This is a genomic window from Stutzerimonas sp. NM35 (genome assembly GCF_054604355.1).
The window spans coordinates 3758576-3871089 of record NZ_CM137728.1 but is presented as its reverse complement, the minus strand read 5'-3'; the positions used below and the strand labels follow the sequence as shown (position 1 = coordinate 3871089).

Here is a 112514-nt window from a genome sequence, read left to right as displayed (position 1 = left end):
GGTCTGGGCGGTGAAGTACTGGCGCGCCTCGGCGCCACCAGCGTCAACCTGCCCGGCGGTGAAGTCTTCACCGCGCTGCAGACCGGCGCCATCGACGCCACCGACTGGGTCAGCCCCTACAACGATCTGGCCTTCGGTCTGCACAAGGCTGCGCGCTATTACTACTATCCCGGCTGGCAGGAGCCTCAGGCGGTGCTGGAGCTGCTGGTCAACCAGAAGGCCTTCGACAGCCTGCCGGCGGACCTCCAGGCGATCCTCACCGAAGCGTCCCGTGCCGCCAGCCGCGACATGCACGACGACTACACCTACAACAACGCCCTGGCGCTGGATCAGCTGAAGCAGCAAGGCACCGAGCTCAAGCGCTTTCCCGACGAAGTGCTGGCCGCCATGCGTGAGCACTCCGAGCAGGTGCTGGGCCAACTGGCCGAACAAAGCGAACTGAATGGTCGTATCTGGGCCTCGATGAAAGCCTTTCAGGCCCAGGTCGAGCCAATGCACGAGATCTCCGAGAAGGAGCTGTATAACTGGCGTTGAGCGGTGCCGAGTGCAGTTCCGTCAAGCAAAAGCCTGAAACACTTACCTCTGGCGTTGTGTCGTGCCTCTGTGCAACATGACGCGCGTACCTTCACCCAACATGGGAACACTTAATGAAATCTGTGCTTAGCCTCTTCATGGCGCTGTGCCTCAGCCTGACTTTCAGCCTCGACGCCCACGCCAAGCGTTTCGGCGGCGGCAAGAGCTTCGGCTCGGCGCCCAGCCACCAGACTCGCCAGGCTCAACCACAACAGCGCACCGACAGCGCCGCCCAGGCTGGTCGCCAGCAACCCGCTGCCGCAAGCGGCGCTTCGCGCTGGCTCGGCCCGCTGGCCGGCCTGGCCGCCGGCGGTCTGCTGGCCTCGATGTTCATGGGCGATGGCTTCGAGGGCATCCAGTTCATGGATATCCTGATCTTCGGCCTGATCGCCTTCGTCATCTTCCGCCTCATCGCCGCGCGCCGACGCCAGCAGCAACCGGCCATGGCCGGGCACGGACATGCGCCGATGCAGCGCGAGATGCCGCAGCAGCCTTCGATCTTCGGTGGCAGCGCCGCGCCGGTCGCCTCGGCACCAGTGATCAACGCACCCGCCTGGTTCAACGAACAGAGCTTCGTCGGCGCGGCGCGCGAGCATTTCATGTCGCTGCAGCAGCACTGGGATGCCAACGAGATGGACAAGATCGCCGAGTTCGTCACCCCGCAGCTGCTGGAGTTCCTCAAGCGCGAGCGCGCCGAGATCGGTGATGCCTACCAGTCGACCTACATGGACGACCTGCAGATCCAGCTCGACGGCGTGGACGACAACGCCGAAAAGACCACCGCCACCCTGACCTTCGTCGGCGTATCGAAGAACTCGCGCTTCGATCAGGGCGAGCCCTTCAGCGAAAGCTGGCGCATGGAACGTGCCCAGGGCGAAAACCAGCCCTGGCTGGTAGCCGGTATCCGCCAGAACGCCTGAGTCTTTTCTGGCCCACGCAAAGCCCGGACACATGTCCGGGCTTTTTTATTGCGCTTAATAGACCCTTACGAAACCAAAGGATTAATCCTTTCAGCTAGCAGGCCGTATACAATGCCGTCCAAGCGAAGCGCCACAAGCGCTCATGGGCTGTAGGAAACCATCCAGGGCTGCACCAGAACAGCCCACCGGTTTTCAACGTCCCGCCTCGTCTTAGCCTGATAAGGAAGAAACGATGGACATGAACCGTCGCCAGTTCTTCAAGGTCTGCGGTATCGGCCTTGGAGCGACCAGCATGGCGGCCTTGGGCATGGCGCCCGAGACTGCCTTCGCCGAGTCGATACGGCATTTCAAGCTGACCAACACCAAAGAAACCCGCAACACCTGCCCTTACTGCTCGGTAGGCTGCGGACTGATCCTCTATAGCCGCGGCAGCGGCGGCAAGAATGTCGATCAGCAGATCATCCACGTAGAGGGCGACTCGGATCATCCGGTCAACCGCGGCAGCCTGTGCCCCAAGGGCGCCGGCCTGCTAGACTTCATCAAGAGCCCCAACCGCCTGCAGCACCCGATGGTGCGCAAGCCCGGCTCCAACGAGTGGACGCGCCTGTCCTGGGACGAAGCGCTCGATCGCATCGCCCGTCTGATGAAAGAGGACCGCGACGCCAACTTCGTGCAGCAGAACGCGCTGGGCCAGACGGTCAACCGCTGGACCTCGGTAGGCTTTCTCGCGGCCTCGGCGGCGTCCAACGAAACCGGCTACCTGACCCACAAGGTGGTCCGCAACCTCGGCATCGTAGGATTCGACAACCAAGCACGTGTCTGACACGGCCCGACGGTGGCAAGTCTTGCCCCGACGTACGGCCGTGGCGCCATGACCAACACCTGGACGGATATCGGCAACGCCGACCTGGTCCTGGTAATGGGTGGCAACGCTGCTGAAGCACACCCCTGCGGCTTCCGCTGGGTGACCGAAGCCAAGTCCGAGAACAAGGCCCGGCTGATCGTGGTCGATCCACGCTTCACCCGTACCGCCTCGGTGGCCGACTATTACGCGCCCATTCGTACCGGGACGGATATCGCGTTCCTGGGCGGCCTGATCAACTACCTGATCGGCAACGACAAGATTCAGCACGAATACGTGCGCAACTACACCGACGTGTCGTTCATCGTCAGCGAAGGCTTCAGCTTCGAGGATGGGCTGTTCAGCGGCTACGACGCCGAGAAACGCACCTATACCGACAAGTCCGGCTGGACCTACGAACTGGGTGAGGACGGCTACGCCAAGGTCGACCCGACGCTGCAGCACCCACGCTGCGTGTTCCAGCTGATGAAGCAGCACTACAGCCGCTACACGCCGGAACTGGCCAGCCAGATCTGCGGCACGCCGGTCGATCGCATGCTGAAGATCTGGGAAGAGATCGCCACCTGCTCGACGCCGGGCAAGACCATGACGATCCTCTACGCCCTGGGCTGGACCCAGCACTCGGTGGGCGCGCAGATCATCCGCACCGCGGCCATGGTCCAGCTGCTGCTGGGCAACGTCGGCATGCCGGGCGGCGGCGTCAACGCGCTGCGCGGGCACTCCAACATCCAGGGCCTGACCGACCTGGGCCTGCTTTCCAACCTGCTGCCGGGCTACCTGACCCTGGGGCTGGATGCCGAGCAGGATTACGCGAGCTACATTGCCAAGCGCGCGCCCAAGCCGCTGCGTCCGGGGCAGATGTCCTACTGGCAGAACTACGGCAAGTTCCACGTCAGCCTGATGAAGGCCTGGTACGGTCCCGCTGCCCAGGCGAAAAACGACTGGTGCTTCGACTACCTGCCCAAGCTGGAATACGGCGGCGCCGGCTATGACGTGCTGCGCATGTTCGACATGATGTCGCGCGACGAGGTGCACGGCTATTTCTGCCAGGGCTTCAACCCGCTGGCGGCACTGCCGGACAAGAACCGCGTGGTCAAGTCGCTGGCGCGGCTCAAGTGGCTGGTGGTGATGGACCCGCTGCAGACCGAAACCTCCGAGTTCTGGCGCAATCACGGCGAGTTCAACGACGTTGACACCGCCAGCATCCAGACCGAGGTGTTCAGCCTGCCGACTACCTGCTTCGCCGAGGAAGACGGTTCGCTGGTCAACAGCACCCGCTGGCTGCAGTGGCACTGGAAGGCGGCGGACGGTCCGGGCGAGTCGCGCCCCGACATCTGGATCATGTCCGGCCTGCACATGCGCCTGCGCGAACTGTACCGCAGCGAGGGCGGCGCCTTCCCCGAGCCGATTCTCAATCTGCACTGGCCCTACAAGGTGGCCCACGAGCCTTCTGCCGAGGAACTGGCCAGGGAGTTCAACGGCTACGCGGTCGGCGAAGTGACCGACGCCAACGGCAACCTGCTGGCCCGTCCCGGCCAGCAGCTGGGCGCCTTCAGTCAGCTCAAGGACGATGGCAGCACCGCCTCGGGCTGCTGGATCTTCTGCGGCTCCTGGACCGAGCAGGGCAACATGATGGCGCGGCGCGACAACAGCGACCCGTACCACATGAAGCAGCACCAGAACTGGGCCTTCGCCTGGCCGGCGAACCGTCGCATCCTCTACAACCGCGCCTCCGCCGACCCCCAGGGCAAGCCCTGGTCGGACCGCAAGAAGCTGGTCTGGTGGGATGCCCAGGCCAAGGGCTGGGCCGGCACCGATGTGCCGGACTACAACGCCAGCATCGACCCGGAAGCGGGGATGAATCCGTTCATCATGAACCCCGAAGGGGTGGCGCGTTTCTTCGCCGTGGACAAGATGGCCGAAGGTCCCTTCCCGGAACACTACGAGCCGTTCGAGTCGCCCATCGGCATCAACCCGCTGCACCCGAACAACCGCAAGGTGATCAGCAGCCCCGCCGCGCGCGTGTTCGATTCGGTGTGGGAATCGCTCGGCACCGCCGACGAGTTCCCCTATGCCGGCACCACCTACCGGCTGACGGAGCATTTCCACTACTGGACCAAGCACTGCAAGCTCAACGCCATCGCCCAGCCCGAGCAGTTCGTCGAGATCGGCGAGGTGCTGGCGCAGGAGAAGGGCATCGCTGCCGGCGACCGGGTGCGCGTCAGTTCCAAGCGCGGCTATCTGATCGCCGTGGCGGTGGTGACCAAGCGCATCCGTCCGCTGCAGGTCAACGGGCAGGTGGTGCACCAGGTCGGCATTCCGCTGCACTGGGGCTTCACCGGCGTGGCCAAGCCGGGGTACATCGCCAACACCATGGTGCCCTACATCGGTGACGGCAACACCCAGACGCCCGAGTCGAAGTCGTTCCTGGTCAACGTGGAGAAGGTGTAATGGCTACTCAAGACATCATTGCGCGCTCCGCGACCACCACGCTTGCCCCCTCGATCCGCCAGGTCGAGGAGGTGGCCAAGCTGATCGACGTGTCCAAATGCATCGGCTGCAAGGCCTGCCAGGTCGCCTGCTCGGAATGGAACGAGCTGCGTGACGAGGTGGGCAGCAACCACGGCACCTACGACAACCCGATCGACCTGACTGCCGAAAGCTGGACGGTGATGCGCTTCACCGAGCACGAGAAGGCCGACGGCGATCTGGAATGGCTGATCCGCAAGGACGGCTGCATGCACTGCGCCGAGCCGGGCTGCCTCAAGGCCTGCCCGAGCCCCGGCGCGATCGTGCAGTACGCCAACGGCATCGTCGACTTCAACCAGGACAAGTGCATCGGCTGCGGCTACTGCGTCACCGGCTGTCCGTTCAACGTGCCGCGCATCTCGCAGGAAGACAAGAAGGCCTACAAGTGCACCCTGTGCAGCGACCGCGTGGCGGTAGGCAAGGAGCCGGCCTGCGTGAAGACCTGCCCGACCAGCGCCATCGTGTTCGGCAGCAAGGCCGACATGCAGCGCCATGCCGAGGAGCGCATCGAGGACCTGAAGTCGCGCGGCTTCGAGCATGCCGGCCTCTACGATCCCGATGGCGTCGGCGGCACCCACGTCATGTACGTGCTGCACCATGCCGACAAGCCTTCGCTGTACGCGGGTCTGCCGGACCAGCCGATGATCAGCCCGATGGTCAGCCTGTGGAAAGGCATCACCAAGCCCCTGGCCCTGCTGGCCATGGGTGCGGCGGTACTGGGCGGCTTCTTCCACTACGTGCGGGTCGGCCCGCAGCGCGTCGAGGAAGAAGAGGACGAGCACCCGGCCGAGCCGGTGGTTCATCAACAGGATCCGGCGGTGCACACCTACGATCCCAAGCAGCCCTGAGGCATGCCGGCCCCGTTCGCGCGGGGCCGGTCGAGGACCATCGACATGAAAAAAGATGAAATCCAGCGTTACAACGCCAACGAGCGCAGCAACCACTGGGCCGTGGCGATCCTGTTCATCCTGGCGGGTCTGTCCGGCCTGGCACTGTTCCACCCGGCGCTGTTCTGGCTGAGCAACCTGTTTGGCGGCGGCCCCTGGACGCGCATCCTGCACCCCTTCCTGGGCGTGGCGATGTTCGTGCTGTTCCTGGGTCTGGTGATCCGCTTCTGGAGCGCCAACTTCTTCTCCGGCAACGATCGGCTGTGGCTGAAGAACGTCGGCAAGGTGATGCGCAACCAGGAAGACGGCGTACCGCCCATCGGCAAGTACAACCCCGGCCAGAAGCTGCTGTTCTGGGCGCTGCTGGCGAGCATGCTGGTGCTGCTGGTATCGGGCATCGTCATCTGGCGGGCGTACTTCAGCCACCTGTTCGGTATCGACGCCATCCGCCTGGCCGCGCTGGCGCACGCCTTCGCCGCCTTCGTGCTGGTGATGGCGATCATCGTCCACGTCTACGCCGCGATCTGGATCAAGGGTTCCTTTGGCGCCATGCTCTCCGGCAAGGTCAGCCACCGTTGGGCGCGCAAGCACCACGCGCTCTGGTACCGTGAGGTCACCGACCGCAAGCAGGACTGATCCGGTCCATCGCAGCCACAATTCGAGCGCGACTGAGAACGTGTTCAGGAGCTGGCTCCTGAGCAGGTTCTGGTCGCGCTCTTTGATTCAGGAGGCCACAACGATGGCTGACAGATTTATGGAGCCGGAGCAGATCAGCGCTTCGGCCAGCACCCCGCCCTACAGCGACCTGCCGCCCGCGCGCCTGTTCGCCCTGCGCGCCGAACGCCTGGAGAAATTGGCGACGAATCATCCCATGGGCGACTACCTGCGCCTGCTGGCCGGTCTTTGCCAGGCCCAGCAGCAGGTGATGGACGATCTACCCGCCTCGCTGCTGCCGACGCCAGAGCGCCTGGCCCAGGCCCGCACCCACAAGATGCCGCCGCTGGCCGTGGACAGCCTGGTGCGCGAGGATGGCTGGCAACCCTTCCTCGACGCCCTGCTGGAGCGCATCGAGGCACCGAACGACGCCGTCGCCAAGGCGCTGGACAGCCTGCGCCAGGCCGATGCCGCACAACGCCGCGCCTGGGCCGTGAGCCTGCTGGACGGCGACTACTCGGCTCTCGACGCCGCCGTTGTGCCCTTCCTCGGCGCCGCCCTGCAGGCCGCCTGGAGCCAGGCGCTGCTGACCCTGCCCGAGGGCAGCGTGACGGATATCGGCAGCGGCGCACACTGCCCCTGCTGCGGCTCGCCGGCGATGACTGGGGTGATCCGCCATCGTGGCAAGCAGCAGGGCCTGCGTTATCTGGTCTGCTCGCTGTGCGCCTGCGAATGGCACTTCGTGCGGGTCAAGTGCGTGCATTGCGATTCCAGCAAGGACCTGCATTACGCCAGCCTGGAAAGCGACCGCCACGCCCCGGACAAGGCCCCGATCCGTGCCGAGTGCTGCCCCGGCTGCCAGAGCTACTTCAAGCTGCTTTACCTGGATTCCGACCCGGACGCCGAAGGCCTCTCCGCCGACCTCGCCAGCCTGGCCCTGGACTTGCGCATGGATCTGGAAGGCTACCAGCGCCAGGCGCCCAACCTGCTGCTGGCGCCGGGCGGCTGAAGCATACGTAGGGTGGATAACGCGAAGCTTATCCACCGCTTTCTCGAAGATCAGCCACGCGTGGAAAACGCTTCGCGGTTTTCCACCCTACGACTGCACGGCCCAACCTTCCCCCTTGCGACAATCTGCTCCGCTCCGGGAAACTGCCCGGTCAGAACCTGCACCGGGAGTTCCCGCATGACCAGCCAAGCTGCCGAGTTTCGGCGCTCATCCCTCCGCCTGCCTTCCATCGACCGCCTGCTGCGCAGCCCAGCCTGCGTGCCGCTGCTGGATCGCTATGGCCGCGAGGCCCTGCTCGGAACTCTGCGTGAACTGCTCGACGAACTTCGCGAGCCGGTCCTGCTCGGCCAGCTCAGCGCGCCCGAACTGACCGAGGACGTCCTGGCCGGTCGCGCCGGCGAACGCCTGGCCAACCAGCACCGCAGCCGCGTGCGCCGCGTGTTCAACCTCACCGGCACGGTGCTGCACACCAACCTCGGTCGCGCGTTGTTGCCAGATGAAGCCATCGAGGCCATCACCCTCGCCGCGCGCTATCCGCTGAATCTGGAATTCGACCTGGCGACCGGCAAGCGCGGCGACCGCGACGACCTGATCGAAGGGCTGATCCGCGAGCTGACCGGCGCCGAGGCCGTCACCGTGGTCAACAACAACGCCGCCGCCGTGCTGCTGGCGCTCAACAGCCTGGGCGCGCGCAAGGAGGGCATCATCTCCCGTGGCGAGCTGATCGAGATCGGCGGCGCCTTCCGCATTCCCGACATCATGGCCCGCGCCGGAGTGAAGCTGCATGAAGTCGGCACCACCAACCGCACCCACGCCAAGGATTACCAGGCGGCGATCAACCCGCGCTCGGGCCTGCTGATGCGGGTGCACACCAGCAACTACAGCGTGCAGGGCTTCACCGCCAGCGTCGCTACCGCCGAGCTGGCGGCCATTGCCCATGAGCACGGCCTGCCGCTGCTGGAAGATCTCGGCAGCGGCAGCCTGGTGGACCTGTCGCGCTGGGGCCTGCCCAAGGAGCCCACCGTGCAGGAAGCGCTGCGCGATGGCGCCGATATCGTCACCTTCAGCGGCGACAAGCTGCTCGGTGGCCCGCAGTCCGGGCTGATCGTCGGCCACAAGGACCTCATCGCCAGGATCAAGAAGAACCCGCTCAAGCGTGCCCTGCGTGTGGACAAGCTGACCCTCGCGGCGCTGGAAGCGGTGCTCAACCTCTATCGCGACCCCGACCGCCTCACCGAACGCCTGACCAGCCTGCGCCTGCTCAGCCGCCCACAGCAGGACATTCGCCTGCAGGCCGAGCGCATCGCGCCGGCGCTGAGCGCTGTGTTCGACGAAACCTGGCAGGTCGGTGTCATCGACGCCTTGGGCATGATCGGCAGCGGCGCGCAGCCCGTTGCGCGCCTGCCCAGCGCCGCCCTGTGCATCCGTACGCAGCAACCCAAGCGCCTGCGGGGCCGCAGCCTGCGCCGGTTGGAAGAAGCCCTGCGTGGCCTGCCGATCCCGGTGCTCGGACGCATCGCCGAGGATGCGCTCTGGCTGGACCTGCGCCAGCTCGACGACGAAGCCGCTTTCCTCGCCCAATTGCCCCAACTGCAACGGGCTCTTCAACAGGAGCAGGTGCCATGATCGTCGGCACCGCCGGCCACATCGACCACGGCAAGACCGCACTGCTCAAGGCGCTCACAGGCCAGCAGGGCGACCGCCGCCGTGAGGAACGGGAGCGCGGCATCACCATCGACCTCGGCTACGCCTATGCCGACCTCGGCGACGGCCAGCTGACCGGCTTCATCGACGTGCCGGGCCATGAGCGCTTCGTGCACAACATGCTCGCCGGCGCCAGCGGCATCGACTGCATGCTGCTGGTGGTCGCCGCCGACGACGGCGTGATGCCGCAGACCCGCGAACACCTGGCCATCGTCGAACTGCTGGGCATTCGCCGGGCGCTGGTGGCGCTGACCAAGATCGACCGGGTCGAACCCGCGCGGGTCGAGGAAGTACGCCAGCAGATCACCGAACTGCTGCAACCCGGCCCCCTGGCGGGCTCGGCGATCTTCCCGGTCTCCTCGATCGAAGGCCGGGGCATCGACGCACTGCGCCAGGCCCTGCTCGACCAGGCGGCACGCATCGACGCACGTAGCGACAGCGGCTATTTCCGCCTGGCCATCGACCGCGCTTTCAGCGTCACCGGCGCCGGCGTAGTGGTCACCGGCACTGCCTTCGCCGGTCGCGTGCAGGTCGGCGATGAACTCATGTTGTCGCCACTCGGCCGCTGCGTGCGGGTGCGCGGCCTGCATGCGCAGAATCGCGAAGCCAACGAGGCACACGCCGGCCAGCGGGTGGCGCTGAACCTCGCCGGCGAGCGCCTGGCCGTCGAGCAGATCAGCCGCGGCGACTGGCTGCTGGCCCCAGCGCTGCAAGGCGCCACGCGCCGCATCGATATCGAATTCACCCTGCTCGCCAGCGAAGCCCGTGCGCTCAAGCACTGGACGCCGGTGCACCTGCACCTGGGCGCGCAGGACGTCACCGGGCGCATCGCCCTGCTGGAAGGCGAACTCATCGCGCCCGGTGGGCATGTGCATGCTCAGCTGCAACTCAACGCCCCGCTGCACGCCATTCATGGCGACCGCGTCGTACTGCGCGACCAGTCCGCGCAACGCACCCTCGGCGGCGGTCGCGTGCTCGATCCTTTCGCCCCGCCGCGCAATCGTCACCGCCAGGCGCGGCTGGCCCAACTGCGCGCGCTGGCGGGCGAAACGCTGGAAGAAATCCTGCCGCAACTGCTGCCCAGCGCCGTCAATGGTGTGGACCCCACGCACCTGGAACGCCAGTTCAACCGCCCCCGGCAGACTTGGCAACTGCCGGACGACGCCGTGGAAATCACCACTCGCCAGGGTGCGCGGCTGTTCGACCGCGCCTACTGGGAATACCTGGGGCAAAGCCTGATCCCCGCGCTGCAACGCTTCCACGAGAAACAGCCCGACGAGCTCGGCCCCGACCGCGACCGCCTGCGCCGCTACGCCCTGCCCCAACTGGAGCGGCCGGTCTTCATCGCCCTGCTGGAACAGGCGCTTGCCGAAGGCACCGTGCAAGCCAGCGGCCCCTGGCTGCACCTGCCCGAACACCGGGTACGCCTGAGCGACGAAGAAGAAGCCCTGAAGGCAAGGCTGTGGCCGTTGCTCGAGGCCGGCCAGTTCAATCCACCCTGGGTGCGCGACATGGCCAAGGAGCTGGGCATCGGCGAAGACCAGATACGCCACCTGCTGCGCAAACTGGCTCGCCTCGGCGCGCTGCAACAGGTGGTCAAGGACCTCTTCTATACCGAAACCGCAACGCGCCAGCTGGCCGACCTGCTGCTGGACATCGAACGCGAAGCCGGCGTGATCCGCGCCACCACCTTCCGCGACCGCATCGGCCTGGGACGCAAGCGCAGCATTCAGCTGCTGGAACACTTCGACCGCCTCGGCCTGACCCGCCGCTTCGGCAACGAACGCAAGATCCGCCCCGACAGCGCACTGGCCCTGGAGCCCACGCTCAGGTAGGCTGCCGCGTCAGCTTGACGCAGATATCCCGCCTATAAGGAAGGCAATCGCAGCCGGTGCTGCGGCCGGGCTTCAAACCCGGTTGGGGGCGGCAGCCGCTCCTGGGTGAGTTCGACTCTCACTGCCTTCCGCCAATTCCCGTTCTGAAAGCCCCGAACCACGCGGCCTTTAGCTACTCGACTGGAGCGGTGTCGAAGAAATGTCGAAAACCACAAATCGGCCCAAGGGTGAAGCCACAACTTGTCTTGTAGTAGCGCTTGTATTCCGTTTCATCCACCACGGGAATCGACCGGCACATCAACAACCCGCACGCTATCCCGAATAAGCGTCCAGATCGGCTCGAAGTAACCGGGCAGGCAAGTAATTTGAACTGGCCGAGGCCGTAGCACCAGAGACCGTTCAGATGGGCGGAAAATGCCGCATAGGAATACCAATCCAGTCAGCGAACGACTACCACGGCATCGTTGGTGGGGCACCGTGCAGCTTTTTTGAGTCAACCCCTTCTGGTGGTAGCATCCGGCTAAAGATTTACCCGCAGTACGCCCTATGGATGGCCAGCGGATAGATACTCTCCGAGGCGGACAGCCCAGCCCGGAATATGACGAAGCCATGCAAAATTGGCCGCACCCGGCGCGGGATAGCAATTACCAAAGAAGCAGCGGAGCGCCGGTTCAATCGCTCCGGTGCTCGACCTAGCCAAGACGTGTGAATCGCATAGGACCTATGCGAAAGGACAACAGCAAGGCAACGGTATGCCTTGGAGGACACAACATGATCGACCTAGGCGACCTTCGGCCTGATCAGGATGAGATACGGACCTATCACCACACCCACAACATCCGCACGTCCGGCATAAGTATCGGAACAGCCATCGTGCTGGCTGCCATCATCGGCATCGGCGGCTTCTGGGGCGGCAAGGTCGGCTATCAACTGTTCCAGGAATGGCGTGCCGAACGAGCAATGCAAGAGCTAGCCCGAGACGCCCAGCGAGCCATGGAAGAGCTGACCCAAGCAGCCCAGCGTCATGCTCAGGTTCAAGCACGACAACAGCGCCAACAGTCACAACGAGCCGCCCAGGCACGACAAGACCGGATATGGAATTCGAGAGAATGCCGCTTCTGGTGGGAGCACGCACCAAATGATCCAAAGGTGATCGCCAAGGCAAAAACAATGCAGTCATGCAGATAAGTCGTGCCAAAGACATGAAAGCAGAACAGAACGACGCTCCCCAGCACTTGCGCACCAAGAAGAAGAAAAATCCCTTGCGCTTCTTGGCGATTATCGGAATCGGCTCCACGCTTTTCTGGACGCTGACCTTGATGTTCGGCAAGCCAATCGTCATCGACCTAGATCAAATCAAACGCGGAATCAGGTTCGCCGACCAACCGGTATTCCAGCACGCCCCGCAGACCACAAATGCACAACCAGTCGCCCAGCCCCAGGCATTGCAGGAAGTCGCAAGAGAAGAGCCCCGCCAAACTCAAACCCAAACCCAAACCCAAACCCAAACCCAAACCCAAACCCAAACCCAGTCGATCCCAAGGCAAACATCATTCAACGACCAGAACTACCAGCCACGCGGAGCTGTGAACTCAATACCACCGCCACCAGCTCAACGGATCGCCTATGCACAACCGGATCGACCGGCAAACAGGCAAACGACACGCATCACCCATACCGGAACATGGACATGGGAGAGCGGACACGCAAAAAGCCGAACAGGTGGCAGGTTCCAGTGGACAGAAATAAACGGTTCCATCGACTGGAGCAGCGTATGCAGCAATTACCGCTCAGGCTCACTTGAGTACCGAGACTGCCGCAAAGGTGCAAAAGTCGCATTCAGACAAATCTGCAATCGAAACCAAGCAGCATGCGCAGCTGAAAACAACTTCATGCCCTAACGGTCATGCGTGAACACATAGCGTTTAAGGTGTGTATGAATGATGCTTTGTAGCTACAATTGTAGCTACATCACGAAGAGGTCCCCATCATGGCCACCACCGCCGACACCGTTGTCCGCGCGCGGATCGATACCGCCACCAAAGAAGCCGCAGCCCGGCGCTTGTCTGAATCCGGCCTCAGCATTTCCGAAGCCATCCGTCTGATGATGACTCAGATCGCAGCCGGTCAGGATCTACCCTACGACCTCACCCCGAACAAGGCTACCGTCAACGCCATGGCCGAACTGATGGCTGGCAAGGGCAAGAAGGTCAAATCCGTTGACGCACTGTTTGACGATCTGAGCAACTGACACTTGAGCTTGTACCGTCCAGCGCCTTCAAAAAAGACTTCAAGCGCGGCAAGAATATGGACAAGCTGAAAACGCTGCTTAATTTGCTGGTCAATCGTGAGCCATTGCCAAGCAGCTACCTGGACCATCCTCTGAAAAGCAACTGGAAAGGCTTCCGGGATGCACACATCGAACCCCACCAGCTGCTGATCTATCGGCTCGAAGGTGACGAGCTTCAGCTAGCCAGAACCGGGACGCACGCCGACATTTTCAATAAGTAGTGCCGAAAACAGAGCGGAATAAAGCCGGGTGTGCCGGCAACGAAGCAGCTAACTAGAAAGCCATCAGTGCAGCGCGCGAGCAAACTCACTCTCTCTTTTTCAATCCCCTCATCTCATTCTGTCATCAAGTCCCGCGACATCATCCCGGTCGCTATTCCCTCCCCCAATGCCCTCTATCAATCCCATAAAAGGAAAAAATCCCGCACCCAGCCTATAGTCTCTGGCTGTTGGTCTAGGATTTCTTGGAAAGCGGAATGAAGGAGATCAAGCATGTTGGCGTCCTTGTTACCTGCGTTGCGTGGATTATCACTGCCGTTGCGTCTTCAGCTCTGGGACGGCAAGTCGATCGATCTGGGGCCGTCACCCAGTGTGACGCTGGCCATCAATGATCCCGATATGGTCACCGAACTCACGCATCCCAGCCTCGACTCGCTGGGGGCTGCTTATGTCGAGGGGCGTGTGGATATAGAAGGTCCGCTCTCGGAAGTGATCCGCATCGGCGATGAGCTGAGCCGAGCGCTGGGGCGGGATATCCCTTCGGTGGCGCAACGGCAGGCTCATGATAAGCAAACCGATGCGGCGGCCATCTCCTATCATTACGACCTGTCCAACGAGTTCTATCAGCTGTGGCTGGACCGCGACATGGTCTATTCCTGCGGCTATTTCGAGACGGGCGACGAAGACCTCGACCAGGCCCAACAGGCCAAGCTGCGCCATCTGTGCCGCAAGCTGCGGCTGAAACCCGGTGATCGCCTGCTGGACGTCGGCTGCGGCTGGGGTGGGCTGGCGCGCTTTGCCGCGCGGGAGTTCGGCGCCGAGGTGTTCGGCATCACGCTCAGTCGGGAGCAGTTGAAGCTGGCTCGCAAGCGTGTGGCCGCCGAAGGCCTGGAAGGGCAGGTGCAGCTGGAGCTGATGGATTATCGCGACCTGCCCAGAGATGGCCACTTCGACAAGGTGGTCAGCGTCGGCATGTTCGAGCACGTCGGCCATGCCAACCTGCCGTTGTATTGCCAGCAACTGGCCGAAGTGGTCCGCCCCGGCGGGCTGGTGCTGAACCACGGCATCACCGCCCGGCACATCGATGGGCGGCCCGTAGGCTACGGCGCGGGGGCATTCATCGGGCGTTACGTCTTTCCCCACGGCGAGCTGCCGCATCTGGTGAAGATCGGCGCCTGCATCAGTGAATCGGGCCTGGAAATCGTCGACGTGGAGAGCCTGCGGCTGCATTATGCACGCACGCTGGATTTCTGGAGCCAGCGCCTGGAAGCGAAACTGGCCGAAGCGCAGCGGCTGGTCCCCGAGCGCGCGCTACGTATCTGGCGTGTCTACCTGGCCGGCTGCGCCTATGGCTTTCGCCGCAACTGGATCAATCTGCACCAGATTCTGGCGAGCAAACCGTTACCAGATGGCTCCCACGAGGTGCCTTGGTCGCGCGCCGACCTGTACCGATAATACCGCCCGGCCACCGCGCAAGACCGGTGGCCGTCAGGCTCAGCGCAACAGCAACAGCGGTGTGGTCGTAGAACGCAGCATGTTGGTCGTGGTGCTGCCGACGAAGAACTGGCGAATCCGCGAGTGCCCGTAGGCGCCCATTACCAGCAGTTCGATGGCGTGCTCGGCCTGATAGTCCCGCAACCTGGCCTCGACCTCGCCTTCGAGAATCGCCACATGCACTTCGAAGCCGGCGGCGGCCAGCTTGTCGCGCGCGACGTCCAGCGCTGCCCGCGCTTCATGGGTGTCGCTGCTGACCGTCACCAGATGGATCGGCATGCCCTTGAGCAGTGGGCTGGCGACCAGCATCTCGACGCCCTTGTGCGAGGTGGCGCTGGCATCGAAGGCGAGCATCGCGCTGGCCGGCGCTCTGAAATCGGCCGGCGTCACCAGGATGGGCCGATGCATGGTGCGGATCGCGCTTTCCAGCTGGCTGCCGATCAATTGCACCTCGCTGCCGCTGTCCTCGCCCTGCTTGCCGATGACCAACAGCCGGATGTCGCCCTCCAGTTCACGCAGGCTTTCCACCAGGTCGCCATGGCGATGGCGCAGTGTCGGTTCCACACCCGCCTTGACGGCGCGCTGCCTGGCTGCGTCGAGCATCATGCGTCCCTCTTCGAGGGCCAGCTTGTTGCGTTTCTCGTCCAGCGAGGCGAGTTCTTCCAGGAGGAATTCGCGGCTGCCCAGGCCGATGATGCCGCTGAAGTCGCCGGACAGCGGGTAGCGCTGCTGATCGAGCACGTGCAGCAGGCTCAGCGGCGCGCCCAGGCGCTGACTGGCCCAGACCGCGCAATCGCAGACGGCAGCCGCCTGCGTTGATCCGTCGATACATGCCATTACCTGGGTCATAGCGCTCTCCTGCTCAGTGGTTCATGAGGTTGCCGACGGGCTCCGGTTTGTCATGCACGCCGAAGCGATCGACGATGGTCGCGCTCGCTTCGTTCAGGCCCAGCACCTCGACCTCGGTGCCTTCGCGGCGGAATTTGAGCACCACCTTGTCCAGTGCCGAGACGGATGTGATGTCCCAGAAATGCGCCTGGCCGAGGTCGATGGTAACCCTGGCAACGGCTTCCTTGAAATCGAACGCGGCGGCAAACTTGTCCGAGGAGCTGAAGAACACCTGGCCGACCACCCGGTAGGTGCGGTGTTCGCCACCAGCATCCAGCTGCGAGTCGATACGCAGGTAATGCCCGACCTTGTTGGCGAAGAACAGCGCGGCCAGCAGCACGCCGGCCAGTACGCCATAGGCGAGGTTGTGGGTGAAGACCACGACCACCACGGTGACCACCATGACGATATTGGTGGAAAGCGGGTAGCGCCGCAGGTTGCGGATCGAACCCCAGCTGAAGGTGCCGATGGAAACCATGATCATCACCGCCACCAGCGCGGCCATGGGGATCTGCCCGACCCAGTCGCTGAGGAAGACCACCATCAGCAACAGCACCACGCCGGCAATCAGCGTCGACAGCCGGGTGCGACCGCCGGATTTCACGTTGATCACCGACTGGCCGATCATCGCGCAACCGGCCATGCCGCCGAACAGCCCGGAGACGATATTGGCCACGCCCTGGCCCTTGCACTCGCGGTTCTTGTCGCTGCCGGTGTCGGTCAGCTCGTCGACGATGGTCGCGGTCATCAGCGACTCCAGCAGGCCGACCACCGCCAGCGCCGCCGAATACGGGAAGATGATCGCCAGCGTCTCGAAGGTCAGCGGCACCTCGGGCCAGAGGAAGACCGGCAGCGTATCGGGCAGCTCGCCCATGTCGCCGACGGTGCGGATGTCCAGGCCGAAATAGATGGCCACGGCAGTCATCGAGAGGATGCACACCAGCGGCGAAGGGATCACCCGACCGATCTTCGGCACGTAGGGGAACAGGTAGATGATGCCCAGTCCCGCCGCCGTCATCGCGTAGACGTGCCAGGTGACGTCGGTCAGCTCCGGCAGCTGCGCCATGAAGATCAGGATCGCCAGAGCGTTGACGAAGCCGGTGACCACCGAGCGCGAGACGAAGCGCATCAGCGAGCCCAGTCGCAGGTAGCCGGCGCCGATCTGCAGCACGCCGCAGAGCAGCGTTGCCGCCAGCAGGTACTGCAGGCCGTGCTCGCGCACCAGCGTCACCATCAACAGCGCCATGGCGCCGGTCGCGGCGGAAATCATCCCCGGGCGACCGCCGGTGAAGGCGATCACCACGGCGATGCAGAAGGAGGCATAAAGACCGACCCGAGGATCGACGCCGGCGATGATAGAAAAGGCGATGGCCTCGGGAATCAGCGCCAGGGCGACGACGAGCCCGGAGAGCACGTCGCCGCGCACGTTGGCGAACCAGTTCTGTTTGATCGAATGCAGCATGGGGTATCCAGGATGAAGCGGCGACTGCAGCCAGACGCAGCGCGCCAGGGTCGCGAGGGCGCGAAGGATAGCGGAACGCGGCGGCGGGAGCGATTCCGCCTGCCATGCAGACCGGTTCGCAGCTGAAGCCACTCTCAGCTTTGGCGAAAATCAGAGGATGGCCAGGTCGTAGGGCCGAACTCGTTCGGCATTGGCGAATCCGTGGCCGGATGAATTCGGCTCTACGAGCAGGAGCAGCTTCAGGCCGAAGCATCCGTATGCCTGACGGAATGCCGTTCTGGCTTAACATAGGTTCACTCACAAGAAGAACCCTGCATGCCCGTCCTCGCCCATCGCCACCGTGTCGTTCTGATCGTGCTGCTGATTCTCGGCGGCCTGCTGCTGAGCATGTACTGGGCCGGGCGGCTGGCCGAGCAGCGCGCCTGGAGCGAGCGCAGCCAGGAAGCCGGTGGCCAACTGGAGCTTTACGCCCAGGCGATCCACACCCAGGTCGAACGCTTCCGCTCGGTGCCGGCCCTGCTGGCGCTGGACAGCGATATCCGCGCCCTGCTGGAAAATCCCGACGACCTGCGACTGCGCGACCGCCTCAATCACCGGCTGGAGCAGCAGAACCAGGCCGCCGGCTCCTCGGTGCTGTACCTCATCGACCGCCAGGGCGACACCCTGGCCGCGAGCAACTGGCGCGAATGGAGCAGCTTCGTCGGCAGCAACTACGGCTTTCGGCCCTATTTCCGCGATGCGCTGGCCCATGACACGGGCCGCTATTTCGCGGTGGGCGTGACCACCGGCATTCCCGGCTATTTCCTCTCCAGTTCGGTGAAGAATGCCGCCGGCGAAGCGCTCGGCGTGCTGGTGGTCAAGCTGGAACTCGAAGACATGCAGCGCGAATGGGCCGGCCAATCGGGCATCCTGCTGATCACCGACGCCCTGGATATCGTCATCCTCAGCAACCGACCCGCCTGGCGCTTCCGCTATCTGCAACCGCTCAGCGACGAGGTGCGCAATCGCCTGGTCGCCGTCCGCCGCTATGCCGAGCAGACCCTGCAACCACTGCACAGCAAACCTCTGCTACACATCACAGACAATAGTGAGCGCCGCCAGGTCGATGGCCCGGACGGGCGCCAGACCTACTTCTGGCAGCGCCTGCCCCTGCCTGAAGAAGACTGGACGCTGCACCTGCTGCAGGAGCCGCAACAGGTCGCCGCCAGTATCCGCAGCTATCGGCTGGCGGCAGCCGGCGTGTGGATGACCCTGGCCTTCCTGCTGCTCTACCTGGCCCAGCGGCGCAAGACGCGCCGGGTCGAGCAGCGCAGCCGCAGCGAGCTGGAACGCCTGGTGGAAGCCCGCACCCGCGAGCTGCACACCGCCCAGGATGGCCTGGTGCATGCCGCGCGCATGGCCGCTCTGGGGCAGATGTCCGCCGCGCTCGCCCACGAAATCAACCAGCCACTGACGGCCCTGCGCATGCAGCTGGCCAGCCAGCGGCTGCTGCTCGACAGTGGCCGCAGCGAGGCGGTGCGCGAAGGCCTCGGCCAGGTTGAAGGCCTGATCGAACGCATGGCAGCGCTGACCAGCCACCTGAAGACCTTCGCCCGCAAGAGTCCCGCAGGATTGCCCCAGCGCGTGCGTCTGGACGATGTGGTGGAACAGGCGCTGCAACTGCTCGGCCCGCGCATCCGTGGCGAAAACGTCGAGATCATGCGGCAGATGCCCATCGACGCCTGGGTCAGTGGCGATGCGATCCGCCTGGAACAGGTCCTGATCAACCTGCTGAACAACGCACTGGATGCCATGCAGGACAGCGCCACCCGACAGCTGCGCATCGATTGCCGCCGCGATGCCGGCGCCTGGCGGCTGAGCGTGGCCGATAGCGGGGGCGGCATTTCCGGTGAGCATCTCGATCAGGTGTTCGAACCCTTCTTCACCACCAAGCCGGTTGGCCAGGGCCTCGGGCTGGGACTGGCGGTTTCCTACGGTATCGTGCGCGATCTGGGCGGCAGCCTCGACGTGCGCAATGATGCACAAGGTGCAGTGTTCGAGATTCGCTTGCCGGCAGCCGAAAAAGCCGTCATCGATTAACAGGAGAAGCGCAACATGAGCGGCCAGGTCATCTTCATCGACGACGAAGCGGCAATCCGCAAAGCGGTGCAGCAATGGCTGGAACTGTCCGGTTTCAGCGTGCGTACCTGCGCCAGTGCACGCGAAGCGCTGGGCCTGATCGACCGGGACTTTGCCGGCGTGCTGATCAGCGACGTGCGCATGCCGGACCTGGACGGCCTCGGCCTGCTGGAACGCCTGGTCGCGCTGGACCCGGAACTGCCGGTGATCATGGTCACCGGCCATGGCGACGTGCCCATGGCGGTGCAGGCGCTGCGTCAGGGCGCCTATGATTTCATCGAGAAGCCCTTCACACCCGAACGCCTGCTCGACAGCGTGCGCCGCGCCCAGGACAAGCGCCGGCTGGTCTGCGAGAATCGCCAGCTGCGTGAACAGTTCACCCGCAAGGGCCGCATCGAATCGATGCTGCTGGGCGTTTCCCGCGCCGTGGACAACCTGCGCCGCCAGGTTCTCGAACTGGCTGGAACGGACGTCAATGTACTGATTCGCGGCGACACCGGCAGTGGCAAGGAACAGGTCGCACGCTGCCTGCATGATTTCAGCCCGCGGGCGCGCAAGCCCTTCGTGGCGCTGAACTGCGCGGCCATCCCCGAATCCATCTTCGAAAGCGAGCTGTTCGGCCATGAAAGCGGCGCTTTCACCGGCGCCCAGGGCAAGCGCATCGGGCGCATCGAACATGCCCACGGCGGCACCCTGTTCCTCGACGAGATCGAAAGCATGCCGCTGGCCCAGCAGGTCAAACTGCTGCGCGTGCTACAGGAAAAGACCCTGGAACGCCTGGGCTCCAACCGCAGCATCGAAGTCGATCTGCGGGTGATCAGCGCAGCCAAGCCGGACCTGCTCGAAGAGGTGCGCGGCGGGCGTTTCCGCGAGGATCTGCTGTACCGCCTGAATGTCGCCGAACTGCATATCCCGCCGCTGCGCGAGCGCCGCGAGGACATTCCGCTGCTGTTCGAACACTTCACCACCCAGGCCGCCCAGCGCCATGGTCGCGAAGCGCTGCCGGTCGGCCCCGGTGAACTGGCGCAGTTGCTGAGCCACGACTGGCCGGGCAACGTCCGCGAGCTGATCAATGCCGCCGAACGCCACGCGCTGGGTCTGACCCCACCACCGGCCAGCCTTCCGAGCACCGGCTCCTCGCTGGCCGAACAGATGGAAGCCTTCGAGGCACAATGCCTGCACAACGCATTACAGCACTGCAAAGGCAATATCAGTGACGTGATGAATCAGCTGCAACTACCGCGCCGCACCCTCAACGAAAAGATGCAACGCCACGGCCTGAGCCGCAGCGACTACCTGCCGGCGGGCGGGGCGAACGAGCCTCTGGAGCGCTGAATACGACTCACGCTCCGGTACAACGGGCCGAGCCGCAAGCATATGGCTGCCGAACCTGACCGATAATACTGTTGCGAATTATTAGCATTAAACTATTCTAAGCAGCTTATCCATGCTGCTCGGCGTCCTGCCGACGACATGCCTTTCGCTCAGTCAACGCCCAGTCAGGCCCACCATGCCCATCCTCCGACTTCCTCGTAGAACAGGTGCTGTCTCTTCCCTGTTGTCCATCTGCCTTGCCGCCGGTTTCGCCGGTACCCCGGCCTTGGCGCAGCACACCGAAACCATCCAGCCTGCGGGCGAGGCACCAGAAGGACAGGCCGAACAGCGCAGCGAACCGCTCGAACTGCCGACCACCGAGGTGGTCGCCAGCGCCGACGCCTCAGCCGATGGCCTGACCCAGACCTACGCCGGCGAACAGGTGGCGCGCGGCGGTCGGGTCGGCATCCTCGGCAACCAGGACTATATGGATACGCCGTTCACCTCCACGGCCTATACCTCCCAACTGATCCAGGACCAGCAGGCGCGCAGCGTGTCGGACATCGTCCAGAACGACCCCTCGGTGCGCGTGGCGCGGGGCTTCGGCAATATGCAGGAGCTGTACGTGGTGCGCGGCTTCCCGCTGTATTCCGATGACATTTCCTACAACGGCCTGTACGGTCTGCTACCGCGCCAGTACGTGGCGGCGGAATTCATCGAGCGCGCCGAGGTATTCCGTGGCGCCAGTGCTTTTCTCAATGGTGCCGCGCCGGGCGGCACCGGCATCGGCGGCGCCATCAACCTGCTGCCCAAACGCGCGCCCAACGAGCCGCTGACACGCCTGACCGTCGGCGCCAACAGCGGCGGCCAGGGCACCGTGGCAGCCGATCTGGGACGCCGCTTTGGCGAGGACAACCGTTTCGGCGTTCGCCTCAATGCCGCCAAGCGCGCCGGTGAGACCGGCATCGAGGACGAGGACCAGACCCTGGACATGTTCGCCCTGGGCCTGGACTACCAGGGCGACCGTCTGCGTCTGTCCGCTGATGTCGGTCACCAGTACCACTTTCTGGACAACCCGCGCCCGAGCGTGACGCCGAATGGCGGCATCCCCAGCGCACCGGACGCCGGCGACAATTTCGCCCAGCCCTGGACCTATTCGAAAGAGAAACAGGCCTTCGGCACTTTCCGGGCCGAGTATGATTTCGCCGACTCGATCACCGGCTGGCTGGCCGCTGGCGTGCGTGACGGGGAAGAGCAGAATCGCCTGGCCAACCCCAGAGCCACCGCGGCAGGGGTCACCTCGGCATCGCGCTTCGACAACTATCGCGAAGACCGCGTATTCACCAGCGAAATCGGTTTGCGCGCTCGTCTGCAGACCGGCACGGTGTCGCATCAGATCGTAACCTCGGCGGCGACCTACGACTCGCGGGAAAAAGGCGCCAACCAGTTCTATGCCGCCGTGGCCGGCAACCTCCACGAGCCGTTCGATGCGACCCTGCCCACAACGGTCACGTATGACGGCGGAGACCTCACAGACCCGCACGTCACCGAGCGCGTGCATACCCAGAGCCTGGCGATTGCCGACACCCTGGGCTTCTTCGAGGATCGCCTGCTGCTCACGCTGGGCGCGCGCCGGCAGGGCATCGAGACCCGCAGCTATTCCTCGCAAACGGGCGACCGCAGCGGACACTACAAAGACTACGAGACCACGCCGGTTGCGGGCGTGGTGTACAAGCTGAACGACGAACTGTCGGTCTATGCCAACTACATCGAAGGGCTGACCAAGGGCGATACCGCGGCGGCGACGGCCAATAGCCTGCCCGTGCTCAACTCCGGCACCTCGCTCGCGCCCTACGTCGCCAAGCAAACCGAAATCGGCCTCAAGTACGACGGCGGCGTCCTGGGTGGCAGCATTGCGATGTTCAGCACCGAACGGCCATTCGGCATCGTCGAGAATCAGGTTTTCCGTGAAGGCGGCAAGCAACGCAACCGCGGCATCGAGCTGTCGATGTTTGGCGAGCCCGTCTACGGCACACGACTGTTGGGCGGCCTGACGCTGCTGGATGCCGAGCAGAAGAAGACCCTCAATGGCGCCAACGACGGCAACGATGCCATCGGTGTTCCCAAAGTGCAGGCCAACCTTGGCGGCGAATGGGACGTGCCCGGTGTGCAGGGGCTGACACTGACCAGCATGGTGGTGCATACCGGCAAGCAGTACGCCAGCGCCAGCAACGACCTCAGACTGCCATCCTGGACCCGCCTGGACCTGGGTGCGCGCTACCGCATGACCATCGAGGATCGCGACGTGACCCTGCGCGCGCGCCTGGACAATGCCACCGGTCGCGATTACTGGGCCTCCGCCGGCGGCTATCCGGGCTCCAACTACCTCGTCCTCGGCGCCCCGCGCACCCTCTCGCTCAGCGCCACGGTCGATTTCTGATGCGACCAGCCGTTCTGCGTCGCTGGGGCTGGGTCCACAAGTGGTCCAGCCTCGTCTGCACCCTCTTCATCCTGCTGCTGTGCCTGACCGGGTTGCCGCTGATCTTCTCCCACGAGATCGACCACCTGACCGGCGCCGAGATCGAGGCGCCGCCGATGCCCGAAGGCACCCCACGCGCCTCGGTCGACCGGGTCGCCGCCGAGGCGGTGCGCGCCTACCCGGGGCTGGTGCCGCTGTACTTCTTCGCCGAGGAGGACGCGCCGGACCTCTGGTACGTCAAGCTCGACACCCGCGTCGATACCGATGAAAGCCAGTCGCTGCTGATCATGTCCGACGCCCGCACCGCCGAGGTGGTGGGCGCGCCGAACTTCGACGAAGGCTTTATGAGCATCATGTACCGCCTGCACGTGGACCTCTATGCGGGGCTGCCGGGCAAGCTGTTCCTCGGCGCCATGGGGTTGCTGCTGATGGTGGCGATCATCTCCGGCGTGGTGCTCTACGCGCCCTTCATGCGCAAGCTCGGCTTCGCCGAGGTACGCCGCGAGCGGGCGCCACGCACGCGCTGGCTGGACCTGCACAACCTGCTCGGCATCGTCACGCTGGTCTGGGCGCTGGCGGTGGGCTTCACCGGGGTGATCAATACCTGGGCGGACCTGATATTCAAGGGCTGGCAGGCCGATCAGGTGCGCGCCCTGCAGGCCGGCGACACGCGGGTGCTGCTCGGTGCCGATGCCGGCGAAGCACCCGCAGCAGACGGCTCGCTGCAGACTGCCGTAGAGCGCGTGCTGGTAGCCGCGCCGGGCATGGCGGTGGCGATGATCGCCTACCCCGGCACCCTGCGCGCGACGCCCGAGCACGTGGCGGTGATTCTCAGCGGCGATACGCCATTGACCTCACGGCTGACCCAGGCGCTGCTGGTGGACCCGGATTCCGGCGAAGTGCTGGAAGCCAGCGCCCGCCCTTGGTACGTCACCGCGCTGCAACTGTCCGAACCGCTGCATTTCGGCGACTACGGCGGCCTGCCGCTGAAGATGCTCTGGGCGTTGCTGGATGTGCTCACCATCGTCGTGCTGGGCAGCGGGCTGTACCTGTGGCTCAAGCGCGGCGCGACGGAGGCACGGGCATGATGCGCATCTGGCTGTGGCCTGTCGTCATCGCCCTGCTGTCGATCCTCGGTCTGATCGCCGGGCTGGTGTCCGAAGGCCTGGGCGACTGGCTGAGCTGGGCTACGCTGGCCGTGCCGGTGGTGATCGGCTGTCATGGCCTGGCACGTGGCCGGGCCGCGAAGCAGTCGCCGGACGCTGCCACAGTACGCCCGATCAATCGTGGCTGAGCTGCCGGGCACTGCCGATCCGCTGGCCTGGATCGGAGGGCGAAATACGCGGTCATAGCCTGCACAACCGACCTGGGAGACCCCGCATGCGCCCTCGCAGTCTGTTAAACCGCGTAGCCCTCGCCGCCACCCTGGCCTTCAGCATCCCGGGAGCCACATTTGCCATGCCTCAAGTTCTGATCGGCAGTTACACCCATGACAGCGACAGCCCAGGCATCCTGCGCCTGCGTTTCGACCCTGAAACCGGCCAGCTGGACCCACAGCCCCTGCAGACCATCAGCAGCCACAATCCGTCCTGGCTGGTGCTGGACGAGCCGCGCCGCCAGCTTTACGCGACCAACGAAAACGGTCCCGGGCATGCCGACCCGGTCGGGCGTATCAGCGCCTTCAGCCTCGACGGCGACGGTGCGTTGCAGCCGCTGGGCCAGGCCAGCACGCTCGGCGACGAACCTACTCACGCCAGCCTCAGCGTCGATGGCCGCTACCTGTTCGTGGCCAACTACGGCTCCCGCCCGAACCCCGGCGGCAGCCTGGCAGTGGTTCCGCTCGATGACCTGGGCCACCCGCAGCCAGTGACGCAGATCGCCGCGCACCAGCCCAGCAACGTCCGCCCCGAACGCCAAAAATCGGCGCATGTGCATTCGGCGGTGCTCTCGCCGGATGGCAGCACGCTGTTCGTCAGCGATCTGGGCGCCGACCGGATCTTCGTCTATCGATACGACGCGAGCAATCCCGAGCGCCCCCTGTCACCGGCCAAACCGGCCAGTATCGAACTCCCGCCCGGTAGCGGACCGCGGCATCTGGTATTCAGCCCCGACGGCAGCCAGGCCTACGCCACACTGGAGCTGAGCGCGCAAATCGTACGCTTCGACCATGCCGATGGCAGCCTGACCCAGCGCCAGCGGGTGAACCTGGCCGAAGGCAACTCCGCCGAAGGGCACTCGCCGGGCGCCATCCACGTTTCACCCGACGGTCGCTTTCTCTACGTCAGCGACCGCGCCGAGGCGAACCGCATCATGGTCTACGCCATCGAGGAGCACGGCAGCCTGCGCGAAATCCAGCGGCGCACCAGCGAAGGCCGCGAGCCACGCGAGTTCGCCATCGACCCAAGCGGTCGCTTCCTGCTCATCGCCAACCAATTGAGCGACACGCTGGTGCTGCTGCAACGCGACCCGGACAGCGGCCTGCTGGGCGAAACCCTGCAGACGCTGCCGGTCGGCAAGCCATCGGACGTGAAGTTCATCGAGCGCACCGACTCAGGAAGCTGACCGCCGTATCGTCTGCTACCGCTCGGGATTGTGCTTGCCGCGCTGCCGATCACGTTGCGCATCCGCTTCGCTGACTTCGTCGGCCATGCCCGGCGGCACGTTGTAGGCGCCGCCCGGCACGTCATTGCGATCGCCGCCAGCGGCTTCTCCCTGGCTGGGGCGCTGACTGGCTCGATCTTCGAGGGTTCCGGGGTTTTCTTCGCCACGTTCGGGTTGTTTCATGCGGCCTCCTCTGTTGTGCAATGGGGCGGTTGCCCTCTTCAAGCTAGGAAGACAACAGCGGCTGGAAGTTGCAGTGAAGCCAGGCCATTCGGCAGGCAGGCTGAACTTATCCGAAGGCCAGGCGGCCAAAATTGCACTGAGGCTTTCCTCTATCAGCCGTGTGATTTATGCAACTGACTCGTAGCCTGCCCGCCGACGCTCTGCCCATTTCGGCCATGACGCCGAGCAAAGACCTCTATTTCGCCCTGCTCGATGAAACAACCCACGAGAGCGCACGCCGGGATGCGGCGCAGTATCTGCGCGACCAGCTGGAAGCCGCTGCAGGCCTGCCCTGCGACCTGCCCGCCGAGCTTTCCGGGCTCGGTGATTGGCTGGCTGCACATACCGAAAAGGTCGGCCTGCAATACCAGGCGTATCTGGACAGCCGACGCGCCGGCGCGCCACGCCGCTATTTCTCCAGCAAGGCCCATGCGCTGCATTTTCTGCAAGGCGTGGCGCCGACCAAGCTGGTCGATGGCGCCTGGCTTTACGGATTGCTGCAACGCTGGGACGAGCCGCGCTTCCAAGGGCTGATCCAGACCTATCTGGAGGAGCTTGGCGAAGGCCTGCCGGAAAAGAATCATGTGGTGCTCTATCGCAAGCTGCTCGCCAGCCAAGGCTGCGATGACTGGCAGAACCTGGATGACGACAACTTCGTCCAGGGCGCGATCCAGCTGGCCCTGGCGGAAAACGCCGAGCAGTTCCTGCCGGAGGTGATCGGCTTCAACCTCGGCTACGAGCAGCTGCCGCTGCACCTGCTGATCACCGCCTACGAACTGACCGAACTGGGCATCGATCCCTATTACTTCACCCTGCATGTCACCGTCGACAATGCCGACAATGGCCACGCCCGCAAAGCCGTGCAAAGTCTGCGGGCCGCCTGGCCGCAGGTGGGCGACAGCGCCGAGTTCTATCGCCGCGTGCGCGCCGGTTACCGTCTCAATGAACTTGGCGCCAGCACCCTGTCGGTGATCGATGGCTTCGATCCAGAGCGCGAAGTGCGTCGTGTCTTCGAGAAGAAGGCCGCGGTGGGGCAGTTTCTCCACTCCGATTACTGTCGTTTCGAGGGGCACACGGTCAACCAGTGGCTGGCCGAAGATGTCGAGCGCTTTCTGGCCGTATTGCAACAGCGTGGCTGGATCACACGCAATCAGGACCCTCGCGGCAGCCGTTTCTGGCAATTGATCAGCGGCGAACAAGCGCCCATGTTCGGCGTATTCAGCGCACATGAGCAGCAGCTGATTAATGACTGGATGGCCGGCGACTGGCTGGCCGAACAGACCGCACGCGCTAAACCGAACCTGCGGCTGGCTCAGCGTCAGGAGCGACAACAGACGGCAACGCCGGCACGCTCCCAGCCGAACAACGACTTCGACCAGGAGGCGCGCCTGTTGGAACAGCAACTGGCGCAACTGCCCGGTCGCGAGGCACGCATGCGTCATCTGCTGCCGCTGTTGTCACCGACCCGCCACCACAGCAACGCCGGCCTGCATGCCACACGGCTGTTCAACGGACTGTTCAACTGAAGGCGACGTTCACCCCATGATGCCGGAAAAAACCCAGGATCAGGCGCTGCTGCACTTGGCGCAGGCGCTGCGCGAGCGCGGCTACCACTTCATCACCCCCACGCCGCTGACCCATGCACGGGTCAACCAGCGCCCGGAAAACGCGCTGGCCGAAGACCTGCACGGCGTGTTCGGCTGGAGTCGCCCGTTCCAGCGCGAATTGCTGCCGCCAGCGCTCTTCAGTCTGATGGAGCGGGCCGACGTGCTCGAACCCTGCGGTTCGCGCTGGCGTAGCCGGGTGCGGCTGTCGAGCCTCGACGGCCAACTGTTCGTGCATTCGGCCTTTCCCACCGATACGCCGGATGCGGTGTTCTTCGGCCCGGATACCTACCGCTTCGCCAGTGCCATCCAGGCGCACCTGAACCATCATCCAGGCAGCATTCGCCGCGCCGTGGACATCGGTTGCGGTTCCGGCGCCGGGGCAATACTTACGGCACTTGCAAGGCCCCAGGCCGAGGTGCTGGCGGTGGATATCAACCCCGCTGCCCTGCGCCTGACCCGCATAAACACTGCGCTGGCCGGAGCGGATAACCTGCAGGCCCGGCACAGCGACCTGCTCAAGGATGTTGACGGCGAATTCGACCTGATCCTGGCCAACCCGCCCTATCTGGTCGATCCGGGCGAGCGCGCCTATCGCCATGGCGGCGGTCCGCTGGGTGCCGGGCTGTCGCTGGCCATCCTGGAAAGTGCCATCACGCGACTGGCGCCGTGCGGCAGCCTGCTGCTGTATACCGGTGTGGCGATGGTCGACAACCAGGACCCCTTCCGCCAGGAAGTCTGCCAGCGCCTCGAAGGTCGTCCCCTTGAATGGCGCTACCGCGAGGTGGACCCGGACGTGTTCGGCGAGGAACTGCTGGGAGGCGCCTACACCCGCTGCGACCGCATCGCCGCCGTGGTGCTGGAAGTGACGCGACCTGCGATCTGACCTTGGGTTACGCGTGGATAAGCCTTCGGCGTTATCCACCCTACGTTTGACCGAGCGTAGGGTGGAAAACCGCGAAGCGTTTTCCACGCGTACCAATCCCTCAAACCGGCAGCAGGTAGAGGCAGATCGACAGGGTAACCAGCGAGCCCAACGTCGAGAGCAGCACCACCCGCGACACCCGCGAGCCTTCGCGGCCATAGAATTCAGCCAGCATGTAAGGTCCGGTTCCAGTCGGCAACGCACTGAGCAGCAGCGCCGAATAGACCCATAGCGGCTCCAGCTCGAACACCACCGCCGCGAAATACCAGGTCAGCGCCGGCTGCACGATCAGCTTGAGCAGCACCAGCGGCCAGACCCCGCGCACCGGCCCGCTGGGCTGCGGCTGGGCCAGGAACAGGCCGAGGGATACCAGGGCACAGGGCGCGGCGGCGGCACCGAGCAGATCCAGCAGCGTCTTGAGCCCACTCGGCAGCTCAAGCCCGCCAACTGCCCAGGCAGCACCGAGCAGCGGCGCCAGCACCAATGGATTCATCGACAGCGAGCGAGTCACCTTGGCCAGGGTCTTCGCTACACCCTGCCCCGCGTGCAGCCCCATCTCGACGCAGGCCAGGGCGATGGCGAACAGCACACAGACCACCACCAGCGTGGCCACCAGCGCCGGCTGCAAGGCCGCGTCACCAAGGATCAGCAGGCACAGCGGAAAGCCGATATAGCCGGTATTGGCGTAGGACGCGCCGAGGGCATCGAGGCTGGCGTCCACCAGCGGCTGCCTCTGCAATACGCGATAAAGCAGGGTGAAGGCGAAGACGCCCAGGCAGCCGATGGAGAACGCGGCGATGAAGCCCGGCTGCCACACCTCGGCCCAGGCGGAAGTCGCGGTGATCTTGAACAGCAGCGCCGGCAAACCCAACCAGACCACGAAACGATTCAGTTCGGAGGCGCCCGCCGGCCCCATGCGCCCGGTACGGCGGCACAGGTAGCCAAGAAAGATCAGTGCAAAAACAGGCAGGACGACATTGACGACCGAGGACATGGAGGCTCATCTGCAGGCTTGATCGATGGCGCACCCAGGAAGTGCGAGCGACCGAAACGGTCGCTCACCTTAGCAAATAATCCGGTGCTCAAGTCCACCGCGTTTCGCTGTCCACGCGCGCGCCCATGCCTGTGGGCCGTACTTGTTCGGCTTTGCAGAGGTGGCCGAATAAATTCGGCCCTACGCTCCTAATGCAGCTGCGGCGAATAGCCGTTGGGCTCGGCGCGCAAGGCGGCGAACTCGGCCTTGACCGAACCACGCACCTGTTCCGTCCCGGCGGGAAAGCCGCTGCGATCACTGTAGTCCCACTCGATCACCGGTACCTTTTCGGTGTCCAGCGCTCGGGCGCAGCCGAGATCCAGTGCGGTGATGCCAGCTACCGCGCCAGCTGCGATGGCGGCATTGACCGGCTCGCGGCCATGCTCGACGCTCCAGCCGAGGCAGGCCAGGTCCAGCGCATCGCCGCCAACGCGAGCATAAATCCAGGGTTTGGGATTATCGGCCATGAGAATGCCGACACCGGTGACGATCTCCCGCACCCCACAGGCGCGGATCAGGCCTTCGCTGCCGGGCATGCCGATGAACCGCGATACCTGCCGCGGCGCCAGCAATTGCACGACGCCCAGACCGATGCTGAGCCAGCCAAGGCCCCGCGCCACGGAGCGGGCCGAGTGGTTGGGACGGGTGACTTGACGTGGAATGCTCATGAAACCTCCTCGTTGCAGGCCATGTGAAAACGTACCGAGCGAAGGTCAGACAACGCAGCATGACCGAGCGCGGCAGTGTTCACTGGGCCTGTTCAGGGTTTGAGAACGACCTTGATGCAGCCGTCATGCTTGTCGCGGAAGGTCTTGTACATCTCCGGCCCCTGTTCGAGGCTGACGCTGTGGGTGATGACGAAGGTCGGGTCGATCTGTCCTTCCTGGATGCGCTTGAGCAGGTCGTCGGTCCAGCGGTTGACGTGGGTCTGGCCCATGCGGAAGGTCAGGCCCTTGTTCATCGCCGCGCCGAACGGGACCTTGTCGATCAACCCGCCGTAGACGCCGGGAATGGAGAGGATGCCTGCCGGGCGACAGACGTAGATCATCTCGCGCAACACATGGGGACGGTCCGATTCGAGCATCAGCGCCTGCTTGGCGCGGTCGTACATGGAGTCGATGGAGCGCGCCGCGTGCGCCTCCATACCTACCGAGTCGATGCACTTCTCGGGGCCTTTGCCGCGGGTCAGTTCGGCCAGGCGTTCGAGCACGCTTTCCTCGTCGAAATTGATGGTGATGGCGCCGCCGGCGCGGGCCATGGACAGCCGCTCGGGCACGTTGTCGATGCACACCACCTGCCCGGCGCCCATCATCACCGCGCTGCGGATGGCGAACTGGCCCACCGGCCCCGCACCCCAGATCGCCACCGTGTCGGTGGGCTGGATATCGCACTGCGCCGCGGCCTGCCAGCCGGTGGGGAGGATGTCGCCGAGGAACAGCACCTGCTCGTCGGTCAGCCCTTCGGGAATCACCACCGGGCCGACATCGGCATAGGGCACGCGGACGTATTCGGCCTGGCCGCCGGCGTAACCGCCAGTGAGGTGGGTGTAGCCGAAGAGGCCGGCAGTGGTATGGCCGAAGACCTTGTCGGCGATGTCCTTGTTGCGGTTGCTGCGCTCGCACACCGAGAAATTGCCGCGCCGGCACTGCTCGCATTCGCCGCAGACGATGGTGAAGGGCACCACCACGCGGTCGCCGACCTTGAGTTTCTTGTTCGCCGAGCCGACCTCCATCACTTCACCCATGAACTCGTGGCCCATGATGTCGCCGTGCTTCATGCCGGGCATGAAGCCGTCGTACAGGTGCAGATCGGAACCGCAGATCGCGCAGGAGCTGACCTTGATGATGGCGTCGCGCGGGTCTTCGATGGAGGGGTCGGGTACGTGGTTGTCGCAGCGGATGTCGTGCTTGCCGTGCCAGCGAAGCGCTCTCATGGGAAATCTCCTGGTCGGATGTCCGGAAACGCCGCCTGGTGTCTTTCCCTTTTGCCTCGCTGCTCCTCTGCCGGTCGGCGCTGTTTTTTAGTAAGCAGCGCCACGCCATAGTTGCCGATTGCCGACGGGCTGCATGCGCCTCAGCGTCGATCCTGCCCCACCGGGCCATAGCCATCGCGATAGCCGGGATACTTCGGCGCCCAGCCCAGCGCCCTGGCGCGGGCATTGCTGCAGCGCTTGCTGCCGGCGCGGCGGGTCAGCGGCTGCTCGGCCCAGTGCGTCACGCCCAGCCGCTCACGCAACCAGTCAACCACCTCGTGCAGCGGTGCCGGGTCGTCGTCCACGCCCAGATAGCAATCCTCCAGCGCGGCGCCGCGCAGGTCCGCCTGCAGCAGAAAGGCCAGCAATCCCGCGGCATCGTTGCGGTGGATGCGGTTGCTGTACTGCGGCGGCTCGCGCTCGACCCGCAGCCCGGCGCGTATCTGGTTCTGCAGCCAGGGCCGCGACGGATCGTAGAGTCCGGCCATGCGCACCAGAGTGGTCGGCAGGCCGCTGTTCAGGGCCAGCTGTTCGGCCTCCAGCATCACCTGGCCGGTGAAGCCTTTGGGTTCGGTAGGCGAGCGCTCGTCGATCCACTCACCCTGGTCCTGCCCATAGACACCCGTGCTGGAAAGGAACAACAGACGCTTCGGCTTCTGGCCACGTTGCTCCAGCCAGCCCAATACATGGCGCAGCCCCTCGACATAGGCCTGGCGATAGCCGGGTTCGTCATGCTGACTGGCGGATGCGGCATACACCAGATAGGACAACTCGCCGTTCGGCCAGCTGCGCGGGCGCTGGCTGGACAGCAAATCACCCGCCACCGGCAGAATCGGTACCGGTAATCCCGCCGCCTTACGGCGCAGGCCATAGACGGTCCAGCCGATCCGGCTCAAGAGCAGGCCAAGGCGGCTGCCCACATCGCCGCAGCCGGCGATCATTACCGAAGGACGCGTGTTCATCAGGTTGCTCCATCAACAGGGTTTTGCCTGTCGCAGTGTACGCTGCACGGGGTTATCCCGCGCAAAACAAGGTGCCGCTGCCAGTTGGTTCATCCACGAGCAAAGGCTATGCTAACCGGCACTCTGATGGATGCTCGCTATGACACTGACCGAACTGCGCTATATCGTCACGCTCGCCCAGGAACAGCATTTTGGCCGCGCCGCCGAGCGTTGCCATGTCAGCCAGCCGACATTGTCGGTGGGCGTGAAGAAGCTCGAAGACGAACTCGGCGTATTGATCTTCGAGCGCACCAAGAGCGCGGTGCGCCTGACGCCGGTGGGCGAAGGCATCGTCACCCAGGCGCAGAAGGTGCTGGAGCAGGCGCAGAGCATCCGCGAGCTGGCACAGGTCGGCAAGAACCAGCTGGCCGCGCCGCTCAAGGTCGGCGCCATCTATACCGTCGGACCCTACATGTTCCCGCACCTGATCCCGCAGCTGCATCGCGTGGCGCCGGACATGCCGCTGTACATCGAAGAGAACTTCACCCACGTGCTGCGCGACAAATTGCGCACCGGTGAGCTGGATGCGATCATCATCGCGCTGCCCTTCCAGGAAGCCGACGTATTGACCAAGCCGCTCTACGACGAACCTTTCTACGTACTGATGCCAGCCGGGCATCCCTGGACCGCGAAGGAAACCATCGACAGCGAGATGCTCAACGACAAGAGCCTGCTGCTGCTCGGTGAAGGCCACTGCTTCCGCGATCAGGTCCTGGAGGCCTGCCCGACCACACGCAAGGGCGAGGCACCGAGCCACACCACCGTCGAGTCCTCGTCACTGGAAACCATTCGCCACATGGTCGCTTCAGGGCTGGGTGTGTCGATCCTGCCGCTGTCGGCAGTGGAGAGTCACCACTATTCGCCCGGCGTGCTGGATATCCGCCCGCTGACCCCACCGGTCCCGTTCCGTACCGTGGCCATTGCCTGGCGTGCCAGCTTCCCGCGGCCCAAGGCCATCGAGATACTGGCTGACTCCATCCGCCTGTGTTCGGTAGGCAAGCCGCCAGCGGCGAAAGCCTGAAATCATGAGCGAGCTGGCGGCGGTTCCGGTAACTGCGCTCAAGGGCGTCGGCGCGGCGCTGGCCGAAAAGCTCGCCAGGGTTGGCCTGGAAACCCTGCAGGATGTGCTGTTCCACCTGCCGCTGCGCTATCAGGACCGCACCCGGGTGGTGCCCATCGGTGCGCTGCGCCCCGGCCAGGATGCGGTGATCGAAGGCGTGGTGGTAGGTGCCGACATCCTCATGGGTCGTCGCCGCAGCCTGCTGGTGCGCCTGCAGGATGGCAGCGGCACCCTCAGCCTGCGCTTTTATCACTTCAGCAACGCACAGAAGGACGCCATGAAGCGCGGCACCCAGCTGCGCTGTTACGGCGAAGCCCGCCCCGGCGCCTCGGGGCTGGAAATCTACCACCCCGAATACCGCGCCCTGACCAGCGAAGCCGCGCCGGTCGAGCAAACCCTGACGCCCATCTACCCCACCACCGAAGGCCTGACCCAGCAGCGCCTGCGCAACCTCAGCGAACAGGCCCTGGCCCGCCTCGGCCCGCACAGCCTGCCGGACTGGCTGCCGCCGGAGCTGGCCCGCGATTACCGCCTGGGCGCGCTGGACGAGGCGATCCGCTACCTGCACCGCCCGCCGCCGGACGCCGATCTGGAAGAACTCGCCGAAGGCCGTCACTGGGCGCAGCACCGCCTGGCCTTCGAGGAACTGCTGACCCATCAGCTGTCGCTGCAACGCCTGCGCGAAAGCGTGCGCGCGCAACAGGCGCCGCAGCTGCCGCTCGCCCGCACGCTGCCGCAGCGCTATCTGCTCAACCTCGGCTTCCAGCCCACCGGCGCGCAACAGCGGGTCGGCGCCGAGATCGCCTACGACCTGTCCCAGCCCGAGCCGATGCTGCGTCTGGTGCAGGGCGACGTGGGCGCCGGCAAGACGGTGGTCGCCGCGCTGGCCGCCTTGCAGGCGCTGGAAGCCGGCTACCAGGTGGCACTGATGGCGCCCACCGAGATTCTCGCCGAGCAGCACTTCATCACTTTCTGCAAATGGCTGGAACCTTTGGGCATCGAAGTCGCCTGGCTGGCCGGCAAGCTCAAGGGCAAGGCCCGCGCCGCCGCGCTGGAACGCATCGCCGGCGGCTGCCCGATGGTGGTCGGCACCCACGCGCTGTTCCAGGATGAAGTGGTGTTCAAGCGCCTGGCGCTGGTGATCATCGACGAACAGCACCGCTTCGGCGTGCAGCAGCGCCTGGCGCTGCGGCAGAAGGGCATCGACGGCCGGCTGTGCCCGCACCAGCTGATCATGACCGCCACGCCCATCCCGCGCACCCTGGCGATGAGCGCCTATGCCGACCTGGACACCTCGATCCTCGACGAACTGCCGCCGGGGCGCACGCCGGTCAACACCCTAGTGATCGCCGACAGCCGCCGCCTGGAAGTCATCGAGCGGGTGCGCGCCGCCTGCAACGAAGGGCGCCAGGCCTACTGGGTCTGCACGTTGATCGAGGAATCGGAAGAACTCACCTGCCAGGCCGCCGAAACCACTTTCGAGGACCTTTCGGCGGCGCTGGGCGGACTCAACGTCGGGTTGATCCATGGCCGAATGAAACCCGCCGAAAAGGCCGCGATAATGCTCGAATTCAAGGAAGGCCGGTTGCAACTGCTGGTCGCCACCACAGTGATCGAAGTCGGTGTGGATGTGCCCAACGCCAGCCTGATGATCATCGAAAACCCCGAGCGCCTGGGCCTGGCCCAGCTACACCAGCTGCGCGGGCGGGTCGGGCGCGGCAGCACCGCCAGCCACTGCGTGCTGCTCTACCATCCGCCGCTGTCGCAGATCGGACGCCAGCGCCTGGCGATCATGCGCGACACCAACGACGGCTTCGTCATCGCCGAAAAGGACCTGGAACTGCGCGGCCCCGGCGAAATGCTCGGCACGCGCCAGACCGGCCTGCTGCAGTTCAAGGTGGCCGACCTGATGCGCGATGCCGACCTGCTGCCGTCCGTGCGCGACGCCGCCCAGGAGCTTCTCGCCCACTGGCCGCAGCACGTCAGCCCGCTGCTGGAACGCTGGCTGCGGCATGGGCAGCAGTATGGGCAGGTGTGATCCAGGATAAATCGCAGCGCACTGGCCCGTAGCTTTTTATGCGCATATATTATGCGCATAAAGGTGCCAGAGAGAGCCCGCCATGCAACCGATCTACGATACCCAAGCTGCCAAGCGGCCCGCGAACCTGAGCGTTAACGGCGATCTGCTCAACAAGGCCAGGGAAATGAACATCAACCTCTCCGCTACTCTGGAGCAGGCCTTGGCAAGTACGCTCCGAGAAAAACAGAAAACCCAGTGGTTGGCCGACAACAAGGCCGCGATTGAGGTTTATAACGAGCATGTGGAGCAGCATGGCGTGTTCAGCGACGGGCTTCGGAGTTTCTGATGGCACAATTCTCCGTACACGGAAACACCAATCCGGATACCAAGACTGCCATACCCTATCTGCTCAACGTCCAGAGCGATCTGCTCGATGATCTGGCAACACGGATCGTAGTACCCCTGCTCCCCGCCAACGCCATGAAAGGCAAGACACTCAAGACCCTGACACCCATCTTTGAAATCGATGGCAGGCAGTACGTCATGCTGACCCCGCAACTCGCCGGGGTTCCGAATAAAATTCTCGGCGCCACTGTTGCCGACCTGACATCAAAGCGTGACGAAATCATCGCCGCTCTCGATCTGCTCATCACCGGGATTTGAGAACCAGCTAATCGTGGCCTGACCCAAATGGCACACTTACTTAAGACCTTTTGCACCTTTTCCCGCACCGTCACCTTCAGCGCAAGACGGGATCCAGGGTTCAGGTTGCACTCCGTGTCAGTGGATTCCCGGCTTGCGTCGAGAATGACGAGGGCGTGGGAAGGCGCTTATTCACTGCGCCGCAGCCAAACTCACTAAGTTCAGTGCCATTCTGGTCTGTCCCCTATTGTTTTTGAGACCTCTGAACACCAAGGTGTGTAAGCGCAACTGGCTTGGCGAGAAAATCATAGGCTGCTGACAGCGACGACAACTACGTCTTGTCAGGCTTTCCTGACCTCAATGAACCAGCGCGGCTGCATGACGTGGAAATCCTCGCGGATATTGGAAGGCAGATAGCTGGCCGAATCCAGAACGAAAGGCCGGCCATCGACACGCCTGAATACAACCCAGTGCCAGAAATCTTTACCTTCTTCCCGATGATGCTTGATGGGCAACAACGCCAATTCGGGCAACGCATCCCAGGACTCAAACGGTACTTCGTCCGGGGATGTTGCCATACCCGCGCTGGAAAGCAGGCGTCGAACATATTGGGTGTCTGACCACAAGGATTTATCGGAGGCATATATACTCATGGCATTGGCTATGGCTTTCATTTCCGCATACGGCTTGCCAAGGATATTGGCAACGGCGGCAATTCCGCATCCGCTTTCTTCTTCCTGTACTACCGACTCAAGCATCTTGCTACTCCTTGGCGTTGCCTTAGCTGCTGTTATTTCTGCACAGGACGGCAACAAACAATTAATAAAAGCAACGATCAGTTATTGATTTTACCAATGACGTCTAAAACATCACCTCCCACCTAGATGTTCTCTGAAGACTAGTGCAGATCAATACACCCAGAATGTTGCAGGGCTGTACCTTGCGCAGCAATATACGGCGAATGTAGCAAGCTAGCAGCAATCAAACATTGTGCCAAGCTCGCATTCAAACTTCCGGTTGCCGGGTCTTCATACCCTTCTCTGCCTATAAATGCGCGGACCTCGACAGTGGTTTCACTGCCAGCATGTTGGAGACCAAAGACGCCGAGGTTGAATGGTGAAAGAGCTAGCCAGTCGAGCTTGATCGAAAGCACTTTTTCAGCCGATTCAAACATTACAGCCACCATCCCGTGGCCGTTGTCGACCCATTGATGATGCAGTATTTCAGAAACCGACAAACCAAGCGCACCGGCAATCCTTTTAACGTCATCCTCGTCGATGGGACCTGAACGAATCAAGGATGAGCCGCAAATTCGAGCCGTTCCTCTTCTTTCCTGATATTTACCAGGCCTACAGCACATTGCTGCACGAAACGATCTGGATGGCCGGATGACTCGCCTGCCAAGAGCCAGGCATGACAAGAGCCCAATGTAGGTGCCCTGCGAACGGCAACTCGCCTCCAGGAATCTGCATTCCGGATGCGTCGGCTTAAGAAGGTGGTTTCCGACAGGTTGGCGCCAAGAGGATTAACGAAAAAATATTAACTTGCGAATAACGATAATTTCACATTGTTACTATGCCCTTTTAAAGTCTATCAAAGTCGACACATCCATCCCGTATCGGAAATAGAAGTTCAAGTGCTAGCAGAGATCATGGATCCTGAACACCAAGGTGTGGCAGCGTAACTGGCTTTCCGGTGCTGGCAGATTCCCCTGCTGTTCTTACGCAGATGAGTGCTCAAGAGCAAAGAATTGAAAAGCTGCTGTCTTATTCATCCGCCAGTTGCTTTTCTACCTGTAATTCGGTTTCTTTCCTGATTTGCTCGGTAATGATCTGCTCGATCTTATTGCGCTCTTCTGGAGACATGTTTTCCAGGTCCTCCTCCGTCAGATCCATGCTCTGGAGAATACGATGGCGGATTTTCTCGGCTGACGACATCTGCATATAGGCCATGAACTCTTCGACGACATTGTGCGAGGCTTTTTCTGGCTGTAGAGAATTGGCAACCTGCGTGTCCGTAACCGCTACACTTTGAGCTGGCTGCACGCTTTGTGCCTGCTGCAGGGCAGAGGCAAAACTGCCATGTGGCTCAGGGGCAGCGGTTGTATTTCGGAAAGTAATCGGTTTTTGAGTGTCTGCCAGCATAGGGCTTTCACTGGCAGGAGCATTCAAACGGGTCGGATTGTTTACCATCTGGCACCTCTAGCTGGAACAATAAATCTACCCTTCACCCCGCGCATCCCTCAACAACAACGCCTGGCTGTAATCCAGAAACTCGACCAGATGCTTCTGGATGATGGCCACCGTGATCGGCAGTTGCAGGGCCTGATAGTCATGGACGGCGATATTGCGAAAGCCGACCATGCGTTTGAGGGCGTCGGCCAGTGTGGGATCGATCCATCCTGCCTGGGCAAGCAGGGTGAAGACGTCGCGGGCGCTTTGCGGGATGCCCAGGCGTTCGCGACGGATCAGGTGCTGGCCCATGTCCAGCGCGGCTTCGCAGGCGCGCTGGATATTGAGGATGGCGGCGTCCTGACGGGTGTAGTCGCTGGCGAAGCTGTCGGGACCTCGCTGGTATTCCTCGCGGGCACGCCTGACGCAGCGTTCGATGGTCGCCGCCTTGTTGATCAGTACGTCATCGGCCATACACGCTACCCTCCCTGCCAATATCGGCCAGTAACCCGGCGCGGGCGCTGTCCAGTGCGGTTTTTTCGCTAAGCACGGCGACTTCATAGAAGGCGGCCTGGGCATCCTTGGCCCACCAGCGCTCGCCGGTGGTGATGATCTGGTACTGCATGACGGTGCTGGCGACACGCAGGTCGAGCAGATCGACCGGGCAGTCGGCAATGTCGGCCAGATCGCCAGACAGATTCCAGAGGGCCAGCGGATCGGCGTAACCGGCTACCAGCACGGCAAGGTCCAGATCACTGTCGGGGCGAGCGGTGCCCTGAATACGGCTGCCGAAGGCGTATACCGCCAGCAGGTTCGGCACCTGTTCCTGCAGGGCCTGCAAAATAGCCGCACGCTTCATGCTGCACTCTCCTTACCCTGATTTGCACCGCGACGGCTGCCACGCACTACGCCGGCCCGGCGGCTGTTGCCGGTATGAAAGCATTTTTCCGGTATGGGCAGAAGAATGTCTGTCCTGCTACCTGTCCCTGAATCCGCTGCGACAGAGCCAAGATTACGGACAAGTGCGACAACCGTCTGTCGTTGCGGCTGTCATCCGGGCCGGCTTCGCTATACTGCGGCACATACTGTTTTCGGACCTGCCCATGAACACTGCTGTCGATAACACGCCCACTCCCGTTCTGCCTCTTTTGATCGCAAAGCTGATGGACAACCTCGGCCTGGGTTACCGGACCCTGGTCGATGAGCCCGGCCTGAATCCGGCGCGGCGGGTCCAGGCGGTTCTGCTCGATGATGCCGTCGGTGCGCTGCTTGTGCTCTATCCGCGCGACCACCTGCTGGATCTGTCGCGCCTGACGGAGCTGACCGGACGGCAGCTGTCGGCGGTCAAGCCCGAGCGGCTGGAGCGCATGCTGTCGCGGCATGATCTGCAGGTGCTGCCCGGCCTGCCGCCGCTTACCAGCTCACCCTGCCTCTATCAGGAATGCCTGTTGCAGCAACCGGAACTGCTGCTCGACTGCGGCCAACCGGGATTGCTGCTGGCGATGGCCAGCAAGGACTTCAAGACCCTGCTGAGCAAAGCCAGCGCCGGGCGCTTCGCCGTCCCTCTGAGCGGCATTCGGCCCAACCTCGACCGTCCCGATGACGACCGTGCCGAAATCACCCAGGCGGTGCAGAGCTTTACCGCGCGGCGTATCCAGCAACGCCTGGAAAAAACCATCGAGATTCCGCCGCTGGCGCAGACCGCGCAGAAGATCATCAAGCTGAGGGTCAATCCGGACGCCACGGTGGACGACATCACCGGCGTGGTGGAAACCGATCCGGCGCTGGCTGCACAGGTGGTCAGCTGGGCGGCATCGCCCTATTACGCGGCCCCAGGCAAGATCCGCTCGGTGGAGGACGCCATCGTTCGCGTGCTGGGGTTCGATCTGGTGATCAATCTGGCACTGGGTCTGGCGCTGGGCAAGACGCTGAGCCTGCCCAACGACCAGCCGCAGCAGGCAACGCCGTACTGGCAGCAGGCGATCTACACCGCGGCGGTGATCGACGGCCTGAATCGCGCCATTCCCCGCACCGAACGCCCGGAAGCCGGCATCAGCTACTTGGCCGGGCTGCTGCACAACTTCGGCTATCTGGTACTGGCGCACGTCTTTCCGCCACATTTTTCGCTGATCTGCCGCCACCTTGAAGTCAACCCGCACCTGCATCACAGCCTGATCGAGCAGCACTTGCTGGGCATTACCCGCGAACAGATCGGCGCCTGGCTGATGCGTTACTGGGGCATGCCTGAGGAACTTACGACCGCGCTGCGTTTCCAGCATGACCCGGACTACCAGGGCGCTCATGCCGGTCACGCCAACCTGGTCTGTCTGGCGGTACGCCTGCTGCACAATCGCGGCATCGGCTCGGGACCCTACAGCGAAATTCCCCAGACGCTTTTCGAACGCCTCAGCCTGACTCGCGAGAAAGCCAATGAAGTGGTGAACAAGGTGCTCGATGCTGAAGCTGCCCTGCGAGCCCTGGCGCTGCAGTTCGGTCCGGCTCACTGATTGGTGCATCCGTAGGAGCGGGCCATGCCCGCGAATATTCAGCGCGCAAAGCTTCGCGGGCATGGCCCGCTCCTACAGGGGTCTACCCTTCCATCAGACATGGCTTTTTCAACCGCCTGGCTCATGGCCACCGGCGCGAAAGCTCGCACGCGCATTCACCCGCCCCTCTCCGGCCCGGCCAAGGCTGACCTCGGTCAGGCTCGCGCCGGCGGCCTGCAACTCGTCGAACCAGCGCAGCAATGCGCCATGGGCCACACCGGGCAGCGTCACCTGCAGGCTGCCGTCGCCACCGCCATCGAAGCTTTCGATAGTCAGGCCGTGCTGTTGCGCCGTTGCCGTCACCAGCCCCTGCAACTGTTCGGGCGCCAGGATGACCGGGTTGCTGCGCGACATCTGCCGGGCCAGCTCGGTGTTCTGCTCCAGATAGCCATGCAGTTCGCGCTCCTGCACGAAGTAGTCGCGTGCCTCGCGCACCCGCTGCTGCGCCGGCTGCCAGAGCAGCAGGTAGAAAAGCGTGACCACCAGAAATGCCACCAGCAGCCCCAGCGACAGCCGCTCACGCGGCTGCAAGGCCTGCCAGCGCAGCCACAGCGGAGACTGCATCAGCCCCGCGCGCATCCGGTGTCCCAACTTCATCCCTGCCCTCCTATCACGATGCGGGCGCTGACCGCTGCGCCATCGCGGCTGGCCGAACCCAGCTGAACCGGCTGTCCGCTCTGACCCAGACGCAGGCGCAACTGCTCCAGCGCCGCAAAATCACTGGCGCGGACCTGCAAGGCCAGGTCGCCCCGGGCCTGGCTGTAATCCAGCTGGTCGATGGTCACCGGCATGCCCTCGCCAATAGCCAGCGCCACTTCATCGAGCAAGCGCATGAATTCAGCGGAATGACCGGCACTCTGGCCGATATGAGCGTCGAACTGCGCGCGCAGGTTGACGATGCGCAGGTCCTCGGGGAACAGCTCGGTATAGAGCGCGCGACTGGCTTCGGCATAGTGATCGCCCTGACGTTCCAGCGACCAGGCCTGGATCAGGTTGAATGCCAGCTGCACCACCAGCACCAGGGCCAGCACCACCGCCACCGGCCTCCATCGGGCCAACCCGCCGCTGGCGTTGTGCACGGCGAACTCGCCCTGGGCCAGGTCCAGCGCGCTGGCGCGACCAGAGGCGAGAAAGCGATAGGGGTCGTCCAGCTGCCGGTAGTCATCCAGAAGCTCGGGCGAGTGCTTCAGAGTGCCGTGTCCATGCCGTGGCGCGGGACAGTGAGGCGCCAGTTCCGGCCAGCGCTCGCTGTCGAACACCAGCCGTGCCTCGGGACTGCCACCCAGCAGCGCGCGCCTGCCGATGAACAGCACCTGGCTGCCGTCGCGCGGCAGCAGATCGGCATCCACGTGAATGGCGACGATGTTCAGCCCCAGCGCCTGCAGGTCCGCCAGCCAGTCGGCCAGCAATTGGCGGCGGATGGCGATGACCCGCAAGCGACCATCTTCCAACGCATCGCCGTGGGTAAGGTGCAGCTCATCGACGTTTTCCGCCAGCAGTTCTTCCACCGCGTAGGCCAACGCCTGAGCGATCCAGCGGGCCTTGCGCGTCGGCAGGCTGACCGCAAAACAGCTGCAGCGCTCCACCGGCAGCACCAGCGTCAGCGCAGCCGGCGCCTGCCTGGCGATCTCCGCCAGCGTCATCCAGCCCGCCGCGCTTTCGCGGGGCAGCCAGTACGCCTGCGTCTCGGCATCGAGGCGGACGCCACAATCGGCGGGCAGGAACAGGCTGGCCATCGGCTATTGATCTCCTGATTGAAGAGGCAGCCTCGGCGGCTGTCCCAGATTGCGTTGCAGCACACGAACCGCGCCGTCGGCATCGCGCCGCAACAGGCTTACCAGCGCCAGACGACGGTCGCCCAGACGCACCTCGCTGGTGGCCTGGAAGTACTGGCTGGTCACCGCCACGCGGGGATTCTGCAGTTGGACAGCGGCAAACGCCGGTTGCGCCATAAAGGTCGCCACATCGCGAAAACCACCGCTGCGACGCGCCTGCACCAGGGCTTCGGCAGCCCCCGTGCCGAGGTTGTCGGCCAGGCTGGACAGCACCAGCGCACTGGCGGTGTTGACGTTCAGCGGGGTACCCGCCGGCAGTACGCTGACATGGGGCGCCAGGCGCTGGAAATCCTCGTCGCGCATGCCCAGCAGCAGACGCAGCTCGGAAAGGTCATCCAGGCGCCGGCCCGCCGTGCGATAGGGCGGGTCGAGCAGCAGGTAGGCGTTGTCCTCGGCGCCCGTTTCGCCGGTCGGCTGCTGGTCACTGTCGAGCCAATCGACCAGACGCTCGGCGTAGGGCTCGGTGATTTCCAGGCGCAGCAACAGGCGGCGGAACTGCGCCTGTGCGGCCTCGTTGGGCTGGTCGTCCTGCACCAGGCTGTTGAGGTTGAAGCGACCGCTCAAATCCTCGATGCGAACCTGCACCTGGCCCTGCCCTTCGTCCAGATCGTAGGCCGGTTGCGGCTGCGCCCAGGCTTCGAGCAGATGGTCCACCGGCGGCTGTCCGCCATTGCCCGTGGCCTGGGCATCGCGGCGCAGGACCGACTGCGCCAGCGCCTCGCCGCCCAGCGCGTAGTGCCAGGCCTGCCGCGCCTGCAGCTGGTTGCTGGTGACACGAATGGACAGCTGCTGGCGCGCAATCATGCTGGCGCAAACCACGGTGACAATGGCCACCACCAGCAACACGGTGATCAACGCGACGCCGCGCTGGGCCTTCATTGCGGCTGCTCCTGTGGCGCTGGAGGCTCGGTCTGTGAATCGTCTGGCGTGCTGAATTCCGGCAACGGCGGCGCGCTTTCAGGCAGACGCAGCAAGCGGCTGATGCTGCCGAAACGCGGGTGCTCGAACGAGACCTCGACGGCGGCGGGCAGGCGCCGCGCCTGTTGCTCCGGGTCGCTGCGACCAAACTCGAAGGGCGGCCATTCCTCGTGCCAGCCGCTTTCGCTGTCCAGATAACGCAGGCGCAACGCGGAAACCTCATCCAGCACCCGCTGCACGCGCGGCTGGCTGTCCACGTCGCGGTCGAGCACCACCCAGTAAAGACGCTCCAGACTGTCTCCCGCGAGACGCCAGCGCACCCGCTGCAAATTGGCCCGGCGCAGCCCGGTGGGGTTGCGCCAGCCGTTGCGGGTCAGCTCGAAGGCGACGCCCTCGTCAAGGCCGGCGAGCTGGCCGAGAAAGGCATTCTGCTCGTCGCCGTACCCGTCACGGATCGGGCGCGGTACAGCCTGGATCAGGTCACGCTCCAGGCTCCAGAGGGCTCGTCCGAGCTGGCGCAGCTGCGCTTCCTGAATACGCACCACCTCATCGCTGCGCAGCACCGCTTCGAGCATGCGGTAGGTGCCGAGCCCCAGCAGGGCGAACAGGGCGATGGCAATCAGCAGCTCCAGCAGGGTGAAGCCCGCCCCGGCGCGACGCATCAGAAGGTCGTCCCGATAAAGCCGCTGAGGTGGGTCACTGCGCGCTCGGCTATCGGCCCGCGGTCGCCGGATGATTCGCCAGCCGCAACCCAGACGGTGACCCGCAGCAACCCCGGCGTGCCGCTGGCTTCCACTGTGCTGAGCGTCTGCCATTGACGACCGCCGAACGCCAGCGCCCGCTCCTCGCGCCCGATGCCGGGCGGCGGACGCTGCAACTGCAACTCGGTCAGACGGTTGTCGGCGATCCAGCCAGCCAGAGTCAGGGTTTCCAGCCGGCCCGCGTTGGCCACACTGCGGCCCGCGGCGGTCAGCACCACGGCGGCGACCAGGGCGAAAATCGCCAGCGCCACCAGCACTTCGAGCAGGGTGAAGCCGCGCGTCTGCTTCATCGGGAGGTTTCCAGCGGTTCGGCACGGGGCATGCGCAAACCGTCACTGGAGACCTGCCAGCCACCGCCCACCGCTCGCGAATCGACGAAACGCAGGGTAAAAGGCGACAGCTCGCCGCTGGAAAGCAGCAGCACCTGCGGCTCCAGGCGGGGCGTGCTGCGCCGCTCGCGGTCGCCCTCACGGGACAGGCCGGCGCGGTCGTCCGCACGTCTGACCGGAGCCGTCAGCCGCAGCGGTGTGCCATCGAGTTCCAGTTCCAGGCGCATCCATTCCGGCACTCTGTGCGCCTGGCGTCTGTCAGCCTCAAGCCAGCGGCTACCGGCTTCGTCGTAGTACAGGACGCGATAGCCGCGCTCCTCGAACAACAGCCCATATTCACGGCTGTCGAGCACCGCTTCATCGACCATCAGGCCGAGCAGGTTCGCCAGCTGCTGCGCTTCATCGCGGACTTCACGGGACGAACTGGAGCTGCCCGTGGTCAGCATCGCCAGGCCCACCAGTCCGCCGAGGATGACGATCACCACCAGCAGTTCGACCAGGGTGAAGCCGGCGCATCGCGTCCGCGTCATGGATCAAAGATCCCAGTTGCCGATATCCGCGTTCAGGTCGCTTCCGCCCTGCTTGCCATCGGCGCCCAGCGAGTAGAGATCGAACTGGCCCTGGGTGCCCGGCGACAGGTACTGGTAGTCGTTGCCCCAGGGGTCCTTGGGCACGCGCTTGAGGTAGCCGTCGCGGTTCCAGTTCCTCGGTTGCGGGCTGCCGCCAGGCTTTTCCACCAACGCATTGAGGCCCTGCTGGGTGCTGGGGTAGGCGAAATTGTCCAGCTTGTACATGTCCAGCGCGGCGGCGATGGCTTTGATATCGCCCTTGGCCACGGTGACCTTGGCCTGATCCGGGCGGTTCATCACCTGCGGCACCACCAGCGCGGCGAGAATGCCAAGGATGACCACCACCACCATGATTTCGATAAGGGTGAAGCCCCTCTGTTTGCGTTCGTTCGACTTCATAAGCATTACCCCACCAGTTGGTTGAGAGAAAGAATCGGCAGCAGGATGGCCAGTACGATGACCAGCACCACGGCTCCCATGAACACCAGCATGAACGGCTCGAACAGCCCGACCAGCAGCGAAATCTGCGCGGCCAGGTCGTTCTCCTGGTTGCGTGCGGTACGCGCCAGCATCTGGTCGAGCTCGCCGGATTTCTCGCCGCTGGCGATCATGTGCAGCATCATCGGCGGAAACTCGCCGGTGGCTTCCAGCGCACGGGTCAGGCTGCCGCCCTCGCGCACGCGCTGCGCCGCTTCGACCACACGCTCGCGGATGCGCAGATTGCCGATCACCGCGGCGGCGATGCCCAGCGCATCCACCAGCGGCACACCGCTACGGGTGAGAATCGCCAAGGTCGAGGCAAAGCGCGCGGTGTTGGTCGCCCGCGCCAGCCGTCCGACCAGTGGAATGCGCAGGATGAAGGCGTGCCAGCGACGTTTGATGTTCGGGTCGCGCAGGGCCAGACGCATGGCGATGCCCGCGCCGACGATGCCCAGCAGCATCAGCCAGCCCCAGCGCTGCACCGCCTCGCTGGTGGCGATCAGGCCGGTGGTCAGCGCTGGCAGTTCCTGGCCGGTATTGACGAACACCTTGACCACGTCCGGTACCACGTAACCGAGCAACAGCACCACGATGGCCAGCGAAGCCACCAGCAGGATCACCGGGTAGAGCAACGCCAGCTGGATCTTCTGTCGCGACTGCTGGCGCTGGTCGGTGTAGTCGGCCAGTTGGTCGAGCACCAGGCCGAGGTGCCCGGCGTGCTCGCCAGCGGCCACGGTGGCGCGATACAGCTCGGGAAAGGCCGAGGGGTATTCACGCAGGGCGGCGGCCAGGCTGTGGCCTTCCATCACCCGTGCGCGCACCGCCAGCAGCATCGACTTGATCCGCTGCGAGCTGGCCTGCGCCGCCGCGGCACGCAAGGCTTCCTCGATGGGCAGCGCGGCCTGCACCAGGGTCGCCAGCTGGCGGGTGACCAGCGCCAGGTCGCGCGCCGACAAGCCTCGCCCGAAGCTGAAGCCGCCCGTACCGCTGTCCTCTCTGGAGCGCGCCTGCTTGACCTCCAGCGGCGACCATTGCTTGTCGCGCAGCAGCTGGCGGGCCTGGCGCGGGCTGTCCGCCTCGATCAGACCCCTGTGCTGGCGACCACGCGCATCCAGCGCGACGTATTCAAAGGCGGCCATCATTCAGGTTCCCGTCAGGCATGGACGTGTTGTGGCCCGACCATGGCGCACGCTCATCGGTCCGTGGCCCTGCGGTCATGGAACTGGCCACGGCGGTCGCTGCTCTGGCGCCTATCGCCACCCTGGCGGCGATCGCCTTGTCCGGCGCGACGATCCTCGCTGGTGACGCGCAACACTTCCTCGATGGTGGTCACCCCTTCACGCACCTTGCGCAAGCCGTCGTCGCGAATGCTCGGGCCAAGCTCGCGGGCGTGGCGGACCATCTCCTGTTCGGTGGCGCGGGTGTGGATCATGCTGCGCAGGCTGTCGTCGAACAGCACCAACTCGTAAATACCGGTACGCCCGCGATAGCCCAGCTGACGGCAGACGTCGCAACCTTCGGCGTGATACAGCGTCGGCGCCTGACTGGGGTCGAGGCCGAACAGCGCGCATTCGGCTTCATCAGCGACATAGGCGCGTTTGCAGTCGTCGCAGAGCACCCGCACCAGACGCTGGGCCAGTACGCCGAGCAGCGAGGAGGAGATCAGGAACGGCTCGACACCCATGTCCACCAGCCGCGTGACCGCGCCGATGGCGCTGTTGGTGTGCAGCGTGGACAGCACCAGGTGGCCGGTCAGCGAGGCCTGCACGGCCATATCGGCGGTTTCCTGGTCGCGGATCTCGCCGACCATCACCACGTCCGGGTCCTGCCGCAGGATGGCGCGCAGGCCGCGGGCGAAGGTCATGTCGACCTTGGTGTTGACCTGGGTCTGGCCGATGCCTTCGAGGTTGTATTCGATGGGGTCCTCGACGGTGAGGATGTTGCGTGTGCGGTCGTTGAGCGTGGTCAGGCTGGCGTAGAGCGTGGTGGTCTTGCCCGAGCCGGTGGGGCCGGTGACCAGAATGATGCCGTGGGGCCTCTTTACCGCCTGCTCCATGCGCCGGCGGTCGCGCTCGCTCATGCCCAGGTGCTGCAGGGTCAGGCGCCCGGCCTGCTTGTCGAGCAGGCGCAGCACCACCCGTTCGCCGTTGGCCGACGGCAGTGTGGACACACGAATATCCACCTCGCGGCCACCAACCCGCAGGGAAATCCGGCCATCCTGGGGGATACGCTTTTCGGCGATGTCCAGCCGCGCCATGACCTTGATCCGTGACACCAGCAGCGCCGCCAGTTCGCGTTTGGGCTGCACCACCTCGCGCAGGATGCCATCGACGCGAAAGCGAATGATCAGGCGCTTCTCGAAGGTTTCGACATGGATATCCGAGGCGTTTTCCTTGATCGCCTCGCCCAGCAGCGCGTTGATCAGGCGGATGATCGGCGCATCATCTTCCTGCTCCAGCAGGTCCTCGGTCTGCTCGATCTGGTCGGCCAGGCTGTGCAGGTCCATGTCCTCGCCCAGCCCTTCGACCATCTGCATCGCCACCGAGGAATCATGCTGATAGGCGGCGCCCAGCGCCTCATCGAACTCGGGCTGGGCCAGCCACTGCACCGGCAACGGCCCACCCACCACGCGCTGCGCCTCCTGCACGGCGGTCAGAGCCGTGCCCTCGCGCAGGCCCAGACGCGGCTCGCCGTCAGGCTCCAGCACAATCACGCCGTGGCGCCGGGCAAAGGCGAAAGGCAGGCGCCGGCGTACCGGTTCATCCGGCACTGGAAGTCTTTCGTTCAGGTGCATCTCGGCCATGGTTGCCATCCCCAGGCAGACAGTCGAAGTTCGCTGGCGCTCAAGCCGGCGGCGTCAATGGCTTTGGACTACAAGGATTGGATGGCATTCGCGGTTTTGACCCTTTTTTACATTCGGTAGTCGAAGCCACCGGCAGAACCGGCACCAAGGTCGGTAGTGAACAGCGCTCCAGGCGAATACCGGGCACATGGCTCGCCCTTCATGCTACGGCGCGCCATTTATGACCGGCCCGCAGTCATTTCAGCGCTCATTTGACTGGCTCGTTGAAGCCCGAAGTCGCCGGAGCTTTCAGGACCGATAGCCATGCTTTCGGTCAGATTCTGAATGTAAAAACACCTCCAGTTCTGATTAAAACAGTTGTTTGATTTTTTCAGCCCTTGCAGAATGCGCCGCCGCGACCGGTCAAATTCGCCGAAAACGGGCTGTTAGCCGCTTTATCCGCCGTTTTAAGCGGCCAAACGTATCGCCAGCGAAGCAGCACATGACCACCACGCAAAGGTCGCTGGCCACGATTACGCAGGAGAACAAGAACAATGCTTATTGGTGTTCCTCTCGAAACCCGCCCCGGAGAAACGCGCGTTGCCGCGACGCCGGAAACCGTCAAGAAACTGATCGGCCAGGGCCATCAGGTCATTGTGCAGAAGGGTGCAGGCGTACAGGCCAGCGTGCCGGACAGCGCCTACGAGGCGGCAGGCGCAAGCATCGGTGATGCCGCCGCGACGTTCGCGACAGAAATCCTGCTCAAGGTGAACGCGCCGAGCGAAGCCGAGCTGGCGCAGATGCAACCGGGCACGGTGCTGGTCGGCATGCTCAACCCCTTCGATGACGCCAACATCGCACGCATGGCCGGACGCGGCATCACCGCCTTCGCCCTGGAGGCCGCACCGCGCACCTCCCGCGCGCAGAGCCTCGATGTGCTCAGTTCCCAGGCCAATATCGCCGGCTACAAGGCGGTGATGATCGCGGCCAACCAGTATCCGCGCTTCATGCCCATGCTGATGACCGCCGCCGGTACGGTGAAGGCCGCCCGCGTGCTGATCCTCGGGGCCGGCGTCGCCGGTCTGCAGGCCATCGCCACGGCCAAGCGCCTGGGTGCGGTGGTCGAGGCCTCCGATGTGCGTCCGGCGGTGAAGGAGCAGATCGAGTCGCTTGGCGCCAAGTTCGTCGATGTTCCCTTCGAAACCGATGAAGAACGCGAGTGTGCCGAAGGTGTCTGCGGCTATGCGCGACCCATGCCGGCGACCTGGATGAATCGCCAGGCACAGGCCGTGCACGAGCGTGCCAGGCAGGCCGACATCGTCATCACCACCGCGCTGATTCCCGGTCGCCAGGCGCCGATGCTGCTGCAGGAAGCCACCGTCGAGCAGATGAAGCCCGGCTCGGTGATCGTCGACCTGGCGGCCGGCCACGGTGGCAATTGCCCGCTGACCGAGATCGACCAGGTGGTGGTGCGCCACGGTGTGACCATCGTCGGCCACGCCAACCTGGCGACGCTGGTGGCGGCTGACGCCTCGGCGCTGTACGCCCGCAACCTGCTGGATTTCCTCAAGCTGGTCATCGACAAGGACAGCCAGTTCCAGCTCAACCTCGAAGACGACATCGTCGCCGCGTGCCTGATGTGCCGCGACGGCCAGGTCGTACGGACCAACGGTTAAGGGAGACGCGAACATGGATCTCATTTCGGACGGCATCTACAACCTGATCATCTTCGTGCTGGCGATCTACGTCGGCTACCACGTGGTCTGGAACGTCACACCGGCCCTGCACACCCCGCTGATGGCGGTTACCAACGCGATCTCGGCGATCGTCATCGTCGGCGCCATGCTCGCCGCCGCGCTGACCGTCACCCCGCTGGGCAAGGCCATGGGCACCCTGGCCGTAACGCTGGCCGCGGTCAACGTGTTCGGTGGCTTCCTGGTGACCCGGCGCATGCTGGAAATGTTCAAGAAGAAGGACCGCAGCGCGGCCAAGGCAGAGGGCAAGTAAGCCATGAGCATGAACCTCATCACCGTTCTCTACCTCGTCGCTTCGGTGTGCTTTATCCAGGCGCTCAAGGGCCTGTCGCACCCCACCACCTCGCGCCGCGGCAACCTGTTCGGCATGCTCGGCATGGCCATCGCCGTGTTCACCACGGTCGGCCTGGTCTTCAAGCTCGGCAGCGAGCTGGCCACGACCGGCATCGGCTATGTGATCGTCGGCCTGCTGATCGGCGGCAGCATCGGCACCCTGATGGCCAAACGCGTCGAGATGACCAAGATGCCGGAACTGGTCGCCTTCATGCACAGCATGATCGGCCTGGCCGCGGTATTCATCGCCATTGCCGCGGTGGTCGAGCCGCAGTCGCTGGGCATCGTTGCGGCGCTGGGCGATGCGATTCCGGTGGCCAACCGCCTGGAGCTGTTCCTGGGCTCGGCCATCGGCGCGATCACCTTCTCCGGGTCGGTGATTGCCTTCGGCAAGCTGTCGGGCAAGTACAAATTCCGCCTGTTTCAGGGCGCGCCCGTGCAGTTCAAGGGCCAGCACATGGTCAACCTGGTATTTGGCCTGGCCATCATCGGCCTGGGCATCTACTACAGCCTCACGGGAGATGTACGTGCCTTCGCGGCGCTGACCGTGCTGGCGTTCATTATCGGCGTGCTGATCATCATCCCCATCGGCGGCGCGGACATGCCGGTGGTGGTGTCGATGCTCAACAGCTACTCGGGCTGGGCGGCGGCGGGTATCGGCTTTTCGCTGAACAACTCGATGCTGATCATCGCCGGCTCGCTGGTCGGGTCGAGCGGCGCGATCCTCTCCTACATCATGTGCAAGGCGATGAACCGCTCGTTCTTCAACGTGATCCTCGGCGGTTTCGGTGGCGCGGCTGAAGTAGCCGGCCCTGCCGGCGCCCAGGAAGCCCGTCCGGTGAAATCAGGCTCCAGCGACGATGCCGCCTTCCTGCTGACCAACGCCGACACCGTGATCATCGTCCCCGGCTACGGCCTGGCGGTGGCCCGCGCCCAGCACGCGCTGATGGAGCTGGCCGAGAAGCTGACCCACCGTGGCGTCACCGTGAAGTACGCGATCCACCCCGTCGCGGGGCGTATGCCGGGCCATATGAACGTACTGCTGGCCGAGGCCGAAGTGCCTTACGAGCAGGTGTTCGAGATGGACGACATCAACGCCGAGTTCGGCCAGGCCGACGTGGTGCTGGTGCTCGGCGCCAACGACGTGGTCAACCCATCGGCCAAGACCGATCCGAAGTCGCCGATTGCCGGCATGCCGATCCTGGAGGCCTACAAGGCCAAGACGGTCATCGTCAACAAGCGCTCCATGGCCAGCGGCTATGCCGGTCTGGACAACGAACTGTTCTACATGGACAAGACCATGATGGTCTTCGGCGACGCCAAGAAGGTGGTCGAGGATATGGTCAAGGCCGTCGAGTAACGGCACACCCAGCGCCACGAATGGCGCCCATGCTCCCGCGTGGGCGCCTGCCACTGACAACAGTTGCCCTCGTGATTACCGGTACAGTTGCCTGGCAACATCTACTGCACCGGCACAATATTCCAATGCTGTGACTGTTTGATCCCCACGTCACGCGCGACCCTATATGCCCATACCACCCATCCCGGCAACCACCGGAAGGAAGGCATCATGGATCGCGCCCTACCCCGCGTCCGCCCCTTGCGCACTTCGCGCGATACGCTGGAAAGACTGGTGCAGATGCTGCGCCTGTGGCGGCAACGGAGCCGAACGCGCCGTCAACTGGCAGCACTCGATGGTCGCCTGCTGGCCGATGCCGGCATCAGCCACAGCGAGCGAATGGAAGAGCTGAGCAAGCCGTTCTGGCGCTGAGTCCCTCATACTGCCTTGCAGCCCGCGCGCCCTGTTATCCTGCGCTGCACGAACAGCCGGCTTCAGGCCGCGCCCGTTTTCCTGTCAGGCCGTAGTGGAGAGCCGCCCATGTCCAAATTCATACTGATCCTCGGTGCATCCGCCGCGCTGCTGGCGGGTGCCGCTTCGGCATCCAGTTTTATCGCTACCACCGATACGCTTGGCGCTTCGCTGATCAATACCGTCGAAGGCACCTCCGACCTGACCTCCTCCATCGGTGACGACAAGCTGGTACTGGATGCCCGCGATGACGCCGCCCGTTTCGTTGCCAGCCATGGCGAGCAAAAGGGCGTACAGCTGGAAGCGGCCCTTCTGCATATTCGCACCCAGGCCCCCGCCATCGAGGCCACCGACCTTGAGCTGGCGCGCGCGATTCTGGCTCTGTAAAAGCAATGTGCCCGTTAGCTGCTGCGAACACTTGAGGGATGAAGAACCACCTGTGGGAGCGGCTTCAGCCGCGAAATTCGCGGATAAATCCGCTCCCACAACAGCAGGATGCCCCTATTAGGCCAGCTCATGCCAACACGTAATGGGCACATGGCTCTGTAAAACGGCGCAAAAGGAAGAGGCTGGCCGTTGCGCTGGCGTTTCGCTAGCCTTGCCGCTGGATTTTCTGGCATCGGGATTCATATGCGTCCGCTTTACCTTTTATTGGCTGGCTGCTGCTTCTGTGGCGGCGTCCAGGCGTTCGATAGCACCCTGGCCGGCACCGTGGCTTCCGGCTATGTCACCAGCCAACTGACCAGCCTGCCCTTCGAGAACAAGCTGATCGTCGATGCCCGGGACGAAGCGGCCAGCTTCGTCGCCAGCGCCGGCCAGCTCCACGGCGCACGCCTGGAAGCCGCCCTGCGCTGGATGCGCGGGCAGTATCCGGGGCTGACGGTCAGCGACCTGGAACTGGCCCAGGCCATACTCGTCCAATAACGGCCATTGAAGGTTCCTATTACTTACTGCTGAAACGATCCTGCTTTTGTGGGAGCGGATTTATCCGCGAATTTCGCGGCTGAAGCCGCTCCCACAGGAGACACCTCAAGCACTTACAACAGCCAGGCCAAAGAAACCCAGCCATGCACAAAACACTTATTGCCACAGCGATCGCACTAACCCTTCTCACCGGGGCGGTCCAGGCACAGACACTGGTCGCCACCAGCAATATCATCATCAATGCGGTGGATCGCAGCATCAATTTCACCTCGGACGCGACCAGCCGGGTCAGCGGCATGAAGCTCGTCCTCGACGCCCGTGACGAAGCCGCCAGCTTCGTCGCCAGTGCCGGCGATATTCGTGGCGCACGCCTGGAGGCGGCCTTCGACACCCTTCGCAACGAATTCGCCGAAGCCCGCCAGGCGAGCGATCAGGCGCTGGCCGAAACCATCCTCGCCCTGTGAGGCGGGGCTGCGCCTGGCTGTTGGCGGTCCTGCTGGCCGGCCTTGCCGGTCAGGCCTGCGCGGCGTTGCGTCTGACGCTCGATGACCAGCCGCTGCAACCCGCCGAACGCGCCGCCACCCAGGCACTGCTCGACGAAGCCCTGGCCGCCCTGCCGCCGCGCATGCTGCAACGACTGGATCGCCAGGTCCGCGTGCGCTGGAGCGAACGCCTGCCGGAACAGGCTTACGGTCGTGCCGGCGGCAACCTGATCGAACTGAATCGCCAACTGCTGGCGTCGCTGACTGACGGCTCCGCCGCCCAGCAGCGCACCGCACGGGTACATGGCACCGTGCGCCAGGAACTGCTCGCCACGCTGATCCACGAGCTGGCGCACCTCTACGACCGCGCCCGTCTATGGTCGCCAGCGGACAGCACGCACCTGGCCTTCTGCGGCCAGCGCGCCGCCAGCCTCGGCCTGGTCGGTCTGCCGCACGATTGCCGGGGCCAGACCCGGCGCCGCTTTACCCTGAGCGACGATCCGCGCCTGCTGGATCTTGCCGGCTGGCCACAACGGGTCGGCAGCCGTGGCGAGCGCGAAAGGCACAATGCCCAGGTGGCGCGCAGTCCCGATGTCTACGAACTGACCAGTCCGCTGGAGTTCGTCGCGGTGAACCTGGAGTACTTCCTGCTCGACCCCGGCTACGCCTGTCGCCGCCCCTCGTTGCACCGCTATTTCCGCGAGCACTTCGGCTGGCAGCCCGCTGACGTCCTGGCCTGCGCCGAGGGTTATCCGATTCTCAACGCCGGCCAGGATCTGGCCCGCACGCCGCTGCTGCGCCTCGACCCCGAGCGGGTCTATGCCGTGGACTACCTGTTCGCCGAAGCCAACGACGCCTGGGTCAGCCGCTGGGGCCACAGCATGCTGCGCCTGGTGATCTGCGCGCCGCAGCGCACGCCCGGCGCCGATTGTCGGCTGGATCTGGATCATCATCTGGTGCTGTCCTTTCGCGCCTTCGTCGGCGATGTGCAGCTGTCCAGCTGGGACGGCCTGACCGGCGCCTACCCCTCGCGTCTGTTCGTGCTGCCGCTGGGCCAGGTGATCGACGAATACACCAAGGTCGAACTGCGCAGCCTGGCCTCGATTCCACTGCGGCTGGAGCGGCGCGAGATCGAGATGCTGGTCGAGCGCAGCGCCGAGCTGCACTGGAGCTATGACGGCGACTACTACTTTCTGTCCAACAACTGCGCGGTGGAAACCCTCAAGCTGCTGCGCAGCGGCACCCATCGAGCGGAGCTGGCGGCGCTCGACAGCATCCTGCCCAGCGGCCTGCTGGAACTGCTGATCGCCCGTAATCTGGCCGATGCCGGCGTGCTCGACGACCCACGCGAGGCGCTGCGCCTGGGCTATCGCTTCGATTCCTACCGCGACCGCTATCAAGCGATGTTCGCCGTACTGAAGGAACGCCTGGAGTTGCCGCAACAGGCCGTGGAACAGTGGCTGGAGCTGCCGGCCAGCGAACGCCAGCCCTGGATCGCCAAGGCCGACCTGCGCGCCAGCGCGGCATTGCTGCTGGTGGAACAGGCCGCGCTGCGCCAGCAATTGCTGCTGGCACAGGACGAACTGAAAAAGCGCTACCTCAGTGGTCGTGAACGCGGCGATACCAGCCTGGCCAAGGCCGATGGCGCCCTGCAGCAGATTCTCGCCAACAGCGGTTACCTGAGTCGCCCAGCCGAGTTGCTCAACGATGAAGGTTATGGCCTGCCGCAAGCCGGGGAATGGCAGCGCCTTGAAGAACAGAGCGACCAGCGCCAGGCCCAGCTCAACCGGCTCAGCGAGGAGCTGGAGCGGGAAGTCCGCCTGTTGCTGGGCGACGAACGCCGCCTTGAACTGGAAAGCATCGAGCGCAACCTGGAACGAATCGGCCAGCACCTGCGCCAACTGCACAAGGCTGATGGCGGGCTGGAGCTGCAATAGCGACTATCTATCAGCAGGTTCCACGTGAAACATTGGATCACTCAGGCGCTGGCGCTTCCCACCGCGCGCCCTGATGCTGTTCGCAGGCTGGCGCCAGAAAGCGGGCGTCGCTCGCCACACCGTAATAATGAATGTCCTGGCGGTAACTGAGGTTGGACGCCTGGGCGCTGCGGCAGATGCCGAAGGCGCCGGTGGGGCAGCTCTCGACGAATTGCACGTCGACTTCCTGCCCGGCCAGCTGGGGCTGGCAGTAACCGCTGCGAAACAGCTCGGTCGGAATGCTGTGATTCTCCTGACAGACTTTGACTTCCACACCGGCCCCACTGCTGGTCACAATGCAGGCCTCAGCCAGGGCCTGTCCGGTTGCCAACAACATGCAAAGCGCCAACAGTCGCATCGATCATCCCCTTGAAAGGGGCTAAATCTAGCATGCCTGGGCAGCCGGACAGCGTCACCGCTTCACGCCTTTTCCCCATGACAGACTGCAGGGCGCCCATGCTCGAACAGATCCCCACCCACCTGATCGCCGGTCCGCTGGGTGCCGGCAAGACCAGCCTGATTCGGGCGCTGCTGGCACACAAACCCGCCAACGAGCGCTGGGCCGTGCTGATCAACGAGTTCGGCCAGATCGGTCTGGATGCCGCGCTGCTGCAACGTGACGACAGCGGCGTCAGCTTCGCCGAAGTGGCCGGCGGCTGCCTGTGCTGCGTCAACGGCGTGCCCTTCCAGATCGGCCTGAACCGCCTGCTGCGCAAGGCCCGACCGGATCGTCTGCTGATCGAACCTTCCGGGCTCGGCCATCCGCTGCAGTTGCTGCAGCAGTTGCGCCAGCCGCCCTGGGAACGAGTGCTGGCGCTGCAACCAACCGTAATGGTGCTGGATGCCGAATCCCTTGCACACAACGCGGTCCTCGCTCCCAGCCAGCAGGAACTGGCCGCCCAGGCTGGCCTGCTGGTGCTGAACAAGAGCGAGAGACTGGATGAAGATGCACGCGTGAACCTGCAACGAAGACTGCCGGAACGCCCACTTTTCTGGACGACTCAGGGACATCTCGATCTGGCCCGACTGCCGGGTATCGAGACCTGCGCCAGTACGGCGGCAACGGAGTATCTGCCGCCGGTCGGCGCAGCGCCATTGGCCACTGTCTGGCTCGATCCGATGCAGCCGATAGTGCTCAGCCATGCCGCCAGCGAAGGCTGGAGCATCGGCTGGCGCTGGCACCCGGCGCTGCGTTTCGACATCCAGCGCGTCGGCGAATGGTTCGCGCCCTTGCCCTGGCGACGTGCCAAGCTGGTGCTGCACGGGGCGCATGATTGGGTCTCTGCGAATGCGCTGGGAGGCGGACCGCTGGACTTCAAGCCCAGCGAATGGCGGCGAGATTCGCGCCTGGAACTGATCTTCACTGAGGCGCAGTCGGAAGAAGCGCTCACCCTCGGCCTGCGTCACTGCCTGGCAGAGCGCTGACACCTTCGCTCAAGAGCGGGGTCAGTCGTTTCGGTTGCGCCAGTCATCCATCTGGATCACGCGCCCCTGCTCCGCTTGCGCCGGGAACGGATGCGCATCGGTCTCGATCGGCCCCGCTCGCATGCCGAACATGCAGATAGTGCCCTGATGGCGCTGCTCCCCGGTTACGGTGAACTCGAAGCCGTACACACGGGCGAAGCGACGATGTCCCCGCGCATCCCGGACCAACCCCATACGACGAAACGCGACGTTGCCATCGAGCAGTTCGATATCCATTTTCCGGCAATACTGCTGCACCGCCAGCAGCGCACGCTCGCGTATACCGTGGGAATGCCAGAGCCAGGCGCCAGCCGTGGCCAGCAGCAGAAAAACGAAGAGATTGCCAAGCGTCAGCACAGGCGTGGCCACCTTGCACTACAGCGCACAAACGCAGCGGCATGCACATCCAGCGCTGCGCGGATCACACCGCTCAACTCAACTTTCCAGCCAGACATCGCGAGCCCAGTGCCAGACCGACTCCCAGGTTTCGTCGGTCATTTCGTGCGCGTCACCATTGAACAGCGTGACCTCGCCTTCCAGATCGACCACATAGAAGTCGTTCCCGTCCTGGCAGATCGGCAGCAGATCGCGTTCCACGCCAGCATCCCAGGCCTGGGCGGCGACTTCCGGCAAATAGGTATGCGCTTGCGGATCGGCGGCGGTGACGGGCTCCAGCCGGCCATAGACCACATCGCTGACCAGCAGCAGGAACTCGCGCAAGCCGAACGGCAGGTTGATCAGCAGCTCCTCCTCGACTTCGACCAGACGCTCGTCGTCGGGCAACTCCAGCGGCACCGGCACCGGCTCGTTGAGCTCGCGCAGCTGTTCGATCACCTCTTCCATACCGCCCCCGCCCGTTCACACCAAGAAAGCGTGTTTATACAAGCACGGACGCGAGCGAGCCAGCCCTGCGGCGTTTCTTTTGGCTATGTCCCAGTTAGCTGTTGAGAGCACTTGAGGTGTGTGAATCCTTCTGTGGGAGCGGTTTTTTAGACCAGAGCACTCCGCGAATTTCGCGGCTGAAGCCGCTCCCACAGGATCGGTATGCACGCGGCCATCGTGGGAGGGGCCTTGGCCGCGAACGGAACCGTGCACCGGGCTTCGCGGGCATGGACTCGGCGTCCCTGCCCTTCCCACAAAAGCAGGATTACTCCACCAACACGTAACGGGGACATAGCCTTTCTTTTGCCTCAGGGCCGTGGTGCGGTCGCGACCGCCATCCAGCAGGCTGCTCTTGCCACAGCCGGCCATGACGAAAACAGCCCAAGGCTGCCGTATTGGTATATTCATTCAAGGAATATAAAAGTTCCAAAATAGTATTTTTAGCTATATTTGAGCTCGCATACTATCAACCCGCCAACACACCCCAGGGGTTGCTTCAGGTACAGCGGCCAAGCGTGGTGGTGACCAGCGATTTCCGACTTATTCCAAGGCTTCTGAGTAGACAACCATGAAAAAGACCCTACTGCGCAACACCCTGATCGGTGGCCTGGCCACACTGCTCGCCGGTACGGCGGCGGCCCAGACCATCAACCTGCTGAACGTCTCCTACGACCCGACCCGCGAGTTCTACCGCGAGTACAACACCGCCTTCACCAAGTACTGGCAGGAAGCCAAGGGCCAGAGCGTCAACGTGCGCCAGTCCCACGGTGGTTCCGGCTCCCAGGCGCGCTCGGTGATCGACGGCCTGGACGCCGACGTGGTGACCCTGGCGCTGGCCTATGACGTGGATGCGCTGCGCCAGAACGGCGGCCTGATCCCCGAGGGCTGGCAGGAGCGCCTGGAGAAGAACAGCTCGCCCTACACCTCGACCATCGTGCTGCTGGTGCGCAAGGGCAACCCCAAGAACATCAAGGACTGGGACGACCTGGTACGCGATGACGTGCAGGTGATCACCCCCAACCCGAAAACCTCCGGCGGCGCCCGCTGGAACTACCTGGCCGCCTGGGGCTACGCGCTGAAGCAGAACGGCGGTGACGAAGACAAGGCCTACGAGTTCGTCAGCAAACTGTTCGCCAACGTTCCGGTACTCGACCCGGCCGCCCGTGGCGCGACCAACACCTTCGTCCAGCGCCGCATCGGCGACGTGTTCATCGCCTGGGAGAACGAAGCCTTCCTCTCCGTCGAGCAACTGGGCAAGGGCGAGTACGAGATCATCGTGCCGTCGCTCAGCATCCTCGCCGAACCGCCGGTCACCGTGGTCGACAAGAACGTCGAGCGCAAGGGCACCCGCGAAGTCGCCGAAGGCTACCTGCAGTACCTGTACTCCGACGAGGCTCAACGCATCGCCGGCAAGAACTACTACCGCCCGAGCAACCCGGAAATCGCCAAGGAATTCTCCAACCTGTTCCCCGACGTGACCCTGTTCGGCATCGACGAAGTGTTCGGCGGCTGGCAGAAGGCCCAGGACACCCACTTCAACGATGGCGGCAAGTTCGACAGCATCCTCGAAGGTATTTCCCGCCGCTGAGCTGGCTGCTAGCCGATAAACCCTGAACCCGGGCGTCCTGCGTCCGGGTTTTGCTGAGAGTGTCTTATGTCTCTGGCCGTGAAGAAACGTCGCGTCATACCCGGCTTCGGGCTGACGATGGGCTTTAGCCTGCTGTACCTGAGCTTCATCTTTCTGATCCCCGTCGCCGGCCTGTTGCTCTACACCTCCCTGATGAGCTGGGAAGATTTCTGGAAAGCCGTCAGCCACCCGCAGGTGGTGGCCTCCTACAAGCTGTCGTTCGGTGCCTCGCTGATCGGCGCCACCATCAACCTGGTATTCGGCGCCCTGGTGGCCTGGGTACTGGTGCGCTACGAATTTCCCGGCAAGAAACTGATCGACGCCCTGGTCGACCTGCCGTTCGCCCTGCCCACCGCGGTGGCCGGCATCGCCCTGGTCACGCTGTACGCCTCCACCGGCTGGGTCGGCCAGTACCTGGAGCTGTTCGGCATCCGCGTCGCCTACAGCCAGCTCGGCGTAGTGGTGGCGCTGACCTATATCGGCCTGCCCTTCGTCGTGCGCACCGTGCAACCGGTGCTGGAAGACCTGGAAGCCGAGCGCGAGGAAGCCTCCGCCAGCCTCGGCGCCAGCCGCTTCACCACCATCCGCCGGGTGATTCTGCCCTCGCTGCTGCCGGCGCTGCTGACCGGCTATGCGCTGGCCTTCGCCCGCGCCGTGGGCGAGTACGGCTCGGTGGTATTCATCTCCGGCAACATGCCCTACAACACCGAAATCACCCCGCTGCTGATCGTCGCCAAGGCGGAGCAGTACGACTACCAGGGCGCCGCCGCCATCGGCACGGTGATGCTGCTGGCCGCCTTTGCCCTGCTGCTGCTGATCAATGGTCTGCAGTGGTGGACGTCGCGTCGCGGCGTATGACCAGGAGAACATGATGAGTAGTACCAAAACTCTTGGCCATGTGGCCAATCCGGCACTGGCCGCGCGCTGGCGCCGGGCCACCGAGGAACCGGCCTGGCTGCGCTGGACGCTGATCGGCATCGCCCTGACCTTCCTCGCCCTGTTCCTCCTGCTGCCGCTGGCGGTGGTGCTGTACGGTGCCTTCGAGCAGGGTCTGAAAGTCTGGTGGGCGGCGATCAACGAGCCCGACGCCCTGGCCGCCATCCGCCTGTCGCTGCTGGTGGTCGTGATAGTCGTGCCGATCAACATGGTGTTCGGCGTCTCCGCCGCCTGGGCCATCGCCAAGTTCGAGTTCCGTGGCAAGCCGATCCTGATCTCGCTGATCGACATGCCCTTCGCCATCTCGCCGGTGGTGGTCGGGCTGATCTTCGTCATCCTGTTCGGCTCGCAGGGCTGGCTCGGCCCCTGGCTGCAGGCCAACGACATCCGCATCATCTTCGCCGTGCCCGGCATCATCATCGTGATCGCCTTCGGCACCATGCCGTTCATCGCTCGCGAGCTGATCCCATTGATGCAGCAGCAGGGCAAGGAAGAGGAGGAAGCCTCGCTGACCCTCGGCGCCAGCGGCTGGAAGACCTTCTGGTACGTGACCCTGCCCAACATCAAGTGGGGCCTGATCTACGGCGTGATCCTCTGCAACGCCCGCGCGCTTGGCGAGTTCGGCGCGGTGGCAGTGGTTTCCGGACGCATCCGCGGCGAGACCAACACCATGCCGCTGCACATCGAGGTGCTATACAACGAATACATGTTCACCGCCGCTTTCGCCGTGTCGTCGCTGCTGACCGGCCTGGCCCTGGTGACTATCGCCATCAAGAGTTTTGTCGAGTGGTATGACGAGCGCAGCCGTCATGACGCCTCGGAATCGCATTAAGAGGCCATGCCATGAGTATTGAAATCGATCAAGTGAACAAGCGTTTCGGCAACTTCGTCGCCGTCGACAACGTCAGCCTGACCCTCAACGACGGCGAGCTGACCGCCCTGCTCGGGCCGTCCGGCTCCGGCAAGACCACCCTGCTGCGGATCATCGCCGGGTTGGAGCAGCCGGACAGCGGGCGTATCCGCTTCCACGGCGAGGACACCACCGACCTGCACGTCAGCGATCGCGGCGTCGGCTTCGTGTTCCAGCACTACGCGCTGTTCAAGCACATGAGCGTGTTCGAGAACGTCGCCTACGGCCTGACCGTCAAGCCGCGCCGCCTGCGCCCGAGCAAGGAGGAAATCCGCAGGAAGGTCATGCACCTGCTGGAGATGGTGCAGCTGGACTGGACCGCCGACCGCCTGCCCTCGCAACTGTCCGGCGGCCAGCGCCAGCGCATCGCCCTGGCCCGCGCCCTCGCGGTGGAACCCAAGGTGCTGCTGCTGGACGAGCCGTTCGGTGCCCTCGACGCCAAGGTACGCGCCGAACTGCGCCGCTGGCTGCGCCGCCTGCACGACGAGATCCACGTCACCAGCGTGTTCGTTACCCATGACCAGGAGGAAGCGCTGGAAGTGTCCGACCGGGTGGTGGTGATGAACAAGGGCCGGGTCGAACAGGACGGCAGCCCGGAAGAGGTCTACGACCATCCGGCCAACCCCTTCGTCTACCAGTTCCTCGGCAACGTCAATCTGTTCCATGCCCGCGTGCACGATGGCGTGGCGCGTATCGGCGGGCTACAGCTGGATGCGCCGGAATATGCCGGACAGCGCGAGAGCCTGGCGCACGCCTATGTGCGACCGCATGACATCGAGGTACTGGGCATCCATACCGACAATGCGCTGCACGCCGAGATCGCCCTGGTCTCGGTGGTCGGCCCCACCGTGCGCCTGGAGCTGCGTACCGATAACAGCGAAGAGCTGGTGCATGCCGAGCTGTCCAAGCACCGCTTCAAGGAGCTGGGGCTGGTGCAGGGTGGCGACGCCTGGATACGCCCGGTCAACAGCCGCGTATTCCTTGAGGATGGCGAACTCGGTCAGGCTTGAGTAGCACCCTCCACAAAAGCCCGTCCTCCACAACCTGGAGGGCGGTTTGCACCCGCCCGAATCCCAGCCATTTGTAGGTCGAATTAGCCGAAGGCGTAATCCGGCGATACGGGGCGTAATTCGGCGAATAGCTTCGACTCCGCCCGTCGGGTCGGTGAAGCGTGACCCGATCTACGGATTACGCTCGAAGGGCGCTATCGGAGACGGGCTACAGCAGGTAGGCGGCGGCGTTTTGCCGGGAGCGGGGGCGTCTTGCGAGGGTGCGGGCAGCGCCCGGACGGCGGCCCTCTCCGCGTGCGCGGAGGTGCCATCCGGTGCTTCAGTCGGGGCGGGAGTCAGCTGCTCTTGCCATTCGGCGGTTGCAGGCGAAACTTCTCCTTACGTTCGATCTGTACCACGTGGCCGTTATGCACGGTGATTTCCACCGAGCCGAACTTCAGGCCGTGCAAGGCAGCCTGGATTTCGCGCAGGATGCTGGCGTCGTCCTGGCCTTCAAGGTTGCGAAGGGTTGCGGTCATTTTCTTTCTCCGTAAAGCCTCCATGACGGCCAGGGCAGCCGTAGCCAGTGGGGCGTGGAGCGAATGTTAGACAGAGACCAGTTATTCTTAAAAAGATTGTTTAATAACATTAATATAATTATTGAGAATAAGCAGGCAGATAGGGTGGTCACGCCGCTATTTGATGAAAAGTAATAAGCAAATAATTCTTTATTCCTTTCAAGTAACTGATGGCTCTGCCTAGACTTCCTGCCATTGACTGCAGGAGGCGCCCGAATGCGCAGCGAATCCATCCGCTATCTGATAGTGCCGGGCTGGCAAGGCTCGCCCGAAGACCATTGGCAAAGCCACTGGCAGCGCACGCTGCCCAACAGCTGCCGGGTCGAGCAAGCCGACTGGCTGACGCCGCAGCGTGAAGACTGGGTTGCCGAACTGGAGCGCTGCATAGCGAGCGACGCTCGTCCGGTGGTTCTGGTCGCGCACAGCCTGGGCTGCATTACCGTCGCGCACTGGGCGGCGCAAGCTCCGCAAGCCTTGCTGCGCCGGGTATACGGAGCGTTACTGGTCGCCCCGGCCGATGTACAGCGCAGCAACTGCCCCGAGGCCTTGCGCAATTTCGCACCGATTCCGCGCCAGCCGTTGCCCTTCCCCAGCCAGTTGGTCGGCTCGGACAACGACAGCGCCGCCAGCGCCGCACGCGCTGTCGAGCTGGGCCGTGACTGGGGCAGCGAGATCGCGATGCTCGCCGGTGCCGGACATATCAACGTGAAGTCCGGGCACCACCTCTGGGAACAGGGTTTCGCCTATCTGTATCGCTTGCAGAGCCGTATCGAACGCAATGCCCGCAAGAGCGCCTGAACCACAGCGCCGACCGTTGCGTGGCTGACATCAACACGAAAACTGGCCAACAGGGCACTTCTAAAAACGTAGGCGAGGCAGCCAGCGCAAGGCGCAACGACCAACGGGAGTAACAGCCGCAGGCTGGCCCGTAGGGTGAGCGTAGCGAATCAAACAGGCGAAAAAGCGCAGTTTACGAGTTGTAAATGAGCATTTTGAGCCTGTTTTTAACGCAGTGATGGCAACGCAGGTAGTTTTTAGATGTGCCCTACAGCGGCCTGCCTGAGAGCCATCCCAATGAGCGATCCTCGTTTTATCCCGCCGCTGCTGACCTTTCCTGACGAGGAACGCAGCCCGCTGAGCATTCGCGCCAAGGCGCTGGTATTCGTCGATCCACGATCGCGTCGGTTGCGCGATGAAGTCGATCGCCTGTCACGACTACCGATTCCCCTGCTGATCCGTGGAGAACCGGGCACGGGCAAGGAGTTGCTGGCCCGGCATGTCCATCGCGAAAGCGAGCGCGGCGGGCTGTTCGTCGCGGTCAGCTGCGGTGCAATCAGTACCGCGCGTGCCGAGGCCGAACTCTTCGGCTATGTCGCCGGCGCCCACAGCGCGGCGGCCAGCAGCCGCGCGGGCTGGTTCGGCTCGGCCAACGGCGGCACGCTGTACCTGGACGAGATCGGCGATCTGCCGCTGAGCCTGCAGGACAAACTGTTGGCCGCGCTGGAAACCGGAGAAGCCTGGCGCGTCGGCTCGACCAAGGCCACGCCCGTCGATGTCCGGCTGGTGGCCGCGACCAGCTTCGACCTGGGCAAGGCCGTTGCGGCAGGCAAGTTCAGCGAACGGCTCTACAGCTACCTGTGCGACGGTCGGCTGGATCTGCTGCCATTGCGCGAGCGCACGGGCGACATCCTGCCGTTGGCCGAATACTTCCTTGGCGTCTATGCGCAACGCCTGAGTCTGCCGTTGCCGCTGGTCAGCCCGACCGCCCAGTTGCTCCTGGAGCGGCACACCTGGCCAGGCAACACCCGCGAGCTGGAGAATGTCATCCACTTTGCGCTGCTGGTCAGCAGCGGCGACGAACTGCTGCCGCAGCACTTCAATCTGTCCGATCCGCTGCTGCAGCTCGAAGCGGATCTGCAACGGCTACTGGACGGGGCCGACCGGCAGCAACTTGCGGCACTGCGGCAGGTGCTGCAACGCGTTGACGGGCGTTTGGCCGAGGCATTGGCCTGATTCACCGGCAGCATTGCGCGATTCGCCCCACCCCAGCCTACGCCCCACTGGCGAACTGCTTGCGATAGGCCCCCGGCAGCACGCCATTGACCTTGTCGAAGGCGCGGGTGAAGGCTGCCAGGGACTGGTAACCGCAGGCATCGGCAGTGGCGGCGACCGGCTGGCCCTGGCGCAGCAGCTGACAGGCCTGGCGCATGCGCAGGTTGAGCAGCAAATGCCCGGGCGACGTCCCGGCAAGTTCCTGGAAGCGCTTGCAGAAGGCCGAACGCGACAGTCCGGTCAGTTCGGCCATCCGCTCCAGCGTCCACTGTTGCTCGGGCCGCGCGATCAGCGCGCCGAGCAGATCGACGAACTGCGGGTGGCGCGCCAGGCCGAGCAGCCCGCCCAGATCGTCGACCGTCCGGCCCTGTTCGCGCAGCACATAAAGGAACAGCAGATGGCTCAAGCGTTCGAGCAGGTGCGGCGAAGGCCCCTGCGCCAGCGCGCACTCCTCCAGGATCAGCTCGAACAGCCGGCGAGCCGCACTCGCGCCGGGCTCGCCGACACGCAGTACCAGCCAGGGCGGCAGCGCCTCGAGCAACAGGCTGCTCAGACCCGGACGGAAATGGAAAAAGCCACAGACCAGCCCGACCCCTTCACGAGAGTCGGAGTCCAATGGCTGCATCACGCCACGCGGTCGGCAGCGCGCCGCTTCGGACGATGGCGTATCGGACAGCCGATAGGGCAGATCGCGAAGGAGGAACAGCGCATCGCCCGCGTGCAGAGGAACGCCCTGGTCCTGGCCATCCAGATGCAGCCAGCAATCGCCCTGCGCCAGGAGATGGAAACTCGCCCGCGCCAGGCCCTGCGTACTGGCCTGCCAGCTGCCGCAGTAGCGACCCACATGGAACAGGCTGGCATCGAACTCCAGGTTCGCTAATAACCAATCAAAAGGAGCACTGGACGAATTCATCTAGGGAAAAGACTCAGGAGCAAATGAAAGCGACTTTTGAATATGGCCAGCAATTTTTATAACCAACAGAATGGCTGCACCCCGTTCGATCATGAGGAGTCCACCATGTCCCGCGTTACCCTACAGACTCTGGAAAGCGCCCCGCAAGACGCGCGTCCGTTCCTGGAAAATGCGCAAAAGAATTCCGGCTTTATCCCCAACCTGCTGGCGGTGCTGGCCAACGCGCCGGCAGCGCTGGAAACCTACGTGACCGTCTCCGCCATCAACGGCAAGGCCAGCCTGGGCCTGCCCGAGCGTGAAGTGGTGCAGCTGATCGCCGCCACCACCCACGGCTGCAACTTCTGCGTGGCCGGCCATACCGCCATCGCCACCAACAAGGCCAAGCTGCCGACCGAAGTGGTCGAGGCGCTACGTGCCCGTGGCGAACTGCCGGATGCGCGCTACGAGACGCTGGCCGAATTCACCCGCCAGGTGATCGCCACCCGTGGCAACGTCGCCGATGCCGACTACCAGGCATTCCTCGCGGCGGGTTTCAACGAAGCCCAGGCGCTGGAAGTGATTCTCGGCGTCAGCCTGGCGACACTGTGCAACTTCGCCAACAGCTTCGCGCACACGCCGCTCAACCCCGAGTTGTCTCGCTATGAGTGGACCAACCCCAACGCCTGAACATAGTCGCCGAATCACCGAGGAAAATCCGAGATGCTGGATGCCAACCTGAGCCGCTGGCTCGAAGCCCATGCCGAACCGCTGGATCGCGGCGCGCATGATGCCGAGGATGTTCTGCCGCAACTGGCGGCCAGCGGCCTGTTGGGGCTGGGTGTCAGCGAGTCGCTGGGCGGCGCCGGTGGCACGACCCTCGATGCGGTGGATGCCGTCGCCGAAGTCGCCACCTACTCCCTGACCAGCGCCTTCGTGCTCTGGGGGCAGCGCTCGTTCATCGAGTACCTGCTGGTCAGCGACAACGGGGCGTTGCGCGAACGCCTGCTGGGCGACCTGCTCGGCGGTCGGGTGGCGGGCGCCACCGGCCTGTCCAACGCGATGAAGTTTCTCTCCGGCATCGAACAGCTGGGCGTCACCGCCCAGGAAGAACAAGACGGCTGGCGGCTGAACGGGCGCATGCCCTGGGTCACCAACCTGCGCAAAGGCGGCTACGTGGTGGCTGCAGCGATCGAGTTGCCGGGGCGCGAGCCCTTCGTCGCGGCGCTGCCGGGCGATCTGCCGGGCTTGCAGCGCAGCGACGACCTGCAGCTGATCGGCATGCAGTCGAGCAACACTGCCGCGCTGGACGTACGCGACGTGCGGCTCGACCGCGACTGGCTGCTGGGCCAGGAAGCGCGCCCGTACCTGGGCAAGGTGCGTCCGGCCTTCCTCGGCCTGCAATGCGGGATGTCCATCGGCCTTGCACGACGCGCGCTGGCCGAGGCCCAGCGGAATCTGGACAGCCGTCGTTCGGTACTGGAAGACGAATGGGCGCGTGTAAGCGATCTGTTGACCAGCACCGAGGCACAACTCAAGCAGGGCCTGCGCGAGGGCCACTTCGTCGGTCAGCCGGCAGCCATGTTCAAGGTGCGCATCGCCCTGGCCGAAGCCGTCGCCAGCGCGATTCAGCTGGAACTGCAGACCAGCGGCGGCAAGGCCTACCTGCAGGCTTATGGCGAAGGCTTCGCCCGGCGCCTGCGCGAGTCGGCCTTCGTGCCGGTCATCACCCCCAGCCTGGTGCAATTGAAGACCGAGCTGCAACGGCTGGCGACAGCATGACTTCAGGGGTATTGCAGGCCGAAGGCATCGCCCTCGGTTACGGACAGGGCGCGGCGTGGCGCACGGTGCTGGAACACTTCGAGCTGGACCTCAAGCCCGGCGAAGTGGTGAGCATTCTCGGCCCGAGCGGCGTCGGAAAATCCAGCCTGCTGCGGGTCCTGGCCGGCCTGCAGCAACCGCACCGGGGCACGGTGCGGCTGTTCGGCGAGCCCTTGAACGGCCCGCATCCACGGGTGGCCGTGGCCTTCCAGGACCCTTCGCTGCTGCCCTGGCTGAGCCTGGAGAAGAACGTCGCCTTCGGCCTCGATTTCGCCCGACAGCCCCGCCGCGAGCGCGCCGAACAGCAGCGGCTGATCGACGATGCGATCGCCGCGGTCGGCCTGCAGCATGCGCGCAAACGCTACCCATCCGAGCTGTCCGGCGGCATGGCGCAACGCACCGCGCTGGCGCGCTGCCTGGCCCGTGAACCGCATGTGCTGCTGCTCGACGAACCCTTCGGCGCGCTGGACGAGATCACCCGCGCCGACATGCAGCAGCTGCTGCTGAATCTGATCCGCGAGCGGCACACCGCCGCCGTGCTGATCACCCATGACATCGACGAAGCGCTGCTGCTGTCCGAGCGCATTCTGCTACTGGGTGACAGCCCAGCGCGGATCCTCGGCCAGTGGCACATCGACCTGCCGCAGCCACGCGCGGATCTGGTCGAAGAGCTGGGCGCGCTGCGCGTCGAGATCCTCAAAACCCTACGGCGGGCGAGCCGCGACAACGGAACTTCACTCTCTCAGCAGGAGCCTAGCCATGTGCCTGGACGATCCGACTCATTCGCGACGTGACATCCTCAAACTCACCAGCCTGCTGACCGCAGCCGGTGCCTTCCCGCTGCTGGCCAGCCTGCAGGCCCGTGCCGCCAGCGATCCCGACGCCCCGGTACGCATCGGCTACCTGCCGATCACCGATGCGACACCCTTGCTGGTGGCGCACAACAACGGGCTGTTCGAGGCCGAGGGCATCAAGTCCGAACGCCCGGTACTGCTGCGCAGCTGGGCGCAGGTGATCGAGGCCTTCATCTCCGGCCAGGTCAACGTCATCCACCTGCTGTCGCCGATGACCGTCTGGGCGCGCTACGGCAGCAAGGTGCCGGCCAAGGTGGTGGCCTGGAACCATGTCGGCGGCTCCGGCCTGACCGTGGCTCCCGGCATCACCGATGTGAAACAGCTGGGCGGGCAGTCCATCGCCATTCCGTTCTGGTACTCGATCCATAACGTGGTGGTGCAGCAGTTGCTGCGCGACAGTGGCCTGACACCAGTGAGCAAGAGCAGCGGGATCGCCGCCAACGAAGTCGGTCTGGTGGTCTTGCCGCCCTCGGACATGCCCCCGGCCCTGGCCAGCAAGCGCATCGCCGGCTACATCGTCGCCGAACCCTTCAATGCCTTGGCGGAGAATCTCAAGGTTGGACGCATCCAGCGCTTCACCGGCGACGTCTGGCGCAACCACGCCTGCTGCGTGGTGTTCATGCACGAGCACGACCTGAACAACCGCCCGGAATGGTCGCAGAAGGTGGTCAACGCCATCGTCAAGGCGCAGCTGTGGACTCGCGATCACCGCGAGGAAGCCGCGCAACTGCTGTCCAGGGATGGCGCCAACCGCTATACGCCGCACACCCCGGAAGTCCTGACCAAGGTGCTGGCACCGGCGGCCAACGACCGCCAGCAGTATCTCGACAGCGGCGCGATTCAGCACGGCGAGTGGAACGACAAGCGCATCGACTTCCAGCCCTACCCGTTCCCCAGCTACACCGAGCAACTGGTCACGCGCCTCAAGGACACCCTGATCCTCGGCGAGAATGGCTTCCTCGACGACCTCGATCCGGTCGCGGCCGCACGCGATCTGGTGGACGACCGCTTCGTGCGCAACGCCATCGAGGCGGTGGGCGGGCTCCAGGCGTTCGGCTTCCCGGACAGCTTCGAGCGTGAGGAGGAGATCAGCGTTTGATCCGCCATTTCAAGATCCATGTCTGGCCGGGGCTGCTCGGTGTGGGCGGCCTGGTGCTGCTGTTCGGGCTCTGGTGGCTGGGGATGGGCCTGTTCGGCTCCGGCGAAGGGCTGACGGCGCTGTTCGCGCCCAAGGCGACGCTGGTCAGCCTGTTCGAGCTGCTCGGGCGCCCCGAGCTGTTCGAGCATGTCTGGGTCAGTCTCAGGCGCATCCTGGTCGGCCTGGGGCTGGCGCTGCTGATCGGCGTGCCGCTGGGCCTGCTGGTCGGCAGTTCGCGCAACCTGGAATGGGCGACCACGCCGGCGTTCCAGTTCCTGCGGATGATTTCACCGCTGTCCTGGATGCCCATCGCGGTGATGCTGATGGGGGTCGGCGACCAGCCGATCTACTTCCTGCTGACCTTCGCCGCCGTCTGGCCGATCCTGCTCAACACGGCCTCGGGCGTGAAGCAGCTGGACCCGCGCTGGCTGCAGCTGACGCGCAGTTTGAGCGCCACCCGCTGGGAAACCCTGAGCCGGGTGATCGTGCCGGGCGTGCTGGGGCATGTGCTGACCGGCGTGCGCCTGGCCATCGGCATCCTCTGGATCGTGCTGGTGCCCTGCGAGATGCTCGGCGTCAGCGCCGGCCTGGGCTACTACATCCTCGACACCCGCGACCGCCTGGCCTATTCGGAGCTGATGGCCATGGTGTTGCTGATCGGCGTGCTGGGCTTCCTGCTCGATGCCGGCGCGCGCTGGCTCTACAGCCGCTGGACTCACGCCCGGTAGGTTGGGTCGGGGCGCGCAGCCTTCGCTCCGCGAAGCCCAACGAGCGAGGCCTCGGGCAACGCCTTCGTCGCAGTCCGGTGATTGCAGCGTGTTGGGCTTCGGCGCTATGCGCCTCAACCCAACCTACGGCCATGCATGCAGATCGGCGCGGGATGAGTGGGCGCCGAGGTCGAGCGTTCCGCGACGCCCCGCTTCCGATATCCGGCACGTTGCCACGGGTGCGCTCCGCGCATCGCATGCACCTCCGAGGGTCGGTCGATTGGAGCAGAGGTTGGCGCCGCCACGGCTTTTCCTGTAGGCGCCCGCTTGCGGGCGATCATGCGTCCAGCCCACGATTCAGCTACCGGTCGGATGCCGAATCGTCCCAGGCGGGCTGCTGCGATTCGGCTGTGCGACGACCTGAAGGATCACCATATGCATATTCTAAAAAAGTATTTAAATTAATTCGCTTATACCCATAAAGTCACACCCATGCGTACCTGCCGACCAATCGGCGCGCCGCACTTAATGTTGGGCTGTTTCAACAGCCCTCCCAAAGTGATGCGCCGATTGGGCGCATATGCATGGAGTTGTCCAATGTCGGCTTTCGCATACGCGGCCCCGTCCGGCGCCGTTGCCCAGAATTTTCAGGTGTTGCCGTTCGACGCGCCGCTCGGCGCGGAAATCGTCGGACTGAATCTGGCCCAGCCGCTGAACGATGCCGACTTCGCCCGGATTCACCAGGCTCACCTCGATCACGGCCTGCTGGTATTCCGCGAGCAACGCATCACTCCCGAGCAGCAGATCGCCTTCAGCCGCCGCTTCGGCCCGCTGCAGATCCATGTGCTCAAGCAGTTCCTGCTGGCCAACCACCCGGAAATCTTCATCATCTCCAACATCCAGGAGAACGGTCAGCCGATCGGCCTGGGCGATGCCGGCAAGTTCTGGCATTCGGACCTGTCCTACAAGGAATTCCCCAGCCTGGGTTCCATGCTGCTGGCCCGGGAACTGCCCGAAGAAGGCGGCGATACCCTGTTCGCCAGCCAGCAACTGGCCTACGAGACCCTGCCGGTCGAGCTGCGCCAGGCCCTCGAAGGCAAGCGCGCGGCGCATTCCTACACCGCGCGCTACGCCGACGAGGTGTTCGCCAGCGTGCGCCGACCGACCCTGACCGAGGCGCAGCTGGCCGAAGTCGCGGCGGTGGTGCATCCGGTGGTGCGCACGCATCCGGGAACCGGGCGCAAGGGCCTGTTCGTCAACGAGAACTTCACCACGCACATCCTCGACATTCCCGAGGACGAGAGCCGGCAGATTCTCGCCGAGCTGTTCGCGCATAGCGCCCGCCCCGAATTCATCTACCGCCACCAGTGGCAACCCCACGATCTGGTGTTCTGGGACAACCGCGCGCTGATTCACCTGGCCACCGGTTGTCCGAGCCACCTGCGCCGACGCATGCACCGCACGACCATCCAGGGCGACGTTCCGTTCTGATCCTCATCGCTGTTCCTTTTCTGAAATGGAGTCTCATCATGTCTCTAGGCAAGCGTTTTCCCTTCATTCCCCGTTTCGGTCGGCTGGGCGCCGGCATCGGTCTCTCCCTGAGCCTGCTGGTCGGCACCCTGACCGTGCCGCAGCTGGCCCAGGCCGAAGGCCAGATCCGCATCGCCGAGCAGTTCGGCATCGTCTACCTGCTGCTCAACGTGGTGCGTGACCAGCAGCTGATCGAGAAACACGGCAAGGCCGATGGCCTGGAGATCAAGGTCGACTGGCAGCAGCTCTCCGGTGGGGCGGCGATCAACGATGCGCTGCTGTCCGGCGCCATCGACATCGCCGGCGCCGGCATCGGCCCGCTGCTGACCGTGTGGGATCGCACCCACGGCAAGCAGAACGTCAAGGGTGTGGCCTCGCTGGGCAACTTCCCCTACTACCTGCTGAGCAACAACCCGAACGTCAAGACCATCGCCGACTTCACCGAGAAGGACCGCATCGCCCTGCCGGCGGTGGGCGTGTCGGTGCAGTCGCGCTTCCTCCAGTACGCCGCCGCCAAGCAGTGGGGCGACGACCAGTTCGACCGCCTGGACAAGTACACCCTGGCGCTGCCGCACCCGGATGCCACCGCCGCGCTGAAATCAGGCGGCACCGAGCTGAACGGGCACTTCTCCAATCCGCCGTTCCAGAACCAGGCGCTGGAGAACCCGGACGTGCATGTGGTGCTCGACACCTACGAGCTGCTCGGCCCGAACTCGCCCACCGTGCTGTATGCCACCGAGAAGTTCCGCAAGGACAACCCCAAGACCTACAAGGCCTTCGTCGCCGCGCTGGCCGAGGCTGCCGCGTTCGCGCAGAACGACAAGCGTGCCGCCGCCGACACCTATATCCGTGTCACCGGGGCGAAGATCAGCCGCGAAGACTTGCTGAAGATCATCGACAACGAGCAGTTCCAGTTCAGCGTCACCCCGACCAACACCTACCCGCTGGCCGAGTTCCTCCATCGCGTCGGCGCGATCAAGAACAAGCCGGCCTCCTGGCAGGACTACTTCTTCGAAGACGCCGCCATCGGCCAGGGAAGCTGATGCCATGAATGCCCCCCTGCAAGGCCACACGGCCAGCACCCTGAACCGAAGCGCCTTCGACACCCTGTTGCAGGTGGAGCAGGTCAGCCTCGAATACCGCACCCCGCAGCGCGTGGTGCGGGCGACCCACGAGGTCAGCTTCGAGGTGGATCGCGCCGATCGTTTCGTGCTGCTCGGGCCGTCCGGTTGCGGTAAATCCACGCTGCTCAAGGCGGTGGCCGGCTTTATCGATCCGGTCGGCGGCACCATTCGCCTGGATGGCACCGAGGTCAGGGAGCCAGGGCCGGACCGCATCGTCGTGTTCCAGGAATTCGACCAGTTGCCGCCGTGGAAGACGGTCAAGCAGAACGTCATGTTCCCGCTGCTGGCCTCGCGCACGCTGGGCCGCCGCGACGCCGAGGAGCGCGCCCTGTATTACCTGGAAAAGGTTGGCCTGGCCGCCTTCGCCGATGCCTACCCGCACACCCTGTCCGGTGGCATGAAGGCGCGCGTGGCCATCGCCCGTGCGCTGGCCATGCAGCCGAAGATCCTGCTGATGGACGAACCCTTCGCCGCGCTGGACGCGCTGACCCGGCGCAAGATGCAGGAAGAGCTGCTGGAGCTGTGGGAAGAGGTGCGCTTCACCCTGCTGTTCGTCACCCACTCCATCGAGGAGGCGCTGATCGTCGGCAACCGCATCCTGCTGCTGTCGCCGCATCCGGGCCGGGTACGGGCGGAGATCAACAGCCATCAGTACGACCTGCGCAGCCTCGGCGGTGTGGGTTTCCAGCAGACCGCGCAACGCATCCATCGCCTGCTGTTCGACGAGGAGGTCGAGGGCGGCCACGCCGCCGAACTGGGTTTCCACGACATCCGCATCGCCTACTGAGGAGAATGAAATCATGAGTCTTTCCCCCGCACGGCGTGAGGAATACGAAATCCCCCTGCAACCGCTGCCCGGTCTCAAGCTGGAACGCGAGTTGCCGCTCGTTCAACGCCTGTGGCAACAGGGCTGGCTGCGCAAGACGCTGATCCTGCTGGCGCTGGCGCTGATCTGGGAGCTGGCGGCGCGTTACCAGGGCAACGACCTGCTGCTGCCGAGCTTCGTGCAGACGGCCAAGGCCTTCGTCGAGGGCATCGGCAGCGGCGAGCTGCTGGAGAAGGTGGCGATCTCGCTGTCGGTGCTGATCAAGGGTTATCTGGTCGGCATCGGCCTGGCCTTTCTGCTGACCACCCTGGCGGTGTCGACGCAACTGGGCCGCGACCTGCTGTCCACGCTGACGTCGATGTTCAACCCGCTGCCGGCCATCGCCCTGCTGCCGCTGTCGCTGCTGTGGTTCGGCCTGGGCGAGAACAGCCTGATCTTCGTGCTGGTGCACTCGGTGCTCTGGGCGCTGGCGCTCAATACCTACGCCGGCTTTCTCGGCGTTTCCGAAACCCAGCGCATGGCCGGGCGCAACTATGGCCTCAAGGGCCTGCGCTTCGTGCTGTTCATCCTGATCCCGGCGGCGCTGCCGTCGATCCTCGCCGGCCTGAAGATCGGCTGGGCCTTCGCCTGGCGCACGCTGATCGCCGCCGAGCTGGTGTTCGGCGCCTCCAGCGGCAAGGGCGGCCTGGGCTGGTACATCTTCCAGAACCGCAACGAGCTGTACACCGACAAGGTCTTCGCCGGCCTGGCCGCCGTGATCCTGATCGGCCTGCTGGTGGAGAACCTGATCTTCGCCAGCATCGAACGCGTGACCGTCAAGCGCTGGGGGATGCAGCGCTAGCCCCCTGTAGGAGCCAGCTTGCTGGCGATCCTCGGCGCCGAATCGCCAGCAAGCTGGCTCCTACAAGTCCCAGGGCCGAACCTGTGGTGGGCTGAAGCCCACCCCCAACCGCCTTTCTCGAACCAAACCACCCAAAGACCGCCTGGCCAACGCACCGCCAGGCACAGGAGCTATCCATGAAGAAAAACCGTTTCGCCATCGCCCTGAGCCTGCTCGGCGCCCTGGCGTTGCCCGTCGCCGCCCAAGCCGAAGGCCAGATCAGCATCGCCCAGCAGTTCGGCATCGGCTACCTGCTCCTGCACGTGGTCAAGGACCGGCAACTGATCGAGAAGCACGCCAAGGCCCAGGGCCTGGACGAGATCAAGGTGGACTGGCGCACCATCTCCGGCGCCACCGCAATGAACGAGGCGCTGCTGGCCGGCGCCATCGACGTGGTATCGGCAGGTGTGCCGCCGATGCTCACCGTGTGGGACCGCACCCACGGTCGGCAGAACGTCAGGGCCGTGGCCTCGCTCGGTTCGCTGCCCAACTACCTGCTGAGCAACCGCGAAGAGGTGAAGACCCTGCAGGACCTGTCCGACAAGGACCGCATCGCCGTGCCGGCTGCCGGCGTCGGTTTCCAGTCGCGCACCCTGCAGATCGAAACCGCCAGGCTGTACGGCAAGGATGACTTCCAGCGCTTCGACAAGATCTCCGTCAGCCTGCCGCACCCGGACGCCACCGCGGCGCTGATCAAGGGCGGTTCGGAAATCACCGCGCACTTCTCCAGCCCGCCGTTCCAGTACCAGGCGCTGGAGAATCCCAAGGTGCACAAGCTGATCAGCAGCTACGACATCCTTGGCGGCCAGGCCTCCTTCAGCGTGCTCTACGCCACCGAGAAGTTCCACAAGGAAAACCCGAAGACCTACAAGGCCTTCTACGACGCGCTGGTCGAAGCCGAACAGTTCATCAAGGCCGACAAGGCCGCAGCCGCCGAGATCTACATCCGTGTGGAGAACTCCAGGCTGCCGCTGGAGTTCGTGCAGAAGATCATCGAAGACCCGGAGAACGACTTCACCGTGTCGCCGCAACGCACTTTCACCTACGCTGAGGAACTGCATGAGCTGGGCGTGCTGAAAAACAAGGCGACATCGTGGCAGGACTACTTCTTCGAAGAAGCCCACGCCAATCCGGGGAGCTGATTGCCTGCGATGTGCGCTCCCGCCATTGGCGCGGTACATCGGTGGATGGATGAAGCGTCATCCACCCTACGTAGACCATCCGGCCACTCGCGTTACCCGCGTCGAGTGGCCTTCGATATTGAACCCACGGCTTATCCGGTCGTGGCCGATTGGTGAGCAATCCCATGCCCTACAGTTACCTGTCCCACCTCTACTGCCCGAAAACCAACGAGCATTACGATGCCGATCATATCCAGCAGCTCAGTGCCGCCGGCGCGCCGCTGCTGGTGGCCTACGACCTGGAAGCCCTGAAACGGAGCTGGAAACCCGCCGATCTGCTCGGTCGCGAGGCCAGCCTGTGGCGCTACCACGAGCTGCTGCCGGTGCGCGATCCGGCCAATGTGGTCAGCCTCGGCGAGGGTTTCACACCCTTGTTCACCACCCCACGCATCGGTCGCGACCTGGGTATCGACGATCTCTGGCTGAAGGACGAGGGCATCATTCCCACCGGCTCGTTCAAGGCCCGTGGCGCGGCGGTCGGCGTATCCAGGGCCAAGGAACTGGGGGTGACGGCCCTGGCGATGCCCACCAACGGCAACGCCGGCGCGGCCTGGTCGCTGTATGCAGCACGCGCCGGCATTCACGCCACCATCGTCATGCCGCAGGATGCGCCGCTGATCACCCGCAATGAAACCGCGCTGTCCGGCGCCAGCCTGTATCTGGTCAACGGCTTGATTTCCGATGCCGGCAAGCAGGTGGCCCAGGCCGTGGCCGAAGGCGGCCTGTACGACGCCTCGACGCTGAAGGAGCCGTACCGCATCGAGGGCAAGAAGACCATGGGCCTGGAGCTGGCCGAGCAGTTCGGCTGGCAGTTGCCCGACGTGATCCTCTACCCCACCGGCGGCGGGGTCGGGCTGATCGGCATCCACAAGGCGTTCAAGGAGCTGCGCGAGCTGGGCTGGATTCCCGCCGACCGGCCATTGCCGCGTCTGGTGGCGGTGCAGGCCAGCGGTTGCGCGCCCATCGTCAAGGCCTGGGAGCAGAAGGCTGCCGTTTCCGAGTTCTGGGCCGATTCGACCACCGTGGCCTTCGGCATCAACGTGCCCAAGGCGCTTGGCGACTTCCTGGTGCTCGAAGCACTGTACGAGAGCGACGGTTACGCCATCGCCGTGGATGACGCCGAGTTGCTCGCCGAACAACGCAAGGTCGCCGAACTGGAAGGCGCCTTCGTCTGCCCGGAAGGCGCCGCACTCTACGCTGCCGCACGCAAGCTGCGCGCCGCCGACTGGATCAAGGCCGGCGAGCGGGTGGTGATCCTCAACACCGGCGCCGGCATCAAGTATCCGGATACGGTCGAGGTGGACGTGCCGCTGCTGCAACCGGGCGACAGGTTGCCGCGATGACCCTGGACTGGGTCTTCATCCAGAGCACGCTGCCGTCCTTCTACAAGGCCGTCGGCGTGACCCTGCAGATCGGTTTCATCGCCATCGCCACCTCGCTGCTGGTGGCGCTGGTGAATACCGCGATCCTGGTCTTTCGCGTACCGCTGCTACGGCGCCTGGTGGGACTTTATGTCGAGCTGGCGCGCAACACGCCGCTGCTGATCCAGCTGTTCTTCATTTACTTCGCCCTGCCGAGCCTGGGTATCCGCGTCTCCGGTTTCACCGCGGCGATCATCGGCATGACCTTCCTCGGCGGCGCCTACCTCACCGAGGTGCTGCGCGCCGGGGTCGAGGCGGTGCCCCGGGTGCAGATCGAATCGGGGCTCGCCATCGGGCTGTCGCGCTGGCAGCTGCTGCGTTACGTGATTCTGCCGCAGGCCGGCATCCTCAGCCTGCCGGCGCTGTTCGCCAATTTCATCTTCCTGCTCAAGGAAACCACCGTGGTGTCCGCCGTGGCGGTGCCGGAAATTCTCTACACCACCAAAAGCTACATCGCCCTGTACTACAAGACCTACGAGATGCTGTTGGTGTTGAGCGCGCTGTGCGTGCTGATCTTCCTGCCGCTCTCACTGTTGTTCCGCTACCTGGAAAGGAGGTTGCAACGTGGCCAGTTCGGGACTTGAGCTACTCTGGGTGTCGTTGCCGCAACTCTGGCGCGGCGCCTCGCAGACCCTGCTGATATCGGCCTGGAGCATCCTCTTCGGCAGCGTGGGCGGGGTACTCTACGGCGTGCTGAGCAACCTCGGCTCGCGCTGGCTGAATGCCTTGCTGCGGATCTATCTGGAGCTGTTCCGGGCGATCCCGGTACTGGTCTGGCTGTATCTGTTCTTCTTCGGTCTGCCGATCTTCTTCGGCATCGACATTCCCAACCTGTGGTGCGCGATTCTGGTGCTGTCGCTGTGGAGCGCCAGCGAGATCGGCGAGGTGGTGCGCGGCGCCCTGCGCTCGCTGCCCAGCGGGCAGCGCGAGGCGGGGCTGGCGATCGGTCTGTCCAGCGCGCAGCTGTACGGCTACGTGCTGATCCCGCAGGCGCTCAAGCGCATGACGCCGCCGACCATCAACGTCTACACGCGGATCATCAAGACCAGCTCGCTGGCGGTGCTGATCGGCGTGGTCGAGATCATCAAGGTCGGCCAGCAGCTGGTCGAACGCACCTACGAATCGCTGCTGATCTATGGCGCGCTGTTCCTGTTCTTCTTTTTCATCTGTTATCCGCTGTCCGCCGCCTCGCGTGTGCTGGAAAGGCGCTGGAGCATCGCATGACGGCACTGATCGAACTGGCCGGCTTCACCAAGCGTTTCGGCGAGACCGCCGTGCTCGCCGGCATCGACCTCAGGGTCGAGGCGGGCGAAGTGGTGGTGATCCTCGGCCCCAGCGGCTGCGGCAAGAGCACCCTGCTGCGCTGCCTCAACGGCCTGGAGCCGGGACAGGGCGGCGAATACCGCTTCGCCGGTCAGCTACTGAGCAGCGACAGCGACTGGCGCCTGGTGCGCCAGCGGGTCGGCATGGTGTTCCAGAGTTACCACCTGTTCCCGCACATGACGGTGCTGGAGAACATCCTGCTCGGGCCGCTCAAGGTGCAGAAACGCACGCGGGTCGATGCCCTGGAGCAGGCTGAACGGCTGCTCGCGCGGGTCGGCCTGCTGGACCGCCGCGACGCCTATCCGCGCGAATTGTCCGGCGGCCAGCAGCAGCGCATCGCCATCGTTCGCGCGCTGTGCATGAATCCCCAGGTGATGCTGTTCGACGAAGTCACCGCGGCCCTCGACCCGGAGATGGTCAAGGAAGTGCTGGAGGTGATCCTCGCCCTGGCCGAAGGCGGCATGACCATGCTCATCGTCACCCACGAAATGGCCTTCGCCCGCGCGGTGGCCGACCGTATTCTGTTCATGGATGGCGGACGCATCGCCGAACAGAACGACCCGGAAAGCTTCTTCAGCCAGCCGCGAACCGCACGCGCGCAGCAGTTCCTGGCGAAGTTTTCCTACATAGACGGCATGCACCGACATGCCAAGCGAGAGAAACCATGAGAACTGCCAGATCACTGCTGTTATTGCCTTTCATCGCCGCCGGCCTGCTGCTCGGCTGCGGCAATGCCGAAGAACCGAAACCCTCGGCCACCGCCGCGCCGAGCGACAGCTACCTGGAGAAGATCCGGCAGCGCGACAAACTGATCGTCGGTGTCTTCACCGACAAGCCGCCATTCGGCTACGTCGACGAGAGCGGGCGCTATGTCGGCTTCGATACCGACCTGGGACGGCGCTTCGCCAAGGAGCTGCTGGGCGACGAGAACAAGATCGAGTTCGTCGCGGTGGAGCCGGCCAGCCGGATTCCCTTCCTGCAAAGCGACAAGGTCGACCTGATCCTCGCCAACATGACCGTTACCCCCGAGCGCAAGGAAGCGGTGGACTTCACCAACCCCAACCTGCGCGTCGCCGTGCAATTGCTGGTGCGTGACGACGGCGGCGTCGAGAAGCTCGACGATCTGGCGGACAAGACGCTGATCGTCACCATCGGCACCACCGCCGATATCTGGCTGACCCGCAACCGCCCCGACTGGAAGCTGCTCAAGTTCGAGCGCACCTCGCTGTCGCTGCAGGCCCTGGCCGATGGTCGCGGCGATGCCTACGCGCAGGACAACATCGTGCTGTTCAGCTGGGCCAAGCAGAACCCCGGCTACCGCGTGCTGGATGACCGCCTCGGCGGCGAAGACCCCATCGCCCCGGCGGTGAAGAAGGGCAACGACGAACTGCGCGAATGGGTCAATGAAACGCTGGCGAAGCTGGGCGAGGAACAGTACCTGCTCGAACTCTACGACCAGTACGTGCGCAAGGAACTGCCCGAGGGGACCGATCCCCAACTGGTGATCGTCGAGGGCGGTCACTGGCAGGGCTGATAAACGCAGCAGGAAGGCGGCAAGGCGAGCTTTCTTCAGGCGCGGGACAGGCTATAACGAACAAGTTGCGTATCGAATGCCTGGGTTCGCCGTTGCTAAACTGGGCCACGACCAATGTTGCCGAGGCGGCTTCCCGTTCATTTTCTGCCGAAGGCGTTTTCAAGGAGTTCCCATGCCCGACAAGCTCGACGGCCAGTCCCAAGGTCGAGACGAATACTCGCAAGAGTCGCCCTCCCGCCCGGAGGCCTGGCAACTGGAACGGATCGTCAGCGAGCTGCGCGCCGCCCGTACCGAATGGCGCGTCAGCACCGGGCGCGCCCGCGAGCTGGGGAGCCGCGAGCTGCCGTCACGCCAGGCGCTGGAATGCATCTTCTCCGACCTGCGCGGCGCGCTCTTTCCGATGCGCCTGGGCCCAAGCGACCTGCGCTTGGAGAGCGAAGACTTCTACGTCGGTCATACATTGAACAATGCGCTGAACAGCCTGCTCTGCCAGGTACGCCTGGAGTTGCGCTATGCCGCCCGCCAGCGCGGCGAGCCAGAGGCCGGCAGTGACGCCGGCGCGGTGCAGATCGTGCGCGACTTTGCCGCCGCCCTGCCGCAGATGCGCCGGCTGCTCGACAGCGACGTCACCGCCGCCTACGCCGGCGACCCTGCGGCACGCAGCGTCGACGAAGTGCTGCTGTGCTATCCGGGGATTCTTGCGGTTATCCATCACCGTCTCGCCCACCATCTATACGCCGCCGGCCTGCCGCTATTGGCGCGCATCGGCGCGGAAATCGCTCACTCCGCCACCGGCATCGACATTCACCCTGGCGCGCAGATTGGCGGCAGCTTTTTCATCGACCACGGCACGGGCGTGGTCATCGGCGAAACGGCGATCATCGGCAATCGGGTGCGTATCTACCAGGCCGTTACCCTTGGCGCCAAACGCTTCACCGCCGACGAAACCGGCCAGCTGCACAAGGGCCGCGCGCGCCATCCGATCGTCGAGGATGATGTGGTGATCTATGCCGGCGCGACCATTCTGGGTCGCATCACCATCGGCCAGGGTTCCACTATCGGTGGCAACGTCTGGCTCACGCGCAGCATCCCGCCAGGCAGCAACATCACCCAGGCCGGCCTGCAGCATCAGAAGCGGGATGACGCCTGACAACCATGTCCGCCAACTCGCTCTATACCGACCTGTCGGGCTACTACGATCTGATGTGCGACGGCATCGACTACCGTGCGCAAAGCGACGCTGCACGCAGGTTGCATCAGATATTCGGCAACCAGGGCACACGCCACCTGGATCTGGCGTGTGGCACCGGGCCGCATATTCGGCATTTCCTTGATTCCGGTTACCGAAGCAGCGGGCTGGACATCAATCAGCCCATGCTGGACATCGCCCGGCTGCGTTGCCCGGAAGCCCAGTTCTCATTGCAGGACATGGGCAACTTCAAGGTTGATGAGGCCTTCGATCTGATCACCTGCTTCCTGTATTCCATCCACTACAACAACGGTCTGGACACGCTGCGCGCGTGCATGGCCAGCGTGCATGCGGCGCTCGATGAAAACGGTGTGTTCTGCTTCAACACCGTGGACAAGCACAGGATCGACAACACCTCATTCACGCGCCATGCCGCCGAGCACGACAACAGCCGCTTCATGTTCACCTCCGGCTGGCATTACGGCGGCTCCGGTGACCGGCAGACCCTGAAACTCGCCATTGAAAAGACCACCCGGGGCGTCACGCAAACCTGGCAGGACGAACACGCCATGGTCGCCACAGGCTTCGACGAGCTGCAGGAACTGTTGCAGCCCTTGTTCGATGTGCATGTGTTTGAGCATGACTATGAAAAGATCACCCCCTGGGATAGGGCTTCCGGCAACGCCCTGTTTGTCTGCGTAAAGATCTGACCGCAAACCCCGTCAAACCCTCTGCGCCACGCCCAGCTCCCCACGCAACCACTCGGCCAGCCGCTCCGCACGCCGGTCGACACGGCGTGCGGGCACCCACAAGGCCAGCCGTGCCGAGGTTTCAACGAACCCCCAGGGCGCCAGCAGGCGGCCCGCGGCCAGATCGTCGGCGACCAGTTGCTGCGGGGCGATGGCCACGCCCAGCCCGGCCAGTGCCGCTTCCAGCAGAAAATACAGGTGCTCGAAACTCTGCCCCAGGCGCAGCTCGGATGGCTCCAGGCCCTTGCCGCGCGCCCAGCTCGGCCAGGCCTGCGGGCGTGAGGCAGTGTGCAGCAGCGGCTCGCCCAGCAGCACCGTCGGCGCTGAACCGCGCCACGCCGTGCAGCGCGGGTGATACGGGCTCAATACCGGGCCGATGCTTTCCACAGCCAACTCGAACACCTGCATGTCCGCCGGCCACGGCGGCTCGGCGTACCACAGCGTCGCGTCGAGCCCGGCGCGGCGCGGGTCCAGGTCGCCCTCGCTGGCCGACAGTTGCAAGCGCAGGTCGGGCAGCTCGCGGTTGAGCCGGTCCAGCCGAGGAATGAACCAGCGCGCCAGCAGGCTGCCGGGACAGCCGAGCACGAAGGGTGCCTCGGCGGTCTGTCGCTGCAGCTCGGCGCAGGTGCTGCGCAGCCGCTCGAAGGTATCGCTGGCGACATCGCGCAGCCGCACGCCGGCATCGGTGAGTTTTACACCACGCCCGTCCTTTTCCAGCAGGGCGATGCCGAGGGCTTCTTCCAGACTCCTGAGCTGCCGACTGATGGCACCGTGAGTGACATGCAGCTCGCTGGCCGCCTGTTTTAGACTGCCGAGACGCGCCACGGCCTCGAAGGCACGCAGGGCATTGAGCGGTGGAAGGCTGGTGTTCATGAGTGAGTTTTCCTGACGAGTCGCAGCGATCTTATCGCTTTTTTTCCCCGCCGCATCCGGTTAGGGTGCATGCCATGTCGTAGGAGCCAGGGCGACGCCCAGTCCTTGCTGGCGATCCACGCTGATCGCGAGCAAGCTGGCTCCTACAAGACCGAGTTCCCCAGGAGATCGCCCATGACTTCATACCGCAACGGCCCCGACGCCAAGGGCCTGTTCGGCAGCTTCGGCGGCCAGTACGTCGCCGAGACGCTGATGCCGCTGATCCACGCGCTGGCCGCCGAATACGAGAAGGCCAAGCAGGACCCCGAGTTTGCCAGGGAACTGGCCTATTTCCAGCGCGACTACGTGGGTCGCCCTTCCCCGCTGTACTTCGCCGAACGCCTCACCGAGCACTGCGGCGGCGCGAAGATCTACTTGAAGCGTGAAGAGCTGAATCACACCGGCGCGCACAAGATCAACAACTGCATCGGCCAGATCCTCCTGGCCCGGCGCATGGGTAAAAAACGCATCATCGCCGAGACCGGCGCCGGCATGCACGGCGTGGCCACCGCCACCGTGGCCGCGCGCTTCGGCATGCAGTGCGTGATCTACATGGGCACCACCGACATCGACCGCCAGCAGGCCAACGTCTTCCGCATGAAGCTGCTGGGCGCCGAGGTGATCCCGGTGGTCGCCGGCACCGGCACCCTCAAGGACGCCATGAACGAAGCCCTGCGCGACTGGGTGACCAACGTCGACAGCACCTTCTACCTGATCGGCACCGTCGCCGGCCCCCACCCCTACCCGGCCATGGTCCGCGACTTCCAGGCGGTGATCGGCAAGGAGACCCGCGACCAGTTGCAGGCCCAGGAAGGCCGCCTGCCCGACTCGCTGGTGGCCTGCATCGGCGGCGGCTCCAACGCCATGGGGCTGTTCCACCCGTTCCTCGATGACCAGAGCGTGAAGATCGTCGGCGTCGAGGCCGCCGGCTACGGCATCGAGACCGGCAAGCACGCCGCCAGCCTCAATGGCGGCGAACCCGGCGTGCTGCACGGCAACCGCACCTTCCTGCTGCAAGACGACGACGGCCAGATCATCGACGCCCACTCCATCTCTGCCGGCCTCGACTACCCCGGCATCGGCCCCGAGCACGCCTGGCTGCACGACATCGGTCGCGTCGAGTACTGCTCCATCACCGACCAGGAGGCGCTGGACGCCTTCCACCTGTGCTGCCGACTGGAAGGCATCATCCCGGCGCTGGAGTCCTCCCACGCGCTGGCCGAAGTCTTCAAGCGCGCGCCCACGCTGCCCAAGGATCATCTGATGGTGGTCAACCTGTCCGGTCGTGGCGACAAGGACATGCAGACCGTCATGCACCACTTTGCCGAACAGGAAGAACGCATATGAGCCGCCTGCAGACGCGCTTCGCCCAGCTGCAACAGGAAAATCGCGCCGCGCTGGTGACCTTCGTCACCGCCGGCGACCCGGACTATGACACTTCCTTGCAGATCCTTAAGGGCCTGCCCGCCGCCGGCGCCGACGTGATCGAGCTGGGCATGCCCTTCACCGACCCGATGGCCGATGGCCCGGCGATCCAGCTGGCCAACCTGCGCGCGCTGGCCGGCAAGCAGAACATGATCAAGACACTGCAGATGGTCCGTGAATTCCGCGAAGGCGACACCACCACGCCGCTGGTGCTGATGGGCTACTTCAACCCGATCCACCACTACGGTGTACCGCGCTTCATCGAGGATGCGCTGGCCGCCGGCATCGACGGCCTGATCGTGGTCGACCTGCCGCCGGAGCACAACGAAGACCTCTGCGACCCGGCCCAGGCCGCGGGCATCGACTTCATCCGCCTGACCACTCCGACCACCGACGACCAGCGTCTGCCCACGGTACTCGCCAACAGTTCGGGCTTCGTCTACTACGTCTCGGTGGCCGGCGTGACCGGCTCGGGTTCGGCGACCCTGGAGCATGTCGAACAGGCCGTGGCCAGACTCAAGCGCCACACCGACCTGCCGGTCGCCATCGGCTTCGGCATCCGCACCCCGGAACAGGCTGCGGCCATTGCCCGGCTGGCCGACGGCGTGGTGGTCGGCTCCGCCCTGATCGACCATATCGCCAAGGCCGAGAGTTCCGCCGAGGCCGTCGCCGGCGTGCTCGGCCACTGCCGCGAACTGGCGGAAGGCATTCGCAACGCCCGCGCCTGAGCCTGGTGGGGAAACGCTCTTTCGAACGTAGGAGCCAGCTTGCTGGCAATCAGCCGCTGCACCGAGCAGCCATGATCGCGAGCAAGAGCTGAGCGCCCCTCGGGCTCCTACAGGTTCATCGTCCGACCCGGATTGTGTCGAGCCGACGGCGATATCGAGCATGACCTGAACGTTTCAGCCTCCGTTTGTCTGGATATTTGCCGTGTCCTCTTCCGACGCTTCCGCTCTACCCGCTTCCGTCTACCGCCAGCCTGGTTTCCTGCCCTTTCTGATCAGCCGCGTGCTGGCCATGTTCGCCGTGCAGATTCTCGCCGTGGTGGTGGCCTGGCAGGTGTACGACATGACCCGCGATCCGCTGTCGCTGGCCTATGTGGGTCTCGCGCAGTTCGTGCCCATGCTGTTGCTGCTGATGCCGGCGGGCGACCTGATCGACCGTTACGACCGCAAGCGCATCCTGATCCTCAGTTGGGGGTTGGAAGCGCTGTGTGCGGCGGCGTTGTTGTGGTTGTCGCTGAGCGGCGGGGCGGTCGCCGGTTTCTACATCGTGCTGGTGTTCTACGGCTGCGCTCGTGCCTTCACCGGGCCGGCGCTGTCGAGCCTGCTGCCGCAGATCGTGCCGCGTGAAAAACTGGCGGCGGCGATTGCCGCCAACAGCATGATCGTGCGTGGTTCGACCATAGCCGGGCCGGTGTTCGGTGGCGGCCTTTACGCGCTGGGCGGTGGCGGACTGACCTATGCGGCCTGCCTGCTGTTCTTCCTCGCCGGGATCGTGCTGCTGCGCTGGGTGCCGGTGCGCTATGCCGAGGCGATGCAGGCGCTGGAGGCAACGGCCTGGCAGCGTTTCACCGCCGGGATTCGCTTTATCCGCTCGCGACCGATCATTCTCGGCACCATTTCGCTGGATCTGTTCGCCGTGCTGCTCGGCGGTGTGGTGGCGTTGCTGCCGATCTACGCCCAGGAAGTGCTGGAAGTCGGCCCGACCGGCCTCGGCGCGCTACGTAGCGCCATGGCGCTCGGCGAGGTGATGGTGGGCTTCTACCTGAGCACCCGACCGTTCAACCGCCATGTCGGCATGACCATGTTCATCGCGGTGGCGATCTTCGGCCTGGCCAACCTGGTATTCGCCCTGTCCAGCCTGTTCTGGCTGTCCTTCGTGGCGCTGTTTATCGCCGGTGGTGCGGACATGGTGAGCATGTACATCCGCTCGTCACTAATCCAGTTCTCCACCCCGGACGCCATGCGCGGGCGGGTCAACGCGGTGAACATGCTGTTCATCGGCTCGTCCAACGAACTCGGCGAGTTCCGCGCCGGCACCAGCGCCGCCTGGTTCGGCGTGGTGCCGGCGGCCTTGCTGGGCTGTTTCTGCACCCTGGCGGTAACGGGCGGCTGGATGCTCGGCTTCAAGAGCCTGCGCCAGGTCGACCGCTTCGAGGATGCGTCGCCAGCCACCAGAGGCTGATGGGCTGGCGACTCAGAGGGTGTCTACAAAATGGCGATGTCCCAGTTAGCTGTTGCGAGCACTTGAGGTGCGTGAATCCTTCTGTGGGAGCGGTTTTTTAGACCAGAGCACTCCGCGAATTTCGCGGCTGAAGCCGCTCCCACAGGATCGGTATGCACGCGGCCATCGTGGGAGGGGCCTTGGCCGCGAACGGAACCGTGCGGATGGTTCGGGCATCGCGGACAAAGGGTGATGCACAGGCCTAACGCAAATCAACCTCGTCACTCCCGCGAATGCGGGAGCCCAGCGTGGTTGCGGGGTTACCTGACAGGCACTGGGTCCCCGCGTTCGCGGGGATGACGGGGGATGATGGAACCGCGTCGATGTCCGAACCGGGTTTCGCGGGCATGGACTCGGCGTCCCTGCCCTTCCCACAAAAGCAGGATTACTCAACCAACACGTAACGGGGACATAGCCTACAAAATGGCTGCACTCGGCAATACTGCGTTGAAATCGACCTCACAGCCGAAGGCTGAACGCGCTTTAGCGCGGCCCCGAAGGGGTAAGCGAAGCGAATCAAATGCTCATTTACTGCATGTAAACTGCGCTTTTCGGTCGATTTCGCCTTGTCTTGCCTTCGTTCGCCTATTTTGTAAACACCCTCTCAGGAAAGGCCGGTCAACGGCTCATGCGGCGTTTTCCTCCGGCTTGACCTTGGCACGTACGTCGAAGGCACCACCGGTGAGGCTGTCACTGACCGTCACGGCCTGCTTGCCCGGCAGCAGCGGGAACACCAGTTCGGCGAAGCGATAGGCTTCCTCAAGGTGCGGATAGCCGGAGAGCACGAAGCTGTCCACGCCCAAGTCGACGTACTCCTGCAGGCGCGCCGCCACGGTCTGCGGGTCGCCGACCAGTGCGGTGCCTGCGCCGCCGCGTACCAGGCCGACGCCGGCCCAGAGGTTGGGGCTGACTTCCAGCTTGTCGCGCCGTCCGCCATGCAACGCGGCCATGCGCCGCTGGCCTTCGGAATCCATGGTGGCGTAGTTGGCCTGGGCCTTGGCGATGGTCTCGTCGTCCAGGTACTGGATCAGTTCCCCGGCGGCGGCCCAGGCCTTCTCGTTGGTTTCACGGACGATCACGTGCAGGCGCACCCCGAAGCGCACCGTACGACCGTGCTTTTTCGCCCGCTCGCGCACATCGGCGATCTTCTCGGCCACCGCCGCCGGCGGCTCGCCCCAGGTCAGGTAGGCATCCACGTGCTTGGCGGCCAGCTCATGCGCCGCAGCGGACGAGCCGCCGAAGTACAGCGGCGGGTAGGGCTTCTGCACGGGAGGGAAGAAGTTCTGCGCCTTCTTCACATTGATGTGCTTGCCGTCGAAGTCGACAGTCTCGCCTTGCAGCACACGGCGCCAGACGCTGAGGAATTCATCAGCCGCCTCATAGCGCTCGTCATGCTTGAGGTAAACGCCCTCGGCGGCCAGTTCGGCGGCATCGCCACCGGGCACCACGTTCAGCAGCAGACGACCGCCGAGCGCTTCGTCCAGGCTGGCGGCCTGGCGCGCGATGATGGTGGGGCTGCTGACCGAGGTGCGCAATGCCACCAGCAACTTGATCCGGCGGGTTACCGGCACCAGGCTGGCGGCCGTCACCCAGGGGTCCAGGCAGCTGCTGCCGGTGGGGATCAGCAAGCCATCGTAGCCGAGGTTCTCCGCCGCCACGGCGATCTGCCGCATGTACTGGTTGGTGGCCGGGCGACCGAATTCGGATTTGCCGAGGTAGCGGGTATCACCCGAAGTGGGCAGGAACCAGAAAATATCGAGACTCATGGGAATGTACTCGTCGCAGTGGTTTGGGTAGATCCGCCTCCGCAGGGGCAGGCATATCGATTGATGCAACGCAGGGCATGTACGGCTGGTTATTAGGAGTTGCTCGGGCTTCGTCGATCAGTGCGCCTGGCCATGCCAGGGCACCAGCTTGCGTTGCAGTGCGCGCAGGCCCAGCTCGAGGGAAAAGGCGATCAGGGCGATGACCAGAATGCCCAGGACCACCACGTCGGTGACCAGGAATTGCGCGGCGGACTGCACCATGAAGCCGAGGCCGCTGGTGGCGGCGATCAGTTCGGCGGCGACCAGCGTCGACCAGCCGACACCGAGCCCGATGCGCACGCCAGTAAGGATCTCCGGCAGCGCGCCGGGCAGGATCACGTGGCGCACCAGTTGCGCCGACGTGGCGCCGAGGGACTGCGCGGCGCGCAACTTGGCCGGGTCGACATTGCGTACGCCGGTGGCTGTGGCAATGGCGATCGGGGCGAAGATCGCCAGGTAGATCAGCAGCACCTTGGACAGCTCGCCGATACCGCACCAGATGACGATCAGCGGCAGGTACGCCAGTGGCGGAATCGGTCGGTAGAACTCGATCAACGGGTCGAAGATGCCGCGCGCGATGCGGTTGCGACCGATGGCGATGCCCAGCGGAATGGCGGTGAGCACGGCGCACAGCAAGGCCAGCCCGATACGCTCTAGGCTGGCGGCCAGGTGCTGCCAGAGCGTGGCGTCCATATAGCCGATCGTGAGCAGTTGCCAACCGCGTCTGGCGACCGCTTGCGGACTGGGCAGGAACAGGGGTTCGATCAGGCCGCTGGCGGTCGCGGCGAACCAGGCAAGCAATACGCTGAGCACGCTGAGGCTGCTGATGACGAACAGGCTCGGCTCGCGTTTGCGGCGAGGCTTTGCCGAGGCGATGACGTGCTCTGGCAGGGGGAGTTCGAGACTGCTCATGCGCGTCTCCTCTGGCGCTCAGCGAATACCTGAGTCAGTACGTGTTCGCGAGTGGCGATAAAGCGCGGGTCGGACTTGATCGACCGGGCGCTTTCCCCCGCTGCGTAGCGCTGGCCGAAGTCCAGCGGCAGGCGCTCGGCGATCCGCCCCGGATCGGGCGCGAGCAGCAGCAGGTCGGTGGCGAGAAACACCGCTTCCTCGATGTCGTGGGTAATCAGGAACACCGGTTTCGCCGTGCGCTGCCAGACCTGCAGCAGCAGCTCCTGCATCTGTTCGCGGGTGAAGGCGTCGAGGGCGCCAAAGGGTTCGTCCATCAGCAGCACCCGTGGATCGGCGGCCAGCGCCCGGGCCAGGCCGACACGCTGTTTCTGCCCGCCGGAGAGCGCCCATGTCTGACGCTGCTCGAAGCCGGCCAGGTCGACCAGCGCCAGCAGCTCGCGGGCCCTGGCTTCGCGCTGCGCGCATGGCATGCCGGCCAGTTCGAGGCCGAAGGCGACGTTGTGCAGAACGTTCTGCCAGGGCAGCAGGGCATCGTCCTGAAATACCACGCCGCGCTCGGCACCGGGGCCTTGCACGGGGCGTCCATCGAGGGTGATGTGGCCGGCGCTCGGTTGCACGAAGCCGGCGATCAGATTGAGCAAGGTGGTCTTGCCGCTACCGGAAGGACCGAGGGCCACCAACAACTGCTGCGGACCAAGGCTGAAGGAAATGTCGCTCAGTACCGGCTCGGTCGCGCCGGGATACCGTGCGCCGATGCGCTCCAGTTGAAGTAGGGCCATGTCGTTCTCGATAGCGTTCGTGGAGGGTTGGCGGCGCGGGTCGTGCATCGCTAACCCCCCTGCGTTTCATCAGTGGGTGATGAACTGGTTGCTGACATAAGGCGTGTAGTCGGGCAGGACCGCCTCGACCTTGCCTTGCTCCTTGAGGAAGGCCGCGGTGTCGGTGACGGCCTGAATCGTGGGCGCGCCCAGCGCGGTGAGCTGGTCGGCGGCCAGCGGGAAGACGTTGCCCTGCAGCAACAGCGGGATATCGTCGGCCTTGGCGCCGGACAGCTTCACCACTTTGGCGATGTTGTCCTGGTCGGCCAGCCAGGCTTGCGGGTCCTTGCGGTAATCGGCATAGGCGTCGAGCGTGACCTTGGCGAAGGCGCGAACCACGTCCGGATGATTCTCGGCGAAGTCCTTGCGCACGATCCAGGCGTCGAAGGTCGGTGCGCCGAGCGTGCTCAGCTCACCGGAGGTGATCAAGACCTTGCCGTTTTCCTTGGCCACACCGAGCGCCGGGTCCCAGACGTAGGTGGCGTCGATATCGCCGCGCTTCCACGCGGAAATGATCGTCGGCGGCGTCAGGTTCAGAATCTGCACCCTGGCCGGATCGATGTTCCAATGCTTGAGCGCGGCCAGCAGGCTGTAGTGGCCGGTGGAGACGAAGGGCACGGCGACTTTCTTGCCGATCAGGTCTTCGGGTTTGCTGATGCCGCTGCCATCGCGGGCGACCAGGGCTTCGGCGGCGCCAATCTGTGCCGCGATGAGGAACGTCTGGATCGGCAGTTCGCGGGTAGCGGCGGCGGTCAACGGGCTGGAGCCGACATAGCCGATCTGTACGTCACCGGATGCCACCGCAGTGATCACCTCGGCGCCACCATCGAATTTGCGCCATTTGATCTCGGATTGGCTGGCTTTTTCATAGAGGCCGTCGGCCTGCGCCACCTTGGCCGGGTCGACGGTCGTCTGGTAGGCAACGGTGAAAGCGGCGGCTTGCGCATTCAAGGCCAGACCGCCGAAGGACAGAGCCACCAGCAGGCTACGGAAAAACGGGAACTTGGGCATTGCGGGTATTCCTCGGCAGTCGGTCGACCGCTGCGAGGAGAGGCCGGATCACGGGACAGGTTTGAAAAAAACGGGTCCGGTGGTCCGGTTCGACTGATCTTATTTGTTCTAAAAATCAAACAACAAATAACTTTTGGCTATTAATTTATAAGCAGTCGGCAGGTCATCCCAGGCGCAGCAATGCACGCAGTTTCAGCCCGAGCAGCGTACCAATCAGGCAGAACACGCCGAACACCCAGCCGGAAGCGGCGCCGGCCATCACCCCGGACAGCAGCGTGCCGACGGTGCAACCCAGCGCCAGCATGCTGCCCCAGCCGAGCAGCACGCCGCCCAGCAGGTTGCGCAGCCATTCGCGCGGCGCCGGCAGGCGCGGCTGGAAGTCGCCCGCCGCCAGGGCGCTGGCCCAGGCGGCGAAGATCAGGCCGAGGATGAACAGGCCGTTGTTGGACAGCAGGCTGTCCTTGATCACCGTGGCGCAGCCGGCGAAACCGTCCAGGCCCTCCAGCCGTTCCGGCAGCCAGCCGAGCCCATCGGCGCCGGTACGCGCCAGGCTGCCCAACTCCGCCGTGACACCCAGCGGACCGACGCGCAGGTAGGCGAGGGTCGCCAGAGTGCCGATCAGCAGCCCGCCAACCCAGGTCGGCCAGCGCGTGCCGAACAACAACGACCACAGGCCATCGGAACGCGGCGCGCCGGTCGCTGGCTGGCGATAGCGCAACAGCCAGGCAGCAAGGGCGCCGAGCAGCGCCAGCTGCAGCAGCAGCGAACCGCCATAGCCCAGCTTGCCCGGCAGCCAGAGCACTGGCGCCTGCTGGATGCTGGCCAGGTACAGCGGGTTCCAGCTGAGGAAACCGAGGGCGAAACCGAGCAGCGCGCCGGCGAGCGCCGCCAGCGAGGCGAACGCGCCCTCACCGAGGCGATAGAGATGAGCGCTGATACAGGAACCGGAAATCGCCATGCCAATGCCGAACACGGTGGCGGCCAGGGCCAGCACCCAGCTCAGCGGACCGACATGGGCATCCGGTGGCAGGCGACCGCTGGACGGATCGGGCAGGAAGGCGCCGAACAGCGCGTGATAACCGAGGGTGCCCACGGCGAGCGCAGCGAGCAGGCCGAGCAGGCCGTCGGGGACGCGGCGCTCGATGAAGTCGCGGGTGACGCAGAAGAAACAGAAACGCGAGCGCTGCAGCAGCAGGCCGAACAGCGCACCGCTGGCCAGGGAGAAACTGAAGGCGCGGCCCTGGTTGCTGCCGTCCGAGAGTTGCCAGGCGGCCAGCAACAGGGCGGCGCCGATCAGGGCGGCGCCCGTGCGGGAAATCGAGAAGGCGGTCATCGGTTGTCCTTGAGCCGACCGGGGAGGTTCCTTGGGGAATTCGTATAGGGGTGATGGCCGGAATGACCCGTGGGAGCGAGCTTGCTCGCGAATCGGCGCGTCATCCGGGCCTCCGCGTTCGCGAGCAAGCTCGCTCCTACAAGTGGACGGAGCAGCCTTATTTCCCGCCCCAGACCGTGCCGGCCAGATTGGTCACCGGCACGCCCACGGCGTTGCCGTATTCGGTCCAGGAGCCATCGTAGTTGCGCACGTCGTAGCCAAGGATCTTCTTCAGCGCGAACCAGGTGTGGCTGGAGCGCTCGCCGATACGGCAGTAGGTGATGACCGGCTTGCTGCCGTCGATGCCTACCGCGCCGTAGACTTTCTTCAGCTCCTCGGCGGACTTGAAGGTGCCGTCAGCGGCTACCGCCTGCCCCCAGGGCACGTTTACCGCACCGGGAATGTGGCCGGCGCGGATGGCCAGTTCCTGTACGCCTTGCGGGGCGAAGATCTTGCCGCTGTATTCATCGCCCGAGCGGATATCCACCAGTTGCACGTCGCTGCGCTTCTCGGCTGCGGCCAGCACATCGGGGAGGAAGGCGCGCAGGTCCTGGTTGGCGGCCTTGACGGTGACGTTGCCCGCGACCGGGGTGCTGGCGCGGTTGTCCAGGGCACGACCCTCGGCTTCCCATTTGGCGCGCCCGCCGTCGAGCAGCTTGACGTTGTCGACGCCATACACGTCGAACACCCAGGCGCCCCAGGCGGCGAACCAGTTGTTGTTGTCGCCGTAGAGGATGGTGGTGCTGTCGTCGGAGATGCCGCTCTTGCGCAGCAGCTCCTGGAAGGCTTGCTGGGTGGCGATGTCACGGCGCACCGGATCGACCAGGTCGCTGTGCCAGGCGAAATTCACCGCGCCGGGAATGTGCCCGCGTTCGTACACACCAGGCACTACGCTGACCTCGACGATGCGAACCTTGGGATCGTTGAGATTCTTCTCCAGCCAGTCGGTGCTGACCAGGTATTCGCTGGCGGCCTGTGCCGAAGCCGCCTGGAGCAGAGTGGCGGCGGCCAGCAGGCCGGCGCCAAGCAGGGTCTTGACGTTCATGTCGTTATTCCTTTGCGTATTTTCCAATGGGCTGCTCGGCAGCTCGTACGGTTTCAGTGGGTGTTGGATGGTTCAGCCGAAGCGGCCCACGGGTGGAAAACATGGCAAGCCTCGGCGTTGACGCATCGGCTACCGTTCGCAGGGCCGGATCACGTACCACTTCACAGGTAAGGAACAGGTAGTCCGGTGATCCGGTAAGGCGAAGCTATACGATCTAAAAAAAGTAAATCCAATAACTTTTAGGAATTTGCTTAGACGGGCCCGAACAATCTCACTTATTCTTTTTAGATATTAATAAGTGAAAAATAATTCTTTTTAGTGATTACCTATTCTTACGTAGATTTGCCACCGAGCCGACAGCGGACCACCGCATCGGGCCCATTATTCCGGGGCTCTGATTGTAAGGATCGCTGAAACGTCGCATCGCACGTCGTTCCGCTAGAGCCCCATTGCAAGTGCCAATAAATAACCACACCGCACATACCTGCATTTGGAGCATCAAGCATGAACAAATCCACCCTGGCCCTGGCTGTCACCCTCGGCATTCTCGCCCAACAGGCCGGCGCCGCCGGTTTCATCGAAGACAGCAAGGCTAGCCTTGACCTGCGCAACTTCTACTTCAACAACGACAACCGCGAGAGCCAAAACGCCAGCGGACAAGTCAATGAATGGGGCCAGGGCTTCGTGCTCAACTTCACCTCCGGCTTCACCGAGGGCACGGTTGGATTCGGCGTGGATGCCCTGGGTTTGCTCGGCGTGCGCCTGGACGGTGGCGGACGTGCCGGCAAGGCTGGCATCGAGCGCACACCAGGCCAGCTGTTCCCGCTGGAAAGCGACGGCAGCGCGGTGGATAACTACAGCACTCTGGGCCTGACCGGCAAGGCACGCCTCTCCAAGACCGAATTGCGCTACGGCACCCTCCTGCCCAAACTGCCGATTCTGGTGCACAACGACGGTCGCCTGCTGCCGCAGACCTTCGAGGGTGGGCAGATCACCTCCAAAGAGATCAGCAACGTAACCCTGACCGGTGGCCTGATCGAGCGCGCGGTAGGCCGGGCATCCACCAATGGCACCGGCCTGGCCGTGGCCGGCGGCACCCAGGAGAGCAACAAGTTCTGGTTCGCCGGTGGCGACTGGCAAGCCACCCCCGAGCTGACCGCGCAGTACTACTACGCCAACCTCGAAGACTATTACAAGCAGCACTTCGCCGGCCTGCTGCATGTACTGGCGCTGGGCGACAAGCAGTCGCTGAAGACCGATCTGCGCTACTTCCGCACCGACTCCGAGGGCGCCAACGCCAAGGGCACCACCGGCTACACGACCAGCGGCTATACCCGTAACAACAGTGGCGAAATCGACAACAACACCTGGAGTGCGGCCTTCACCTACAGCCTGGGTGGCCATGCGTTCACCCTCGGCCACCAGCGCGTCTCGGAGAACAGCAACTTCGTCCAGCTCAACCAGGGCAACCTGGCGAACGAGGGCGCGGGTGGCGCCAGCGTGTACCTGCTGACCGACCGGCAGCTCTTCAGCTTCACCCGTGCCGGCGAGCGCACCACCTTCGGCGAGTACGGTTATAACTTCGCCGCGCTGGGCGTACCCGGTCTCAGGGCGTCGACGGCCTACCTCAAGGGCACCAACATCAAGACCGCTGGCCGCGACCAGAAGGAATGGGAACGCGATTTCCGTCTGGACTACACCCTGCAGAGCGGACCGCTCAAGGGCGTGAGCTTCTCCTGGCGTAACGCTTCGCTGCGCACCGAAGCAGCCAACGACACCGACCAGAACCGCCTGATCGTCAGCTACAGCCTGCCGCTGCTGTAACCCCAGCGGTACCCCTCTCCTCGTGTGACAACTTTACCGGGCCCATGGCCTAATGCCAGTCAGTTAAGCTGACTGGCATTTTTATTTCTGGTCGGATACTTGGACGGCTTGGGTTTGACCGCTCGCGGATAACTGCGATCCTCACGACGATGAGGTAGGACGTAGTGCATGGCTGAGGCCTGTAGTTCAGCCAGGTAGCGAGGGATGTTGCCTGGATGATTCAAAGAGACCCCGTTCAAGAAGCCCAGAATCGCCCAGGTGCAAGCGGTGAAACTCATTTCGCAGGGGTAGATGCCAGGGCAGTGGCGACTCATTTCCAGCATTTGATAACGCAGCAGGTTGTACCCCAGTAGTACGCCCCACAGTTCTTGTTCAATCATCTCCGGCGTTTTACTACGCAGTGTGTAGTGACCCGCGAGCATGCCTTGCTTCATTTCTCGATAGCCCAGTTCGATTTCCCAACGCTGGCTGTACAGATCCACGATTTCGTCTGGAGGGAAGCGCAGAGGATCGATCATTGAGGTCAGTACCTGCCGCACTTTGCCCTTGATGGTCTTGCTTAATAACCGAGCCTGTAGCGTGTCTGGCAGGTCGGGCCATTGTTTACGCGCCTGCGGCGAGGTCTTTAGTGAGACGATGGCATCGTGGCGCCCTAACTTACGCAGCACCTCGTATTGAGCATCCTTTCGCAGCGGCAGTAACCAATGGCGCTGAGTGCCTGTCTGTTGCCAGCGATGAAGTAACCCCAGTGAATAGAAGCCACGGTCGAACAAGGTCAGCGAGTGATCGGGTGTGCTGTCGATCAGTTGTTCGGCCAGTTTCATCTCGTTGCTGTGGTAGCCGGCAAAAGCACTATTCACCAGCATGTGGCTGGTCAGCTCCATCTGGCAGACCATGCGAACTTGGGGATAGCCGGTATCGCCATGCTGATTACTGGCGCTGCCATAGTGCTTGCGGTTGTCGGCCGTATCCGGTGTGCGCCAGACCACGCCATCGACACTGAGCAGGCGCAAACCGGCCCAAGTGGGGTGATTGGCGCTGGCATGCCAGCGTTGTTGAGTCAGGGAAAAGACCTCTCGCACCGCAGCGCTGCCCAAACGCTGGCGACCTTGCACGATTGCACTGGGTGCTACCAATGGCTTCTGCCCAGGCAGCATGATGCCCATACGGCTCGCGGCATCCCAGGCCGACATCCGGCGAAACAACGCCATGGCGATCACGCACCAGATCATGGCTTCAAGAGGGAGACGTCGCTTACGCAGGGTCGCCACTCCCGCCGTTTCCAGTGCGGTGCTAACTAGGTCTGGATCAAGCAGCGCCCCTAGTTCGTCAAGGGAGTAAGTAGCAGATGCCACTTCGTGAGTCAGTGCCAAAGCGCGGGAAAGTCGCATAAAAAATCCGATGCTCAAAACAAGCATCGGATTTTCGTTTCAGCGCGCAGAAGGTCAAGCTGTAGCGCTTAACTGACTGGCATTAGCCCATGGCCCGGTTTTTTTGCGTGTGCCAGGGATACGGGTAACGGAGCAAGGCTTCGAGCATGCAGCGGGCGTTTGGTGGACAAGCTTCGCGTTGTCCACCCTACGCACTCATTAGCCCCGCACCCGCCTGGATCATTCAGGGCGCCGGATTGGGCTGCTCGGTATGGATGCGCTCGATGCCGGCCAGCAGCTCGTCGCTGAGCTTGAGTTCGAGGCTGGCGAGGTTGCTGTCCAGCTGTTCGAGGCTGGTGGCGCCGATGATATTGCTGGTGACGAAGGGCTGCCGGGTGACGTAGGCCAGCGCCAGTTGCGCCGGATCGACACCATGCTCGCGAGCCAGGGCGATATAGGCGCTGGCGGCGCGACGAGCCTGCGGCGCGTTGTAGCGCTGGAAGCGCTCGAACAGGGTCAGTCGCCCCTGCGGTGGCTGGGCGCCATTTTCGTACTTGCCGGACAACAGGCCGAACGCCAGCGGTGAATAGGCGAGCAGGCCGACCTGCTCGCGGATCGCCATCTCTGCCAGACCCACCTCGAAACTGCGGTTGAGCAGGTTGTAGGGGTTCTGGATCGACACCACGCGCGGCCAGCCACGGGTCTCGGCCAGGTGCAGGAAGCGATGCACGCCCCAGGGCGTTTCGTTGGACAGGCCGATATGGCGGATCTTGCCGCTCTTCACCAGGCCGTCGAGTGCCTCCAGCGTCTCCTCGATCGGAGTGATATGCGCATCCGGGTCGTGCCGGTAGCCCAGCTGGCCGAAGAAGTTGGTCTGCCGGTCCGGCCAGTGCAACTGGTAGAGGTCGATGTAGTCGGTCTGCAGGCGCTGGAGGCTACCCTCCACGGCGGCGGTCAAGTTGGCGCGGTCGAGATACGGCTTGCCGTCGCGGATATGGGTGATGCCATTGCCCGGCGCCGCCGCCTTGGTCGCCAGCACCCAGTCGCTGCGTCCGCCGTGGCGCTTGAAGTAGTTGCCGATGATGATTTCGGTGGCGCCGCTGGTTTCGGCTTTCGGCGGCACCGGGTACATCTCGGCGGTGTCGATGAAGTTGATCCCGGCGGCCTGGGCGCGGCGGATCTGCTCGAAGCCCTCGACTTCGCTGTTCTGTTCACCCCAGGTCATGCTGCCGAGCGCCAGCGCGCTGACCTGGATGTCGGTTTTGCCAAGTGGACGGTAAATCATGGAAGCTCCTGCGAAAGAGTGGGTGTCGTGTGGGGCGCAATGATGAATACCTGCGCCGCTTACGAATAGTTCAGCGGATCGGGCGCCTCGCCCTTCAGGGCCCAGCGGCCAAGGGTGTTGAGCTTATAGTCGATGGGATCGTGCAGGGTGTGGGTGCGCACGTTGCGCCAGAAGCGGTCGAAGCCCAGCGCCGCCTTGGTGCCACGCGCGCCGACCACCTCGAACAGCTCCTGGCTGGCGAACAGCCCGGCACGGTGGGCGAGCACCTTGGCTTCGGCCACCGCCACGGCCACCTCGGCGCGCTCGCCGGCGCTCAGCGCCGGGCCGCGTGCGTAGGCCTGCGCGACCTGCTCCGCCGCACGGTCGGCCAGCGCACGGGCGGCAGCGATCTGCACGTGCATCTCGCCGAAGCGGTTCTGGGTGAACAGGTCGTCGGTGGCGTGCTGCGCCGCGGAGGTCAGCCACGGGCGGGCCTGAGTATGCGCGTAGTCGCGTGCCTCGGCAAAAGCACCCTCGGCGATGCCCAGGTACAGGTTGACCAGCACCAGCTGGGCGAAGCAGTTGCGCAGGGTGTGGAATGCTGTCGGGCTCACCTCCGGGGCGCGCAGCACGTCGCGCTCGGCCAGCGGCACGTTGGCGAAGCTGACCGAGTTGCTGTCGGTCTGGCGCTGGCCGATGGGGTCCCAGTCGTCGAGGATACGCACACCCGGATGCTCGGTGGACACCACCGCCAGCAGCGGCTGGGCCGCATCGCCCAGGACCGCCGAGAGGGTCATCAACTGCGCGCCGACGATCCCCGAGCAGAACGACTTGCTGCCATCGAGCAGTAGCCCATCGGCGGTCTGCCTGGCAACCAGACGGCGGTCCAGCGGGTTCATGCCGTTGCCCCACCACAGCTGGCGCTCGATGGTCTGGCGCAGCAGGCGCTCCTGCTGTTCCTGGTTGCCGTAGATCAGCACGGTGGCAACCTGCAGGTGGTGGAAGGCGAATACGTGGGCCAGCGAACTGTCGACCGCGGCGATGCGGCGTATCAGTGCATAGATTTCCGGCCAGGGCCGCTCCGCGCCGCCGTAGGCGCGCGGAATCGACAGGTCGAGCAGGCCGGCTTCGCGCAGCAGCGCCTTCTCTTCGGCGGCATGGCCGCCACGGGCGTCGCGCTCGACCGCGGTGGCCTTGATGCGCGCGAGCAGGTTATCCAGGGGTAGATTCATTGCAGGGGGACTCTATCGGTCGTGGTTCGGGATATTCGTGAAATGCATCGGGTCAGTGGCACATCAGGCCTTGTTCGAGCTTGAGCACATCGACGCTCAGCTCGCCGATCCAGTGCGCCAGGGCGCTATCCTGGGCGCCGCCGCGCTGCCAGTCGGCCAGCGCGGCGGCCAGCCAGGCGCGGGTTTGTGGTTCGTCGACCGGCAGGCGCACGTGGCCGGCGTCCTCGGGGCGCAGGGCGATGGGCAGGCGCCGGTAGAAGCGCCAGTCGGGTTGCTGCAGCAGCCAGGCGATCAGGCTCTCTTCCTCTGCCAGTGCCGTGCATTCGCCGGCCATGAAGGCCGCGATGGCGTGTACCGACGAGGGATAGCGGCGGGCCACGGCGCCCTGCCCGGCAATGATCGAGTGGTAGGGACTGCCTTCGGCCAGACACACCGTGTTCCCGCGCAGCGGTGCCTCATCCACCAGGGCCATCCCGCGCAGGACCAGCAGCGCGCCCTCGCTGTGGCGCGCCGAGACCGGCAGGGCGACATCGGTCGCCGGAGCTGGCTGCAAGGCGTTGCCGGCGATCAGCAGATCGATCCGCCCCTTGATCAGCGCCGCCTCGTGCCGCTCCGAGGACAGACCGACCAGCTCGACCGGCAGCTGCAGGTAGTCGCCCAGCGCCTGCGCGAGCGCTGCGTCGCGCGGGTCCGGCTCAGCCACGGGCGGCGCGCCGGGTAAGGCCGGGCGCACGTACTCGCGCACGCCGACCAGCAGTTTGCCACGCGCCAGCGCCGGCTCCAGCAGCGGCCCCGGGGGCAGCTCGCCCGGATGCGGCGACCACCAGGCCTGTTGCCCGTTGCCGACGAGGATGGCGGTCACGATCAGCAGGGCCGCCACGAGCACCAGCGCCAACCGTACGGGTCGATCGGCAGCGCGCAGCGCGCCCAGGTAGGCCGGCGCCAGCACGTCAGGCATTGTGGCTCAGTCCCTTGCGCCAGCGGGTCAGGCGCCGCTCGATCAAGGCCAGGACCAGGTTGAGCAGCATCCCCATCAGCGCCAGCAGGAGGATGCCGGCATACATGCTCGGCACCTGGAACACTTCCTGGGAGTTGATGGTCAGGAAGCCCAGACCGGAGTGCGCGCCGATCATTTCCGCGGCCACCAGGGCGGTGACACAGTAGGCGCCGGCCAGACGGATACCGGTGAAGATCGACGGCGCAGCCGCCGGCAACACCACCTTGGCGAACAGGAAGCCACGCGAGGCGCCCATCGAACGGGCCGAGTCGATCAGCAGCTTGTCGACCTGCTTCACCCCGCTGATGGTACTCAGCAGGATTGGCCAGAACGACGCCCAGAAGATGATCGCCACCTTGGACAGCTCACCGATGCCGAAGAACAGGATGAACACCGGAAACAGCGCCAGCGCCGACGTCTGGCGGAAGAACTGCAGCAGCGGATCGACGAAGGTCTCGAAGCGGGCGAACCAGCCCATCAGCAGGCCGAGGCTCACCCCGCTGGCGATCGCCAGCAGCAGGCCGGCCAGCGAACGGTACAGGCTGGCCTCGAGATGCCTGAGCAGCGCCCCATTCTGCGCCATTTCCCAGATGGCCTGCAGTACCGCCGACGGCGGGCTGAGGTAGCCCGGGTTGACCAGCCCCAGGCGTGGCAGCAGCTCCCAGACCAGCACGAAGACGATGATGCCCAGGCTGCGATCCAGCAGCCCGGAAAGATTCAGCGAAACACTCATGAGAACTCCTAACCCTTGATCTCGGCGGCTTGTGCGCTGGCTGGCCAGTCGGCGGCGCGTATCGAGGTTGGCGCCGGCACCGGCGCCGAAGCGAAGCGCACCTCGTCCTTGAGCACTTCCCAGGCGCGCTGGCGCAGGTGCACGAACGCCTCGGAGTTGCGCACCTCGGCCAGCCGTGGGCGTGCCAGCGGCACCTCGATGATTTCCTTGACCCTACCGGGGCGGTGGGTCATCACCGCGATGCGGTCGGAGAGGAAGATCGCCTCGTCGAGGCTATGGGTGATGAACACGATGGTCTTCTTGTGCTGGTCCCAGATACGCAGCAGCTCGCCCTGGAGGATCTCGCGGGTCTGCGCGTCGAGGGCGGCGAAGGGCTCGTCCATCAGCAGCACGTCCGGTTCGTAGACCAGCGAGCGGGCGATGGCCACCCGCTGCTTCATACCGCCGGAAATCTCATGAGGGTAGCGCGTGCCGTTGCCATGCAGCCCTACCAGTTCCAGGTACTCGCGGGCCCGCTCGCGGCGCTCGGCCTTGCCAACCCCGCGGATCTCCAGGCCCACCTCGATATTTTCCAGCACGGTGCGCCAGGGAAACAGCGCATAGCCCTGGAATACCACGCCCTGATTGGCGTTGATGCCTTCCAGCGGTCGACCGTCGATGTGGATGCTGCCGCCACTCTTGCCAGCCAGCCCGGCGAGAATACTGAGAAAGGTCGACTTGCCGCAGCCCGAGGGGCCGAGCACCGAGAGGAACTCGCCCTCGCGCACCTCCAGGTTGAAATCCTGCAGGGCGACCACCCGCTCGGCCTGGCCGCTCTCGTTCTTCGCGCTGAACTCCATGCGCAGGTTGTGCGCCACGATCTTGCTGCTCACGCTGCGCACCTCAGGCCGTCTGGCTGGCGAATGGGTTGAACTCGTTGGTATAGACGTCCTTCACCAGCACCTTGCCGCGCGGAATCTTGCCCTCGTTCTCGAGAATGTCGATGTAGTACTGGATTGGCGGCTCGGTAATCACCAGGTTCTCCACGTAGGCGTAGCGCTCCACCTTGCCGAGGTCCATGCCGATGCGCCGGGCGGTGATCTTGCGCGCCTCCTCGGGGTTGTCATTCACCCAGTTGCCTGCCCGGGCGACGGCCTGCACCACGTCGCGGGTCGCCTCGGGATGTGCGCGGATGAACTTGCCGTGCGCACTGTACGGCGCCATGCCACCCAGACCGCGGTCGAGGTCGTAGTCACTCCACAGACGCAGCAGCGCGGGATTCTGCTCGGCGCCGCCGGAGTGCGGCGGATGGATGATCGCCAGGTCGATATTGCCGGTCTCAACGGTCTGCTCGCCCTGGGTGTCCGGCACCACCAGCCAGTTGATCTTGTTCACGTCGACGCCGTGCTCACGCAGATAGGTCTTGGTGACGAACTCGGCGCAGGCGCCGAAGCTGTTGAAGCCGATGGTCTTGCCCTCGAGATCCTTGGGCGTGCGAATGCCCGAGTCCTTGCGCACGAAGTACTTCATGTGCGGGGCCTCTTCGAGGGTCTTGCCGCCAGCGGACACCACCTTGAGGTCCAGACCGCTGGCAATCGCGGAAATGACCAGCGGCACCATGCGCATGCCGAAGTCGATTTCGCCGGTACCGACCAATGGAATCAGCTGTGGCGCGGCAATCTTGCCGACATATTTGGGCCGCGCGCGGGTGCCTTCGAAATAGCCCAGCTCCTCGGCCAGATAGATCAGATCGAACGACGGGTTTTCCGGATATCTGAATTCGACCACCTTGTCACCGACACTCTTCAGCACGGCGGGTGCCGAGGAACTCCTGGCACTCTCCTTCTCCCAGCATCCCGGCAGGATAAGGCTGGCGGCACCGGCACCGCCGAACAGGGCGAGGGTTTTAAGGGCCGATCTGCGACTGGTATTTACGCTCATTTCTAGTTTTTCCTTGGCACGCTTGGCTTGAAGTCAGCCCGAATCGAATACCAAGCTGGATAGCAACAGACGTGCCACCCATTAGGTCGATGCAATCCATTGATTTAGAAGGGAAAAATCGGCAATCAGCTTTCCGCGAAGCGCCGCTGCGCAAATGCGGACAATCGCACGCACGAACTGTTGAATATCCAGCAACGCACTGATTCGGTTGCGCCGCTGGTTTCAGCGGCGCCAGGTACATCTCGGCGATATCGATGAAGTCGATATCAGCGCGGGCCTTCTGTCGCCAGCGCCTGTCGCGTCGCCGCCCGGGACTGGAACGCCTCACGGGCACGCGCCAGATTGTGCAGATCGGCGAAGCGTTCGCCCAGGCGCGGCAGCCAGCCGGCGAACACGCCCAGGTAGGCATCGGCGACCGTGTAACGTTCACCGACCAGCCAGCTGCGACCGGCCAGGTGCCGATCGATATGGGCCAGCGCCTGGTGCAACTGCTCGGCGGCCTGGGCACGGATGCCGAAATGGGCGGCTTCGTCGGCGGAGTAGCGCTCGGGGCGATTCAGCGGACGGAAGCCACCGACATGCACCTCGCTGGTCAGGTAGCCGATCCAGCTCTGGATCAGTGCCCGCTCACTGCTGCCGACGGGTGCGATCAGGCCACTGTCCGGTCTGAGGTCGGCCAGGTACGGCAGGATCGCGCTGTTTTCGGTGATCAGCGTACCGTCATCCAACTGCAACGCCGGCACCCGACCGAGCGGATTGATACGGTGGATCGGCGAGTTGGCGACGCGCAGGACGACCGGCTCGACCTGAATCGGCAGATCGAGTTCGTGCACCAGGCTATGGGCGGCCAGCGAGCAGGCGCCAGGGGAAACGTAGAGAACGGTCATGGGGAGTCTCATGCGAAGAACGGCCCGTCGTTGCCGGCGGGCCGTTGTGGACGAAGAAATACGGGCTGGGTTGCGCTCCTTCGCATCCCGCTCCGCAGAGTGGCTTCCTGCCTGCCGCGTCCATGCGGTCGTTCCATGAAAACGGGTCGTCGAGCGTTCAGCCAGCCTTCTGCAGCAGCGGCTTGTCGGCCTCGGTCAGCGGCGTGCGGGTGTCGGCGCTCGGCCTGATGGCGCGACTGCTCTCGCCCGTGACCGACACCGGAATCTCGCCATGCACGGTGCTGCGCCGCACGATGCGCCGGGCGCTGCCGTAGTCGTCGACGGCGATGTGCTGGGTGGCGCGGTTGTCCCACACCGCCAGGTCGCCCTTGCTCCAGCGCCAGCGCACGATGTTCTCCAGGCTGACGATGTGCGCCTGGAACAGATCGAGCAGCGCGCGCGAATCACGCGAGTTGAGGCCGACGATGCGGTCGGCGAAGTGGCCGAGCAGCAGTGCCTTCTCGCCCGTTTCCGGGTGCACGCGCACCAGCGGGTGCTCGCTCTCGTAGACGGTGGAGGTGAACTGCTCGCGGAAGCGCTTGTTGGCCACCGCCTCGATCTGCTTGGGCGCCGCGTAGTCGTAGTCGTTGGTGTGGCGTACCCACAGCGTGTCGGCCAGCTGCTTGAGCGGCTCGGGTAGGTGCTGGTAGGCGCTGACGGTGTTGGCGAACACGGTGTCGCCACCGAACTCGGGGATCACCTCGCCGCGCAGGAAGGTGATCTTCGGGTAGTCGACCACGAAGCTGATGTCGGTGTGCCAGGAGTTGGCCCGCGAGCGCTCGGAGTCCACTTCGAGGATGCCGGCGGTGTTGGCCTCCGAGGGCGTGGTTGGATGCACCACCAGGTCGCCGAAGCGGCTGGCGAAGGCTTCCTGCTCGGCGTCGGAGAGGTGCTGTTCGGGGAAGAACAGCGCCTTGTGCTCGAGCAGCGCCTGCTGCAACTCGGCGAACTGCGAATCGCTGAGGTCGGTGACGCGCACGCCGCTGACGGTGGCGCCAATGCGACCGGTAATGGGTTGGATGTTCAGGCTCATAACGGTTCTCCCTGGCGGTCTCTGCCGCCGATCTGGTTAGGTCAAGCGAAGGTTGGTATTCAGCTCGCGGCGCGCTGCTGCTCTTGCACAACGTACTGGTTGTCCGGTCGCGCCAGGCCGAAGTGCTCGCGCAGGGTGGTGCCGGCGTACTCGCTGCGGAACAGTCCGCGGCGGCGCAGCTCCGGCACCACCAGTTCGATGAAATCCTCAAGACCGCCCGGCAGCCACGGCGGCATGACGTTGAAGCCATCGGCGGCGCCGTTCTCGAACCACAGCTGGATCTGGTCGGCGATCTGCGTCGGCGTGCCCACCACCGTCCAGTGGCCACGGGCGCCGGCGATACGCAGATACAGCTCGCGGATGCTCAGGTTTTCCCGCTCGGCGACGTCGAGCAGCAGCGCCTGGCGGCTCTTGCCACCGTTGGTTTCCGGCAGGTCCTGCGGCACTGGGCCGTCGAGGTCGTAGCCGGACAGATCGGCGCCGATCATGCCCGACAGCAGCGACAGGCCGACCTGCGGATGGATCAGCTCCTGCAACTGCTGGTACTTGGCCTGGGCCTCCTCTTCCGTGCGCCCGACGATAGCGAGGATGCCGGGCAGGATCTTCAGTTCCTCGGGACGACGACCGTATTTCGCCAGGCGAGCCTTGACGTCGGCATAGAACGCCTGAGCGCTTTCCAGGCTCTGGTGGGCGGTGAAGATCGCCTCGGCGGTGCGCGCGGCGATCTCCTTGCCGGCCTCGGAGGAACCGGCCTGCACCAGCACCGGGTAGCCCTGCGGCGAGCGCGCCACGTTGAGCGGGCCCTTGACCTGGAAATGTTTGCCCTGATGATTCAGCGGGTGCAGCTTGGCCGGCGCGAAGAACTGGCCGCTGGCCTTGTCGTGGACGAAGGCATCGTCCTCCCAGCTGTCCCACAGGCCCTTGACCACGTCGAGGAATTCGCCGGCGCGCTCGTAGCGCAGGGCGTGCTCCAGGTGCTCGTCGCGGTTGAAGTTCTGCGCCTCGGCCAGGGTGTTGGACGTCACCTGGTTCCAGCCGGCGCGGCCCTTGGAGATCCAGTCCAGCGAAGCGAACTTGCGCGCCAGGTGGTAGGGCTCGTTGAAGCTGGTGCTCACCGTGCCGATCAGGCCGATGCGCTCGGTCACCGCAGCCAGCGCCGAGAGCAGGGTAAAGGGCTCCAGAAAGGAGGCCCGCGCGTTGCGCGCCGCCGCCTCAAGGCTGCCGCTGCCGAAGTTGACCGCTACGCCGTCGGCGACGAATACCGCATCGAACTTGGCGGCTTCGGCAAGCCTGGCCACCTTCAGGTATTCCTTGAAATCCACCTCGGCACCGGTCGGCACGTCGGGATGGCGCCAGGCGGCGATGTGATGACCGGTGGCCATCAGGAAGGCATTCAGACTCAGTTGACGCTGGCTCATGGAGGGTTCCCTGTCGATGAGAAGTTCGCATCGCCGCTCGCAGCGGCAGTGACAGGGTGATTGCAGCAAGCGTGCCAATCCCCAAAAGCGCGCTATTTCAATGATTTTGCCGACCGATCGGTAACAACTGTTGGATTTTGCGCAGCGGATGCAATCATCTGCCGATTTTCCACCAGCCGCCCGGACTCAGGTCCCGACACATTGCATAAAACCAACCTATAAAACCAAAAAGAATAATCAAATCAAATTTGATTATTTTTAAATATAAGAATGACCCGCTAGAGTCCTGCCGCATAGAGAACCCGTATTCATCAAGCGAGGCCGCCATGAACGCCCCCATCCTGACCCTGGCTCCCCACGAAAACAGCCGCGAGGAAGTCCGGGCCAAGGCGCTGTTGTTCGCCGACGCCCGCTCCCAGCAACTGCTGGCCCAGGCCGAGCTGGTCGCCGCCAGTCCGGTGCCGGTGCTGATCCACGGCGAAACCGGCACCGGCAAGGAACTGCTGGCCCGTCACCTGCACAAGCGCAGCGGGCGCAAGGGGCCGTTCGTCGCGGTAAACGGCGCAGCGATCAACGAGAGCCTGGCCGAGAGCGAATTCTTCGGCCACGAGGCCGGCGCCTTCACTGGCGCCAGTGGCCGCCGCGAAGGCTGGTTCGAGGCGGCCCAGGGCGGCACCCTGTTCCTCGACGAAATCGGCGACCTGCCGCTGGCGCTGCAGGTCAAGCTGCTGCGCGTGCTGCAGGAGCGCGAGGTGGTGCGGGTCGGCGGGCGCAAGCCGATCCCCATCGACGTGCGCATCATCACCGCCACCCACGTCGACCTGCAGTCGGCGATCAGCGGCGGGCGCTTTCGCGAGGATCTGTATTACCGGCTGAACATCGTCACCCTGCGCATCCCGCCGCTGCGCGACCGCCCTGGCGATATCCTGCCGCTGGCCGAGCACTTCCTCGGTCAGTTCGCCCGCGAGCACGATCGCCCATTGTCCACACTGGCGGCGGACGCGGTGCAGCGTCTGCTGGCCCACAGCTGGCCGGGCAACATCCGCGAGCTGGAGAATGCTCTGCTGTCCGCCGCCCTGCTGGCCGGTGGTCCGCTGATCGAGGGACGCCACCTGCAGTTCAGCCGCCAGGTGGTGGCCGCGGTCCCGCCGACGGCCTCCGCCACGGCCTCCGCCACGGCCTCCGCCACGGCGGGCGCCGGGACAGCGCCCGAGCAGCTGTGGCAGGGCATCCAGCAGCAGCTACAGGCCCTGCTCGATCACGACAGCCCAGCCCTGTGGTCGCGCTGGGAGCAGCTGCTGTTGCAGACCACCCTCAGCCGCCACCATTTCAACCAGGTGCACAGCGCCGACCGCCTGGGCATCAGCCGCCACGCCCTGCGCACCCTGATGAAACGCTACGACCTGCTGCCGCCGCCAGCCGGCGCGCGCTACGGCAACATCGGTTGACGGTCCGCCTGCGGCTCCCGTGCGAAGGGGGAGCCGCAGGCATGACCTTCAGCCGGCGACGCGCTGCCGCTGTTGCGCGACGTACTGGTTGTGCGGTCGCGCCAGGCCGAAGTGCTCGCGCAGGGTGCTGCCGCTGTAGTCCTCGCGGAACAGTCCGCGCCGGCGCAGTTCCGGCAGCACCAGCTCGATGAACTCGTCGAGCCCGCCCGGCAGCCAGGGCGCCAGCACGTTGAAGCCGTCGGCGGCGCCGTTCTCGAACCACTGCTGGATCTGGTCGGCGATCTGCACCGGCGTGCCGACCACCGTCCAGTGACCGCGCGCGCCGGCGATGCGCAGGTACAGCTCACGGATGCTCAGGTTCTCGCGGTGGGCCAGCTCCTGTACCAGCGCCTGGCGGCTCTTGTTCTGGTTGGTGTCGGCCAGCGCGGGCAGCGGGCCGTCGAGGTCGTAGCCGGACAGGTCGGCGCCGATCAGGCCACTGAGCAGGTTGACGCCGACCCGCGGGTCGATCTGCTCCTGCAGTGCCCGGTACTTGGCCTGGGCTTCTTCCTCGGTGTGGCCGACGACCGGGAAGATGCCCGGCAGAATCTTCAGCGAATCCGCACTGCGGCCATACTTGGCCAGGCGTCCCTTGACGTCGGTATAGAAGGCCTGGGCGCTCTCCAGCGTCTGGTGCGCGGTGAAGATCGCCTCGGCGCTGCGCGCGGCGATTTCCTTGCCCGGCTCGGAGGAGCCGGCCTGCACCAGCACCGGGTAGCCCTGGGGCGGTCGTGCCACGTTCAGCGGGCCGCGAACCTGGTAATGGCAGCCCTTGTGGTTGAGCGGATGCAGCTTGGCCGGATCGAAGAACTGGCCGCTGGCCTTGTCGCGGATGAAGGCGTCGTCCTCCCAGCTGTCCCACAGCCCCTGCACCACGTCGAGGAACTCCTCGGCCCGCTGGTAACGCTCGGCATGTGCCGGCAATTCGTTCTGGTTGAAGTTCAGCGCCTCGGCGGGCGCCGAGGAAGTCACCAGGTTCCAGCCGGCGCGCCCGCCCGAGATCCAGTCCAGCGAGGCGAAGCGCCGCGCCAGGTTGTAGGGCTCGTTGTAGGTGGTGCTGGCGGTTGCGATCAGGCCGATGCGCTCGGTCACCGCGGCCAGCGCCGAGAGCAGGGTGAAGGGCTCCAGCCGGGTGCCTCGCGCCGTCAGCGCCAGCTCTTCCAGGCTGCTGCCGCCATTGCCCGAAGCCGCCGCCACCGAGTCGGAGACGAATACCGCATCGAACTTGGCGGCTTCGGCGGCCTGGGTGATGCGGACGTATTCGCTCAGGTCGTGATTGGCCTGTGCCGACACGTCCGGGCGGCGCCAGGCGGCGATGTGGTGGCCGGTGGGCAGGATGAAGGCATTCAGGGAAAGCTGGCGCTGGGTCATGACGAATCTCCTTGGGGATAGGGGGTGGCGACCTGCCTGGCCGGTCGCCCTCTGCCGGCGTTACAGCAGGCAGCGTGCCAAGGTGCCGTAGGACCAGTGGCCATGCGCCCGGAGGCGACATGAACGGGGAAGGCGGTGCGCCCGGCACTGTTGCCTTTTGCGCAGAACGTGCCAGTCGCTGCGGGATTTTCGGCAGCCGCGCCGATGCGCGATAAGCCGGTTGTCGCGTCCGTTCGTGGATTGCCGGCTTATTCCTTGAGTTTCTAAAAGCGGCACAGTGATTGCTATTTCTCATCTATCGACCGGATAACCGGTCTTGCCTTGTGCTTATCGATAGAAGAGGAATATCCCAATGAAGAAAACCATCCTGGCCTCCGCGCTGCTGGCCCTGCTCGGCAGCTCCCTGCTACAGGCCGCCGAGCCGTCGCCCACCGTGATCCACTTCGGTGTCGCCCAGGTCGGCAAGGGCGGGGTGCCGTTCTCCAACGGCGGCGTGGCCGGCCTGGCCGATCAGCGCAAGGCCATCCAGGCCGAACTGGAGGGGCAGGGTATCGAGGTGCAATGGCACTACTTCAAGGGCGCCGGCCCGGCGGTCAACGAGGCGCTGGCCAACAAACAGCTGGATTTCGCCACCCAGGGCGACCTGCCGGCGGTGGTGGGCAAGGCCGGTGGCCTGGACACCCGGCTGATCACCGCCGACAGCCTGCTCAGCTCCACCTACCTGGTGGTGCCGAGCGATTCGCCGGCCAAGAGCCTGGAAGACCTCAAGGGCAAGAAGGTGGCGCTGTTCAAGGGCACCAACCTGCACCTGGCGATCCTCCGCGCGCTGGCTCATGAAGGATTGAGCGAACGCGACTTCCGCTCGCTCAACATGGACTTCGCCACCATGGCCGCCGCGCTGGCCTCCAAAGACATCGACGGAGCCTGGTTCCATCAGACCGCCTTCGACCTGGAAGCCTCGGGCATCGGCCGGATCGTCTACGACACCCGTGCCGTGGATGCCAGCCTGACTCGCCAGTCCCACGTGCTGGTGCGCGGCGACTTCGAGCACAAGCACCCGGAGATCGTGCAGAAAGTGGTCGATGCGCTGGTCAAGACCGCCGCCTGGACCTCGACCGACGCCAATCGCGACGAGGTCTACACACTGTGGGCCAACTCCGGCACCGCCGAGCAGTCGCTGCGCGCCGAGCAGGAAGGCCAGTCGTTCCAGCGCCGCTACTCGCCACGCCTCGATGAATTCTTTATCGAGCGCTACCGCACCACCGTCAGAGAATCGAAGGAGCTGGGCCTGATCCGCAGCGACATCGACGTGGCCCGGTGGGTCGAGCCCAAGTACGTCAATGACGCCATCGAGCGCCTCGGCCTGCAACAACTGTGGCCGCAATACGACGCCGACAACCAGCCGGTTTCGCGCTGATCGCTCCGCGCAGGCCGCCGCGCCTGCGCCCCCTGCCGAAAGAAAGGAAGCTCGTGCATGCATACGGAGCTGATCATCCTCGCCGGCGCCCTGTGCGCCGGCGTGGTCACAGGGCTGAGCGGGTTCGGCACCGGGCTCACCGCCCTCGGTTTCTGGCTGTATGTACTGGACCCGGCGATCGCCGCCGCACTGGTAGTGATCTGCTCGGTCGTCGGCCAGGTGCAGTCGCTGTGCAGCGTGCGCCGCGCGGTCACCTGGACACGTATCTGGCCTTTCCTCATCGGTGGCGCGCTGGGCGTGCCGCTGGGTGTGATGGCACTGCGCATCGTCGATGCGTCGACGCTCAAGGTCCTGCTCGGCATCTTTCTGGTCGGCTATACCGGCCTGATGCTCAGCCTGCGGCAACTGCCCGTGGTCAGCGCCTGGGGCGGGAAACTGGCCGACGGCATCGTCGGCACGGGCGGTGGCGTTCTCGGCGGGATCGCCGGTCTGTCGGGTCCGCTGCCGACCATCTGGTGCGGGTTGCGCGGCTGGCGCGCCGACCTGCAGCGTGGCGTATGCCAACCCTACAACCTGGCCATTCTCGGCATGGCGCTGGGCCTATACGCCTTCCAGGGTCTGCTGACCTGGGAGGTCTGGAAACTGGCCCTGCTGTGCATGCCGGCGACGATGCTCGGCACCTATTGCGGCACGCGCCTGTACGGACGGGTCGACGACCGGCAGTTCCGCTATCTGGTCCTGTGGCTGCTGCTCGCCTCGGGTCTGGTGCTTACGCTGTCCAGCCTCGGGTAGCAGGCCGTTGAAAAAGCCATGTCCCCGTTAGTTGTTGCGAGCACTTGAGGTATGAAGTGCCGCACAGGATCGGTACGTACGTGAACCATCGTAGGAAGGGCGGTGCCCGCGAACAAAGCCCACACCCCGGTGCGGAATCCCTTCGCGAGCATGGCTCGCTCCTACAGGTTGTGCGGTGCACGCAGATTTTGTGGGAGGGGCCTTGGCCGCGAACGGAACCACGCCGATGCTCGGGCATCGATTCGCGGACAAGTCCGCTCCCACAAAAACAGGATTGCTCCAGCAACACGCAACAGGGATATGGCCTTTCTCAGCGGCCTGGCGCTGCGCTCTTTCCAACAGTTCGCCGTCGCCGCTGCGCGATTTCCCGCAGCCTGCCTGGCCTCGCCGCCACCCGCGCCGCAACCGCCAGCGGGCGCCGATCCGGCGTAACTGGGCCGGCATGCCGCAGCCGGGCGATTTCCGGTTCGTTATGTCGTTATGGCATTTCAATTTAAAGGCTTGAAAGAAATTGGCATAACAACTGCAACCCTTCCTTGCGTACCCGCCACGCCGTCTCGCGGCGTTCCGGGCAAGTCTCAAAAATGAACACAGGAATTTCTCCATGCAACGCA

The 112514-nt window shown here is 64.5% G+C and carries 110 protein-coding genes, 1 tRNA gene and 1 pseudogene (2 of these 112 running past the window's edge); 67 read left to right on the top strand and 45 right to left on the bottom strand.

From position 1 onward, the window contains the following. The 9 genes from ACYCFC_RS17930 to ACYCFC_RS17890 all read left to right on the top strand — a co-directional run. Positions 1 to 534, top strand: the 3' end of a protein-coding gene (locus ACYCFC_RS17930; protein ID WP_459652454.1) for a TRAP transporter substrate-binding protein. It extends 567 nt beyond the left edge of the window; 534 of the gene's 1101 nt are visible here — the last part of the coding sequence; its start codon lies off the left edge, out of view; it ends in the stop codon at positions 532 to 534. Between the two features lie 113 nt (positions 535 to 647). Then, entirely contained in the window at positions 648 to 1493 is an 846-nt protein-coding gene (locus tag ACYCFC_RS17925; RefSeq protein WP_459652453.1) for a Tim44 domain-containing protein, read from the top strand. A 232-nt stretch (positions 1494 to 1725) separates the two neighbouring features. Continuing rightward, on the top strand, positions 1726 to 4806 hold the full coding sequence (fdnG, locus tag ACYCFC_RS17920) for a formate dehydrogenase-N subunit alpha (protein ID WP_459652452.1): 3081 nt from the start codon (positions 1726 to 1728) through the stop codon (positions 4804 to 4806). Then, complete coding sequence (fdxH, locus tag ACYCFC_RS17915; RefSeq protein ID WP_122077570.1) at positions 4806 to 5732, top strand: formate dehydrogenase subunit beta; 927 nt, start codon at positions 4806 to 4808, stop codon at positions 5730 to 5732. Before fdnG ends, fdxH begins: the two co-directional genes overlap by 1 nt. A 45-nt stretch (positions 5733 to 5777) precedes the next feature. After that, positions 5778 to 6407 carry a formate dehydrogenase subunit gamma gene (locus tag ACYCFC_RS17910; protein ID WP_181083252.1) on the top strand — a complete coding sequence of 210 codons (630 nt, stop codon included), beginning with the start codon at positions 5778 to 5780 and terminating at the stop codon, positions 6405 to 6407. A gap of 103 nt (positions 6408 to 6510) precedes the next feature. After that, positions 6511 to 7434, top strand: a complete 924-nt coding sequence (fdhE, locus tag ACYCFC_RS17905; protein ID WP_459652451.1) for a formate dehydrogenase accessory protein FdhE — start codon at positions 6511 to 6513, stop codon at positions 7432 to 7434. 177 nt (positions 7435 to 7611) lie between these two features. Further along, positions 7612 to 9060, top strand: coding sequence for an L-seryl-tRNA(Sec) selenium transferase (selA, locus tag ACYCFC_RS17900; protein ID WP_459652450.1), 1449 nt, complete (start codon positions 7612 to 7614; stop codon positions 9058 to 9060). Further along, entirely contained in the window at positions 9057 to 10973 is a 1917-nt protein-coding gene (selB, locus tag ACYCFC_RS17895) for a selenocysteine-specific translation elongation factor (RefSeq protein ID WP_459652449.1), read from the top strand. The genes selA and selB overlap by 4 nt, the downstream gene beginning before the upstream one ends. 38 nt (positions 10974 to 11011) lie before the next feature. Further along, a tRNA-Sec gene (locus ACYCFC_RS17890) sits at positions 11012 to 11107 on the top strand. Positions 11108 to 11199: 92 nt separating this feature from the next. Here the strand turns inward: ACYCFC_RS17890 and ACYCFC_RS17885 are convergent. Beyond that, positions 11200 to 11400 (bottom strand): annotated as a pseudogene (locus ACYCFC_RS17885) (hypothetical protein); the annotation flags it as partial. A 344-nt stretch (positions 11401 to 11744) separates the two neighbouring features. Between ACYCFC_RS17885 and ACYCFC_RS17880 the strand changes: the two are divergent. The 5 genes from ACYCFC_RS17880 to cfaB all read left to right on the top strand — a co-directional run bounded on the left by ACYCFC_RS17880 (position 11745) and on the right by cfaB (position 14936). After that, positions 11745 to 12161 (top strand): hypothetical protein, encoded by a 417-nt coding sequence (locus tag ACYCFC_RS17880; protein WP_181083248.1) that lies wholly within the window; start codon positions 11745 to 11747, stop codon positions 12159 to 12161. Beyond that, positions 12152 to 12874, top strand: a complete 723-nt coding sequence (locus ACYCFC_RS17875; protein ID WP_459652448.1) for a hypothetical protein — start codon at positions 12152 to 12154, stop codon at positions 12872 to 12874. The genes ACYCFC_RS17880 and ACYCFC_RS17875 overlap by 10 nt, the downstream gene beginning before the upstream one ends. Positions 12875 to 12963: 89 nt before the next feature. Next, the gene (locus ACYCFC_RS17870; RefSeq protein ID WP_181083246.1) at positions 12964 to 13224 is read left to right on the top strand and encodes a type II toxin-antitoxin system RelB/DinJ family antitoxin; all 261 of its coding nucleotides are present in this window, start codon (positions 12964 to 12966) and stop codon (positions 13222 to 13224) included. Further along, positions 13221 to 13484, top strand: coding sequence for a type II toxin-antitoxin system YafQ family toxin (locus ACYCFC_RS17865; protein WP_459654024.1), 264 nt, complete (start codon positions 13221 to 13223; stop codon positions 13482 to 13484). Before ACYCFC_RS17870 ends, ACYCFC_RS17865 begins: the two co-directional genes overlap by 4 nt. 270 nt (positions 13485 to 13754) lie before the next feature. Then, positions 13755 to 14936, top strand: coding sequence for a C17 cyclopropane fatty acid synthase CfaB (gene cfaB / locus ACYCFC_RS17860; RefSeq protein ID WP_181083245.1), 1182 nt, complete (start codon positions 13755 to 13757; stop codon positions 14934 to 14936). Between the two features lie 39 nt (positions 14937 to 14975). Here cfaB and ACYCFC_RS17855 read toward each other — a convergent pair whose 3' ends face one another. Next, the gene (locus ACYCFC_RS17855; RefSeq protein ID WP_459652447.1) at positions 14976 to 15824 is read right to left on the bottom strand and encodes a universal stress protein; all 849 of its coding nucleotides are present in this window, start codon (positions 15822 to 15824) and stop codon (positions 14976 to 14978) included. A 13-nt stretch (positions 15825 to 15837) separates the two neighbouring features. After that, positions 15838 to 17325, bottom strand: a complete 1488-nt coding sequence (locus ACYCFC_RS17850) for a SulP family inorganic anion transporter (protein WP_459652446.1) — start codon at positions 17323 to 17325, stop codon at positions 15838 to 15840. Positions 17326 to 17640: 315 nt separating this feature from the next. On the opposite strand from ACYCFC_RS17850, the gene ACYCFC_RS17845 reads away from it, so the two are divergent. The 6 genes from ACYCFC_RS17845 (at position 17641) to ACYCFC_RS17820 (ending at position 25798) form a co-directional block, all read left to right on the top strand. Continuing rightward, entirely contained in the window at positions 17641 to 19404 is a 1764-nt protein-coding gene (locus ACYCFC_RS17845; protein ID WP_181083242.1) for a sensor histidine kinase, read from the top strand. Between the two features lie 15 nt (positions 19405 to 19419). Beyond that, entirely contained in the window at positions 19420 to 20778 is a 1359-nt protein-coding gene (locus tag ACYCFC_RS17840) for a sigma-54-dependent transcriptional regulator (RefSeq protein WP_181083241.1), read from the top strand. 175 nt (positions 20779 to 20953) lie between these two features. Next, complete coding sequence (locus ACYCFC_RS17835) at positions 20954 to 23197, top strand: TonB-dependent receptor (RefSeq protein ID WP_459652445.1); 2244 nt, start codon at positions 20954 to 20956, stop codon at positions 23195 to 23197. Further along, positions 23197 to 24324: a PepSY-associated TM helix domain-containing protein gene (locus tag ACYCFC_RS17830; protein ID WP_459652444.1), complete on the top strand. Its 1128-nt coding sequence runs from the start codon at positions 23197 to 23199 to the stop codon at positions 24322 to 24324. The genes ACYCFC_RS17835 and ACYCFC_RS17830 overlap by 1 nt, the downstream gene beginning before the upstream one ends. Next, positions 24321 to 24530: a hypothetical protein gene (locus ACYCFC_RS17825; protein ID WP_459652443.1), complete on the top strand. Its 210-nt coding sequence runs from the start codon at positions 24321 to 24323 to the stop codon at positions 24528 to 24530. Before ACYCFC_RS17830 ends, ACYCFC_RS17825 begins: the two co-directional genes overlap by 4 nt. A 164-nt stretch (positions 24531 to 24694) precedes the next feature. Next, complete coding sequence (locus ACYCFC_RS17820) at positions 24695 to 25798, top strand: lactonase family protein (RefSeq protein ID WP_459652442.1); 1104 nt, start codon at positions 24695 to 24697, stop codon at positions 25796 to 25798. A gap of 15 nt (positions 25799 to 25813) precedes the next feature. Here ACYCFC_RS17820 and ACYCFC_RS17815 read toward each other — a convergent pair whose 3' ends face one another. After that, positions 25814 to 26020, bottom strand: a complete 207-nt coding sequence (locus ACYCFC_RS17815) for a hypothetical protein (protein ID WP_459652441.1) — start codon at positions 26018 to 26020, stop codon at positions 25814 to 25816. 167 nt (positions 26021 to 26187) lie between these two features. On the opposite strand from ACYCFC_RS17815, the gene ACYCFC_RS17810 reads away from it, so the two are divergent. Both ACYCFC_RS17810 and ACYCFC_RS17805 read left to right on the top strand, forming a co-directional pair. After that, positions 26188 to 27585 (top strand): iron-containing redox enzyme family protein, encoded by a 1398-nt coding sequence (locus tag ACYCFC_RS17810; RefSeq protein WP_459652440.1) that lies wholly within the window; start codon positions 26188 to 26190, stop codon positions 27583 to 27585. 16 nt (positions 27586 to 27601) lie between these two features. Beyond that, positions 27602 to 28549, top strand: coding sequence for a methyltransferase (locus tag ACYCFC_RS17805; RefSeq protein WP_459652439.1), 948 nt, complete (start codon positions 27602 to 27604; stop codon positions 28547 to 28549). Positions 28550 to 28649: 100 nt separating this feature from the next. Here the strand turns inward: ACYCFC_RS17805 and ACYCFC_RS17800 are convergent, their stop codons facing one another. The 4 genes from ACYCFC_RS17800 to ACYCFC_RS17785 all read right to left on the bottom strand — a co-directional run bounded on the left by ACYCFC_RS17800 (position 28650) and on the right by ACYCFC_RS17785 (position 32555). Next, on the bottom strand, positions 28650 to 29582 hold the full coding sequence (locus ACYCFC_RS17800; protein WP_459652438.1) for an AEC family transporter: 933 nt from the start codon (positions 29580 to 29582) through the stop codon (positions 28650 to 28652). 188 nt (positions 29583 to 29770) lie between these two features. After that, positions 29771 to 30289, bottom strand: coding sequence for a transcriptional regulator (locus ACYCFC_RS17795; protein WP_181083232.1), 519 nt, complete (start codon positions 30287 to 30289; stop codon positions 29771 to 29773). A 92-nt stretch (positions 30290 to 30381) separates the two neighbouring features. Further along, positions 30382 to 31554: a zinc-dependent alcohol dehydrogenase gene (locus tag ACYCFC_RS17790; protein ID WP_181083231.1), complete on the bottom strand. Its 1173-nt coding sequence runs from the start codon at positions 31552 to 31554 to the stop codon at positions 30382 to 30384. A gap of 140 nt (positions 31555 to 31694) precedes the next feature. After that, on the bottom strand, positions 31695 to 32555 hold the full coding sequence (locus ACYCFC_RS17785) for an NAD-dependent epimerase/dehydratase family protein (protein WP_459652437.1): 861 nt from the start codon (positions 32553 to 32555) through the stop codon (positions 31695 to 31697). Positions 32556 to 32694: 139 nt separating this feature from the next. On the opposite strand from ACYCFC_RS17785, the gene ACYCFC_RS17780 reads away from it, so the two are divergent. The 4 genes from ACYCFC_RS17780 (at position 32695) to ACYCFC_RS17765 (ending at position 36337) form a co-directional block, all read left to right on the top strand. Further along, positions 32695 to 33615, top strand: a complete 921-nt coding sequence (locus tag ACYCFC_RS17780) for a hydrogen peroxide-inducible genes activator (protein ID WP_181083229.1) — start codon at positions 32695 to 32697, stop codon at positions 33613 to 33615. Between the two features lie 4 nt (positions 33616 to 33619). Beyond that, the gene (gene recG, locus ACYCFC_RS17775) at positions 33620 to 35692 is read left to right on the top strand and encodes an ATP-dependent DNA helicase RecG (RefSeq protein WP_459652436.1); all 2073 of its coding nucleotides are present in this window, start codon (positions 33620 to 33622) and stop codon (positions 35690 to 35692) included. An 82-nt stretch (positions 35693 to 35774) separates the two neighbouring features. Continuing rightward, on the top strand, positions 35775 to 36020 hold the full coding sequence (locus ACYCFC_RS17770) for a type II toxin-antitoxin system CcdA family antitoxin (protein WP_181083227.1): 246 nt from the start codon (positions 35775 to 35777) through the stop codon (positions 36018 to 36020). After that, positions 36020 to 36337: a CcdB family protein gene (locus ACYCFC_RS17765; protein WP_181083226.1), complete on the top strand. Its 318-nt coding sequence runs from the start codon at positions 36020 to 36022 to the stop codon at positions 36335 to 36337. The genes ACYCFC_RS17770 and ACYCFC_RS17765 overlap by 1 nt, the downstream gene beginning before the upstream one ends. Positions 36338 to 36657: 320 nt before the next feature. Here the strand turns inward: ACYCFC_RS17765 and ACYCFC_RS17760 are convergent, their stop codons facing one another. The 5 genes from ACYCFC_RS17760 to mntA form a co-directional block, all read right to left on the bottom strand. Next, entirely contained in the window at positions 36658 to 37074 is a 417-nt protein-coding gene (locus ACYCFC_RS17760) for a hypothetical protein (RefSeq protein WP_459652435.1), read from the bottom strand. 140 nt (positions 37075 to 37214) lie between these two features. After that, positions 37215 to 37613, bottom strand: a complete 399-nt coding sequence (locus ACYCFC_RS17755) for a PhzF family phenazine biosynthesis protein (RefSeq protein WP_459652434.1) — start codon at positions 37611 to 37613, stop codon at positions 37215 to 37217. A 469-nt stretch (positions 37614 to 38082) separates the two neighbouring features. Beyond that, the gene (locus ACYCFC_RS17750; RefSeq protein ID WP_459652433.1) at positions 38083 to 38508 is read right to left on the bottom strand and encodes a hypothetical protein; all 426 of its coding nucleotides are present in this window, start codon (positions 38506 to 38508) and stop codon (positions 38083 to 38085) included. A gap of 27 nt (positions 38509 to 38535) precedes the next feature. Continuing rightward, positions 38536 to 38961, bottom strand: a complete 426-nt coding sequence (hepT, locus tag ACYCFC_RS17745; protein ID WP_459652432.1) for a type VII toxin-antitoxin system HepT family RNase toxin — start codon at positions 38959 to 38961, stop codon at positions 38536 to 38538. Then, entirely contained in the window at positions 38951 to 39346 is a 396-nt protein-coding gene (mntA, locus tag ACYCFC_RS17740) for a type VII toxin-antitoxin system MntA family adenylyltransferase antitoxin (RefSeq protein WP_459652431.1), read from the bottom strand. Before mntA ends, hepT begins: the two co-directional genes overlap by 11 nt. Before the next feature lie 244 nt (positions 39347 to 39590). Here mntA and ACYCFC_RS17735 point away from each other — a divergent pair, with 244 nt between their 5' ends. Then, on the top strand, positions 39591 to 40994 hold the full coding sequence (locus ACYCFC_RS17735) for an aminoacyl-tRNA deacylase and HDOD domain-containing protein (RefSeq protein ID WP_459652430.1): 1404 nt from the start codon (positions 39591 to 39593) through the stop codon (positions 40992 to 40994). Between the two features lie 108 nt (positions 40995 to 41102). Here the strand turns inward: ACYCFC_RS17735 and ACYCFC_RS17730 are convergent, their stop codons facing one another. The 9 genes from ACYCFC_RS17730 to gspE are packed head-to-tail and all read right to left on the bottom strand — an operon-like array spanning position 41103 to position 48728. After that, positions 41103 to 41630 (bottom strand): type II secretion system protein M, encoded by a 528-nt coding sequence (locus tag ACYCFC_RS17730; protein WP_459652429.1) that lies wholly within the window; start codon positions 41628 to 41630, stop codon positions 41103 to 41105. Further along, the gene (gene gspL / locus ACYCFC_RS17725) at positions 41627 to 42769 is read right to left on the bottom strand and encodes a type II secretion system protein GspL (protein ID WP_459652428.1); all 1143 of its coding nucleotides are present in this window, start codon (positions 42767 to 42769) and stop codon (positions 41627 to 41629) included. Before gspL ends, ACYCFC_RS17730 begins: the two co-directional genes overlap by 4 nt. 3 nt (positions 42770 to 42772) lie before the next feature. Continuing rightward, the gene (gene gspK / locus ACYCFC_RS17720; protein WP_181083221.1) at positions 42773 to 43747 is read right to left on the bottom strand and encodes a type II secretion system minor pseudopilin GspK; all 975 of its coding nucleotides are present in this window, start codon (positions 43745 to 43747) and stop codon (positions 42773 to 42775) included. Next, positions 43744 to 44448: a type II secretion system minor pseudopilin GspJ gene (gspJ, locus tag ACYCFC_RS17715; RefSeq protein ID WP_459652427.1), complete on the bottom strand. Its 705-nt coding sequence runs from the start codon at positions 44446 to 44448 to the stop codon at positions 43744 to 43746. The genes gspK and gspJ overlap by 4 nt, the downstream gene beginning before the upstream one ends. Next, positions 44448 to 44837 carry a type II secretion system minor pseudopilin GspI gene (gene gspI / locus ACYCFC_RS17710; RefSeq protein ID WP_459652426.1) on the bottom strand — a complete coding sequence of 130 codons (390 nt, stop codon included), beginning with the start codon at positions 44835 to 44837 and terminating at the stop codon, positions 44448 to 44450. The genes gspJ and gspI overlap by 1 nt, the downstream gene beginning before the upstream one ends. Next, positions 44834 to 45406, bottom strand: a complete 573-nt coding sequence (gspH, locus tag ACYCFC_RS17705) for a type II secretion system minor pseudopilin GspH (protein ID WP_459652425.1) — start codon at positions 45404 to 45406, stop codon at positions 44834 to 44836. The genes gspI and gspH overlap by 4 nt, the downstream gene beginning before the upstream one ends. Positions 45407 to 45409: 3 nt before the next feature. Beyond that, positions 45410 to 45850 (bottom strand): type II secretion system major pseudopilin GspG, encoded by a 441-nt coding sequence (gspG, locus tag ACYCFC_RS17700; protein WP_459652424.1) that lies wholly within the window; start codon positions 45848 to 45850, stop codon positions 45410 to 45412. Then, positions 45850 to 47064: a GspF family T2SS innner membrane protein variant XcpS gene (xcpS, locus tag ACYCFC_RS17695; RefSeq protein WP_181083348.1), complete on the bottom strand. Its 1215-nt coding sequence runs from the start codon at positions 47062 to 47064 to the stop codon at positions 45850 to 45852. The genes gspG and xcpS overlap by 1 nt, the downstream gene beginning before the upstream one ends. 53 nt (positions 47065 to 47117) lie before the next feature. Further along, complete coding sequence (gspE, locus tag ACYCFC_RS17690) at positions 47118 to 48728, bottom strand: type II secretion system ATPase GspE (protein WP_459652423.1); 1611 nt, start codon at positions 48726 to 48728, stop codon at positions 47118 to 47120. Positions 48729 to 49261: 533 nt separating this feature from the next. Between gspE and ACYCFC_RS17685 the strand changes: the two genes are divergently transcribed. The 8 genes from ACYCFC_RS17685 (at position 49262) to ACYCFC_RS17650 (ending at position 55947) form a co-directional block, all read left to right on the top strand. Further along, positions 49262 to 50383 (top strand): Re/Si-specific NAD(P)(+) transhydrogenase subunit alpha, encoded by a 1122-nt coding sequence (locus tag ACYCFC_RS17685; protein WP_459652422.1) that lies wholly within the window; start codon positions 49262 to 49264, stop codon positions 50381 to 50383. Between the two features lie 13 nt (positions 50384 to 50396). Further along, complete coding sequence (locus ACYCFC_RS17680; protein ID WP_459652421.1) at positions 50397 to 50714, top strand: NAD(P) transhydrogenase subunit alpha part 2; 318 nt, start codon at positions 50397 to 50399, stop codon at positions 50712 to 50714. A 3-nt stretch (positions 50715 to 50717) separates the two neighbouring features. Next, complete coding sequence (locus tag ACYCFC_RS17675; protein ID WP_459652420.1) at positions 50718 to 52154, top strand: NAD(P)(+) transhydrogenase (Re/Si-specific) subunit beta; 1437 nt, start codon at positions 50718 to 50720, stop codon at positions 52152 to 52154. Between the two features lie 210 nt (positions 52155 to 52364). Then, positions 52365 to 52565: a DUF1127 domain-containing protein gene (locus ACYCFC_RS17670; RefSeq protein ID WP_459652419.1), complete on the top strand. Its 201-nt coding sequence runs from the start codon at positions 52365 to 52367 to the stop codon at positions 52563 to 52565. 108 nt (positions 52566 to 52673) lie between these two features. After that, positions 52674 to 52991 carry a DUF2388 domain-containing protein gene (locus ACYCFC_RS17665; RefSeq protein WP_459652418.1) on the top strand — a complete coding sequence of 106 codons (318 nt, stop codon included), beginning with the start codon at positions 52674 to 52676 and terminating at the stop codon, positions 52989 to 52991. 243 nt (positions 52992 to 53234) lie between these two features. Further along, entirely contained in the window at positions 53235 to 53528 is a 294-nt protein-coding gene (locus ACYCFC_RS17660; protein WP_459652417.1) for a DUF2388 domain-containing protein, read from the top strand. Positions 53529 to 53671: 143 nt separating this feature from the next. Next, entirely contained in the window at positions 53672 to 53992 is a 321-nt protein-coding gene (locus ACYCFC_RS17655) for a DUF2388 domain-containing protein (protein ID WP_459652416.1), read from the top strand. Further along, positions 53989 to 55947 (top strand): DUF7844 domain-containing protein, encoded by a 1959-nt coding sequence (locus ACYCFC_RS17650; protein ID WP_459652415.1) that lies wholly within the window; start codon positions 53989 to 53991, stop codon positions 55945 to 55947. Before ACYCFC_RS17655 ends, ACYCFC_RS17650 begins: the two co-directional genes overlap by 4 nt. A 37-nt stretch (positions 55948 to 55984) precedes the next feature. On the opposite strand, the gene ACYCFC_RS17645 is transcribed toward ACYCFC_RS17650, so the two are convergent. Continuing rightward, entirely contained in the window at positions 55985 to 56323 is a 339-nt protein-coding gene (locus ACYCFC_RS17645; protein ID WP_459652414.1) for an NADH:ubiquinone oxidoreductase, read from the bottom strand. 119 nt (positions 56324 to 56442) lie between these two features. On the opposite strand from ACYCFC_RS17645, the gene ACYCFC_RS17640 reads away from it, so the two are divergent. Beyond that, positions 56443 to 57411, top strand: coding sequence for a CobW family GTP-binding protein (locus ACYCFC_RS17640; protein WP_459652413.1), 969 nt, complete (start codon positions 56443 to 56445; stop codon positions 57409 to 57411). 21 nt (positions 57412 to 57432) lie between these two features. Here the strand turns inward: ACYCFC_RS17640 and ACYCFC_RS17635 are convergent, their stop codons facing one another. Together ACYCFC_RS17635 and ACYCFC_RS17630 are read right to left on the bottom strand one after the other, a co-directional pair. Continuing rightward, a complete protein-coding gene (locus ACYCFC_RS17635; protein WP_459654023.1) occupies positions 57433 to 57807 on the bottom strand; it encodes a DUF3301 domain-containing protein in 375 nt (124 codons plus the stop codon). Positions 57808 to 57885: 78 nt separating this feature from the next. Next, entirely contained in the window at positions 57886 to 58293 is a 408-nt protein-coding gene (locus ACYCFC_RS17630; RefSeq protein WP_459652412.1) for an SMI1/KNR4 family protein, read from the bottom strand. A gap of 607 nt (positions 58294 to 58900) precedes the next feature. Here ACYCFC_RS17630 and ACYCFC_RS17625 point away from each other — a divergent pair. The 4 genes from ACYCFC_RS17625 (at position 58901) to ACYCFC_RS17610 (ending at position 62815) form a co-directional block, all read left to right on the top strand. Continuing rightward, positions 58901 to 59920, top strand: a complete 1020-nt coding sequence (locus ACYCFC_RS17625) for a sulfate ABC transporter substrate-binding protein (RefSeq protein ID WP_459652411.1) — start codon at positions 58901 to 58903, stop codon at positions 59918 to 59920. 66 nt (positions 59921 to 59986) lie between these two features. Next, on the top strand, positions 59987 to 60817 hold the full coding sequence (gene cysT / locus ACYCFC_RS17620; RefSeq protein ID WP_459652410.1) for a sulfate ABC transporter permease subunit CysT: 831 nt from the start codon (positions 59987 to 59989) through the stop codon (positions 60815 to 60817). Between the two features lie 10 nt (positions 60818 to 60827). Then, complete coding sequence (gene cysW, locus ACYCFC_RS17615) at positions 60828 to 61727, top strand: sulfate ABC transporter permease subunit CysW (protein ID WP_459652409.1); 900 nt, start codon at positions 60828 to 60830, stop codon at positions 61725 to 61727. A gap of 11 nt (positions 61728 to 61738) precedes the next feature. Beyond that, positions 61739 to 62815 carry a sulfate/molybdate ABC transporter ATP-binding protein gene (locus ACYCFC_RS17610; RefSeq protein WP_459652408.1) on the top strand — a complete coding sequence of 359 codons (1077 nt, stop codon included), beginning with the start codon at positions 61739 to 61741 and terminating at the stop codon, positions 62813 to 62815. Between the two features lie 335 nt (positions 62816 to 63150). Here ACYCFC_RS17610 and oscA read toward each other — a convergent pair whose 3' ends face one another. Next, positions 63151 to 63333, bottom strand: a complete 183-nt coding sequence (gene oscA, locus ACYCFC_RS17605; RefSeq protein ID WP_459652407.1) for a sulfur starvation response protein OscA — start codon at positions 63331 to 63333, stop codon at positions 63151 to 63153. Positions 63334 to 63588: 255 nt separating this feature from the next. Here oscA and ACYCFC_RS17600 point away from each other — a divergent pair, with 255 nt between their 5' ends. Together ACYCFC_RS17600 and ACYCFC_RS17595 are read left to right on the top strand one after the other, a co-directional pair. Further along, positions 63589 to 64170, top strand: coding sequence for an alpha/beta hydrolase (locus tag ACYCFC_RS17600; RefSeq protein ID WP_459652406.1), 582 nt, complete (start codon positions 63589 to 63591; stop codon positions 64168 to 64170). A gap of 276 nt (positions 64171 to 64446) precedes the next feature. Next, positions 64447 to 65385, top strand: coding sequence for a sigma 54-interacting transcriptional regulator (locus tag ACYCFC_RS17595; protein WP_459652405.1), 939 nt, complete (start codon positions 64447 to 64449; stop codon positions 65383 to 65385). Between the two features lie 37 nt (positions 65386 to 65422). Here the strand turns inward: ACYCFC_RS17595 and ACYCFC_RS17590 are convergent, their stop codons facing one another. Next, a complete protein-coding gene (locus tag ACYCFC_RS17590) occupies positions 65423 to 66337 on the bottom strand; it encodes an AraC family transcriptional regulator (RefSeq protein WP_459652404.1) in 915 nt (304 codons plus the stop codon). 105 nt (positions 66338 to 66442) lie between these two features. Between ACYCFC_RS17590 and ACYCFC_RS17585 the strand changes: the two genes are divergently transcribed. The 17 genes from ACYCFC_RS17585 to ACYCFC_RS17505 all read left to right on the top strand — a co-directional run bounded on the left by ACYCFC_RS17585 (position 66443) and on the right by ACYCFC_RS17505 (position 82551). Continuing rightward, positions 66443 to 67003, top strand: a complete 561-nt coding sequence (locus tag ACYCFC_RS17585; protein WP_459652403.1) for a carboxymuconolactone decarboxylase family protein — start codon at positions 66443 to 66445, stop codon at positions 67001 to 67003. A gap of 33 nt (positions 67004 to 67036) precedes the next feature. Further along, positions 67037 to 68095 (top strand): acyl-CoA dehydrogenase family protein, encoded by a 1059-nt coding sequence (locus ACYCFC_RS17580; RefSeq protein ID WP_459652402.1) that lies wholly within the window; start codon positions 67037 to 67039, stop codon positions 68093 to 68095. Beyond that, positions 68092 to 68928: an ABC transporter ATP-binding protein gene (locus tag ACYCFC_RS17575; RefSeq protein WP_459652401.1), complete on the top strand. Its 837-nt coding sequence runs from the start codon at positions 68092 to 68094 to the stop codon at positions 68926 to 68928. Before ACYCFC_RS17580 ends, ACYCFC_RS17575 begins: the two co-directional genes overlap by 4 nt. Next, positions 68894 to 70087, top strand: a complete 1194-nt coding sequence (locus tag ACYCFC_RS17570; RefSeq protein WP_459652400.1) for an ABC transporter substrate-binding protein — start codon at positions 68894 to 68896, stop codon at positions 70085 to 70087. The genes ACYCFC_RS17575 and ACYCFC_RS17570 overlap by 35 nt, the downstream gene beginning before the upstream one ends. Before the next feature lie 14 nt (positions 70088 to 70101). Continuing rightward, the gene (locus tag ACYCFC_RS17565; protein ID WP_459654022.1) at positions 70102 to 70854 is read left to right on the top strand and encodes an ABC transporter permease; all 753 of its coding nucleotides are present in this window, start codon (positions 70102 to 70104) and stop codon (positions 70852 to 70854) included. Positions 70855 to 71430: 576 nt separating this feature from the next. Beyond that, positions 71431 to 72324 carry a TauD/TfdA dioxygenase family protein gene (locus tag ACYCFC_RS17560; protein WP_459652399.1) on the top strand — a complete coding sequence of 298 codons (894 nt, stop codon included), beginning with the start codon at positions 71431 to 71433 and terminating at the stop codon, positions 72322 to 72324. A gap of 38 nt (positions 72325 to 72362) precedes the next feature. Continuing rightward, entirely contained in the window at positions 72363 to 73406 is a 1044-nt protein-coding gene (locus ACYCFC_RS17555) for an ABC transporter substrate-binding protein (protein WP_459652398.1), read from the top strand. Between the two features lie 4 nt (positions 73407 to 73410). Continuing rightward, a complete protein-coding gene (locus ACYCFC_RS17550) occupies positions 73411 to 74274 on the top strand; it encodes an ABC transporter ATP-binding protein (RefSeq protein ID WP_459652397.1) in 864 nt (287 codons plus the stop codon). A 13-nt stretch (positions 74275 to 74287) separates the two neighbouring features. Next, positions 74288 to 75154 carry an ABC transporter permease gene (locus tag ACYCFC_RS17545; RefSeq protein WP_459652396.1) on the top strand — a complete coding sequence of 289 codons (867 nt, stop codon included), beginning with the start codon at positions 74288 to 74290 and terminating at the stop codon, positions 75152 to 75154. Between the two features lie 176 nt (positions 75155 to 75330). Next, on the top strand, positions 75331 to 76335 hold the full coding sequence (locus tag ACYCFC_RS17540; RefSeq protein WP_459652395.1) for an ABC transporter substrate-binding protein: 1005 nt from the start codon (positions 75331 to 75333) through the stop codon (positions 76333 to 76335). A 164-nt stretch (positions 76336 to 76499) separates the two neighbouring features. Continuing rightward, positions 76500 to 77717, top strand: a complete 1218-nt coding sequence (locus ACYCFC_RS17535; RefSeq protein ID WP_459652394.1) for a threonine synthase — start codon at positions 76500 to 76502, stop codon at positions 77715 to 77717. Continuing rightward, positions 77714 to 78379 (top strand): amino acid ABC transporter permease, encoded by a 666-nt coding sequence (locus tag ACYCFC_RS17530; RefSeq protein ID WP_459652393.1) that lies wholly within the window; start codon positions 77714 to 77716, stop codon positions 78377 to 78379. Before ACYCFC_RS17535 ends, ACYCFC_RS17530 begins: the two co-directional genes overlap by 4 nt. Then, entirely contained in the window at positions 78360 to 79019 is a 660-nt protein-coding gene (locus ACYCFC_RS17525; RefSeq protein ID WP_459652392.1) for an amino acid ABC transporter permease, read from the top strand. The genes ACYCFC_RS17530 and ACYCFC_RS17525 overlap by 20 nt, the downstream gene beginning before the upstream one ends. Then, positions 79016 to 79786, top strand: coding sequence for an amino acid ABC transporter ATP-binding protein (locus ACYCFC_RS17520; protein WP_459652391.1), 771 nt, complete (start codon positions 79016 to 79018; stop codon positions 79784 to 79786). Before ACYCFC_RS17525 ends, ACYCFC_RS17520 begins: the two co-directional genes overlap by 4 nt. Then, positions 79783 to 80652, top strand: coding sequence for a transporter substrate-binding domain-containing protein (locus tag ACYCFC_RS17515; RefSeq protein WP_459652390.1), 870 nt, complete (start codon positions 79783 to 79785; stop codon positions 80650 to 80652). The genes ACYCFC_RS17520 and ACYCFC_RS17515 overlap by 4 nt, the downstream gene beginning before the upstream one ends. A 172-nt stretch (positions 80653 to 80824) precedes the next feature. Beyond that, positions 80825 to 81802: a serine O-acetyltransferase EpsC gene (gene epsC, locus ACYCFC_RS17510; RefSeq protein WP_459652389.1), complete on the top strand. Its 978-nt coding sequence runs from the start codon at positions 80825 to 80827 to the stop codon at positions 81800 to 81802. Between the two features lie 5 nt (positions 81803 to 81807). Further along, positions 81808 to 82551 (top strand): class I SAM-dependent DNA methyltransferase, encoded by a 744-nt coding sequence (locus tag ACYCFC_RS17505; RefSeq protein ID WP_256051931.1) that lies wholly within the window; start codon positions 81808 to 81810, stop codon positions 82549 to 82551. A 12-nt stretch (positions 82552 to 82563) separates the two neighbouring features. Here ACYCFC_RS17505 and ACYCFC_RS17500 read toward each other — a convergent pair whose 3' ends face one another. Beyond that, entirely contained in the window at positions 82564 to 83463 is a 900-nt protein-coding gene (locus ACYCFC_RS17500) for a LysR family transcriptional regulator (RefSeq protein ID WP_459652388.1), read from the bottom strand. A 174-nt stretch (positions 83464 to 83637) separates the two neighbouring features. Between ACYCFC_RS17500 and trpB the strand changes: the two genes are divergently transcribed. The 3 genes from trpB (at position 83638) to ACYCFC_RS17485 (ending at position 87114) form a co-directional block, all read left to right on the top strand. Continuing rightward, a complete protein-coding gene (trpB, locus tag ACYCFC_RS17495) occupies positions 83638 to 84849 on the top strand; it encodes a tryptophan synthase subunit beta (protein WP_459652387.1) in 1212 nt (403 codons plus the stop codon). Beyond that, positions 84846 to 85655, top strand: a complete 810-nt coding sequence (trpA, locus tag ACYCFC_RS17490) for a tryptophan synthase subunit alpha (RefSeq protein ID WP_459652386.1) — start codon at positions 84846 to 84848, stop codon at positions 85653 to 85655. The genes trpB and trpA overlap by 4 nt, the downstream gene beginning before the upstream one ends. Positions 85656 to 85857: 202 nt before the next feature. Beyond that, the gene (locus ACYCFC_RS17485; RefSeq protein ID WP_459652385.1) at positions 85858 to 87114 is read left to right on the top strand and encodes an MFS transporter; all 1257 of its coding nucleotides are present in this window, start codon (positions 85858 to 85860) and stop codon (positions 87112 to 87114) included. Between the two features lie 665 nt (positions 87115 to 87779). On the opposite strand, the gene ssuD is transcribed toward ACYCFC_RS17485, so the two are convergent. From ssuD to ACYCFC_RS17455, 6 genes are all read right to left on the bottom strand, one after another. Further along, positions 87780 to 88919 (bottom strand): FMNH2-dependent alkanesulfonate monooxygenase, encoded by a 1140-nt coding sequence (gene ssuD / locus ACYCFC_RS17480; protein ID WP_459652384.1) that lies wholly within the window; start codon positions 88917 to 88919, stop codon positions 87780 to 87782. A 117-nt stretch (positions 88920 to 89036) separates the two neighbouring features. Then, positions 89037 to 89870: a taurine ABC transporter permease TauC gene (gene tauC, locus ACYCFC_RS17475; protein WP_459652383.1), complete on the bottom strand. Its 834-nt coding sequence runs from the start codon at positions 89868 to 89870 to the stop codon at positions 89037 to 89039. Further along, positions 89867 to 90649 (bottom strand): taurine ABC transporter ATP-binding subunit, encoded by a 783-nt coding sequence (gene tauB, locus ACYCFC_RS17470; RefSeq protein WP_459652382.1) that lies wholly within the window; start codon positions 90647 to 90649, stop codon positions 89867 to 89869. The genes tauC and tauB overlap by 4 nt, the downstream gene beginning before the upstream one ends. Before the next feature lie 69 nt (positions 90650 to 90718). Beyond that, the gene (gene tauA / locus ACYCFC_RS17465; protein ID WP_459652381.1) at positions 90719 to 91699 is read right to left on the bottom strand and encodes a taurine ABC transporter substrate-binding protein; all 981 of its coding nucleotides are present in this window, start codon (positions 91697 to 91699) and stop codon (positions 90719 to 90721) included. A gap of 163 nt (positions 91700 to 91862) precedes the next feature. Beyond that, a complete protein-coding gene (locus ACYCFC_RS17460) occupies positions 91863 to 93032 on the bottom strand; it encodes a YeeE/YedE thiosulfate transporter family protein (RefSeq protein WP_459652380.1) in 1170 nt (389 codons plus the stop codon). Between the two features lie 157 nt (positions 93033 to 93189). Further along, positions 93190 to 94116, bottom strand: coding sequence for a sulfurtransferase (locus ACYCFC_RS17455; RefSeq protein ID WP_459652379.1), 927 nt, complete (start codon positions 94114 to 94116; stop codon positions 93190 to 93192). A gap of 504 nt (positions 94117 to 94620) precedes the next feature. On the opposite strand from ACYCFC_RS17455, the gene ACYCFC_RS17450 reads away from it, so the two are divergent. Beyond that, a complete protein-coding gene (locus ACYCFC_RS17450) occupies positions 94621 to 95940 on the top strand; it encodes an OprD family porin (protein ID WP_459652378.1) in 1320 nt (439 codons plus the stop codon). A gap of 59 nt (positions 95941 to 95999) precedes the next feature. On the opposite strand, the gene ACYCFC_RS17445 is transcribed toward ACYCFC_RS17450, so the two are convergent. The 10 genes from ACYCFC_RS17445 to ACYCFC_RS17400 all read right to left on the bottom strand — a co-directional run bounded on the left by ACYCFC_RS17445 (position 96000) and on the right by ACYCFC_RS17400 (position 106833). Next, on the bottom strand, positions 96000 to 97331 hold the full coding sequence (locus ACYCFC_RS17445; protein ID WP_459652377.1) for an IS4 family transposase: 1332 nt from the start codon (positions 97329 to 97331) through the stop codon (positions 96000 to 96002). 223 nt (positions 97332 to 97554) lie between these two features. Next, entirely contained in the window at positions 97555 to 98595 is a 1041-nt protein-coding gene (locus tag ACYCFC_RS17440) for an NADP(H)-dependent aldo-keto reductase (RefSeq protein ID WP_459652376.1), read from the bottom strand. A 59-nt stretch (positions 98596 to 98654) separates the two neighbouring features. Continuing rightward, entirely contained in the window at positions 98655 to 99806 is a 1152-nt protein-coding gene (locus tag ACYCFC_RS17435) for an acyl-CoA dehydrogenase family protein (RefSeq protein ID WP_459652375.1), read from the bottom strand. A 52-nt stretch (positions 99807 to 99858) separates the two neighbouring features. Further along, on the bottom strand, positions 99859 to 100764 hold the full coding sequence (locus ACYCFC_RS17430) for a substrate-binding periplasmic protein (protein ID WP_459652374.1): 906 nt from the start codon (positions 100762 to 100764) through the stop codon (positions 99859 to 99861). Beyond that, a complete protein-coding gene (locus ACYCFC_RS17425) occupies positions 100757 to 101536 on the bottom strand; it encodes an ABC transporter permease (protein WP_459652373.1) in 780 nt (259 codons plus the stop codon). Before ACYCFC_RS17425 ends, ACYCFC_RS17430 begins: the two co-directional genes overlap by 8 nt. An 8-nt stretch (positions 101537 to 101544) precedes the next feature. Next, positions 101545 to 102408, bottom strand: coding sequence for an ABC transporter ATP-binding protein (locus tag ACYCFC_RS17420; RefSeq protein WP_459652372.1), 864 nt, complete (start codon positions 102406 to 102408; stop codon positions 101545 to 101547). Positions 102409 to 102418: 10 nt separating this feature from the next. Then, positions 102419 to 103456, bottom strand: coding sequence for an ABC transporter substrate-binding protein (locus ACYCFC_RS17415; RefSeq protein ID WP_459652371.1), 1038 nt, complete (start codon positions 103454 to 103456; stop codon positions 102419 to 102421). 266 nt (positions 103457 to 103722) lie between these two features. Further along, positions 103723 to 104343 (bottom strand): glutathione S-transferase C-terminal domain-containing protein, encoded by a 621-nt coding sequence (locus ACYCFC_RS17410; RefSeq protein ID WP_459652370.1) that lies wholly within the window; start codon positions 104341 to 104343, stop codon positions 103723 to 103725. A gap of 157 nt (positions 104344 to 104500) precedes the next feature. Continuing rightward, positions 104501 to 105415, bottom strand: a complete 915-nt coding sequence (locus ACYCFC_RS17405) for a TauD/TfdA dioxygenase family protein (RefSeq protein WP_459652369.1) — start codon at positions 105413 to 105415, stop codon at positions 104501 to 104503. Positions 105416 to 105474: 59 nt separating this feature from the next. Then, positions 105475 to 106833 (bottom strand): LLM class flavin-dependent oxidoreductase, encoded by a 1359-nt coding sequence (locus ACYCFC_RS17400; RefSeq protein ID WP_459652368.1) that lies wholly within the window; start codon positions 106831 to 106833, stop codon positions 105475 to 105477. 326 nt (positions 106834 to 107159) lie between these two features. Between ACYCFC_RS17400 and ACYCFC_RS17395 the strand changes: the two genes are divergently transcribed. Then, entirely contained in the window at positions 107160 to 108281 is a 1122-nt protein-coding gene (locus ACYCFC_RS17395; protein WP_459652367.1) for a sigma-54 interaction domain-containing protein, read from the top strand. 48 nt (positions 108282 to 108329) lie between these two features. Here the strand turns inward: ACYCFC_RS17395 and ACYCFC_RS17390 are convergent, their stop codons facing one another. Continuing rightward, a complete protein-coding gene (locus tag ACYCFC_RS17390) occupies positions 108330 to 109691 on the bottom strand; it encodes an LLM class flavin-dependent oxidoreductase (RefSeq protein WP_459652366.1) in 1362 nt (453 codons plus the stop codon). 352 nt (positions 109692 to 110043) lie between these two features. Between ACYCFC_RS17390 and ACYCFC_RS17385 the strand changes: the two genes are divergently transcribed. The 3 genes from ACYCFC_RS17385 to ACYCFC_RS17375 all read left to right on the top strand — a co-directional run. Then, positions 110044 to 111108 carry an ABC transporter substrate-binding protein gene (locus ACYCFC_RS17385; RefSeq protein WP_459652365.1) on the top strand — a complete coding sequence of 355 codons (1065 nt, stop codon included), beginning with the start codon at positions 110044 to 110046 and terminating at the stop codon, positions 111106 to 111108. Between the two features lie 57 nt (positions 111109 to 111165). Further along, positions 111166 to 111900, top strand: coding sequence for a sulfite exporter TauE/SafE family protein (locus ACYCFC_RS17380; protein WP_459652364.1), 735 nt, complete (start codon positions 111166 to 111168; stop codon positions 111898 to 111900). Positions 111901 to 112504: 604 nt separating this feature from the next. Then, positions 112505 to 112514, top strand: the beginning of a protein-coding gene (locus ACYCFC_RS17375) for an ABC transporter substrate-binding protein (RefSeq protein WP_459652363.1). The gene runs 1058 nt beyond the window's last position; the window shows 10 of its 1068 coding nt (coding positions 1-10); its start codon is at positions 112505 to 112507; its stop codon lies beyond the right edge, outside the window.

Coding starts and splice junctions, on each gene's coding strand:
- ACYCFC_RS17925 (WP_459652453.1), top strand. CDS start 648: ATGAAATCTGTGCTTAGCCTCTTCATGGCGCTGTGCCTCAGCCTGACT.
- fdxH (WP_122077570.1), top strand. CDS start 4,806: ATGGCTACTCAAGACATCATTGCGCGCTCCGCGACCACCACGCTTGCC.
- ACYCFC_RS17910 (WP_181083252.1), top strand. CDS start 5,778: ATGAAAAAAGATGAAATCCAGCGTTACAACGCCAACGAGCGCAGCAAC.
- fdhE (WP_459652451.1), top strand. CDS start 6,511: ATGGCTGACAGATTTATGGAGCCGGAGCAGATCAGCGCTTCGGCCAGC.
- selA (WP_459652450.1), top strand. CDS start 7,612: ATGACCAGCCAAGCTGCCGAGTTTCGGCGCTCATCCCTCCGCCTGCCT.
- selB (WP_459652449.1), top strand. CDS start 9,057: ATGATCGTCGGCACCGCCGGCCACATCGACCACGGCAAGACCGCACTG.
- ACYCFC_RS17880 (WP_181083248.1), top strand. CDS start 11,745: ATGATCGACCTAGGCGACCTTCGGCCTGATCAGGATGAGATACGGACC.
- ACYCFC_RS17875 (WP_459652448.1), top strand. CDS start 12,152: ATGCAGATAAGTCGTGCCAAAGACATGAAAGCAGAACAGAACGACGCT.
- ACYCFC_RS17870 (WP_181083246.1), top strand. CDS start 12,964: ATGGCCACCACCGCCGACACCGTTGTCCGCGCGCGGATCGATACCGCC.
- cfaB (WP_181083245.1), top strand. CDS start 13,755: ATGTTGGCGTCCTTGTTACCTGCGTTGCGTGGATTATCACTGCCGTTG.
- ACYCFC_RS17855 (WP_459652447.1), bottom strand. CDS start 15,824: ATGACCCAGGTAATGGCATGTATCGACGGATCAACGCAGGCGGCTGCC.
- ACYCFC_RS17850 (WP_459652446.1), bottom strand. CDS start 17,325: ATGCTGCATTCGATCAAACAGAACTGGTTCGCCAACGTGCGCGGCGAC.
- ACYCFC_RS17845 (WP_181083242.1), top strand. CDS start 17,641: ATGCCCGTCCTCGCCCATCGCCACCGTGTCGTTCTGATCGTGCTGCTG.
- ACYCFC_RS17840 (WP_181083241.1), top strand. CDS start 19,420: ATGAGCGGCCAGGTCATCTTCATCGACGACGAAGCGGCAATCCGCAAA.
- ACYCFC_RS17835 (WP_459652445.1), top strand. CDS start 20,954: ATGCCCATCCTCCGACTTCCTCGTAGAACAGGTGCTGTCTCTTCCCTG.
- ACYCFC_RS17830 (WP_459652444.1), top strand. CDS start 23,197: ATGCGACCAGCCGTTCTGCGTCGCTGGGGCTGGGTCCACAAGTGGTCC.
- ACYCFC_RS17825 (WP_459652443.1), top strand. CDS start 24,321: ATGATGCGCATCTGGCTGTGGCCTGTCGTCATCGCCCTGCTGTCGATC.
- ACYCFC_RS17820 (WP_459652442.1), top strand. CDS start 24,695: ATGCCTCAAGTTCTGATCGGCAGTTACACCCATGACAGCGACAGCCCA.
- ACYCFC_RS17815 (WP_459652441.1), bottom strand. CDS start 26,020: ATGAAACAACCCGAACGTGGCGAAGAAAACCCCGGAACCCTCGAAGAT.
- ACYCFC_RS17810 (WP_459652440.1), top strand. CDS start 26,188: ATGCAACTGACTCGTAGCCTGCCCGCCGACGCTCTGCCCATTTCGGCC.
- ACYCFC_RS17805 (WP_459652439.1), top strand. CDS start 27,602: ATGATGCCGGAAAAAACCCAGGATCAGGCGCTGCTGCACTTGGCGCAG.
- ACYCFC_RS17800 (WP_459652438.1), bottom strand. CDS start 29,582: ATGTCCTCGGTCGTCAATGTCGTCCTGCCTGTTTTTGCACTGATCTTT.
- ACYCFC_RS17795 (WP_181083232.1), bottom strand. CDS start 30,289: ATGAGCATTCCACGTCAAGTCACCCGTCCCAACCACTCGGCCCGCTCC.
- ACYCFC_RS17790 (WP_181083231.1), bottom strand. CDS start 31,554: ATGAGAGCGCTTCGCTGGCACGGCAAGCACGACATCCGCTGCGACAAC.
- ACYCFC_RS17785 (WP_459652437.1), bottom strand. CDS start 32,555: ATGAACACGCGTCCTTCGGTAATGATCGCCGGCTGCGGCGATGTGGGC.
- ACYCFC_RS17780 (WP_181083229.1), top strand. CDS start 32,695: ATGACACTGACCGAACTGCGCTATATCGTCACGCTCGCCCAGGAACAG.
- recG (WP_459652436.1), top strand. CDS start 33,620: ATGAGCGAGCTGGCGGCGGTTCCGGTAACTGCGCTCAAGGGCGTCGGC.
- ACYCFC_RS17770 (WP_181083227.1), top strand. CDS start 35,775: ATGCAACCGATCTACGATACCCAAGCTGCCAAGCGGCCCGCGAACCTG.
- ACYCFC_RS17765 (WP_181083226.1), top strand. CDS start 36,020: ATGGCACAATTCTCCGTACACGGAAACACCAATCCGGATACCAAGACT.
- ACYCFC_RS17760 (WP_459652435.1), bottom strand. CDS start 37,074: ATGCTTGAGTCGGTAGTACAGGAAGAAGAAAGCGGATGCGGAATTGCC.
- ACYCFC_RS17750 (WP_459652433.1), bottom strand. CDS start 38,508: ATGGTAAACAATCCGACCCGTTTGAATGCTCCTGCCAGTGAAAGCCCT.
- hepT (WP_459652432.1), bottom strand. CDS start 38,961: ATGGCCGATGACGTACTGATCAACAAGGCGGCGACCATCGAACGCTGC.
- mntA (WP_459652431.1), bottom strand. CDS start 39,346: ATGAAGCGTGCGGCTATTTTGCAGGCCCTGCAGGAACAGGTGCCGAAC.
- ACYCFC_RS17735 (WP_459652430.1), top strand. CDS start 39,591: ATGAACACTGCTGTCGATAACACGCCCACTCCCGTTCTGCCTCTTTTG.
- ACYCFC_RS17730 (WP_459652429.1), bottom strand. CDS start 41,630: ATGAAGTTGGGACACCGGATGCGCGCGGGGCTGATGCAGTCTCCGCTG.
- gspL (WP_459652428.1), bottom strand. CDS start 42,769: ATGGCCAGCCTGTTCCTGCCCGCCGATTGTGGCGTCCGCCTCGATGCC.
- gspK (WP_181083221.1), bottom strand. CDS start 43,747: ATGAAGGCCCAGCGCGGCGTCGCGTTGATCACCGTGTTGCTGGTGGTG.
- gspJ (WP_459652427.1), bottom strand. CDS start 44,448: ATGCGTCGCGCCGGGGCGGGCTTCACCCTGCTGGAGCTGCTGATTGCC.
- gspI (WP_459652426.1), bottom strand. CDS start 44,837: ATGAAGCAGACGCGCGGCTTCACCCTGCTCGAAGTGCTGGTGGCGCTG.
- gspH (WP_459652425.1), bottom strand. CDS start 45,406: ATGACGCGGACGCGATGCGCCGGCTTCACCCTGGTCGAACTGCTGGTG.
- gspG (WP_459652424.1), bottom strand. CDS start 45,850: ATGCTTATGAAGTCGAACGAACGCAAACAGAGGGGCTTCACCCTTATC.
- xcpS (WP_181083348.1), bottom strand. CDS start 47,064: ATGGCCGCCTTTGAATACGTCGCGCTGGATGCGCGTGGTCGCCAGCAC.
- gspE (WP_459652423.1), bottom strand. CDS start 48,728: ATGGCCGAGATGCACCTGAACGAAAGACTTCCAGTGCCGGATGAACCG.
- ACYCFC_RS17685 (WP_459652422.1), top strand. CDS start 49,262: ATGCTTATTGGTGTTCCTCTCGAAACCCGCCCCGGAGAAACGCGCGTT.
- ACYCFC_RS17680 (WP_459652421.1), top strand. CDS start 50,397: ATGGATCTCATTTCGGACGGCATCTACAACCTGATCATCTTCGTGCTG.
- ACYCFC_RS17675 (WP_459652420.1), top strand. CDS start 50,718: ATGAGCATGAACCTCATCACCGTTCTCTACCTCGTCGCTTCGGTGTGC.
- ACYCFC_RS17670 (WP_459652419.1), top strand. CDS start 52,365: ATGGATCGCGCCCTACCCCGCGTCCGCCCCTTGCGCACTTCGCGCGAT.
- ACYCFC_RS17665 (WP_459652418.1), top strand. CDS start 52,674: ATGTCCAAATTCATACTGATCCTCGGTGCATCCGCCGCGCTGCTGGCG.
- ACYCFC_RS17660 (WP_459652417.1), top strand. CDS start 53,235: ATGCGTCCGCTTTACCTTTTATTGGCTGGCTGCTGCTTCTGTGGCGGC.
- ACYCFC_RS17655 (WP_459652416.1), top strand. CDS start 53,672: ATGCACAAAACACTTATTGCCACAGCGATCGCACTAACCCTTCTCACC.
- ACYCFC_RS17645 (WP_459652414.1), bottom strand. CDS start 56,323: ATGTTGTTGGCAACCGGACAGGCCCTGGCTGAGGCCTGCATTGTGACC.
- ACYCFC_RS17640 (WP_459652413.1), top strand. CDS start 56,443: ATGCTCGAACAGATCCCCACCCACCTGATCGCCGGTCCGCTGGGTGCC.
- ACYCFC_RS17630 (WP_459652412.1), bottom strand. CDS start 58,293: ATGGAAGAGGTGATCGAACAGCTGCGCGAGCTCAACGAGCCGGTGCCG.
- ACYCFC_RS17625 (WP_459652411.1), top strand. CDS start 58,901: ATGAAAAAGACCCTACTGCGCAACACCCTGATCGGTGGCCTGGCCACA.
- cysT (WP_459652410.1), top strand. CDS start 59,987: ATGTCTCTGGCCGTGAAGAAACGTCGCGTCATACCCGGCTTCGGGCTG.
- cysW (WP_459652409.1), top strand. CDS start 60,828: ATGATGAGTAGTACCAAAACTCTTGGCCATGTGGCCAATCCGGCACTG.
- ACYCFC_RS17610 (WP_459652408.1), top strand. CDS start 61,739: ATGAGTATTGAAATCGATCAAGTGAACAAGCGTTTCGGCAACTTCGTC.
- oscA (WP_459652407.1), bottom strand. CDS start 63,333: ATGACCGCAACCCTTCGCAACCTTGAAGGCCAGGACGACGCCAGCATC.
- ACYCFC_RS17600 (WP_459652406.1), top strand. CDS start 63,589: ATGCGCAGCGAATCCATCCGCTATCTGATAGTGCCGGGCTGGCAAGGC.
- ACYCFC_RS17595 (WP_459652405.1), top strand. CDS start 64,447: ATGAGCGATCCTCGTTTTATCCCGCCGCTGCTGACCTTTCCTGACGAG.
- ACYCFC_RS17590 (WP_459652404.1), bottom strand. CDS start 66,337: ATGAATTCGTCCAGTGCTCCTTTTGATTGGTTATTAGCGAACCTGGAG.
- ACYCFC_RS17585 (WP_459652403.1), top strand. CDS start 66,443: ATGTCCCGCGTTACCCTACAGACTCTGGAAAGCGCCCCGCAAGACGCG.
- ACYCFC_RS17580 (WP_459652402.1), top strand. CDS start 67,037: ATGCTGGATGCCAACCTGAGCCGCTGGCTCGAAGCCCATGCCGAACCG.
- ACYCFC_RS17575 (WP_459652401.1), top strand. CDS start 68,092: ATGACTTCAGGGGTATTGCAGGCCGAAGGCATCGCCCTCGGTTACGGA.
- ACYCFC_RS17570 (WP_459652400.1), top strand. CDS start 68,894: ATGTGCCTGGACGATCCGACTCATTCGCGACGTGACATCCTCAAACTC.
- ACYCFC_RS17560 (WP_459652399.1), top strand. CDS start 71,431: ATGTCGGCTTTCGCATACGCGGCCCCGTCCGGCGCCGTTGCCCAGAAT.
- ACYCFC_RS17555 (WP_459652398.1), top strand. CDS start 72,363: ATGTCTCTAGGCAAGCGTTTTCCCTTCATTCCCCGTTTCGGTCGGCTG.
- ACYCFC_RS17550 (WP_459652397.1), top strand. CDS start 73,411: ATGAATGCCCCCCTGCAAGGCCACACGGCCAGCACCCTGAACCGAAGC.
- ACYCFC_RS17545 (WP_459652396.1), top strand. CDS start 74,288: ATGAGTCTTTCCCCCGCACGGCGTGAGGAATACGAAATCCCCCTGCAA.
- ACYCFC_RS17540 (WP_459652395.1), top strand. CDS start 75,331: ATGAAGAAAAACCGTTTCGCCATCGCCCTGAGCCTGCTCGGCGCCCTG.
- ACYCFC_RS17535 (WP_459652394.1), top strand. CDS start 76,500: ATGCCCTACAGTTACCTGTCCCACCTCTACTGCCCGAAAACCAACGAG.
- ACYCFC_RS17530 (WP_459652393.1), top strand. CDS start 77,714: ATGACCCTGGACTGGGTCTTCATCCAGAGCACGCTGCCGTCCTTCTAC.
- ACYCFC_RS17520 (WP_459652391.1), top strand. CDS start 79,016: ATGACGGCACTGATCGAACTGGCCGGCTTCACCAAGCGTTTCGGCGAG.
- ACYCFC_RS17515 (WP_459652390.1), top strand. CDS start 79,783: ATGAGAACTGCCAGATCACTGCTGTTATTGCCTTTCATCGCCGCCGGC.
- epsC (WP_459652389.1), top strand. CDS start 80,825: ATGCCCGACAAGCTCGACGGCCAGTCCCAAGGTCGAGACGAATACTCG.
- ACYCFC_RS17505 (WP_256051931.1), top strand. CDS start 81,808: ATGTCCGCCAACTCGCTCTATACCGACCTGTCGGGCTACTACGATCTG.
- ACYCFC_RS17500 (WP_459652388.1), bottom strand. CDS start 83,463: ATGAACACCAGCCTTCCACCGCTCAATGCCCTGCGTGCCTTCGAGGCC.
- trpB (WP_459652387.1), top strand. CDS start 83,638: ATGACTTCATACCGCAACGGCCCCGACGCCAAGGGCCTGTTCGGCAGC.
- trpA (WP_459652386.1), top strand. CDS start 84,846: ATGAGCCGCCTGCAGACGCGCTTCGCCCAGCTGCAACAGGAAAATCGC.
- ssuD (WP_459652384.1), bottom strand. CDS start 88,919: ATGAGTCTCGATATTTTCTGGTTCCTGCCCACTTCGGGTGATACCCGC.
- tauC (WP_459652383.1), bottom strand. CDS start 89,870: ATGAGCAGTCTCGAACTCCCCCTGCCAGAGCACGTCATCGCCTCGGCA.
- tauB (WP_459652382.1), bottom strand. CDS start 90,649: ATGGCCCTACTTCAACTGGAGCGCATCGGCGCACGGTATCCCGGCGCG.
- tauA (WP_459652381.1), bottom strand. CDS start 91,699: ATGCCCAAGTTCCCGTTTTTCCGTAGCCTGCTGGTGGCTCTGTCCTTC.
- ACYCFC_RS17460 (WP_459652380.1), bottom strand. CDS start 93,032: ATGACCGCCTTCTCGATTTCCCGCACGGGCGCCGCCCTGATCGGCGCC.
- ACYCFC_RS17455 (WP_459652379.1), bottom strand. CDS start 94,116: ATGAACGTCAAGACCCTGCTTGGCGCCGGCCTGCTGGCCGCCGCCACT.
- ACYCFC_RS17450 (WP_459652378.1), top strand. CDS start 94,621: ATGAACAAATCCACCCTGGCCCTGGCTGTCACCCTCGGCATTCTCGCC.
- ACYCFC_RS17445 (WP_459652377.1), bottom strand. CDS start 97,331: ATGCGACTTTCCCGCGCTTTGGCACTGACTCACGAAGTGGCATCTGCT.
- ACYCFC_RS17440 (WP_459652376.1), bottom strand. CDS start 98,595: ATGATTTACCGTCCACTTGGCAAAACCGACATCCAGGTCAGCGCGCTG.
- ACYCFC_RS17435 (WP_459652375.1), bottom strand. CDS start 99,806: ATGAATCTACCCCTGGATAACCTGCTCGCGCGCATCAAGGCCACCGCG.
- ACYCFC_RS17430 (WP_459652374.1), bottom strand. CDS start 100,764: ATGCCTGACGTGCTGGCGCCGGCCTACCTGGGCGCGCTGCGCGCTGCC.
- ACYCFC_RS17425 (WP_459652373.1), bottom strand. CDS start 101,536: ATGAGTGTTTCGCTGAATCTTTCCGGGCTGCTGGATCGCAGCCTGGGC.
- ACYCFC_RS17415 (WP_459652371.1), bottom strand. CDS start 103,456: ATGAGCGTAAATACCAGTCGCAGATCGGCCCTTAAAACCCTCGCCCTG.
- ACYCFC_RS17410 (WP_459652370.1), bottom strand. CDS start 104,343: ATGACCGTTCTCTACGTTTCCCCTGGCGCCTGCTCGCTGGCCGCCCAT.
- ACYCFC_RS17405 (WP_459652369.1), bottom strand. CDS start 105,415: ATGAGCCTGAACATCCAACCCATTACCGGTCGCATTGGCGCCACCGTC.
- ACYCFC_RS17400 (WP_459652368.1), bottom strand. CDS start 106,833: ATGAGCCAGCGTCAACTGAGTCTGAATGCCTTCCTGATGGCCACCGGT.
- ACYCFC_RS17395 (WP_459652367.1), top strand. CDS start 107,160: ATGAACGCCCCCATCCTGACCCTGGCTCCCCACGAAAACAGCCGCGAG.
- ACYCFC_RS17390 (WP_459652366.1), bottom strand. CDS start 109,691: ATGACCCAGCGCCAGCTTTCCCTGAATGCCTTCATCCTGCCCACCGGC.
- ACYCFC_RS17385 (WP_459652365.1), top strand. CDS start 110,044: ATGAAGAAAACCATCCTGGCCTCCGCGCTGCTGGCCCTGCTCGGCAGC.
- ACYCFC_RS17380 (WP_459652364.1), top strand. CDS start 111,166: ATGCATACGGAGCTGATCATCCTCGCCGGCGCCCTGTGCGCCGGCGTG.